94 protein-coding genes, 2 tRNA genes and 1 pseudogene (1 of these 97 running past the window's edge) are annotated in these 115,343 nt (G+C 35.5%); 53 read left to right on the forward strand and 44 right to left on the reverse strand.

The window, feature by feature from the left end:
* The first annotated feature begins 131 nt into the window (after nt 1–131).
* The gene (locus ABEG11_RS09060; RefSeq protein ID WP_348823851.1) at nt 132–989 is read left to right on the forward strand and encodes an FRG domain-containing protein; all 858 of its coding nucleotides are present in this window, start codon (nt 132–134) and stop codon (nt 987–989) included.
* Nucleotides 990–1,157: 168 nt separating this feature from the next.
* A complete protein-coding gene (locus ABEG11_RS09065; RefSeq protein WP_348823852.1) occupies nt 1,158–2,000 on the forward strand; it encodes a hypothetical protein in 843 nt (280 codons plus the stop codon).
* A 214-nt stretch (nt 2,001–2,214) separates the two neighbouring features.
* Here the strand turns inward: ABEG11_RS09065 and ABEG11_RS09070 are convergent, their stop codons facing one another.
* Nucleotides 2,215–4,875: an MGH1-like glycoside hydrolase domain-containing protein gene (locus ABEG11_RS09070; RefSeq protein ID WP_348823853.1), complete on the reverse strand. Its 2,661-nt coding sequence runs from the start codon at nt 4,873–4,875 to the stop codon at nt 2,215–2,217.
* Between the two features lie 370 nt (nt 4,876–5,245).
* On the opposite strand from ABEG11_RS09070, the gene ABEG11_RS09075 reads away from it, so the two are divergent.
* Nucleotides 5,246–5,737 carry a hypothetical protein gene (locus tag ABEG11_RS09075; RefSeq protein ID WP_348823854.1) on the forward strand — a complete coding sequence of 164 codons (492 nt, stop codon included), beginning with the start codon at nt 5,246–5,248 and terminating at the stop codon, nt 5,735–5,737.
* 207 nt (nt 5,738–5,944) lie between these two features.
* Here the strand turns inward: ABEG11_RS09075 and ABEG11_RS09080 are convergent, their stop codons facing one another.
* On the reverse strand, nt 5,945–6,901 hold the full coding sequence (locus tag ABEG11_RS09080; protein WP_348823855.1) for an L-threonine 3-dehydrogenase: 957 nt from the start codon (nt 6,899–6,901) through the stop codon (nt 5,945–5,947).
* A gap of 288 nt (nt 6,902–7,189) precedes the next feature.
* On the opposite strand from ABEG11_RS09080, the gene ABEG11_RS09085 reads away from it, so the two are divergent.
* The 8 genes and pseudogenes from ABEG11_RS09085 (at nt 7,190) to ABEG11_RS09120 (ending at nt 16,286) form a co-directional block, all read left to right on the forward strand.
* The gene (locus tag ABEG11_RS09085; RefSeq protein ID WP_348823856.1) at nt 7,190–7,876 is read left to right on the forward strand and encodes a hypothetical protein; all 687 of its coding nucleotides are present in this window, start codon (nt 7,190–7,192) and stop codon (nt 7,874–7,876) included.
* Nucleotides 7,877–7,965: 89 nt separating this feature from the next.
* Nucleotides 7,966–11,244 (forward strand): transcription-repair coupling factor, encoded by a 3,279-nt coding sequence (gene mfd, locus ABEG11_RS09090; RefSeq protein WP_435302838.1) that lies wholly within the window; start codon nt 7,966–7,968, stop codon nt 11,242–11,244.
* A gap of 131 nt (nt 11,245–11,375) precedes the next feature.
* Nucleotides 11,376–12,251 (forward strand): sce7726 family protein, encoded by an 876-nt coding sequence (locus ABEG11_RS09095; protein WP_348823858.1) that lies wholly within the window; start codon nt 11,376–11,378, stop codon nt 12,249–12,251.
* 3 nt (nt 12,252–12,254) lie between these two features.
* Complete coding sequence (locus ABEG11_RS09100; protein ID WP_348823859.1) at nt 12,255–13,205, forward strand: sce7725 family protein; 951 nt, start codon at nt 12,255–12,257, stop codon at nt 13,203–13,205.
* 5 nt (nt 13,206–13,210) lie between these two features.
* On the forward strand, nt 13,211–14,221 hold the full coding sequence (locus ABEG11_RS09105) for an RES family NAD+ phosphorylase (protein ID WP_348823860.1): 1,011 nt from the start codon (nt 13,211–13,213) through the stop codon (nt 14,219–14,221).
* A 13-nt stretch (nt 14,222–14,234) separates the two neighbouring features.
* Complete coding sequence (locus ABEG11_RS09110; RefSeq protein ID WP_348823861.1) at nt 14,235–14,411, forward strand: hypothetical protein; 177 nt, start codon at nt 14,235–14,237, stop codon at nt 14,409–14,411.
* A gap of 88 nt (nt 14,412–14,499) precedes the next feature.
* The gene (locus ABEG11_RS09115; RefSeq protein WP_348823862.1) at nt 14,500–15,432 is read left to right on the forward strand and encodes a helix-turn-helix domain-containing protein; all 933 of its coding nucleotides are present in this window, start codon (nt 14,500–14,502) and stop codon (nt 15,430–15,432) included.
* 103 nt (nt 15,433–15,535) lie between these two features.
* Nucleotides 15,536–16,286 (forward strand): annotated as a pseudogene (locus tag ABEG11_RS09120) (SDR family NAD(P)-dependent oxidoreductase).
* A 164-nt stretch (nt 16,287–16,450) separates the two neighbouring features.
* On the opposite strand, the gene ABEG11_RS09125 reads toward ABEG11_RS09120, so the two are convergent.
* The 12 genes from ABEG11_RS09125 to ABEG11_RS09180 form a co-directional block, all read right to left on the reverse strand.
* Nucleotides 16,451–18,610, reverse strand: a complete 2,160-nt coding sequence (locus ABEG11_RS09125) for a glycoside hydrolase family 97 protein (protein WP_348823863.1) — start codon at nt 18,608–18,610, stop codon at nt 16,451–16,453.
* A 256-nt stretch (nt 18,611–18,866) separates the two neighbouring features.
* A complete protein-coding gene (locus ABEG11_RS09130) occupies nt 18,867–20,228 on the reverse strand; it encodes an alpha-amylase family glycosyl hydrolase (protein ID WP_348823864.1) in 1,362 nt (453 codons plus the stop codon).
* A 132-nt stretch (nt 20,229–20,360) separates the two neighbouring features.
* Nucleotides 20,361–21,437, reverse strand: coding sequence for a SusE domain-containing protein (locus ABEG11_RS09135; RefSeq protein WP_348823865.1), 1,077 nt, complete (start codon nt 21,435–21,437; stop codon nt 20,361–20,363).
* A gap of 12 nt (nt 21,438–21,449) precedes the next feature.
* Nucleotides 21,450–22,946 (reverse strand): RagB/SusD family nutrient uptake outer membrane protein, encoded by a 1,497-nt coding sequence (locus ABEG11_RS09140; protein ID WP_348823866.1) that lies wholly within the window; start codon nt 22,944–22,946, stop codon nt 21,450–21,452.
* Nucleotides 22,947–22,955: 9 nt separating this feature from the next.
* Nucleotides 22,956–26,234, reverse strand: coding sequence for a SusC/RagA family TonB-linked outer membrane protein (locus ABEG11_RS09145; RefSeq protein WP_348823867.1), 3,279 nt, complete (start codon nt 26,232–26,234; stop codon nt 22,956–22,958).
* Between the two features lie 130 nt (nt 26,235–26,364).
* Entirely contained in the window at nt 26,365–27,531 is a 1,167-nt protein-coding gene (locus ABEG11_RS09150; RefSeq protein WP_348823868.1) for a FecR family protein, read from the reverse strand.
* 201 nt (nt 27,532–27,732) lie between these two features.
* Entirely contained in the window at nt 27,733–28,296 is a 564-nt protein-coding gene (locus ABEG11_RS09155) for an RNA polymerase sigma factor (RefSeq protein WP_348823869.1), read from the reverse strand.
* Nucleotides 28,297–28,581: 285 nt separating this feature from the next.
* Nucleotides 28,582–29,298: a heterodisulfide reductase-related iron-sulfur binding cluster gene (locus ABEG11_RS09160; protein ID WP_348823870.1), complete on the reverse strand. Its 717-nt coding sequence runs from the start codon at nt 29,296–29,298 to the stop codon at nt 28,582–28,584.
* A 1-nt stretch (nt 29,299) separates the two neighbouring features.
* Complete coding sequence (locus ABEG11_RS09165) at nt 29,300–31,411, reverse strand: FAD-binding and (Fe-S)-binding domain-containing protein (protein ID WP_348823871.1); 2,112 nt, start codon at nt 31,409–31,411, stop codon at nt 29,300–29,302.
* A 99-nt stretch (nt 31,412–31,510) separates the two neighbouring features.
* Nucleotides 31,511–32,167, reverse strand: a complete 657-nt coding sequence (locus tag ABEG11_RS09170) for an aspartate kinase (protein WP_348823872.1) — start codon at nt 32,165–32,167, stop codon at nt 31,511–31,513.
* 119 nt (nt 32,168–32,286) lie between these two features.
* Nucleotides 32,287–32,646 carry a YraN family protein gene (locus ABEG11_RS09175; protein ID WP_348823873.1) on the reverse strand — a complete coding sequence of 120 codons (360 nt, stop codon included), beginning with the start codon at nt 32,644–32,646 and terminating at the stop codon, nt 32,287–32,289.
* A 122-nt stretch (nt 32,647–32,768) separates the two neighbouring features.
* Nucleotides 32,769–33,665 (reverse strand): S66 peptidase family protein, encoded by an 897-nt coding sequence (locus tag ABEG11_RS09180; protein WP_348824073.1) that lies wholly within the window; start codon nt 33,663–33,665, stop codon nt 32,769–32,771.
* Between the two features lie 335 nt (nt 33,666–34,000).
* Here ABEG11_RS09180 and ABEG11_RS09185 point away from each other — a divergent pair, with 335 nt between their 5' ends.
* Nucleotides 34,001–35,110 (forward strand): endonuclease/exonuclease/phosphatase family protein, encoded by a 1,110-nt coding sequence (locus tag ABEG11_RS09185; protein ID WP_348824074.1) that lies wholly within the window; start codon nt 34,001–34,003, stop codon nt 35,108–35,110.
* Nucleotides 35,111–35,176: 66 nt separating this feature from the next.
* Here ABEG11_RS09185 and ABEG11_RS09190 read toward each other — a convergent pair whose 3' ends face one another.
* Complete coding sequence (locus tag ABEG11_RS09190) at nt 35,177–36,127, reverse strand: MBL fold metallo-hydrolase (protein WP_348823874.1); 951 nt, start codon at nt 36,125–36,127, stop codon at nt 35,177–35,179.
* A gap of 308 nt (nt 36,128–36,435) precedes the next feature.
* Between ABEG11_RS09190 and amaB the strand changes: the two genes are divergently transcribed.
* Nucleotides 36,436–37,989: an L-piperidine-6-carboxylate dehydrogenase gene (gene amaB, locus ABEG11_RS09195; RefSeq protein WP_348823875.1), complete on the forward strand. Its 1,554-nt coding sequence runs from the start codon at nt 36,436–36,438 to the stop codon at nt 37,987–37,989.
* Between the two features lie 62 nt (nt 37,990–38,051).
* On the opposite strand, the gene ABEG11_RS09200 is transcribed toward amaB, so the two are convergent.
* The 3 genes from ABEG11_RS09200 to ABEG11_RS09210 form a co-directional block, all read right to left on the reverse strand.
* Nucleotides 38,052–38,576 (reverse strand): DUF6646 family protein, encoded by a 525-nt coding sequence (locus tag ABEG11_RS09200; RefSeq protein ID WP_348823876.1) that lies wholly within the window; start codon nt 38,574–38,576, stop codon nt 38,052–38,054.
* A gap of 44 nt (nt 38,577–38,620) precedes the next feature.
* Nucleotides 38,621–39,352, reverse strand: coding sequence for a metallophosphoesterase family protein (locus tag ABEG11_RS09205; protein ID WP_348823877.1), 732 nt, complete (start codon nt 39,350–39,352; stop codon nt 38,621–38,623).
* Nucleotides 39,353–39,825: 473 nt separating this feature from the next.
* Nucleotides 39,826–40,965 (reverse strand): ATP-binding protein, encoded by a 1,140-nt coding sequence (locus ABEG11_RS09210; RefSeq protein ID WP_348823878.1) that lies wholly within the window; start codon nt 40,963–40,965, stop codon nt 39,826–39,828.
* Nucleotides 40,966–41,061: 96 nt separating this feature from the next.
* Here ABEG11_RS09210 and ABEG11_RS09215 point away from each other — a divergent pair, with 96 nt between their 5' ends.
* Complete coding sequence (locus ABEG11_RS09215; RefSeq protein WP_348823879.1) at nt 41,062–41,901, forward strand: DUF4382 domain-containing protein; 840 nt, start codon at nt 41,062–41,064, stop codon at nt 41,899–41,901.
* Between the two features lie 53 nt (nt 41,902–41,954).
* Here the strand turns inward: ABEG11_RS09215 and ABEG11_RS09220 are convergent, their stop codons facing one another.
* A complete protein-coding gene (locus tag ABEG11_RS09220) occupies nt 41,955–42,827 on the reverse strand; it encodes an aldo/keto reductase (protein WP_348823880.1) in 873 nt (290 codons plus the stop codon).
* 224 nt (nt 42,828–43,051) lie between these two features.
* Between ABEG11_RS09220 and ABEG11_RS09225 the strand changes: the two genes are divergently transcribed.
* The 9 genes from ABEG11_RS09225 (at nt 43,052) to ABEG11_RS09265 (ending at nt 52,828) form a co-directional block, all read left to right on the forward strand.
* A complete protein-coding gene (locus ABEG11_RS09225) occupies nt 43,052–44,056 on the forward strand; it encodes an AAA family ATPase (protein ID WP_348823881.1) in 1,005 nt (334 codons plus the stop codon).
* A 77-nt stretch (nt 44,057–44,133) separates the two neighbouring features.
* A complete protein-coding gene (locus ABEG11_RS09230; protein WP_348823882.1) occupies nt 44,134–44,997 on the forward strand; it encodes a DUF58 domain-containing protein in 864 nt (287 codons plus the stop codon).
* A gap of 106 nt (nt 44,998–45,103) precedes the next feature.
* Nucleotides 45,104–45,409 carry a four helix bundle protein gene (locus ABEG11_RS09235; protein ID WP_348823883.1) on the forward strand — a complete coding sequence of 102 codons (306 nt, stop codon included), beginning with the start codon at nt 45,104–45,106 and terminating at the stop codon, nt 45,407–45,409.
* A 148-nt stretch (nt 45,410–45,557) separates the two neighbouring features.
* Nucleotides 45,558–47,186, forward strand: a complete 1,629-nt coding sequence (locus ABEG11_RS09240) for a hypothetical protein (RefSeq protein ID WP_348823884.1) — start codon at nt 45,558–45,560, stop codon at nt 47,184–47,186.
* On the forward strand, nt 47,186–48,187 hold the full coding sequence (locus tag ABEG11_RS09245; RefSeq protein WP_348823885.1) for a vWA domain-containing protein: 1,002 nt from the start codon (nt 47,186–47,188) through the stop codon (nt 48,185–48,187). Before ABEG11_RS09240 ends, ABEG11_RS09245 begins: the two co-directional genes overlap by 1 nt.
* 91 nt (nt 48,188–48,278) lie before the next feature.
* Complete coding sequence (locus tag ABEG11_RS09250) at nt 48,279–49,313, forward strand: VWA domain-containing protein (RefSeq protein WP_348823886.1); 1,035 nt, start codon at nt 48,279–48,281, stop codon at nt 49,311–49,313.
* A 63-nt stretch (nt 49,314–49,376) separates the two neighbouring features.
* The gene (locus ABEG11_RS09255; RefSeq protein ID WP_348823887.1) at nt 49,377–50,135 is read left to right on the forward strand and encodes a tetratricopeptide repeat protein; all 759 of its coding nucleotides are present in this window, start codon (nt 49,377–49,379) and stop codon (nt 50,133–50,135) included.
* Between the two features lie 121 nt (nt 50,136–50,256).
* The gene (locus tag ABEG11_RS09260) at nt 50,257–52,005 is read left to right on the forward strand and encodes a BatD family protein (RefSeq protein WP_348823888.1); all 1,749 of its coding nucleotides are present in this window, start codon (nt 50,257–50,259) and stop codon (nt 52,003–52,005) included.
* Nucleotides 52,006–52,081: 76 nt separating this feature from the next.
* Nucleotides 52,082–52,828, forward strand: coding sequence for a tetratricopeptide repeat protein (locus ABEG11_RS09265; RefSeq protein ID WP_348823889.1), 747 nt, complete (start codon nt 52,082–52,084; stop codon nt 52,826–52,828).
* Nucleotides 52,829–52,909: 81 nt separating this feature from the next.
* On the opposite strand, the gene ABEG11_RS09270 is transcribed toward ABEG11_RS09265, so the two are convergent.
* Nucleotides 52,910–53,410, reverse strand: coding sequence for a CvpA family protein (locus ABEG11_RS09270; RefSeq protein WP_348823890.1), 501 nt, complete (start codon nt 53,408–53,410; stop codon nt 52,910–52,912).
* Nucleotides 53,411–53,571: 161 nt separating this feature from the next.
* Here ABEG11_RS09270 and ABEG11_RS09275 point away from each other — a divergent pair, with 161 nt between their 5' ends.
* The 3 genes from ABEG11_RS09275 to ABEG11_RS09285 all read left to right on the forward strand — a co-directional run bounded on the left by ABEG11_RS09275 (nt 53,572) and on the right by ABEG11_RS09285 (nt 55,720).
* Entirely contained in the window at nt 53,572–53,928 is a 357-nt protein-coding gene (locus tag ABEG11_RS09275; RefSeq protein ID WP_348823891.1) for a hypothetical protein, read from the forward strand.
* A 99-nt stretch (nt 53,929–54,027) separates the two neighbouring features.
* A complete protein-coding gene (pheS, locus tag ABEG11_RS09280) occupies nt 54,028–55,047 on the forward strand; it encodes a phenylalanine--tRNA ligase subunit alpha (protein WP_348823892.1) in 1,020 nt (339 codons plus the stop codon).
* Between the two features lie 265 nt (nt 55,048–55,312).
* Nucleotides 55,313–55,720, forward strand: a complete 408-nt coding sequence (locus ABEG11_RS09285) for a hypothetical protein (protein WP_348823893.1) — start codon at nt 55,313–55,315, stop codon at nt 55,718–55,720.
* 140 nt (nt 55,721–55,860) lie between these two features.
* Here ABEG11_RS09285 and ABEG11_RS09290 read toward each other — a convergent pair whose 3' ends face one another.
* The 3 genes from ABEG11_RS09290 to ABEG11_RS09300 all read right to left on the reverse strand — a co-directional run bounded on the left by ABEG11_RS09290 (nt 55,861) and on the right by ABEG11_RS09300 (nt 59,191).
* Nucleotides 55,861–56,856 (reverse strand): NAD(P)H-dependent glycerol-3-phosphate dehydrogenase, encoded by a 996-nt coding sequence (locus tag ABEG11_RS09290; RefSeq protein WP_348823894.1) that lies wholly within the window; start codon nt 56,854–56,856, stop codon nt 55,861–55,863.
* Between the two features lie 300 nt (nt 56,857–57,156).
* Nucleotides 57,157–58,314, reverse strand: coding sequence for an iron-containing alcohol dehydrogenase (locus ABEG11_RS09295; protein ID WP_348823895.1), 1,158 nt, complete (start codon nt 58,312–58,314; stop codon nt 57,157–57,159).
* 106 nt (nt 58,315–58,420) lie between these two features.
* Entirely contained in the window at nt 58,421–59,191 is a 771-nt protein-coding gene (locus ABEG11_RS09300; RefSeq protein ID WP_348823896.1) for a type 1 glutamine amidotransferase domain-containing protein, read from the reverse strand.
* 99 nt (nt 59,192–59,290) lie between these two features.
* Between ABEG11_RS09300 and ABEG11_RS09305 the strand changes: the two genes are divergently transcribed.
* Entirely contained in the window at nt 59,291–60,187 is an 897-nt protein-coding gene (locus tag ABEG11_RS09305) for a LysR family transcriptional regulator (RefSeq protein WP_348823897.1), read from the forward strand.
* Here the strand turns inward: ABEG11_RS09305 and nadD are convergent, their stop codons facing one another.
* The 4 genes from nadD to ABEG11_RS09325 all read right to left on the reverse strand — a co-directional run bounded on the left by nadD (nt 60,188) and on the right by ABEG11_RS09325 (nt 63,186).
* A complete protein-coding gene (nadD, locus tag ABEG11_RS09310) occupies nt 60,188–60,769 on the reverse strand; it encodes a nicotinate (nicotinamide) nucleotide adenylyltransferase (protein ID WP_348823898.1) in 582 nt (193 codons plus the stop codon). It lies immediately after the preceding gene.
* Between the two features lie 81 nt (nt 60,770–60,850).
* Nucleotides 60,851–61,420, reverse strand: a complete 570-nt coding sequence (gene gmk, locus ABEG11_RS09315) for a guanylate kinase (protein ID WP_348823899.1) — start codon at nt 61,418–61,420, stop codon at nt 60,851–60,853.
* Between the two features lie 81 nt (nt 61,421–61,501).
* On the reverse strand, nt 61,502–62,362 hold the full coding sequence (locus ABEG11_RS09320; protein WP_348823900.1) for a YicC/YloC family endoribonuclease: 861 nt from the start codon (nt 62,360–62,362) through the stop codon (nt 61,502–61,504).
* Nucleotides 62,363–62,835: 473 nt separating this feature from the next.
* Nucleotides 62,836–63,186 (reverse strand): arsenate reductase family protein, encoded by a 351-nt coding sequence (locus ABEG11_RS09325; protein WP_348823901.1) that lies wholly within the window; start codon nt 63,184–63,186, stop codon nt 62,836–62,838.
* Between the two features lie 76 nt (nt 63,187–63,262).
* On the opposite strand from ABEG11_RS09325, the gene ABEG11_RS09330 reads away from it, so the two are divergent.
* Both ABEG11_RS09330 and ABEG11_RS09335 read left to right on the forward strand, forming a co-directional pair.
* On the forward strand, nt 63,263–63,718 hold the full coding sequence (locus ABEG11_RS09330) for a DinB family protein (protein WP_348823902.1): 456 nt from the start codon (nt 63,263–63,265) through the stop codon (nt 63,716–63,718).
* Nucleotides 63,719–63,863: 145 nt separating this feature from the next.
* Nucleotides 63,864–65,009 (forward strand): cystathionine gamma-synthase, encoded by a 1,146-nt coding sequence (locus tag ABEG11_RS09335; protein ID WP_348823903.1) that lies wholly within the window; start codon nt 63,864–63,866, stop codon nt 65,007–65,009.
* 65 nt (nt 65,010–65,074) lie between these two features.
* Here the strand turns inward: ABEG11_RS09335 and ABEG11_RS09340 are convergent, their stop codons facing one another.
* The gene (locus ABEG11_RS09340; protein ID WP_348823904.1) at nt 65,075–65,860 is read right to left on the reverse strand and encodes a THC0290_0291 family protein; all 786 of its coding nucleotides are present in this window, start codon (nt 65,858–65,860) and stop codon (nt 65,075–65,077) included.
* Nucleotides 65,861–66,160: 300 nt separating this feature from the next.
* Between ABEG11_RS09340 and gdhA the strand changes: the two genes are divergently transcribed.
* The 6 genes from gdhA to ABEG11_RS09370 all read left to right on the forward strand — a co-directional run bounded on the left by gdhA (nt 66,161) and on the right by ABEG11_RS09370 (nt 75,357).
* Nucleotides 66,161–67,504 carry an NADP-specific glutamate dehydrogenase gene (gene gdhA / locus ABEG11_RS09345; RefSeq protein ID WP_348823905.1) on the forward strand — a complete coding sequence of 448 codons (1,344 nt, stop codon included), beginning with the start codon at nt 66,161–66,163 and terminating at the stop codon, nt 67,502–67,504.
* Nucleotides 67,505–67,694: 190 nt separating this feature from the next.
* Nucleotides 67,695–69,989, forward strand: coding sequence for a type IX secretion system anionic LPS delivery protein PorZ (porZ, locus tag ABEG11_RS09350; protein ID WP_348823906.1), 2,295 nt, complete (start codon nt 67,695–67,697; stop codon nt 69,987–69,989).
* A gap of 42 nt (nt 69,990–70,031) precedes the next feature.
* The gene (gene recO / locus ABEG11_RS09355; RefSeq protein WP_348823907.1) at nt 70,032–70,745 is read left to right on the forward strand and encodes a DNA repair protein RecO; all 714 of its coding nucleotides are present in this window, start codon (nt 70,032–70,034) and stop codon (nt 70,743–70,745) included.
* 132 nt (nt 70,746–70,877) lie between these two features.
* Nucleotides 70,878–74,282, forward strand: a complete 3,405-nt coding sequence (ileS, locus tag ABEG11_RS09360) for an isoleucine--tRNA ligase (RefSeq protein ID WP_348823908.1) — start codon at nt 70,878–70,880, stop codon at nt 74,280–74,282.
* A gap of 4 nt (nt 74,283–74,286) precedes the next feature.
* A complete protein-coding gene (locus tag ABEG11_RS09365; RefSeq protein ID WP_100432822.1) occupies nt 74,287–74,667 on the forward strand; it encodes a TraR/DksA family transcriptional regulator in 381 nt (126 codons plus the stop codon).
* A gap of 87 nt (nt 74,668–74,754) precedes the next feature.
* Entirely contained in the window at nt 74,755–75,357 is a 603-nt protein-coding gene (locus ABEG11_RS09370; RefSeq protein ID WP_348823909.1) for a lipoprotein signal peptidase, read from the forward strand.
* Nucleotides 75,358–75,421: 64 nt separating this feature from the next.
* Here the strand turns inward: ABEG11_RS09370 and ABEG11_RS09375 are convergent, their stop codons facing one another.
* The 5 genes from ABEG11_RS09375 to ABEG11_RS09395 all read right to left on the reverse strand — a co-directional run bounded on the left by ABEG11_RS09375 (nt 75,422) and on the right by ABEG11_RS09395 (nt 79,132).
* Complete coding sequence (locus tag ABEG11_RS09375) at nt 75,422–75,616, reverse strand: hypothetical protein (protein ID WP_348823910.1); 195 nt, start codon at nt 75,614–75,616, stop codon at nt 75,422–75,424.
* A 59-nt stretch (nt 75,617–75,675) separates the two neighbouring features.
* On the reverse strand, nt 75,676–76,239 hold the full coding sequence (locus ABEG11_RS09380) for a 5-formyltetrahydrofolate cyclo-ligase (protein WP_348823911.1): 564 nt from the start codon (nt 76,237–76,239) through the stop codon (nt 75,676–75,678).
* The gene (locus ABEG11_RS09385) at nt 76,208–77,470 is read right to left on the reverse strand and encodes a pyridoxal-dependent decarboxylase (RefSeq protein ID WP_348823912.1); all 1,263 of its coding nucleotides are present in this window, start codon (nt 77,468–77,470) and stop codon (nt 76,208–76,210) included. Before ABEG11_RS09385 ends, ABEG11_RS09380 begins: the two co-directional genes overlap by 32 nt.
* Nucleotides 77,471–77,535: 65 nt before the next feature.
* The gene (locus ABEG11_RS09390) at nt 77,536–78,525 is read right to left on the reverse strand and encodes a succinylglutamate desuccinylase/aspartoacylase family protein (RefSeq protein WP_348823913.1); all 990 of its coding nucleotides are present in this window, start codon (nt 78,523–78,525) and stop codon (nt 77,536–77,538) included.
* A gap of 130 nt (nt 78,526–78,655) precedes the next feature.
* Entirely contained in the window at nt 78,656–79,132 is a 477-nt protein-coding gene (locus tag ABEG11_RS09395; protein WP_348823914.1) for a hypothetical protein, read from the reverse strand.
* A 347-nt stretch (nt 79,133–79,479) separates the two neighbouring features.
* Here ABEG11_RS09395 and uvrC point away from each other — a divergent pair, with 347 nt between their 5' ends.
* From uvrC to ABEG11_RS09450, 11 genes are all read left to right on the forward strand, one after another.
* Nucleotides 79,480–81,276, forward strand: a complete 1,797-nt coding sequence (uvrC, locus tag ABEG11_RS09400) for an excinuclease ABC subunit UvrC (protein WP_348823915.1) — start codon at nt 79,480–79,482, stop codon at nt 81,274–81,276.
* A gap of 1 nt (nt 81,277) precedes the next feature.
* On the forward strand, nt 81,278–83,569 hold the full coding sequence (locus tag ABEG11_RS09405; protein ID WP_348823916.1) for a patatin-like phospholipase family protein: 2,292 nt from the start codon (nt 81,278–81,280) through the stop codon (nt 83,567–83,569).
* Nucleotides 83,570–83,841: 272 nt separating this feature from the next.
* Nucleotides 83,842–84,999: a homogentisate 1,2-dioxygenase gene (locus ABEG11_RS09410; RefSeq protein WP_348823917.1), complete on the forward strand. Its 1,158-nt coding sequence runs from the start codon at nt 83,842–83,844 to the stop codon at nt 84,997–84,999.
* A gap of 245 nt (nt 85,000–85,244) precedes the next feature.
* Nucleotides 85,245–86,405 carry a 4-hydroxyphenylpyruvate dioxygenase gene (gene hppD, locus ABEG11_RS09415; RefSeq protein ID WP_348823918.1) on the forward strand — a complete coding sequence of 387 codons (1,161 nt, stop codon included), beginning with the start codon at nt 85,245–85,247 and terminating at the stop codon, nt 86,403–86,405.
* A 277-nt stretch (nt 86,406–86,682) separates the two neighbouring features.
* Entirely contained in the window at nt 86,683–87,456 is a 774-nt protein-coding gene (locus ABEG11_RS09420; protein ID WP_348823919.1) for a DUF3108 domain-containing protein, read from the forward strand.
* Nucleotides 87,453–88,385, forward strand: coding sequence for a tryptophan 2,3-dioxygenase family protein (locus tag ABEG11_RS09425; protein ID WP_348823920.1), 933 nt, complete (start codon nt 87,453–87,455; stop codon nt 88,383–88,385). The genes ABEG11_RS09420 and ABEG11_RS09425 overlap by 4 nt, the downstream gene beginning before the upstream one ends.
* A gap of 20 nt (nt 88,386–88,405) precedes the next feature.
* Nucleotides 88,406–89,623 carry a M23 family metallopeptidase gene (locus ABEG11_RS09430; protein ID WP_348823921.1) on the forward strand — a complete coding sequence of 406 codons (1,218 nt, stop codon included), beginning with the start codon at nt 88,406–88,408 and terminating at the stop codon, nt 89,621–89,623.
* Between the two features lie 136 nt (nt 89,624–89,759).
* On the forward strand, nt 89,760–91,403 hold the full coding sequence (pgi, locus tag ABEG11_RS09435) for a glucose-6-phosphate isomerase (RefSeq protein ID WP_348823922.1): 1,644 nt from the start codon (nt 89,760–89,762) through the stop codon (nt 91,401–91,403).
* A gap of 303 nt (nt 91,404–91,706) precedes the next feature.
* The gene (locus ABEG11_RS09440) at nt 91,707–94,466 is read left to right on the forward strand and encodes a TonB-dependent receptor (RefSeq protein ID WP_348823923.1); all 2,760 of its coding nucleotides are present in this window, start codon (nt 91,707–91,709) and stop codon (nt 94,464–94,466) included.
* 103 nt (nt 94,467–94,569) lie between these two features.
* The gene (locus ABEG11_RS09445; RefSeq protein WP_348823924.1) at nt 94,570–94,992 is read left to right on the forward strand and encodes a hypothetical protein; all 423 of its coding nucleotides are present in this window, start codon (nt 94,570–94,572) and stop codon (nt 94,990–94,992) included.
* A gap of 79 nt (nt 94,993–95,071) precedes the next feature.
* Complete coding sequence (locus tag ABEG11_RS09450; RefSeq protein ID WP_348823925.1) at nt 95,072–95,566, forward strand: septal ring lytic transglycosylase RlpA family protein; 495 nt, start codon at nt 95,072–95,074, stop codon at nt 95,564–95,566.
* A gap of 1 nt (nt 95,567) precedes the next feature.
* On the opposite strand, the gene ABEG11_RS09455 is transcribed toward ABEG11_RS09450, so the two are convergent.
* Complete coding sequence (locus tag ABEG11_RS09455) at nt 95,568–96,035, reverse strand: CYTH domain-containing protein (RefSeq protein WP_348823926.1); 468 nt, start codon at nt 96,033–96,035, stop codon at nt 95,568–95,570.
* Nucleotides 96,036–96,141: 106 nt separating this feature from the next.
* On the opposite strand from ABEG11_RS09455, the gene dinB reads away from it, so the two are divergent.
* The gene (dinB, locus tag ABEG11_RS09460; protein ID WP_348823927.1) at nt 96,142–97,224 is read left to right on the forward strand and encodes a DNA polymerase IV; all 1,083 of its coding nucleotides are present in this window, start codon (nt 96,142–96,144) and stop codon (nt 97,222–97,224) included.
* Nucleotides 97,225–97,233: 9 nt separating this feature from the next.
* Here dinB and ABEG11_RS09465 read toward each other — a convergent pair whose 3' ends face one another.
* Together ABEG11_RS09465 and ABEG11_RS09470 are read right to left on the reverse strand one after the other, a co-directional pair.
* The gene (locus tag ABEG11_RS09465) at nt 97,234–97,410 is read right to left on the reverse strand and encodes a hypothetical protein (RefSeq protein ID WP_348823928.1); all 177 of its coding nucleotides are present in this window, start codon (nt 97,408–97,410) and stop codon (nt 97,234–97,236) included.
* 56 nt (nt 97,411–97,466) lie between these two features.
* A complete protein-coding gene (locus tag ABEG11_RS09470) occupies nt 97,467–97,697 on the reverse strand; it encodes a hypothetical protein (protein ID WP_348823929.1) in 231 nt (76 codons plus the stop codon).
* Nucleotides 97,698–98,111: 414 nt separating this feature from the next.
* On the opposite strand from ABEG11_RS09470, the gene ABEG11_RS09475 reads away from it, so the two are divergent.
* Nucleotides 98,112–98,522, forward strand: a complete 411-nt coding sequence (locus ABEG11_RS09475; RefSeq protein ID WP_348823930.1) for a very short patch repair endonuclease — start codon at nt 98,112–98,114, stop codon at nt 98,520–98,522.
* 89 nt (nt 98,523–98,611) lie between these two features.
* Here the strand turns inward: ABEG11_RS09475 and ABEG11_RS09480 are convergent.
* The 3 genes from ABEG11_RS09480 to rseP all read right to left on the reverse strand — a co-directional run bounded on the left by ABEG11_RS09480 (nt 98,612) and on the right by rseP (nt 100,223).
* Nucleotides 98,612–98,685: transfer RNA gene (locus tag ABEG11_RS09480), tRNA-Asn, on the reverse strand.
* A gap of 38 nt (nt 98,686–98,723) precedes the next feature.
* Nucleotides 98,724–98,797: transfer RNA gene (locus tag ABEG11_RS09485), tRNA-Asn, on the reverse strand.
* 82 nt (nt 98,798–98,879) lie between these two features.
* Nucleotides 98,880–100,223: an RIP metalloprotease RseP gene (rseP, locus tag ABEG11_RS09490; protein ID WP_348823931.1), complete on the reverse strand. Its 1,344-nt coding sequence runs from the start codon at nt 100,221–100,223 to the stop codon at nt 98,880–98,882.
* A gap of 352 nt (nt 100,224–100,575) precedes the next feature.
* Here rseP and ABEG11_RS09495 point away from each other — a divergent pair, with 352 nt between their 5' ends.
* From ABEG11_RS09495 to ABEG11_RS09515, 5 genes are all read left to right on the forward strand, one after another.
* Nucleotides 100,576–101,643, forward strand: a complete 1,068-nt coding sequence (locus ABEG11_RS09495) for an NADH:flavin oxidoreductase/NADH oxidase (RefSeq protein ID WP_348823932.1) — start codon at nt 100,576–100,578, stop codon at nt 101,641–101,643.
* Between the two features lie 101 nt (nt 101,644–101,744).
* Nucleotides 101,745–102,785 carry a Gfo/Idh/MocA family oxidoreductase gene (locus tag ABEG11_RS09500; RefSeq protein WP_348823933.1) on the forward strand — a complete coding sequence of 347 codons (1,041 nt, stop codon included), beginning with the start codon at nt 101,745–101,747 and terminating at the stop codon, nt 102,783–102,785.
* Nucleotides 102,786–102,864: 79 nt separating this feature from the next.
* Nucleotides 102,865–104,079: an MFS transporter gene (locus ABEG11_RS09505; protein ID WP_348823934.1), complete on the forward strand. Its 1,215-nt coding sequence runs from the start codon at nt 102,865–102,867 to the stop codon at nt 104,077–104,079.
* Nucleotides 104,080–104,286: 207 nt separating this feature from the next.
* Nucleotides 104,287–107,124, forward strand: coding sequence for a carboxypeptidase-like regulatory domain-containing protein (locus ABEG11_RS09510; RefSeq protein WP_348823935.1), 2,838 nt, complete (start codon nt 104,287–104,289; stop codon nt 107,122–107,124).
* A 17-nt stretch (nt 107,125–107,141) separates the two neighbouring features.
* Nucleotides 107,142–108,491 (forward strand): DUF5689 domain-containing protein, encoded by a 1,350-nt coding sequence (locus ABEG11_RS09515; protein WP_348823936.1) that lies wholly within the window; start codon nt 107,142–107,144, stop codon nt 108,489–108,491.
* 83 nt (nt 108,492–108,574) lie between these two features.
* Here ABEG11_RS09515 and ABEG11_RS09520 read toward each other — a convergent pair whose 3' ends face one another.
* The 5 genes from ABEG11_RS09520 to rnc all read right to left on the reverse strand — a co-directional run.
* Nucleotides 108,575–110,692, reverse strand: coding sequence for a glycoside hydrolase family 97 protein (locus ABEG11_RS09520; RefSeq protein WP_348823937.1), 2,118 nt, complete (start codon nt 110,690–110,692; stop codon nt 108,575–108,577).
* 322 nt (nt 110,693–111,014) lie between these two features.
* Entirely contained in the window at nt 111,015–112,661 is a 1,647-nt protein-coding gene (gene susR, locus ABEG11_RS09525) for a SusR family glycan utilization regulator (protein WP_348823938.1), read from the reverse strand.
* 105 nt (nt 112,662–112,766) lie between these two features.
* Nucleotides 112,767–114,197, reverse strand: coding sequence for a pyruvate kinase (gene pyk, locus ABEG11_RS09530; protein ID WP_348823939.1), 1,431 nt, complete (start codon nt 114,195–114,197; stop codon nt 112,767–112,769).
* Nucleotides 114,198–114,202: 5 nt separating this feature from the next.
* Nucleotides 114,203–114,691 (reverse strand): IPExxxVDY family protein, encoded by a 489-nt coding sequence (locus tag ABEG11_RS09535; RefSeq protein WP_348823940.1) that lies wholly within the window; start codon nt 114,689–114,691, stop codon nt 114,203–114,205.
* A gap of 115 nt (nt 114,692–114,806) precedes the next feature.
* On the reverse strand, nt 114,807–115,343 hold the 3' portion of the coding sequence (gene rnc, locus ABEG11_RS09540) for a ribonuclease III (protein ID WP_348823941.1). The gene runs 204 nt beyond the window's last position; the window shows 537 of its 741 coding nt (coding positions 205–741); its start codon lies beyond the right edge, outside the window — the gene reads right to left on this strand; the stop codon is at nt 114,807–114,809.

A 115,343-nucleotide genomic window follows, 5' to 3' on the forward strand; every position in this document is an offset into this window, starting at 1 on the left:
AATTCCTGTTTTAACAACAGTATTTTACTATATTTGTTTGCAATTAAAACGGAGGTTTTTTCACAGACTGACGTTAGCAGTAAGCAATCAGAAAAATTCCGTTAAAAAGGAAATCTAACCAAGAAAGAAAAATGGCAATAAAAAATATAGCATCATTTATCACAGAATTACAAAAAATATCAAGAAGAGGTGATTTTGAACTTTTTTTTAGAGGTCATAATGATATAGATTATCTTTTAAAACCAAGTATTTACAGAACAGAGAATTTAATTAAAAATGAAAATATAATATTTAAAGAGTTTATTTTAAGAACTCCAAGTGATTTTTTAAATGAAAAAAGTGCATTAGAAAAACTAGTAAAAATGCAACATTATGGTTTACCTACAAGATTGTTAGACATAACTACAAATCCTTTAGTTTCGTTATATTTTGCTTGCCTAAATAAAAGAAAAGATGGAAATAATGGCAACGTTATAGTTTTTAAAATTCCAAATTCAGATATTAAATACTACGATAGTGATACGGTTAGTATTTTGTCTAATATTTCAAAAAGAGCATTTGAATTCAATATTGGAGATTTAAATAGAAAAGAAAGCTATACATACAATGACGTAAAATTATTTAACGAACAAGGCGATATTCCTTATCTGCTTCACGAAATAAAAGAAGAAAAATCATATTTTCAATCCATAATTTGTCCAACTGATTTAGAAAGAGTTGTTGCCGTTAAAGTTAAACAAAGTAATAGCCGAATAATAAAACAAAGCGGTGCGTTTTTATTGTTTGGTATAAATAATTCAAAAACAAATCCTGCAAATATTCCAAATGAATGGATTGTAAATCTTGATTCAAAGAAAGTAGATTTTGAAATAGACAATGATAGTAAAAATAACATTTTGAAAGAATTAAATATTTTAGGAATTAGTGAAGCAACTTTATTTCCTGAATTAGAAAATCAAGCACAACATTTGAAAAGAATTTACAGCTAATTTGCCTACTGCTAACCGCTAGTAAGCGATAGTCGGGAATTAGGCTTAATTTAAAAATAGTTTTGTACTTGTAAAAATTATGACTATCCGAAGTATTACGCTTACTTAGCCCCGACCATCGCCTACTAGCCAAACGTTATGCGATATTTTACCTCAAAAACAAAATAAATGAAAGAAATAATTAACTCCATTTTGGATTCAACTAAAGAAAGACTTAAAAATCCATTGCTTGGCTCTTTTATTTTTTCGTGGTTCATTTTTAATTGGAAGCCTATTTTTCATATTATATTCTCAAATAATTCAATTGAAAATAAAATTGATTTCGTTTCTGATTGCTATTCATCTATAAATAACAATTTTTGGTTTCCCCTTTTATTTTCAATCTTCTATATTGTTATTTTTCCTTATGTTTTATGGGGTTTTGACAAATTATCATCAAAAGCAATAATTGGTAGAAAAGAAAATGTTTTAAATTTAACTATTTCAGATATTAGAAATAAACAAAAAATTGCTGTTGAAGAAAGCGATTTAGAAAACATTAAAGCTTCATATAGAGATAAAGCGGATTTAAACAAAAAAATTGAAATTCTAACTAATCAACTCAATGAAAAGAATGAAATAATTCAAATGCAAAATGTTGAATATAATCAAATTAAAAAAGAGGAAAATGAACTTAAAGAACTTATTAAAAATAATTCTGATTCAACATTATATAAAAATGATATTACCGATTTAAATAAACAATATAATGACTTCAAACAATCTGATATGTTTGATTTTTTTGAAGAAATAGGTCCTGAAATTAGTAGACGAAATTCATTACCAAACAAAACTAATGATTTAGTCATCGAAAAATTTAAACATTCAGGGATTATCAAAGAAGAAAGAGATGCCGAAAATCAAAGAAATCTTTATAAATTCACCACAAAAGGAGAATATTTTTGGAAACAATATGTTACGAATTTGAGAATACGTAAAATACCTAAAGAAGAAGATGATTTACCCTTTTAAAAAAAACATCGCATAACCGCTACTACAACGGATTTGGGCAATTGGCTTAATAGAAAAACGGTTTTGTATTTGGGATGATTTGGCAAATCCGAAAATGATCTTGTATAGGATGATGCAATAAAAATGTTTTAAACCATATACATTTATAAGCAAAAACCACCACACAAGACACTTACGGCTTATGAGGCGGTTTTTTTATAAAGTATTTTAAAAGCTATTTTTCTTCCTCATGCAGATGCCGGATAATTTCGGCAATAAGTCCAGTCCATCCCGTCTGGTGATTGGCTCCTAAACCTTTGCCGGTGTCTCCGTCAAAGTATTCAAAAAACAAATGATTTTTATTGAAGAGCGGATCTTCCTGAAATTTTTTGTATTCGCCGTACATTGGAATTTTTGTATTGGTATTGGGAACAAACAGTTTTAATAAACGCTCGGCTAAACCTTCGGCAGCTTCCTGTAAATTTACTAATTCACCAGATCCGGCAGGAAATTCTACTTTGAAATCTTTTCCATAATAGCTGTGAAATTTCTCCAGCGAATCCAAAATCAAGTAATTCATAGGAAACCATATTGGCCCCCTCCAATTGGAATTGCCGCCAAACATATCTCCAGTGGCTTCGGCTGGTGTATAATCTACCTGAATTGTTCCTCCGTCATGCTTAAATTTATAAGGATGCTCCTTATGATACTTAGACAAAGAACGCACTCCAAAATCGGACAGAAATTCCTTTTCGTCGAACATTCGTTTCAGGATCATTTTCATACGATGTCCTCTAAGGGTAGAGAGCAGGCGGGTTTCTCCTTTGCCAGGATTGTACCAGCTGGAAACCAGGCTGGCTAAGTCAGGACGGTTTTTGAGTACCCATTCGACACGGCGTTTAAAGATAGGCAGTTTTTCCAGCAGATCTGGTGTTAATACTTCGACAGCAAATAAAGGGATAAGCCCCACCATCGAACGAATTTTCAGCAATTGGGCATCGCCATTGGCTTTATGTAGCATATCGTAATAAAACTGATCTTCTTCGTCCCAAAGGCTTACTTTGTTTTCTCCCAAAGCTTGCATTGCCCCCGAAATGTGAAGAAAATGCTCAAAGAATTTCGAAGCCATATCTTGATAGACAGGGTTTTTTAGTGATATTTCGCAGGCAATGCGCAACATGTTCAAGCAGTACATTGCCATCCATCCCGTACCATCGGCTTGTTCCAGATGACCGCCTGTTGGCAGAGCGGCAGAACGGTCAAATACTCCGATATTATCCATGCCGAGGAAACCGCCTCCAAAGATGTTATTGCCGTTTTCGTCCTTTAGATTTACCCACCATGTAAAGTTGAGCAGCAGTTTATGAAAAATGCGTTCCAGGAAAACAGTATCACCAGTACCATTATTAGTTTCTTTGTCAATTTCATAGACTTTCCATGTAGCCCAGGCATGTACTGGCGGATTAACATCCGAGAATGACCACTCATAAGCAGGAATCTGACCGTTGGGATGCATGTAATATTCACGGAGAATCACCAATAATTGCCTTTTGGCAAAATCAGGATCTAATCGTGCCAATGGCAAAGTATGAAAAGCCAGATCCCATGCGGCAAACCAGGGGTATTCCCACTTGTCTGGCATTGAGAGAATGTTGGAAGTGTACATGTGTTTCCAAGAGCTGTTGCGTCCTTCTTTCCGGTTGGCATCAGGCCTTGGTGTCGACGGGTCGCCTTTCAGCCATTCAAAAACATTATAATAATACCATTGTTTGGTCCATAACATACCAGCATATGCTTGACGCTGAATGGATTTTAGTTTTTCGTCCGTTACCCCTTTTTGAATGTTCTCATAAAATTCATCGGCTTCATCTATTCTTTTTTTGAAAACAGTATCAAAATCTTCAAAGGCATCTTTAGGCGTACTGTTGGTAAATCGTAAACGGTATATTTTTTTTCCATAGGCAGGAATAACATCATCATAATGAACCGCAGCTTTTGTGCCTATAGCCTCTGGATTTATGCTGTTCTTTTTATTATTGATAATGTAATCGTTTATTCCGTCCTTGGCATAAGCAGATTGTGGTGCCGATTTATAAAGCTTTTCAAAATTGGTTTTATTGTCGCAGAACAGCAGTTCTTTGGCATCTTCTGCATACAAATTGAAAGAACCTACTAATCGGTGGCTGACTTCGATATGCGATTTTCCTGCTCCAGCTAAGGTGGGCTTGTGTTTGTAATTTTCATACCCCCAGCTCCACGTATTTCTAAACCAGATGGTCGGCAGTACCGAAATAGGAGCTGCTGTTTTGGAACGGTTTTCTACTGTAACCTTAATCAAGATATCCTGTTCATCGGCTTTGGCATGTTCGATGGTGATGTCAAAGTACTCATCATTGTCAAAAACCCCTGTGTCGAGCAGTTCATATTCGGGCTCTTGACGGGTTCTTTTTTTGCTTTCTTCTATTAGTTTTTCATACGGAAATGCTGCATGTGGATATTTGTACAGCATTTTTTGATAAGAGTGGGTTGGGGTTGCGTCTTGGTAATAATAAATTTCTTTTACATCTTCACCATGATTGGATTCGGAAGGTGTTAACCCAAATAAACGTTCTTTTAAAATACGGTCTTTGTGATTCCAGAAAGCAAAAGCCAAGCAGATGTGCTGTTTATTATCTGAAATCCCTCCGATGCCTTCTTCGCCCCAGCGGTAGGCTTTGGAACGTGCCATGTCGTGAGTGGTGCTTCCCCAGGCATAGCCACTTTGGGAATAGTCTTCCCTAACGGTTCCCCATTGTCTTTCGCTTAGGTAAGGCCCCCATTTTTTCCAGCCTTTATTATCGGTTCTTAATCCTAACCGAGCTTTTTCAGCGCCTTTTTCTGCATCGCTTTCTGACATACTGTAACGGATTTGTTTCTTAATTTGCAATTTAAAAAAATCACGTGTAAAACTACCTAAAGAATTAACAAAAATCAACGCAGTAAATTATTCAAACGATTTTTGTGAATAGTTTTATTTAATGAATTACTATAAAATCAGAATTTGCTTAAGTTTTGTTTTATAAGGAAAGATTGTAATTGTAATTTTATTATGCTGTTTTAATTTAGATAAGAAATCTTTATCTGGAAATCTTTAAAAGTCTGGCATAACTTTTGTTAAATATTTTAAAAAATTTTCACACTGATATGTTAAAACTTGTTATGAACAAATAAGTGTGAATTGGTATTGGCACAAAAAAGTTCAGTTAATTTAAAACAGTTTTAAGAGTATGAAAATAATTAGATTTTTAGCAATTATTCTTGCAGGTATCTTGATGAATAGTTGTATGGTTCTTAAAGAGCCTACAATTGTAAAGGATGACAAAATTGATCAGTATAAATATGTATTTGTATCTCAAACCAACAATTTGACTTCAGGTATAGGAAGTCTATATGGAGGAAATGGCGGTAAATATGGATCTGCTATAAATAACAGTGTCAATCCAAGTGATGTTGTTAAAGGAATACTAATCAAAGAAGGATTTATAAGTCTGCCTGAATTAAAACCAGAACTAGCCACAGAAACTTTAATAGTAAATTATGGAGAAAGTGGTAAAAGATATGAAGGATTCGAATATGCAATAGAAGTAACAATACAATTCATTTCGGCAAAAACAAATACCCTGGTTTGTTCTTGTACAGCAGAAGGACAAGGAGAAACGGAAGCAGATAATGTTAGACAAGCAATAACACGTTGTTTGACAGCTTTGACAGCTAAATAAAAATTGATTTTTTGTATTTTGAAATAGTATGTATCGAAATAGTACTGCAGTATCATCTTTAAAAACCTTAAAGCCGCGTGAGGGATAGGAATAAGCTGCCGAAGCAGCATGGATAGCCCGACAGCATAAAGGAAAGGAGCCGACTAACCGTTATGATGAGCTGGCTCCTTTTCTTTATGGTGGCACGTCCAAATGTTTTTACTTTTTTCAACCCTCTTGATATTCTTGGCGCAAGTTTTTCAGCATTTCGGAAGTCATGGTTTCGAGATCAAATTTGTGATTCCAGCCCCAGTCTTCTCTGGCACGGCTGTCATCTATACTGGCAGGCCAGGTGTCGGCAATTTTTTGACGGAAGTCGGGATTGTAAGTTACCTCAAGTTCCGGGATGTGTTTTTGGATCTCGGCGGCGATTTCGGCTGGGGTAAAACTGATGGCAGCGAGATTGTAAGAAGAGCGGATTTTGATTTGCTCAGCCGGTGCTTTCATGATGTTGATGGTGGCGGCAATCGCATCGTCCATATACATCATTGGCATTTTGGTTTCAGAATTCAGAAAGCATTCGTATTTTTTGTCGGAAAGAGCTTTGTGGTAAATATCCACGGCATAATCGGTAGTTCCTCCGCCAGGCAGCGTAGTCCAGCTGATTAAACCTGGATAGCGTATGCTTCGTACATCGACACCAAAAAGATTATGATAATATTCGCACCATCTTTCGCCAGACTGCTTGCTGATGCCATATACAGTAGAAGGCTCCATAATGGTGTATTGCGGTGTGTTTTCTTTGGGAGTTGTCGGTCCAAAAACAGCGATGCTCGAAGGCCAGAATATCTTTTGTATTTTTTTGGCTTTCGCCAGATTCAAGACATGAAACAGCGAATTCATGTTCAGATCCCAGGCAAAAGCAGGGTTTTTTTCGGCAGTTGCTGATAGTAAGGCTGCCATCAGATACACATCGGTAATCTGGTGGATTTCGACTAAATGTTCAATCTGGTTAAAATCCAAAGCATTAATTACTTCAAAAGGACCGGAATTGACCACGTCGTTATTCAGTTTTCGAATATCGGAAGCAATCACATTATCGGTTCCGTAAATTGCGCGGAGCTGATGCGTTAATTCGGTGCCAATCTGTCCGCAGGCGCCTATAATTAATATTTTTGGATTCATATCGGAAAAGATTTGTTCTGCAAATATAACGATTTCGTAAAACGAAGTATAAAAATACTTTATTTTTTGTGAATTTTATAAAAAAATAATGTAAAATTTTTTTATATCGTAATTGCTGTCCTATTAAGAGACGGGCTGTTTCCTGCATATTTGAATGTATATTTAATTATTTCCTTTGATTTTTGGAATTGGTTTTTATTATTGAAATTGTTATTGATTTTTGTCATTGATATTACTATTGTCATTGCCATTGATATTTGTAACTTTGTAATTCAAATAATTTGAAAAATGAACAATAAATTTGGGCTGTTTTTTTTGGTGATTTTAATGCAGTTTTCGTGTAATAATAACGACAAGCGGCTTGCTGACCAGTTAAAGGATGCCAAAAAAAGAGAATTGATTTTTACTGAAATAAAAAAAGGCTGGAACTTTTTTGATACTCCAATCAATGAGACTTCTGAAGCAACTATAAAAACCTGGCCACAATGGCGTGACTTTATGGACGAACTGGCTAAAAAGCCGAAGAAAACAATTACCGATTTTCAAAAAAAATCCAAAACGCTTTCGGCTAAAGTAATGGCCTTGAATACCAATATTCCTGCTCAATTTGATACACCACAGATAAGAAGCAGAATTGCTACCTTGATTACGCAAGTAAGAATGCTGGATCTGTATATTAATCTAAGTGATATTTCGGAAAAAAAAGTGGTAAAACTTGTTGCCGAAATTAATATTGAACTGGTTTCCCTGCAAAGACAGATGGATAAGATTGTAGAGAAAAGCAAAATTCCTATGGAAGCTGGAGAATCCGAATTGTTGCAGATGATTATGGATTCAACTAGAGCAATTCAGTCAGGAAATCCGATGATGCCTGGAAATCCGGGAAATAACGGAGCACCTGAAAAATATCATACAATGCCTGGTAATCCAGGAGGAACAGCCAGTCCAAAAAATCCAAATCCAGCACAGCCTTGAGTAAAGCCACTTCTATATATTCGGTTTATGATTCTTCTCCCAAAACGGCTCAGATTGCAGCCAGTCTGCAGGGAAATAATCAGGTAAAAATGCAATTGGACGGTCTGCTGGGATCGGCAGTTTCCTTTGTGATTCATTCGGTTTTTAAGAAATCGGAACTTCCTTTTCTGGTAGTTTTGAATAACAAAGAAGAAGCTGCATATTATCTGAACGATCTGGAACAAATGATCGGCGAACAGGATGTGCTGTTTTATCCAGGTTCTTTCCGACGCCCGTATCAAATTGAAGAAACAGATAATGCTAATGTGCTGCTTCGATCCGAAGTACTCAACAGAATCAATTCCCGTAAAAAACCCGCAGTCATTGTAACGTATCCGGAAGCGCTTTTTGAAAAAGTGGTGACCCGTCAGAATCTGGATAAAAACACTTTGAAAGTTACTGTCGGCGATAAAATTTCGATTGATTTCCTAAACGAGGTTTTGTTCGAATACGAATTCAAAAGAGTAGATTTTATTACAGAACCAGGCGAATTCTCCGTTCGCGGTGGAATTGTCGATGTGTTTTCGTTTTCGAATGACAATCCGTATCGAATAGAGTTTTTTGGCAACGAAGTCGAAAGCATACGGACTTTTGATGTTGCGACCCAATTGTCATTGGAACAAAAGAAAAAAATCACCATTATCCCGAATGTAGAGAATAAAGTTTTTCAGGAGAATAGAGAGAGTTTTCTGGATTATATAGCCGAAAGAACAGTTTTGTTTTTTCAAAACACAGAGAATCTTTTATATGAATTAGATAAACAATTTGCGAAAGCCGAAGAAGCTTTTGAGAAATTGTCCAAAGACATTAAACACGCCACACCGGACCAATTGTTTTTGAACCAAAAGGCATTTGTTAAGAGAGCGTTGGATTTTTCGGTAGTAGAATTTAGTTCCAAAGCTACTTTTAAAACAACCAAAAAGTTCGAATTTCACATTCAGCCACAGCCTTCGTTCAACAAGCAGTTTGATTTACTGCTGAATAATTTGAGCGACAACCATTTTAACGGTTATCAAAATTATTTGTTTTGTTCGAATGAAGCGCAGACGAAACGTTTTCACGACATTTTCGAAAGTTTGGACGAAGCCAATTCCGAGAACATTCGCAAGCAGTACAAGACGATTGTTTTGCCGTTGTACCAAGGTTTCATCGATCAGGAAAACCAAATTTGCTGTTATACCGACCATCAGATTTTTGAGCGTTACCATAAATTCAGTATTAAAAATGGTTATTCGAAGAAGCAGAATTTAACTTTAAAAGAACTTACAACTTTGTCTGTAGGCGATTATGTAACACACATTGATCACGGAATTGGGAAGTTTGGCGGACTGCAAAAAATACAGGTCGAAGGAAAAACGCAGGAAGCGATTAAACTCGTTTATGCAGATAATGACATCGTGTATGTGAGCATTCACTCGCTGCACAAGATATCTAAATACAACGGAAAAGACGGAACGCCTCCCAAAATTTACAAATTAGGATCAAGTGCGTGGAAGACTTTAAAACAAAAAACCAAAGCGAGAGTCAAACATATAGCGTTCAATTTGATTCAATTGTATGCGAAGCGAAGACTCGAAAAAGGATTTCAGTTTGCTCCCGACAGTTATCTGCAAAATGAGTTGGAGAGTTCGTTTATCTACGAAGATACTCCAGACCAAATCAAATCAACACAGGAAGTCAAAGCCGACATGGAGAGCGAGCGCCCGATGGACCGCTTGGTTTGTGGTGACGTGGGATTTGGTAAAACCGAAGTGGCTATTCGAGCGGCTTTCAAGGCTGTCGATAACAGCAAACAAGTAGCAGTTTTGGTACCAACGACCATTTTGGCGTACCAGCATTATAGAACCTTTAGCGAAAGGCTGAAAGATATGCCGGTTTCTATTGGTTATCTGAACCGTTTTAGAACTGCTAAACAAAAAGCGCAAACCTTAAAAGATTTAGCCGAAGGAAAACTTGATATTGTCATTGGGACACATCAACTGGTTAACAAGAATGTGGTTTTCAAAGACCTTGGTTTATTGATTGTCGATGAGGAACAGAAGTTTGGCGTTAACGTAAAAGATAAACTCAAAACGATTGCTGCCAATGTCGATACCTTGACTTTGACAGCAACCCCAATCCCGAGAACGCTACAGTTTTCGCTGATGGCTGCACGAGATTTATCAGTAATCACAACGCCTCCGCCAAATCGTTATCCTATAGAAACGAATGTGGTTGGCTTTAACGAAGAGTTGATCCGCGATGCAATTTCGTATGAAATTCAGCGCAACGGACAGGTTTTCTTCATTAATAATAGAATCGAAAATATCAAAGAAATTGCTGGAATGATTCAGCGTTTGGTGCCTAATGCGAGAGTTGGAATTGGCCACGGACAAATGGATGGAGCCAAACTCGAAGAATTAATGCTGGCTTTCATGAACGGAGAATTCGATGTTCTGGTTGCCACGACCATTATCGAAAGCGGATTGGACGTTCCGAATGCCAACACTATTTTCATCAACAATGCTAATAATTTTGGTCTGTCCGATCTGCATCAAATGAGAGGGCGTGTGGGGCGAAGCAACAAGAAAGCGTTTTGTTATTTCATCTGCCCGCCTTATTCGCACATGACCGAAGATGCCAGAAAACGAATTCAGGCTTTGGAACAATTCAGCGAATTGGGAAGCGGTTTGAACATTGCAATGAAAGACCTTGAAATCCGTGGTGCAGGTGATTTATTGGGAGGAGAACAAAGCGGATTTATCAACGATATTGGTTTTGATACGTACCAAAAAATCATGAACGAGGCTATCGAAGAATTGAAAGAAAACGAATTCAAGGATTTGTACCCTGAAGAAAACAATATCGAGACCAAAGAATACGTCAAAGACCTTCAGATCGATACCGATTTTGAGCTGTTGTTTTCGGACGAATATATTAATAATGTTACCGAGCGTCTGAGTTTATACAACGAACTGGCTGAGGTGAAAAACGAAGATGAACTGGTTGTTTTCCAAAATAAATTAATTGACCGTTTTGGTCCAATGCCTCCGAGAGCTAACGCTTTAATGAACAGCATCCGCATCAAATGGATTGCAACGCGTGTGGGAATCGAAAAATTAGTGATGAAAAAAGGAAAAATGATTGGTTATTTTGTCTCCGATCAGCAATCCGATTATTATACTTCCAACCGCTTTCATAAAGTGATTCAGTTTGTACAGAAAAACAGCAGTATTTGTGTGATGAAAGAAAAGCAGACGCCTAATGGCTTGCGATTGCTGTTGACTTTTGACAATGCAAAAACTACTAGAAGATGTCTGGAGTTGATGCAGATGTTGGGTGGGGAGTAATAACTAATTTTCTTAACATTAATTTTCATATAAAATATTTTGTAAATATTATTTTATAAATTAGCAATATCAATAAGTGTTTTAATAAGTGTAGTGATTGAAAAAAAACAATTTATCTTTGTAAAAAAAGAATGATGTCCAATAAAAACACATATAATCAAAGCCAATTAAGGGATTATTCTTCTTTGTTTTCAAGGAGTGTAGCTGAACTTTGGATGAAATCTAATTTTGATTCAATTGATTATAAAATTGAAAGGTATGATATAAAATGGCAAAATTCAGAAAAAGCTACATATTTAGATTATCTTAAATACGTTTATCAAATCCTTGAAAAAAATTACCAAAACGAATATATTTTTAAAAATTCATTTTTGAATGATTGGTTGATTACAGAAATTGGAAATAATAATACTAAAGTCTTTAATGAATTTAGAGTTGGTAATGCTGTGGCTGATTTAGTTATGTTTAATGGTAAATCTAAAGTATTTGAAATTAAAACAGAATTCGATTCTTCTAAACGTTTAAACTTACAAATTGAAAACTATAGTAAAGCATTTAATCAAATTTTCTTAATTGTTCCTGAAAGTAAATTGACAATTTATTCAAAATTTGATGAAAGCATTGGATTAATATCTTTCAATAATAACGAAAGTTCTGAAAGATTTACTCTTCAAAGAGATGCTGTCACGAATGCTGAAGTTGATTTTGAAACAATAATGAAAGTTCTTCATACAAGTGAATATAAATCGATTGTAAAATCTCTTTATGGTGAATTGCCTGTTATGACTAGTTTTAATCAATATAATATTTGTAAAGAACTTATAAGTAAAATTCCAAATGGTGAATTAAATAAAAGATTCATTGAAAAAATGAAAAGCAGATATTTGGAAAATGTTCTGTCCAATCGTTATTATAAAGAATTTAATCAAATAAGTCTAGCGCTTAAATTAAATAAGAAAGACAGGGAAATTATGATAAAGAATCTAAAATCACCAATAAAATCTTAAACTATGTATTATCCATTTTTAAGAGCAAGGCAGTTTGAGCTAATCGGTTTACGTGAATTAGCAATCGAAGGTGCCATCCAAGGATTTGTTATCCCTATTCTTGAACCTGTAAAATCGATATTTAATAATTTAAATCTTGCATATAGGGTTTTTGAAGAAAAAAATCAGAAAATTTATTTTGTAGTAAATCCATCTGTTGGTGAATTAAAAGGAGATAACAATCATTATTTGGAATACTTAAATGGACTAAATAATCAAATCGTTTTACCTGCATTTCATTATAGAAATAATAGTGAATATAATAATAGTGAGTATATCACTCAAAGCATAAATACTTATGGGCTGAATCAATGTATGTTGATTTGTAAAAATGATATTCGTGAAAATGATGAAGATTTTAAAGTTTTAGCACGATTACAACAGGTAACTGTGATAAATATTGAAGATCCATCTAGAAATAGAGCTTTACATAGATTCGCACAAAGTCTTGGAAAAACTTATGTGAGATTAGATGATTTATTCGAAAAGCAGGCTCGAAATAGTGACTTTTTAAGTATTGAAGAACATAGATTTTCAGAAGAACATATTTATTATACCGAAGACCATTACAATGGTTTTTCCGATTTCACTGTATTACCAAGTGAATTCATTGATGGAGGTAGTACTCCACGTGCTGTAGTGATTCATCTGACCTATTTAAATGCTCAGAATCAGATAATGATTAGGCATTTTACTTCTGAAACCAATGATTCCATTGCAAATATTCAGGGAAAATTTGCAGAAGCTGCTGAAAAAGCTGTGAATTATTGTAGATTAAATCATCTTACAAACTCCGCAATAGAAGAATTAGAAAATTATTTTATTGAACAACACTATCCTGGATTAGGAACTGTAAAAAAAATATCAATAAAAAACCATTTATTGATAGTGTCCAATTATTTAAGAAACAGGTAGCGAATATGGAAGTTTGCCCAAATTGTTTTGCTGATAAAGAACTCAAAGCTTATATTTCTTCATCTACAAATTTAGGATTATGTAAAGTCTGTGATTCTTCAGATGTTCCATTATTAGCAATTGAAGAGCTACTTGAATTTTTTCAAGAACTGATGGATAATTTTCAAGTTTCTTCTGATGGAGAGCCTTTGAAGTCAAAAATCCAAAGCAATTGGAGTTTTTTTTCAAGTCATAGTATTGCATCTACAATTCTTAATGAAGTCATACCGAGAATTACAACTAGTATTCAAAATTCCGAGGGGTTAGTAAATTATACAGAAGATATAATTGAAAATTTTTCTTATTGGGAAAAATTGAAAGAACAATTAAAATGGTCAAATAGATTTATTTCAGATATTGATTATTTAAAAGAATTAGGTTGGGATGGTTTTTTTAATACACAATATGAACTTAAACATTCGGATGAATTATTTAGAGCAAGAGTACATCATAAAAGCAATATGCCAGCTTATGATTCCAAAAATATGATGTGTCCTCCATTAGATTTGGTTGGAGGAGGAAGGGCTAATCCACTTGGAATTCCTTATTTATATTTAAGTAATAATCCTGAAACAGTATTGTATGAAGTTAGAGCATCTTATTTGGATGAATTAAGTATTGGTATATTTCAATTAAAAGAAGAGTTTAAATCTGTAAAAATTGTTGACTTTACAGAAGACACACCATTATTTCAAGATGAGGTGAGGCAAATTATAAAAGCAAAACTTTTAAGAGATAAGATCAGTAGAGATTTATCAAAACCGATGAGAAGGTACGATAGTGAAATTGAGTATATTCCAACTCAATTCATCTGTGAATTTATAAGAATTTTTACTGGGGCTAGTGGGATTCGTTTTGCTAGTTCTTTACACCCATCAGGAAAAAATATTGTTATGTTTAATCAAGATTTGATGGAGTGCAAGCAAGTTTTTTTGAAAAAAATCAATAGTATGAATTTAAGAGCAATTGAACTTTAATAAAAGCAATTTTATGGATAAAGTTTTATTAGAAAATACCGAAAACATTGTTGAAAAAAGCAAAAAGGATTGGTGTAAAGATTTAAGTTCAGAAAAGAAACATGAAATTGAAATCGGTTTATCGGAAGCGGATAATGACCAGTTAATACGTCATAAAGAAACAATGAGTCAGTTTCACAAATGGCATTAAAGTTACTTGGATTTTACACTTCCATATTACTCTTAGTTTTTCATTTGCAAATAATCCCTATATTTGATTTTTACAAATCCACTTCCCAATGAAATCAAGATCAATAGAAAACTTTTACGAGGACATTTCGTCAGAATGTTTTATAGAAAAGAACGCATTACTGCTGCCTAATGGTATTCAAAAAGAAGTTGGGCATTTCAATGTTTTTAATATCAAAGAACTTTATGAGCGGCTGAATGGGAAATCCTGCATGCCTTATGACAAGAGAGCTTATTATAAAATAAGTCTGATCCGCGGGAAGAACAGAGTGGAGTATGCTGACAAGGTAATCGAGGTTGACCAATATGCTCTTTTATTTGCAACACCCAAAATTCCGTATAATTATCTTCCATTGGATATGCAGCAGTCCGGGCATTTTTGTGTTTTTACAAATGAGTTTCTGACAAAGGATAAAACGGGAATGGATTTGGATAAACTGCCTATTTTTCAAACAGACGGTTATCCGGTTTTTCAGTTATCGGAAGAAGAAGTTGTTGAAATTGATTTGATTTTCAAAAAGATACATCAGGAAATCAATTCGGATTATGTTTATAAATACGATTTAATTCGGAATTATGTGGCAGAGCTGATTCACTTCGGGCAAAAACTGCAGCCTGTAACCGCCTTGTATTCTAAACACAATTCGGCAGCCAGAGTTTCGTCTTTATTTGTCGAATTACTCGAAAGACAATTTCCTATTGAATCCTCGCGCCAGCGTCTGGAATTGAAATCTGCCAAGGATTTTGCCGGCCGTTTGTCGGTTCATGTCAATCATCTTAATAAAGTTTTAAAGGAAAACACAGGAAAAACCACTACTGAATTAATCAGTGAACGGCTGATTCAGGAAGCCAAAACATTGTTGAGAGAAACCGATTGGAACGTTTCGGAAATTGCTTATTCACTCGGTTTTGAAGAACTGGCGCATTTCTCTAATTTTTTCAAAAAACAGACTGCGCTGTCACCTTTGTCTTTTCGGGTTTAAATAGTTTGATTTGGATTTTGCAAATTATGGATTGATATTTACAATTATGGATTTTTGTATCTAGACTAATTTTGTCTTAATTAATTTTAAAACAAAATGTAAGATGGGAAATAAAATAGCTCTGGTTACTGGCGGAAGCCGTGGATTAGGAAAAGATATGGCTTTGAGTCTTGCCAAGAAAGGACTGGACGTTGTGTTAACATATCACAGCAAAAAAGCGGAAGCTGAAGAAGTTGTAAATGAAATCGAAAAATTAGGTCAAAAAGCAGTTGCGCTGCAATTGAACGTTGCTGATATAACTAGTTTTGATTCCTTTTTTCAAAATGCATCACTGGCTTTAAAAAACACTTTTGGTACCGATAAAATCGATTATTTAGTCAATAATGCTGGTGTTGGTGCTTATGCAAGTTTTGCCGAAACCACGGAAGCCCAATTTGATGATATGGTTAATATTCATTTCAAAGGAGCTTTTTTTCTGACTCAAAAAGCCTTGAATATAATGAATGACGGCGGTGGAATTGTAAATATTTCGTCTGGACTGGCACGTTTTTCATTTCCTGGATATGCCGCTTATGCGAGCATGAAAGGGGCGATTGAAACATTGACAAGTTATCAGGCGCAGGAATTGGGAGCTAGAAAAATCAGAGTCAATATTGTTGCTCCTGGAGCGATTGAAACCGATTTTGGGGGTGGTGCAGTCCGTGACAACAAAGAGATTAATCAAATGATTGCTTCTCAAACAGCATTGGGAAGAGTGGGGCTATATTGGAAGTGTGGTTGCTTTTTTATGTACAGATGATTCAAAATGGGTAAACGGACAGCGTATTGAGGTTTCCGGGGGAATCCATTTGTAAAATTTATTATTGAATAAACAAAAAAAAGAAGCCTTTCAAAGCTTCTTTTTTTATTCCCAATAAACAACCCTAACCGAATCCCCAAATCTTGCAGCACTTGGGGGAATGCGGCAAGGATTTATTCATCGGAATTTGTCATTACTATTTACACGGGACAAATGTTTTTATAATTTCTTCAATCCTTTCATATCGGCATCAGCTGCTTCCTTGATGCTGATGGCAACTCCTCCGCCTGGAGCCAAATATTGTTTTAATACTGTTTTAGAAGTTACAATTGCTTTGGTCACCGTATATTTTTGAGGATTTTCATTCCAGTTTGCTTCTTTAGCATCGGCATAGATGGTGGCAATGAATTTTTTGCCAGCAGGCAGATAGTCGAAAGTAATGTTGGAAGTTCTTGCATTTTCATCGGTAATGCCGCCAATGAACCATTCGTTTTTACCTTTGGCCTTACGGGCAATGGTGATATAATCACCAGGTTCGGCTTCCAGTATATAGCTGTTGTCCCAGTCTACAGCAACGTCTTTGATGAATTGAAAAGCATCTGGAAAACGTTCATAATTTCCTGGTATATCGGCAGCCATCTGTAACGGACTGTACATAGTCACATAATAAGCCAATTGTTTTACTAGAGTTGTATTGGCACGCTGTCTGCTTCCTGTTCCATAATAGGAAAGATCAGTCTGGAAAATTCCAGGTGTGAAATCCATTGGGCCTCCCATTAAACGGGTAAAAGGCAAAATAGTGGTGTGATCAGGATTTAATCCTCCCATAGATTCGAATTCCGTTCCGCGGGCTGATTCCTGTGCAATCCAGTTTGGAAATGTTCGGTGCAGGCCAGTTGGACGAACGGCTTCGTGGCTGTCAATCATGATTTTATAATCGGCAGCACGTTTGGCTACATTGATATAATGATTGACCATCCATTGCCCGTCATGATGCTCGCCACGCGGAATAATTTTGCCCACATAACCTGTTTTTACAGCATCATAACCATTATCGTTCATGAATTGGAAAGCACGATCCAATCGGCGTTCATAGTTTGTTGCAGATCCTGAAGTTTCGTGGTGCATGATAATCTTTACTCCTTTTGCAGCAGCATAAGCATGAACTGCTTTGACATCAAAATCTGGATAAGGCGTTACATAATCAAAAACTTCTTCTTTCCAGTTGCCAATCCAGTCTTCCCAGCCAATGTTCCAGCCTTCGATAAGGATAGCGTCAAAACCATTTTTGGCCGCAAAATCAATATATTCTTTGGCTCTTTCGGTTGTTGCGCCGTGTTTTCCGTTTGGTGTTAATTTCGAAAAATTATCGGTCAGTTTTACATTATTTTCTTTCCCAAAAGCCCAAGTGCTTTTTCCAGCTACAAAATATTCCCACCAGATTCCGATGTATTTTACCGGTTTTATCCATGATACATCTTTATAGCTCGTTGGTTCGTTGAGGTTCAATATTAATTTTGATGCTAAAATATCAGTGGCTTTATCACTCACAACAATTGTTCTCCATGGTGATTGTGCGTCTGTCTGCATATAGCCTTTATTACCAACAGCATCTGGAGCTAAGTGACTGTGCATTTTATAAGTGGAAGCATCAAGTTCCAGATACATTGCAGGATAATTGATTAAACCAGCTTCGTGAATGTTGATGTATAAACCATCATTGGATTTCATCATCGCTGGCGTTTGAACTGATAATTCTTTTATGGGCCATTGGGCATTGATTTCGATTGTTGCTTTTTTCATCAAAGAAGGGACGTCAGAAATTTTTGAAGTCGTATAGGCATATTCATTGGTATCATAATCGCCTGGAATCCAGAAAATTTTGTGATTGCCGGCTAATTGAAATTCTGTGTGTTCTTCTTTTATCACAAAATAATTCAAGGCATTCTGTTTTGGAAATTCATATCGGAATCCTAACCCGTCATTAAATAACCTGAAACGAATGCGGATGTATCTGTTGTTATTTTTCGCTTGTGCTAAAGTGACAACCAGTTCATTGTAATTATTACGAATGGTTTTTTCTTCGCCCATAACAGGATTCCAGGATTCATCAACTGTTTTTTGCTCCGTATTGGTAATCGAAAAACCATCCATGAACGAAGGCGCATCTTTGATTTCTAATCCTAACGCGCTGGGCTTGATTACTGGTTTTCCTTTGTAGGACAGCTGATAGGAGGGAATTCCATTTTCTTTTAATTCAAATTTTAAGGCAAGGTTTTTATTAGGTGAATTTATCTCTTGTGCTCCTGTTAAAAATGGAGCAAGACAAATCAATAAAAAGAATGCATGCAGCTGTATTTTTTTTAGGGTATAAATCATTTTTTATTTTTTTGGAGTAAAAAGAGTAATGCAAAGGCACACAAAGACATATAGTTTCGAAGTATTAAAAATTTAAACAAATCATACAATTAATTTAAACAAAAAGTTATATGAATTAAATTTTAGCAGTCTTTGTGGCTTTGCAATATTATGATGTGTGTTACAAATAGTTCTTAGTAACGATTTATCATTTTCCGTTACAAATATAAGCAAGAAGATTAGATAGAACCATTTGTAAACCTACCAGTTTATTGTGTTAATTTTTCAACACAATATATTGAAATGGCTGTAAAGTGATTTCCGATGAAATATTTACTGGAGCTCCAAGGGCATTTTTCCAAGCTGTTTTAGAAAGTGAAACGGGTACAATATATTTTGAAGCAGTATTTGTCAAATTAGAAAGCACCAGTACTTTTTCAGTATCCGTTTCCATAGTAAAGGCACTTATAGCTTCGTTGCTGTATCCTTTGTAAGTTCCTCTTTTTATGGCATTGCTTGAATTTCTAAAAGCAATTATCTTTTTGTACTCGGCTAGCATGCTGGCATCGGCAGTACTCCAATCGATTGGGACATTATGAAAATAATCGATTCTTTTGGCATAACCAATTTCCTGTGCGTTATAAATCATTGGTACCGATTTCATATAAGCAGCAACAACAAAAGCAGCAACAGAGCCTTGTTTGCCACCAAATAATTCCAAAGGTGTGCCATCAGTCCAGTTCACGTCGTGGTTTGTAGTGTATCTTACAATACGCTGTGAGTTGTCATAATTAGAGGTATACTCGGCAGCATTTGCATCTTGAATTGTAGTTGCTGATTTTCCTTCTTTGAACACTTTTTTCAAAGCATCAAAATAGCCAAATCCAAAAGTAAAGTCAAAGCCGGCAACAAAATGACTCGCTTTGGAACCTTCTGCAAGCATCAATATATTTTGATTTTTAATTTTTCGCAAGGCAGTGATAGCTTGTGTCCAGAAATTCTGAGGAACAAAATCTGCATAATCACAACGGAAACCATCAATGTTTGCACTATAAACCCAATAGGACATAGCATCAATCATTGCAGTGCGCATTTCCTGATTGTTAAAATCTAATTGTGCTACATCATTATATCCTGGAGGTGAAACAATTTTACCTTTATCATCTTTTTGATACCAATCTGGATGAGCAGATATCCAGGCATTATCCCAGGCAGTATGGTTTGCAACCCAGTCAAGGATTACCGCCATGTTTTTTTTATGGGCTTCATCTACCAGAGTACGCAAGTCTTCTAGTGATCCAAATGCTGTATTTACTGCTTTGTAGTCCTTAACGGCATAGGGTGATCCAATACCTTTTTCGACACCAATAGGGTAAATTGGCATTAAATAAATAACATTGGCACCTAACTCTTGGATATGAGCCAGTTTTTCCTGAACTCCTTTCAGGGTTCCTGCCTGACTGAAGGCACGGATATTAACTTGATAGATTATGGCATCTTCTTTTTTTGGCATTTTTTCAAATGCTGTTCCATATTGTGGATATGCGGGTGCAGGAGATGACTCATCATCTGAGGAATTGCAGGATGCGAATACCGAAGAAAAGATAAGGGCAAAAACTATGTTGATATATACTTTCATTTTTTTAATTTTTTAATAATAATCCCTATTTGTTTGTAATGGCTGCATCCCTCCATACTTTTATTAAGAAAGAAGGATGCATTTTTAACTAACCAAAACCATTACACTGAATATTGAATATTTACTTTTTTGTTATAATTTTTTTATGGTATATGCAGCAGTTGCAGGATAACCATTAACAGCCGGGTTAATGTCGTTTATGGTAAATGTAATTTCATAATTACCTGCTTCTGCTACATAATGAGCACCTTGATTATCCAGATACATTATGCCTTCATCATTATTTTTGGCACCATAGTTTATGGTCCAGGAGTCATTAAGCCTGAATTTTACATTGCCGGGAACTAAACTGGCAGTAACTTTCCATTTTTTATTTACATGGTCATAAGTCATGGGTGTACTCGTATTCCAGCTTCCGGCAGTTGCGTCACCAACAATTCCCCATGCATAAGCAATAGAATTCCATTTTAGCGTTTTCAGGTTTACTGTTATTTGATACGAACCAGCTCCAGGCATTTGAAAATCAGTATCGCTCATGTTTTTCAAATCATTATTGCTAGCCCCTGCACCATAAAACTGCGCCCAGTTTCTTTCCTTATTTAATTTGAAACCTAATGCATCAGCAGGTATGGATACATATCCTTGGTACACATCGGTACTTATTGCAAGTAAAGATGCTGCTGTATCAACATTCCAGCCCTGATAACTTCCTGGCATTATTATTTCGCCTGAAACAACTGGTTTTTCAAATGGAGTAACAGTTAAAACAATTGGATCTGAATAAATCGTATGATCCATGTATGATTCTACACGTACAACAATTTCATTTGCCTTATCTATTGGCAGTCCCAGCTGGAGAACTATTTTATTAAGTTCTGCTCCCAATAAAGATTTGCTCAGTACATCTTCACCAACTACAAGACGGGTAGCTGTACTCCAGGCTTTTTCCCCAATAATGTTATCTGGCAGGTCAAATTGCAAGGCATAGGTCACAGGAGCTTTAATAGGATAAACTACAGAAGGCCAAGAAAGTACTACAGCTGGATCAGTTTCATTATCAGCTGATAGAACGATAGTGTTTGCTGAAGTTTCTATATTTGACGGGAAGCTGACCTTTTGCAAAGTGGTCAGTTCGGCGGTGTCTTCACAGGATACGCCAAGCAGCGCTACTGCCGCAAGTACGAGTAACTTATATATATATGTTTTCATGTAAGTTCTTTTTTAGTTGTAACCAGGATTTTGTTTTAAACTTGGATTTGCATCAAGTGCTGCGGTTGGAATTGGAAACAATTTTCTAAACGGCTGTGAAGCGGCTTTGAATTCATTTGGCAATAAAAAGGTGTCAAAACGAATCATATCTTGTCTTCTGTGTCCTTCCCAGTTGAGCTCAAACCCTCTTTCATTGTAAATATCAGTAAGAGTCGGGTTTGCAGCCAGAGGATCAAGGCCGGCACGTTGTCTTACAGCGTCAATGAATGGTTTAGCTGCTCCTGGATTTCCAAGGCGTACATTGCACTCAGCAGTCATCAGCAGGACATCGGCATATCTATAAATTGGAAAATCATTAGAAGCTCCACCTCCATTATTTACACCTGCTGGATAAAACTTAGTATTGCGGACTCCTGCTTGAGGTGCAGCTCCAGGATTGTCTAACGAACCTATTTCCAAAGTGTAATTAACTCCTCCAGGCTGTTCTCCAATTAAAAACTGTTTTTTTCGGATATCTTTATCTTCATATTTTAAGTAGTAATCTTTTGGTATAACAGTTCCATTCCATCCGTTGTAGCCAAATAATTTAGATGCATTTGCCCCAGCCAGGCTGCGTACTGTAAAAATATTACGGGAAACCACATCGACAGAAGAGTAGATTGCTAATATTGTTTCGTCTTCTGGAAGTGTATCTCCAAACAGTTCAAAATATTTATATCCTAATGGGCTTGCCGCATTAGCAGCTCCCGGGTGTAATGAGAATCCTGCTTCATTTAATTTATTGCAAATAGCGAGACATTCTGCCCACTTTGGGCTCCCTGTGTAAACGCCAGCATTAAGATACACTTTGGACAATAACATATAGCCTGCCCATTTGTTGAAACGTCCATAGTATTCTCCGCCTTTAGTAGCCGACAATAATTCTACATTTTCGGTTAATTCCTTCACAACAAAAGCATAAATATCTTTACGATCTGCTTGTGGAATTTTATCGACAGTTATATCATTGGAAGTATAAAAAGGAACATTGCCATAATCATCCATCAACAGATAATAAAAAAAGGCTCTTAATACTTTTGCTTCGGCAATTTTTGAAGGGTCAGCTTTTGATTTTTCTAATTGTTCAATAGCTAAATTGGCACTAAATACTGATTTGTAAAGCCATTTCCAAGTGTTGCCAACGATAAAGCTTGATGGAAGCCAATCATGCTTGAATAATTTTGCAAAGTCCAATTGCCAGTCTCCTGTATTTCTATGCGGGATTACCTGCTCGTCACTCGACATGGCATTTAGGTCATACCAGCCATTGTCGGCACCAGCATATCCAACTCCGTCCCAATTCCCGCCAATTTGTGCATAAACTCCAGCTAACGCAATATTTGCACCTTGGGGAGCATCATAAAAAGGATCTGTTTCGTATTTATCAAAGACATTTTCATCTAAGTTAGTGCAGCTTGCAAATGATAAGAGAGTTAAACTGCTTATCAATACTATATTTTTGATTTTCATTTTCTTTTATTATTTGAATTTAACACTTAGACCCAGACCAACTGTTCTGGTACGAGGGTATATCCCCATGTCACTGCCAAAATTAGCACCACCGCCGGATAAATTGATTTCTGGATCCATACCAGTATAATCAGTAAATAACAATAAGTTGTTGCCAGTAAGTGTAAGACGAAGAGATTCAACGTATTTAACTTCCTTGAAAGTAAAATTATAACCAACAGCCACATTTTCTAATCGGATGAAATCACCATCTTCCAGCCACAAATCAGAGGCGTATTGGCTGGTGTACATTCCTAGTGCAAGCGAGCTTTTCAAAACGTTAGACTTTCCAATACTTTCCTGATAGCTTAAACTTTTGTTCAAGGTGTTATAAATTTTGTTTCCTCCAGACCCTCTCCAAAGCATTGAAACATCCAGGTTTTTATATCTAAATGTAGGATTGAATGAAAAAGTATAAGTTGGCATTGCTGAACCACTGTATGCTCTGTCCAGACTTCTTGATCCTTGATCGATAGAGCCATTTCCATCGCGATCCAATACAGTTTCGGCGTCAGCATTGTCTTTTCCTGTGCTGTGCAAAGTGTAAAATGAACCTACAGGCTTGCCCTTTACCAGGTAAGAATTTGGAGCGCCCCAATCAACAAAGTCAGTATTCAATGGCACACCATTAATGCTTCCGCTTAAATTTAAAACTTCATTTCGCATGAAGGATGCATTACCTGCAAGGGTAAGGGTTGTGTTGTCATTGCTTATTAAATCATAGCTCAATGCTACTTCAATACCTTCGTTCAAAAGACTTCCCACGTTAGCAAATACTTTGTCGAATGGATAAGGAGGCTGTGGCACGGTGTAATTAAACAGAAGATTGTCTGTCGTAGCCGTGTAAGTATCAATAGAACCTCTTAGCCTGCTGTCCAGTAATGAAAAGTCAAGACCAATATTGGTTTGCTTTTTGGTTTCCCATTTCAAATCTGGATTCGCATTTTGAATTTGGCCGTAATTGTTTACTACCGCACCCCCAAAATAAGTAAGGCTTGGATTGCCTTGTCCTACCAATGAAAGCGATTGCTGAGGTGATAATCCCTGCTGATTACCCGTTTCTCCATATCCGCCACGCAGTTTTAATTGAGTAAAAAGGGTCTGATTTGCCATGAAAGGCTCTTTGTCTATAGCCCATCCTAAAGATACTGATGGAAAATTACCCCATTTATTATTATCTCCAAATACAGAAGAACCATCTTTTCTAATACTTCCAGTGATTAAGTAACGTTCTAAATACGCATAATTAAAACGAGTTAAAAACGATATAAGGGTTCTGTCATTTTTATAAGATGAAATATCACCTGGTTTTGCATTCGAAAAATCACCCAATTGCAAAGCATTGTATGTAGCAATGTCGTTTATAAAACCACGAGCCTGTGCAAAATTCCCTTGATAGGTTTGATTTTGCCACTCATAAAGAGCCAAAACATCCAGATTATGATTGCCCAATTTTTTCTTATAATTAAGGCTCATGTTGGTGAGTTTCTCGTTTGTTTTGTTGTTACTTACATTAGCAATACCTTTTTGGTCAATGGCATCTGCATCTGTAGATTCTGATGGCAGATAGTAGCCGTGAGTGCTATTGGTATTTCTCCAGCTGCCAAACCATGCAGCAGTTACACCATCCATGATTTCTAATTCTGCTTTTAAGCTGCCAAATAAATTATCATTTTCATTATGATTGGAAACCGTTTCGGCCGCAGCATAAGGGTTCAGATAATGAAATACGTTAGCATCAGTAAAATAAGTACCATCTACATTATAAACAGGATTGGTAGGACTTATAAAATAAGAGTTTGTAATCAGGTTGGATCTAAAAGATGCTCTCCCTATATTACCTATGCTATAATCAGTATCAATTATACCGCTGTTCAGATTAAAAGTCAATTTTAATTTGTCATCAAATGCCAATTGAGTGGCTTGAATGCGTCCAATGTATTTATTGCTTTTTGAATTTATAACCACTCCTTCCTGCAGGATAGCTGAAATAGAAGCTCTATAATTGAATTTTTCTGCTCCGCCGCCAAAAGCCAAAGCATGTGTTTGAGTAAAACCATTTTGTGTCAAAATATTAAACCAGTCGGTACTTGCACCATGATTGGATAATGCAGGAACACCAACTTTCTGTGCTTGCTGCCACCATTCATCAGCATTAAGGACTTCCAATGGATTTGGAATTTCGTCTACAGACATTGTTCCTGAGTACTCTACGGATGTTTTTCCTGCCTTGCTTTTTTTAGTTGTAACTAGGACAACTCCAGCAGCTCCTCTAGCCCCATATACAGCTGCAGCCGATGCATCTTTTAAAATATCCATAGAAGCGATTTCACTTGGAGGAATTTGATTTAACAAATTCAAATCACCCTGCACGCCGTCAATGACTATTAATGGATCATTTCCTCCCACTAAAGAGGTTAAGCCTCGTATTCTAATATTGGGAGCAGCTCCTGGCTCACTTCCAGTCTGAGTAATGTTTACCCCAGCCATTTTTCCCGAAATCAGCTGTAAAGGGTTTATAATAGAGCCTTGATTCATATCTTTTTGACTGATTGAGGATACGGCACCTGTTACATTTTTTTTGGAAATAGAGCTATATCCTATCAATACAACCTCTTTTAATGATGTTGTTTCTGGCTGTAATTGTATGGTGGGATTTATCTGATCCGCCAAAAATATTTTTTTCACATAGCCTACATAAGTAACAACCAGCATGGCAGTATTACTTTGTACTGTTATTTGAAAACCGCCATCAAAGTCTGTCAGCACGCTGTTTTTCGTACCCTGTTCGGTAACGGTTGCACCAGGCAAAGGCATTCGGTTTTCGTCAATGATTTTTCCTTTTATATTTTGTGGAAGAAAAGGCAGGCTTTCAGATTTAATAATTATTGCGGGTTTTTTGAGCATAATCTGCGTATCCCTGATTATAAAATCTGTCGAAGTTCCTTTAAAAATTTTATCTAAAACCGTGTTTATATTCTGATTTTTTACATGAATAGAAATTATACGGTCTAAATCGATGTCGTTTAATTTATAAATAAATTTAAAGTCAGTTTTTTGCTCAATCGTTTCAATAACTTTTTCCACAGTAGTATTGTTCAATTCTAAGCTTACTTTTGTTTTTTGGGCATAAGTATCGGCTCTTGAATTAAAAATGGCAACTAAAAGTAATAGTGTGGTTAGTTTCAATTTCAGGTCAATTTTGAACAACGAAAATTGCATTCCGTCATTCTTTGATTTTTTTTTCATAATTTTGTTAATTGATTGTATTTAATCTGTTAGGTTCAATCACTTATTCAATCGGAAATTGTTCGCAGCTCTTTCCGATTTTTTTATTCTGTTAAGTTCAATTCATAGTTTTCTGTTTGGTTTTTAAGGGTTAGTTAATGGTTATTGTATTGTTTTTTCTATTATAATTAAAGCCATAAGCATCGTCAAAATAACTTAATACTTCTTCTATAGATTTGTCTGCAAAACGGGCATTGAATTTTTCGTTTGCTAATTTTTGGTTTTTAACTACAATGTTAACATCATATCGCCGTTCTAATTTTTTACAGATATTGATAAAGCTTATGTTTCTAAAGGCCAGTCCGCCGTTAATCCAGCAAGTATACATGTCTGTGTTGACTTCTTTGGCAGCGATTTGGCTGCTGTTTTTGTTAAAGCTTCCTTTATAGCCAGGTTTCAGGATTGTATTTTTAGCAGCATTAAAGTTTTCATTTGCTGTATACATGCCCACAGAGCCTTCTACCAGGACAACATCTGTCATGTCATCTTCGGGATAGCTGGAAACATTAAAATGGGTTCCCAAAACCCGAACATTCAATTTGTCGGCATTTACTATAAAAGGATGTTTTTTATCTTTTGCAACATCAAAAAAAGCTTCACCATCCAGATAAACCTGCCTGTTTTCGCCAGCGATGAATTTTACAGGATATTTTAAAGTAGTACCCGAATTCAAATGCACTACAGTACCATCTGACAATTCCAGTTCAAATCGCTTTCCATTTGGAATTTTCAAAGTATTGTATACCAGTTTTTCAATAGAAGTTTTGGTGTCATATGCAATTTTGTTTCCGTTTTGATTCCCTACAATATGACCCTCGGCATCGGCAACCTGGCTTTTTTTGCCTTCGGAGATAACTTGAATTTCGCCATTTTCCAGCTGTAATGTGATATCGCTGCTGTTAATGATGGGACTGCTTTTGGAAATTGCAGTATTGTTATTTTTATAAGTGATACCAATTGACAGCAGTACGATAATTGACGCTGCAATAGCCAGATATTTTTTGAAGGGGAATTTTCTTTGTTCTGTTTCCTCTATCTCTTGTGCCTGAATTAAAATTTTAGAAAATATCTGATCAGAAGTAGTAGCATCCATTTTTGGAGTTTTTTCCAATATAGATTTTACTTCTTCAACGGTTGGGAAATCAGTAGTGAGATTGTTTTTTCTGCAATAGTCAATCACTTTGTCAGTTTCGTCAGCCGAGCATTGGTTCAAAATGAACTTATGAAGTAATTTTTGTATTTCTGAATTTTCATTCATTTCGAATATATTTATTGTTGCTTTTATATAATACAGCTGAAGTGCAGTTGAGTACTACTCAATCGTTGTAATTTTTTTAATTTTAACACAATTTAAAATTCAATTAACTGATTTTTAAATGTTTATAAATTAATTTTTTTTCAAAAAAAATAAAAAAAATCACTCGATTAGGAGTGATTGCAAAAAAAAATGTTTTTGTATTTAAGTAAAACCATCATGAGCCTGAAAAAATACCCGAATGGATTCGAGGGCCTTGCTCATCTGATTTTTGACTGTATTGACAGAAATTCCTAATTCCTGACTTATTTCTTCATATGTTTTTCCCTGTTTTCTAGACATTTTAAAAATGCGTTTGCGTTTGGGAGGAAGCTGTTTTATAGCCTGTTTTTTAAGTTTTTTACAGTCGTCTTCGCGAATGGTGTAATCTCCTTCAGCATGTGATTTCTGACTGCTGTAAAAAACTTCTTCTTTCAAAAGCACATCATTTGCCGCTTTATTTAAAAGATTAAAAGCTTGGTTTCGGGCAATTGTAAATAGAAAAGATTTGAATGATTGCTCCAGGTTTATATTCTCTCTATGAAGCCAGATTTTTAAAAAAACATCTTGCACATTTTCTTCTGCAAGCTCTTTCGATTTTAAAAGACTTATGCTGTAACCATAGATATCTTGATAATAGAAATCATATAGTCTGCGAAATGCTTTTTCGCTGCCATTTTTGAGTTCACTTACCAGCAATTGTTCGCTAAAATCTTTTGTCGTTGACATGGATTATTGACCCCTTAATTTTTTAAGATTATAATAAGGATATTCTTAATTTAAGCGTAGCATTGGCTTAAATAGTCGACAAATATATAAAAATATTATTCGTATTGACATTTTAAAAAAAAGTTGCATCGTAAAATTTTATTGATTTTTTGAAACTTTTCATTATATAAACATTAATTGAGTTTATAAGTATAATTCACTTATAATCAATTATTTGTTAATAGGTTTAATTGTGTTAATGCAAAAAATATTTATTCTTTTTTTTCTCAACGAAAATATTTTTTTTTAACGTGTAACCTCTTCGATTAAATAAAAAATAGATTTGAAATCAATACCGCTCATTTTTTCCAAACCAATTTCACAAGTTCTGCTGGTTGAAAAACCTTCTTTGCAAGCAGCAGGAATCTGGGCTTTTAAATCGCGTAATCCGTGCTCGTTTAATTCTGGAATCAGGAAGCCTCTGTCACCTGCAAAACCACAGCAATTGCTGTCAATAACAGTAACATTATTGGCGCATAACTGTGATAAAGCAGCAAGCTGATTCATTTTTCCAATTTTTTTGACAGAACAAACCGGGAAAACCGTTACAGTATCTTTTTTGTTTTTCACCATCAGATTTGGCATCACATAATCGAGCATAAATTCAATAGGATCCACAATTTTTAAAACATTCGAGAATTCTTCTTTCGAATGATAAAAACACGGGCTCATATCGTAAAGTACAGGATATTTACCATTTTCAGAAGCTTTTAAAAGTGTAGTTTCCAATGCTTCAGATTTTGCATGATTAGCTTCTGTAAAACCTTTGCTGGAAAAAGGCATACCACAGCATTGATCATCTATTGATTCGGGATAAATTATTGTGAATCCGGCACGGACCAATAAGCGGTGCGTGAGTTCGGTCAATTGCAAATCATCTGAGTTCTGAAAACGGTTTTTTCCCATGCTTCTGTTAATGCATGAAGGAAAGTAAACGACTTTTAAATCGGCTGCTGTATTCATTTTAGTGCTTTTGATTCATGTTAATTTTATTCGCTCCTTTTGGCATTTCCGGTATCCATTTTGGCACTTTTCCAAAGGTGACAAAATGCGACAGATTGGATAATGCTGTCATAATATTGGTTCCAAAAATGGAGTGAAAAAAAGAAACTATTTTTAGTCCTGATCTCATGACCGATGTAGTTACTGCCATGTGTGAACCAATGTAAGACGCAGTTTTTTTAGCACTGGTATTTAATTCATTGGCCCGCCATGTTTTTACAAATTTTCCAGTATCAATATAAACTGGGCAGGCAAGAGCACAAAGTCCATCTGTGGCACAGGTTTCATCCAGCTGATAGGCTACATCTTTTCTAATTGCTGCTAATCGTTCCGGATTATCATTCGATTCTTCCAATCGGCTGATTTCTCGGGCAATTACAATGCGCTGCCTTGGGGATAAAGTCAATCCTTCGGAAACGCAGTGTGGTTCGCAAAAGCCGCATTCCATGCATTTATCAACAATGGCGTGCGATTCTGGCATTGGCTTTAAATTCTTGAGATGTGCTTTGGGATCAGGATTGATTAATACATCAGGGTTGATTTTGTTATTAGGATCAAAAATATTTTTGATGCGTTTCATGATTTCGTAAGCTTTGGTTCCCCATTCTTTTTCCACAAACGGAGCCATGTTACGGCCTGTGCCGTGTTCGGCTTTCAAGGAGCCATTAAAACGGTCAACTACTAAAATAGCCAGTTCCGACATTAGTTTTTCGTAACGGTCCACTTCGGTCTGGTTTGAAAAGTCCTGAGAAAAAACCAGATGCAGATTCCCTTCTAAGGCATGGCCAAACAAAACGGCATCATGGTATTCGTGTTTTTGGAACAGTTCTTTCATGGCCAGACAAGCATCGGCTAGCTGGGGTAATGGGAAAGCAACATCTTCAATAATAACTGATGTTCCGTTTTTTCGCAGTCCTCCAACAGTTGGAAGCAATCCTTTCCGTGCTTTCCAGTTGAAATAATACTGCTGGGGATCGGAAGTGAATTCATATTCTGCATAGGTTGGAATAGATTGGATTTTTAGCCTGATCTGTTCTTGTTTATGGTGCAGAATAACCAAATCATTGTCACGGCATTCTACCAATAAAGCACAAGCAGATTCCGGTAATGTTTTGAAATAAGCTGGGGCATCTGGATCGTTTTCTACGGAACGGATGGATTCTCTATCCAGTAATTCGACTGCGGCAACAGGTGCCGATTTCAATAAAATAGTGGCATTGCACGCATCCTGAATCGTTTTAAAAATTAATAAAGAGCAGGATTTGTGTTTCTCGTCTATTACCGTTTTGAAAGTTACATTCGAAATAAAGGCCAAAGTCCCTTCAGAGCCGACCATCAGGTGTTTGATGATTTCAATCGGGTCTTCATAATCAACAAAAGCATTGATGCTGTAACCCGTAGTATTTTTTATTTTGAACTTATTTTTGATAAGGTGATACAGAATTTCATCATCTTTAATAGTATCTCTTAGATTTTCTATTTCTTGGATTAAAACTGTTTGATTCTTCTTGAAAGCTGTAACATTGTTTATATCAGCGGTGTCCAGAATAGTTCCGTCATGGAGTATTATTCGAACATTGGCTATGGTTTGATAAGAGTTTTGAGCTGTACCGCAACACATACCGCTGGCGTTATTAGCTACAATTCCACCAATCATAGCGGCACCGATTGATGCTGGATCTGGACCAATTTTCAAACCATGTGGTGCTAAAAAAATATTCGCACGAGCACCCACAATTCCTGGTTCCAGCTTTATTTTCTGATTATTATCTAAAAGTTCAAAATTTTTCCAGCCATGAGTGGCTACTACTAAAACCGAATCAGTAATGGCCTGACCCGACAAACTTGTTCCAGCGGCTCTAAAAGTCAATGCAATACCAAGTTTTGTGGCTTGCCTTATAATTTCGACAACTTCGGCCTCATTATGAGCGAGAATTACGATTTGTGGAATAAGCCTATAAAAACTGGCATCAGTTCCATAAGCAAGAGTTTGCAGTGGATTTGTTAAAATTCGCTTTGGATCAATAGATTTTGATAAAATGTCTTTTAACTTCTGATAGGATGGAGCCAGCATAAGGTTAAGTTGTTTAATCGTATAACAAAGTGTAAATTTAGTTATAAATAAAAAACGAAGCACTAGGCTTCGTTTTCAAATTTTATAAAAAAACAGATTTTAGTTTTTCAAATCCTTAATTACTCTGAAAGCAACATCTACTTCATTTTCGCTTACCATAATCGTAAACTCATTTGAAGTTGAAATTACTTCATTGATAATGATTCCTTCCCAGGCCAAACGCTGGAAAATAAAATAATAAATTCCAGGAACTACAATATTTTCTTTAGGTAATTTAACGGTAATGGAAGCTAGATTTTCTAGTTTCTGAATCAATTTTTCATTTACAAAGTGTTTTTCGACCAAATGATTTACACTATTGCTAACCACAATATTAGTTTCATTAACGCCTTTGGACGAAGTATAGAAAATATCTGGAAGCGAATTGATATCTGTGATCAAATCGGCTTGTTTATTCAAAACAGTATCCGAAACAACATAGGTATAATCGGTCAAAGCTGAACGTACTGTAATTTCGCCAATATTCTTTATTACTTTATTGATTTTGTGATTCAGTCGGAAATCCAGTTCTTCTGTCAAACGTTTTAGAGCCATTACTACGGCACCTTGCTTTACTTCTTTTCCAAATTCACTTTCTAATTCGGTCATAATATTTCTTGACAAAGAAGTCAAGTTAATGATGCCCAATGATAAAGCATTTAATAAAAATGGTTTTGTTTTAATGTAATTTTCTACAATAGACGATACAGTTTTCATAATTTCAAGTTGGTTATTTTTTTGTAGTTATGCTGATATTGAAATGGTTTAGTTTCTAATACCGGAGCAAATATAAACAAAAAAACAATTTGTTACAAATATAACATTGTTAAATTTCTTTAAAAATAGAAAAAAGCATCTGTAAGGTGTTCAATTGCAAAGGATTTCTCATTTTTATTAATGGCAATGATATCAAAACGGATATCCAGATCCAAATCTCTTTCGATTACATAAGCATCTACAGCTTTTATTAATAGCTGGATTTTTTTGGGTTTTACAAAATCCTGAGGCAAACCAAATTCTAGGGACGATCGGGTTTTTACTTCTACAATGGCCAGTGTGTTTTCTATTTGAGCAATAATATCAATTTCGGCTTTTTGAAACGTCCAGTTTGTATCGAGAATAGTATAGCCGTTTTTTTTAAGATAATCCACAGCCAGATCCTCTCCCAGTTTTCCAAGTTCGTTGTGTTCAGCCATTGAGATTTTAGATTTTAGAATGCAGCTTTCTGATTTGAGAGAATAGAAATAGAACATAGAAAATAGATTTAAAGAGAAGTCTAAAAACATCTTTTATCTCTTCTCTATATTCTATCTTCTTTCTACTCAAAAACCACCGTATTGCAGTTTTCGTTCACATCCATGGTAATGATATTTCCCATAATCAGGGCTCTGTTGTCATGAACATGCCCCGCTGGAAAATTATAGAGTATCGGAATATTGTATTTTTGTGTCACGTCCTGAACAATTTCGTTGGCATTTTTCCCCCACGGTATATCGTTGTCTTTCATTTTGGTCATGCCGCCTACGATAATTCCTTTGATGCTTTCCAGACAGCCGTTGCGTTTCAGGTTCATCATCATTCGGTCAATATGGTAAAGGTATTCGTCAAGATCTTCGATAAATAAAATTTTATCGGTACAATCGATAGCCGATTTTGATCCAAATAAACTATACAAAATAGATAAGTTCCCGCCTACTAATTCTCCAGTGGCTTTCCCAAAACGGTTCATAGGGAACGGATCGATCTGATACGATAATTTTTCGCCAAACAGAGCCGTCTTCAAAGTTGCAATCGATTCAGGTGCTGTTCTTTCTACACTCACCGGCATGGTTCCGTGAATGGATTTGTATCCCATAGTATTGAGATGATTGTGCAAAACCGTCACATCACTAAAACCAACAATCCATTTTGGATGCTGTTTAAATTGGGTAAAATCCAATAAATCAATCATACGTACTGTTCCGTAACCGCCACGAGCACACCAGATTGCCTTGATTTTCGGGTTATCCAGCTGCTGCTGAAAATCGGCCGCACGCTGTTCATCAGTTCCTGCCAGTTGGTTTAAATCTAATCCGATGGTGCTTCCAATAACGACTTCCAAACCCCAGGCATGCAGTAAATCTATTGTAGGTTTCAAGTTATCGTCTACATTTTTTCTAGCAGTCGCCACAATGGCAACGGTATCTCCTTTTTGTAAATACGGCGGTGTAATCATAGTAGTTTGAGCTTGGCTGTTCATAGATTGTAAAGTAAAAATAAGCAATAGTATAGGATACAAAACACCATGTTTTTTATTAAAAGAAAATGGACTGGTATTCATGTAGTGCTTTTTGAAAAGTGATTATTACAAGGATAAAAGCAAAGATATACATTTAAGAATAACAGGTAAAAGACTTTCTGGTTTAATAATGACCACAGATTAAAAATGATTTTCACAGATTATTAATCTTTTTTTAATCTGTGGCAAAAAAACAGAGGTTTTAACAGAAAGCAATAATTGTAATCAAATTACTATATTTACAAAAACTGAACCATTTGAAAAAAGTAATAATGAACCGAAAGATTTATTTTTATCTAATTCTTTTATTAATTATCAAAGGAAATGCGCAGACTAAATCTTTTGTGATACATACAGTCGCATTCTACAATTTTGAAAATTTTTATGATACCATTAATGACCCTTCAATTAATGATGAAGATTGGACTCCAAAAGGGAATCAGCATTGGAATACCAAAAAATACCGTCAGAAACTCGAAAACTTAGCCCGTGTTCTCTCCGAAATCGGCACTTCCGAAAACCCAAATTCTCCCACATTTATTGGCGGAGCCGAAATTGAAAATCAAGGGGTGCTGGAAGATTTAATCAAACAGCCCACATTGATTGATAAAGACTACGGAATCGTACATTTTGATTCTCCGGATAAAAGAGGAATTGACGTTGCTTTGTTGTATCAAAAAAAGCAGTTTCAGCCCACAAGTTTCAGCAATATTCCGCTGTATGTTTATCGAGAAGCACAACCTCTCAAAGAAGAAGCAAAAACCGAAGCATCCGAAAATATAGAAACCGAAGACATTATTCAAATCAATACTAATAATCATCGGGTTTATACCAGAGATCAATTATTAGTCACTGGCTTTTTGAACGGAGAAGAAATTCATATAATAGTCAATCATTGGCCTTCGCGTGCGGGAGGCGAAAAGAAATCCAGTCCATATCGGGAAATGGCAGGTGCTTTGAACAGGAAAATAATTGATTCCCTGCAGCACATCAATCCCAATGCAAAAATCATCACGATGGGCGATTTGAACGACAGCCCTTTTAATAAAAGTGTCAAAAAAGCGCTCGGAGCCAAAGGTAAAATTCAGGATGTTGATGGTTTTGGGATTTACAATCCATTCGAAGAAATGGCGAATAAGGGACTGGGTACAATTGCTTTTCGTGACGCTTGGGATATTTTTGACCAGGTTATGGTTTCGGGTTCGCTGCTGCAAAAGGATTACAACACCTATCAATATTGGAAAGCTGGCATTTACAACAAACCCTTTTTAATCCAGAAAAGCGGTAAATACAAAGGATATCCATTACGGCATTCCTTAACTGAAATTGGTTTCAGTGACCATTTTCCAGTATATGTTTATTTGATTAGGGAGAAAAAATGAATTTTTCACCGCAAAGAGACCTAACAGGTTTTTTGAAACCTGTTAGGTCTAATGCATTAGTTAAAACTACAATTCAAATTTTCTTCCCTGTTCAGGAAAAACCAAATCAACTCCTAGTACGTTTTCTTTTTTTAATTGCTCCTTAATCTTCTGAATATTTTTTGTTGGCGGTTTTCTATGCGTGATAATGATTTTTAAATCCTGCAGGCTTCCTTTGCCAGCAAGTTCTTCCAATTTGCTGAGTTCTTTCATTAAATGACCAGGCGTCAAGTGTCCATATAAAGCATTGTCAGGCTGTTCATTTGGAAATGAAACTTCAATAAAAATCCCTCTCAGTTTTTTTTCTTTAATTAAAGGTGCAACAGCCTGCCACAGTATTTTCAAATCGTTGCTTTTTTCAATTTCATCAGGACCGGTATCACCCATATACAAAACATAATTTTCTTCGTTTCTAATTAAAAAAGCACTGCTCTCATAAGGATTTACATGACTTAGAGGAAACGTTTTTACCGTCATTGCCGTATTGCTCAATTCTATTTCTTCGCCATAAGGGAGCGTTTCAAAATGATATTTTTTTATCTGATAACCAACACCCTCATCACCAAAATTAGCCCAGGTTTCTCCATTAAAATAATGTTCCTTCATCATCTCCATACATTTTTTGGTGGCATAAACAGTTTTGGAAGAATCGGCAGGAGAATTAATAATCAAGCCCGAAACGTGATCAAGATGAGCATGCGAAATAAGATAACCTTTAATGTATTTTCGCAAAACTTCATCGCCCGAAACCGTAAATTCATTATTAGCAATAGCCTTCTCAATACCGGCATTTATGGTTCCAGCATCAAGACAGATAAATGCATTCGTGTTTTTGAGAGCCACCAGATAAGCCGAAAGATTCGCCTCGTCTACACCTCCTTTAACTCCCAAGGGAACCACATCAAAAACTTTTTTCTGCGCCAGCAAAGGTGAAAAAATTAAAAAAATGATAATAAAATACAGTGAGATGGATTTCATGTTAAAAGTAATTATGAATTTATTTTAGGTATAAAAATACTGCCTTCTTTTTTTAATGGCTGTGTTTTTTTATAAAAATTGACTTAGAAGATATAAAAAATGGCATAATTTTGTTTTTTTTATAAAGACAGAACAGTTTTTTCTATAAATCAAAAATCGCCCTGTTTGTTAATTCCGCAGGAGTCACACCTGACGAAAGATCCTATAGAATAACAATATTGGTCAAAGAAAATTTCAGATCTATTAAAATTCAACTTGAAATTATATCTTTACACAAAAATATAACAATTTTAACCAATAAAGTTACAATGACAACAATAGCAAATCAATTTGGAATGAAAGAGGCATTAGCGCAATTGGGAGTTAAAACCATAAACGAAGGGACTTCGACAGGAATTAACCATTTTTCAGGCGGAGAAATCCTGGAGAGCTTTTCGCCAGTTGACGGTAAATTAATTGCTTCTGTAAAAATGAGCACACCCGCCGATTACGAAAAAGTAATGCAGACTGCCACCGAAGCTTTCAAAACCTTCCGATTAATGCCGGCACCACAGCGTGGCGAAATTGTACGTCAGTTTGGAGAAAAATTGAGAAAAAATAAAGAAGCCTTAGGAAAACTGGTCTCTTACGAAATGGGTAAATCATTGCAGGAAGGATATGGCGAAGTTCAGGAAATGATTGACATTTGTGATTTTGCCGTTGGACTTTCCCGTCAACTGCACGGTTTAACCATGCATTCGGAACGTCCTGGACATAGAATGTATGAGCAATATCATCCGCTGGGAGTTGTCGGAATCATTTCGGCTTTTAATTTTCCTGTGGCCGTTTGGTCTTGGAATACTGCTTTGGCATGGATCTGCGGAGATGTCTGCGTTTGGAAACCATCGGAGAAAACACCACTTTGCGGAATCGCCTGCCAGAATATTATTGCCGAAGTTATCAGAGAAAATAATCTTCCGGAAGGGATTTCATGTTTGATAAATGGCGATTACACTATTGGAGAATTAATGACTGCCGATAAACGTGTGCCTTTAGTTTCGGCAACAGGTTCTACCCGAATGGGGAAAATAGTAGCTCAGGCTGTAGCTGGCCGTTTAGGGAAATCATTATTAGAATTGGGCGGAAACAACGCCATTATTGTAACTCCAGATGCAGATATCAAAATGACCGTTATCGGAGCTGTTTTTGGAGCAGTGGGAACTGCAGGGCAACGCTGCACTTCAACTCGCCGCTTGATTATTCACGAAAGTATTTATGATAAAGTAAAAGATGCCGTTGTTTCGGCTTACGGTCAATTGCGAATAGGAAATCCATTAGATGAAAAAAATCACGTGGGCCCGTTAATAGATACACATGCTGTCGAATTGTATAATAATGCATTGAACAAAGTAGTTGCCGAGGGCGGAAAAATCCTTGTTGAAGGCGGAGTACTTTCTGGCGAAGGTTACGAAAGCGGCTGTTATGTAAAACCTGCCATTGCCGAAGCGCAGAACTCTTTCGAAATTGTACAGCACGAAACTTTTGCACCAGTTTTATATTTGATTAAATATTCAGGAACGGTAGAAAATGCTATTGATCTTCAAAATGGAGTAGCTCAGGGTCTGTCTTCGGCCATAATGACTAATAATCTGCGTGAAGCAGAACAATTTTTGTCGGCTGTTGGCTCAGACTGTGGAATTGCCAATGTCAATATCGGAACTTCGGGAGCGGAGATTGGTGGTGCTTTTGGCGGGGAAAAAGAAACTGGAGGAGGAAGAGAATCTGGTTCGGATGCTTGGAAAGTATATATGCGCCGTCAGACTAACACGATCAATTATACAACAAGCCTGCCATTGGCACAAGGAATCAAATTTGATTTGTAGGTAACTATAATTCATAAAAAAGGGCTTGTTTTTTATTAACAAGCCCTTTTTATTTTTAGTTTTTAATCTAAATTAAATGAAGCGCCTATACTAAAGGTAACCTGATTGTTTAAATGATCAAATACTTCTTTATCGTCACTGTATTTTGCAATTGGAAATCCTAGTTCAGTAAAAACACCAAAACCATCAGTAAAAAAGTAACGGCCTCCAATGTGACCACCAAAATTGTGCAATCCTAAGCTCAAACCTGGATAAATATCCAATTGGTCTACACCAATTACACTGCTTAAATTGGCATTAATTCTAAATTTTGCATCAAAACGATCTTGAAATTCTGGTTTTAAGCTAACATAACTGCTTTCGCCGTATGTCCCCGAAAACTCATCTACACCTAATAAATAAGTCGTTACAAAACCATAAGAGAAATTTTCACCAAGTCCGAAATCAGCAGATGCTTGAATTCCTGAACCACCGTCTTGCAGATTGGCACCAATATTAATTTTCGAGTCACCTTTTCCTTTAAAAGCTTGCTGGGCATTTGTTAGCCCAAAAGAAACTAAAAATAAAACTGTAATAATTTTTTTCATTTGCCGAAAATATAAGATAATTAATTTTTCGGCAAATATAAGATTTAGATTCTATTCCGTCCTTTTTCGGTTGGATATAAACTAGGGAGCGGTTCACTTTGCCAAAACTGCTTGGTGTCTACATCAAATATAGTTAGCGATCCTTTGAATGCAGCACTGGTATCAATATTCCACACATTCGCTTTTTGCATTGGAATGGTTTCCCCAATGCGGGAAACAGGAGTATGACCTATATAAATTTCATTATACAAAGTAAAACGTTTGGGATAATAAGGATGATCTGGATTCATTTTTGGATCTAATGCCAAAGCGGTTTCCCAAAGGGTTCTGTCCCAATAGAACAGTTTTGGGAAGTATTCATAAATCACGCCATTAACGTTAGTAAAACCTGCGTGAATAAACATCCTGTTTTGTTCATCAAGGTAGTAGTCCTTGAGTGACTTCAGGAATTCTATATGCTTTTTTTTGGTGTCATAATCGACTTTTTCATAGGCTAAAACAGTTGCTTCGCCTCCGTGCTGGTACCATTGTTCGTTGTCTTTATTGTCATCGAGCCATTCTCTTAATAATTCATCATGGTTGCCACGAATACAAATTACATCATGAGTTTTTTGCAATCCTATCAAAAAATCTATTACTTGTGGGGATTGGCTCCAGCCATCTACATAATCACCCAAAAAAATAAGCTTATCTTTTGTAGTTACGTTTGCTCTTTCCAGAACTTGATGCAGGGCTCTTAATCCACCATGTATATCTCCTATTACTAATGTTCTCATATTCTCAATTTGTTCTTTTACAAAAATAGTTAAAAGTGATGCAGATTGTGTTTTTTTAAGCCGATAGCAGCTGTAATTATTTAGAGAAAAATAAAAGATACAGGAATTGAATTTTAAGGAGAAAAAGTTTAGAAAAATTCAGCAGAATCTGGCTAAGAATAAATTTTTAAGTTTTTATTAAGAATAAATCGGTCAAACGGGTATTTATACCTGTTGAAATTCAATCAATTAATAAACGCCGCAAGATAATTTTTAAGTACATTTGGGATTCAAAAAACAGTACTTCTTTTTAAAAGCAATTGTTTTTTAAAGAAATCAGTATAAATTAATTGAAATTTTAAAATGAATGCACTTCTTACATTATTGATTTTATTGACCAATACTATTTGTCAGGTAATAATTGATGTGGTTAATTGGGTAGCGGGATTGTTCAGTTAACCGAAAGCAATCCTGATAAATAATACGGTACAATTTTATTGAACGTCATATTTCATTTTTCTCAAAATCCGTAACGCTTCTTTGAAAGAAAGATATACTTGCGTAAACGGTTTTAATAATTCTTTAGCATCGATCAGCTTTTGTTTAGCTTCTTCAAAACCATTGAGATAGCAGATCATAAATGTCGATGGCAGATGATCTAAATCTTTCCTTTCACGATCTGATAGTCTGATATTTTTTTCAATTTTGTTGAGCAATGCCATATTTGAATTATAAATATGGTAAAGCATTTTCTTGTTGTATTTGGGAGGTTCAAAAAGTATTTTTCTGTCAATTTTATAATATCCATTATCATGAAAATGGATGGTTTGCTGTTCCAGCGGATAATAACTGGTTTTGTCATTCAATCCCAATGGGACATATTCAATAATTGTAAAACTGTCTTCATCATAGCTTATTTCAACAACATCCTGGGCTGAATAGAATAATTTGATCTGCTCGTTAATCAGTTCGATATCAACGCGTGACAAATAGGTTTTGTTTCGGGATTTTTTTGCAATTCCTGCCCAGCAGATGACGAATAATTCGTTGAAAACCTTATATTTTGGTGCCATGTCTTTATGGCGGTAATTCATGAAATCAATCACGCCATCAAGGGTATATTTGATGCTGTTTCTCGAATTATTTTCAATGCCAATTACGGTTTCAGTATTTTGAAAATTCTTTTCCACTTCGCCTTCAACAGGCGTTGTATTGCTTCCTCTCCTGATAAAAACAGTATTCGCAGCAATAGTATGTATCCCTTTTTTAAAATAAGAAGTTCTGCTGTTTGGTTTTATAGTAACTAACCCAACTACTTTGTCTTTTGGCAAATTAGGAAAAGGAACATTTTCGTATTGGATTCTGGGGGGATTTTCAAGAAAAGCATTCACTAAATTCTGAATGCGGCTATCGTCAAAAAAATCATCTCCAACAATTTCATTGTTTTCATCTTCGACACCAACTACTATATAAGAGTTGTTAGTGGGATTAGAATTGGATAAGGCACAAATGTGTTTTAAAAATTTTGCCTTGCCCTCCCGGGTGTGTAAATTCAGCTGTCTTTTTTTATCATAAAAACTGCTCTCGTCATTGTGAGCAAGGAGATTTTTGATAAGAATCCGTTTATTAATCATTGTTAATATTGTGTCTTTAGAGTAAAAACAACACTAAACCGAAATTTTGTACGTTCTAAATTTACTGATTTTATACGAACTAAATTTATTAAAATTATGAAAACAATTAAAGCAAGCAGATTAGTTTTTTTTGCAATTACAATGCTGAGTCTGGTTTTTATCAGATGTAATGAAAATGATGATTCTTCAAGTGCCGATGGAACATCAAAAGTCATGGTAAGATTGTCTGATGCTCCTGGGGATTATAAAGAAGTAAATGTTGAGGTTAAAGATGTCTTGATAAAAAGCAGCTCAGATAGTGATGATCAGGGCTGGGTGAGTATTGGGAAAAATCCAGGTGTTTATAATTTACTGGATTTAACAGGAGGAGTTACAGCTTTAATCGCCGATGGTACAATTACTTCGGGGCATTTGGGACAAATTCGATTATTGCTTGGTGACAATAATACAGTGGTGCTTAAGGATGGTACTACACATGCTTTGAAAACACCCAGCGCACAACAATCGGGATTAAAATTGCAAGTCAATTATACTTTAATGGCAGACAGAACATACGAATTCTTATTGGATTTTGATGTAGCGCATTCAATTGTTGTTCAAGCTGGTGCTTCTGATATCTATAATCTGCATCCAGTAGTCCGAGTTTCAACAAACGAAACTTCAGGAAGCATTAAAGGGACTATCAGTCCGGCATTGGCCGGTTATCAGGTTCAAGCATCTGTTCAAGTTGGAACGGCAACGCTAACGGCCTACGCAAATGAGGCAGGGGTATTTCAATTGGATGGACTTCCAGTTGGGACTTATGAAGTTACGCTGACTCCCGAACCCGCTTCGGGTAAAGCAGTAATGAAGGTTCCAGGTGTAGTTGTTGCTAACGCAGCTGTAACCGACATAGGGAATATTACATTGATTGATATTGTTACAGCCAGATTATAATTCTGCATTTATTTTAACAGAAAACAGCTGAAATCCAGCTGTTTTCTGTTTTATTAAGGTACCTCGTTTCCTGTGCTTGCTGCCCAAAGAGAAAACCAGTCTTGCAATTCCATTTCAACAGCAGTGGCCTGCATTAATTGTGAAACCCTTTTTTCGTCCGAAGTGCCGCATACTGGCAAAATTCCGGCAGGATGTTTCAATATCCAGGCCAGTAAAATAATATCATTAGCGACTTCATATCTGGACGCTAATTCATTTGTAATTTTTTTTATGCGTTGTGATTGTTCATCATCATTTCTAAAAACTGTTCCCAAAGGCGACCAGCACATTGGAGTTATCCTGTTAATCTGCATGTGATCCAGGCTTCCGTCCAGCATAGGTTCGAGATGGGTGACGGAAAATTCGATCTGATTATAATTTATTTTGGTTTTTGTTTCGATTAAATTGCATTGGCTTGGAGAAAAATTAGATACACCAAAATCCAATATCTTTCCTGCTGTTTTCAGTTTTTCAACAGCTTCGGCAATTTCATCGGCTTGCATTAACGGACTTGGACGATGCAATAGCAGAAGGTCTAAATAATCGGTTTGCAGATTTTTAAGAGACTGCTCTGCCGAGGCGATGATATAGTTTCTGGAATATTCATAATGCTTAATAGTGTTACTCCTGTTTTCAGAAAGCATTTGAATACCGCATTTGGAAATAAGCTGAATGGTATTTCGTTCTATTCTGCTTGCAGCCAATGCTTTTCCAAACTCTTGTTCGGTTGTATAACCTCCATAAATATCGGCATGATCGAAGGACGAAATGCCGTTTTCGAGGCACGTATTCATGAGCGCTGTCATTTGGTGTGCAGTGAAGTTTCTGCCCCAGGCTCCCCAAGTCATAGTGCCAGCAATAATTTTTGAAAATGGAATTTTACTCATAGCTTGATTTTTAATGCATTCCTTTTAATTACAGGTTATTTTTGCGAATTTGATGTTTATTTTTTTTTGTTCTTAAAAATAGGTAAATGCAATCATAATTCGTCCTTAAAATTAGCCGTTTCATGGAAGTTTTAACCATTTTTTAACATCTTACTTCTAAAAAAAAATTCAATTTGCACCATCAAATAAAAGACACCAAAAACAAGAGGTTTAAATATAATAATATGGAACAAAATTCAGCGACTTTAGACATTAGAGCAATCAATGAAAAAATCGAAAGAGAAAGTGCTTTTATAGACCTTCTCACAATGGAAATGAACAAAGTTATTGTGGGCCAGAAACACATGGTCGAAAGATTGCTGATTGGGCTTTTAGGTCAAGGACATATTTTATTGGAAGGAGTTCCTGGATTGGCAAAAACTTTAGCCATTAATACACTTTCCCAGGCTATTCAAGGTTCTTTTAGCAGAATCCAGTTTACGCCAGATTTATTGCCAGCCGATGTTATCGGAACTATGATTTATAATATAAAAGCCAATGAGTTTTCTATAAAAAAAGGCCCCATTTTTGCTAATTTCGTCCTTGCCGATGAGATAAACCGTGCTCCTGCCAAAGTACAGTCTGCTTTGCTCGAAGCGATGCAGGAAAAGCAGGTTACTATTGGCGATTCTACCTTTAAATTAGACAAACCATTTTTAGTTCTGGCAACACAAAACCCTGTTGAACAGGAAGGAACTTATCAATTGCCGGAAGCTCAGGTAGACCGTTTTATGCTGAAAACAGTTATCGATTATCCTAAAATGGAAGACGAGCGCCTGGTAATACGCCAGAATCTTAAAGGAAGTTACGAAAAAGTAAACCCTGTAGTTTCTGTAGATCAGATTTTAAGAGCGCAGGAAGCTGTCCGTGAAGTTTACATGGACGAAAAAATAGAGAAATATATTCTGGATATTATTTTTGCAACTCGTTATCCGGAGAAATACAAATTGGCTGATTTAAAACCTTTAATCAGTTTTGGGGCTTCACCACGTGGAAGCATTAATCTTGCTACGGCTGCCAAATGTTATGCATTCATCAAACGTCGCGGGTATGTAATTCCCGAAGATGTCCGTGCTGTAGTACATGATATTCTGCGTCATAGAATTGGAATTACTTATGAAGCCGAAGCCGAAAATGTTACATCGGTTGACATTATCAATAAAATCATTAACGAGATTGAAGTACCTTAAAAAGTGATAAGGCAAAAGCCAAAAGCCATTAGTAAAACTCTAATGCCTAGTGCCTAATGCCTAATGCCTTAAAAAAAATGGATACAAAAGAGCTTTTAAAAAAAGTCCGTAAAATAGAAATCAAAACCCGAAGATTGAGCGATCATATTTTTTCGGGCGAGTACCATACATCGTTCAAGGGGCGCGGGATGACTTTCAGCGAAGTGCGTCAATATCAATTTGGCGACGACATTCGTGCTATCGATTGGAATGTAACTGCCCGATACAATGAAGCTCACGTAAAAGTCTTTGAAGAAGAACGTGAATTGACCATGATGCTAATGGTTGATATTTCGGGTTCTGAAAGTTTTGGCTCTAAAAATCAGTTCAAGAAGGAAATAGTAACCGAAATCGCCGCAACAATGGCTTTTTCGGCAACTCAAAATAATGATAAAATTGGATTGATTTTATTCTCAGACCAAATCGAATTGTATATTCCTCCAAAAAAAGGGAGATCACACGTACTTCGAATCATTCGTGAGCTTATTGAATTTGAACCTAAAAGTTATAAAACCGACATTGGTCAAGCTTTGAAATTTTTATCAGGTACCCAGAAAAAGAAAGCCATTGTCTTTGTTATATCCGATTTTATGTCAGGAGAATATGAGCACACTTTGAAAATTGCTTCCAAAAAACATGATATTACAGGTATTCGCGTATATGACATCCGCGAGGAAAAAATGCCCAATTTAGGAATGGTTTCTATGCTTGATGCCGAAACAGGCGAAACGAGACTGATTAATACAGGATCCAAATCGGTGCGGATGAATTACGAAAAGCACTATCATGAAAACGTGAATTATTTTAAGGAAACTTTCAGTAAATCAGGTTCAGGTGTTGTAAATACCCGAGTAGACGAAAGTTATGTTACCAAATTATTAGGCTATTTTAAATCGAGGTAGGGATTTCAGATTGAAGATTAACGATTTTTGATTGCTGATTTTCTGAAATGAGATAAAGATTTTTGGATCATGAAAAATGATATATTAGGTAAACTAAATATATGTAATGAATAAACAAGAACTTGAAAACAGATTAATAGATTTTGCGGCGGCTATAATAATTTCGGCAAGTACTTTTAAAGCAAATTACGCAGGAAATCATTTAGGGGGACAAATAATTAGATCTGGGATCTCACCGGCATTAAATTATGGTGAAGCCCAAAGTGCAGAAAGTACTAAGGATTTTATTCATAAAATGGGTATTTGTTTAAAAGAATTAAGAGAAACTTTTGTGTGTTTAAAAATAGTTGAAAAAGCAAAGTTAAGTTCAGATTTAAATAATTTAAATGATGGCAAAGACAGAAGTAAATGAATTGATTTCTATTTTCGTTTCAAGTATAAAAACTGCAAAAACAAATTTGAAATAAATATTTTCTGGATTGAAAACAATTTTTGTTCGGTGGAAAATCTGAAATCAAAAATCGTTAATCTTCAATCTTCAATCAAATTTTCTAAAATAAATGTTTAAAAAACTATTAATATTCCTGCTGTTTTCAACTTCACTTTTTGCCCAACAAAAAAAAGTAGAAACAAGTATTGATACCACAAAAAATAAAATTGGAGCTGAGTTTAAATTGACTTTAAAAACGTCGGTAGATACGCTGTCTAAAGTGGTTTTTCCAAAACTAAAAAATATTGGAGCGCTGGAAGTAATCCAGTCCTATCCAATTGATACTATCAAAAAAGACGACCGTTACGAATTAATCAAAAAGTATGGTTTAACTCAATTTGATTCTGGCAGATACACCATTCCCAGCATAAAAATCCTGATAAATAATAAAGAGTTTTTGAGTGATTCCATAAAAGTGGAAGTTGCCAATGTGCAGGTCGATACGTTACGACAAAAAATGTATGACATTAAAGAGATTGTAAAAGCCGAAGATTCAATAGGAGACTGGTGGAAATATCTTTTAGCAATTGTATTGATTTTAGGAATTGGTGCTTTTGTGTATTGGTACACTAAAATCCGCCAGAAGAAAAAAATTGAAGAAGAAGTTTATAAAACTCCAATTGAAAAAGCGACAATTTTACTGAATATATTGGAAAAGAAAGAACTTTGGCAGCATGGAGAAGTCAAGGAATATTATAGTGAATTGACAGATATTGCCCGAAATTATATCGAAGAAGCGATTGAAATTCCCGCAATGGAAAGCACTACTTCTGAGTTGATTGAAGCATTGAAGACAGCTTCTTTAAAAAAGAAAATGAAGCTTTCGCAGGAGACGATAGAAAATTTATCTGCTGTTTTGAAACAGGCCGATTTAGTAAAATTTGCTAAATCCACTCCTTTGGAATTTGAAATTACTGATGATAGAAATAAAATTCAAAAAGCGATTTTGACACTGGATGAAGCTATTCCAGTTGAGGTTCCAATTGAGGAAGATACCATTTTGAATGAAGCTCAAAAGCAGAAACAGATTCAGATATTACTTAGAAAAAAACGAAATCAGCGTATTGCAATTTCGATTGGATCAGTTCTTTTTCTGCTTTTTGCAACAACAGCTTATTTTATAGCAACAAAAGGCTTTGATTATGTAAAAGACAATGTACTTGGACATCCAACTAAAGAATTGTTAGAAGGCGAGTGGATTAAAAGTGAGTATGGAAATCCAGGTGTGATAATTGAAACTCCAAAGGTTCTGAAACGAATGGATTTGACAAAATCGCTGCCAAAAGACGGAATGGCACTCATCAAGGAGATGCAGTCTTTTGGATACGGAAGCTTACTGGACAATTTCTATATTATGGTTTCAACAATAAAATACAAACAAGAAGGAAATCTGGATTTGTCAAAAGCAATTGAAAGCTCTATAAAAGTATTAGAAACTCAAGGAGCTCAAAACATGATTGTCAAAGAAGAAGATTTTGAGACCAATAATGGGATAACAGGGAAAAAAGGATATGGAACGTTTTCTAGAATCGACAGCAATACTCAAACGAGTTCCAAAATATATTATGAAATAGTGCTTTTTGGACAAGAAGGAGGATTACAGCAAATAATGATTCTTCACGAAGAAGGAGATAAATATGCTATAGAATTATCAGCTCGTATTTTGAATTCGGTAGAACTTAAATCAGCAACTAACTAATGGAAAAAATAACCTTTTTAAATCCAGAATTTTTTTGGTTGTTTCTTCTAATGCCAGTTGCAATTGCTTGGCTATTTTGGAAAAGAAACCAACAAACTGCAACCTTGAAAATGAGTTCCCTTCAAGGTTTTAAAGGGTCAGAATCATTATTGACAAAGCTGAAACCAGGATTAGATGTTTTACGCATCTTGGCATTATCGCTATTAATCATTGCATTGGCAAGACCTAGAACGGTAGATATCAGTAATCAGACAAAAACCACAAAAGGAATTGATATAGTGGTGGCTGTCGATGTATCGGGTAGTATGCTTGCCAAGGATTTAAAGCCAAACCGAATGGAGGCTCTAAAAAGAGTAGCTTCGGTTTTTGTTGATGAAAGACCAAATGACAGAATCGGATTAGTAGTTTACGCTTCTGAAGCTTATACAAAATCACCGGTAACAAGTGATAAAGCGGTTATTCAGCAGGCAATTCAAAGCATAAAATACGATAATGTTTTGCAGGACGGAACTGGAATAGGAATGGGATTGGCAACTGCCGTAAACCGTCTTAAAGACAGCAAAGCCAAAAGCAAGGTCGTTATTTTATTGACAGACGGAGTAAATAATGCAGGATTTATAGAACCCGAAACAGCTTCGGATATTGCGCAGCAATATGGTATAAAAGTGTATACTATTGGTATTGGTACTAATGGAATGGCCGAATCCCCTTATGCAATCGGTCCAAATGGACAATTACTTTTTCAGATGATGAAAGTTGAAATTGATGAGCAATTGATGAAGAATATTGCTAAGAAAACAGGAGGAAAATATTTTAGGGCGACCAGCAACGATAAATTAGCAGCAATCTATAACGAAATCAATAAGCTTGAAACCACCGAAATAGAAGAATTAAAGTTCTATGATTATGATGAAAAATTCAGGGGTTTTGCTTTAGTAGCAGGACTTTTATTATTGATAGAAATTGGTTTACGAAATACAGTTTATAGGAGTTTTATATAAAAAAGATTGATGAGTGAAGATTAACAATTTGTGATTTCTGATTTATTGTTATCTGCAATCAAAAATCGTTAATCCAAAATCAAAAATTATTATGGAATTAGACGAACGCAATTATTTATACTTACTTTTTATACTGCCTGTAGTAGCGGTGATTTTTCTAATTAATTTATATTGGAAAAGAAAAAAACAACGTGAGTTTGGTGACTTGGAAGTTATCAATAGGCTAAGTCCAGAGCGTTCTGTTTTCAAGCCTTTTTTGAAATTGGGAGTAATGCTTTTGGGATTGGCGTCATTGATCATTGGCTTAGTCAATCCAAAAATTGGAACAAAAGTAGAAACTGTAAAAAGAGAAGGAATAGACATTGTATTTGCAATGGACGTATCCAAAAGCATGCTTGCCGAAGATGTTGCACCAAGCCGTCTGGAAAAAAGCAAACAGATTGTGTCACAGATTATCAATCAATTAGGAAGTGACAGAATCGGGATTGTTGCTTACGCAGGAAGCGCCTTTCCAGTACTGCCAATAACCACCGATTACAGTGTTGCCAAAATGTTCTTGCAGAGTATGGGACCAGGAATGGTTTCTTCTCAGGGAACATCACTAGATGAGGCTATAAAATTATCAGGGACTTATTTTGATGACAAAAGCAAAACCAGCAAATTATTGATAATGATTTCCGATGGAGAGGATCATTCTGAAGGAGCCGAAGCTGCAGCAGAAGAAGCCAAAAAATTAGGAATGAAAATCGTAACTATTGGTCTTGGTACCGAAAAAGGAGGGACTATTCCGCTGAAAAAAAACGGAAGAGTTGAAAGCTACCAGAGAGATAATAATGGGGAAGTTGTGATTACCAAATTAAACCCAAACAGTTTGGCTACAATTGCCAAAATTACCAGCGGGGGTTATGTAAACGGAAACAATACTCATGAAGTACTGGATTATATAAAAACAACTTTGGATAAAATCCAGAAAACCGAATTTGAAGCAACGCAAATGGCAGATTTCCAGTCGCAGTTTCAATGGTTTCTGGGAATCGGTTTTGTGCTGTTATTTATGGATGTTTTCTTTTTGGAGAGAAAAACCAGCTGGGTAAACAGATTGAATTTATTTAACGAGAATAAATAAGATAGTAAAGTGAATTTGCAATTTGATTGTTGTCAATACTTTGAAAGGAATATTTAAATGAAAATGAAAAATAAAATTATATACATACTGCTTATGCTTTTGACTTTTGTGGCCAATGCTCAAGAGAAAGATAAAGTTTTGCCTGAAGCAAATAAGGAGTATGCAGCCAAAAATTTTGTTGATGCTGAGGCTAATTACAGAATTTCGCATTCCAGATTTCCTAACAGGACTGTAGCTTCTTATAATTTAGGGAATTCTATTTATAGGCAAAACCAGTTTTCTGAATCCAAATTTGCCTATGCCAATGCGCTGAAAAATTTAAAAACCAGATCTCAAAAACATAAAGCTTTCCATAATTTAGGAAATGTTTTTATGAAAGAAAAAAATTATACTCAGGCCGTAGAAGCTTATAAAAATGCTTTGAGAAACAATCCGGAAGATGAAGAAACCCGTTATAATTATGCATTGGCCAAAAAAATGCTAAAAGACAATCCGCCTCCAAAAGACGATAAAAAGAAAGACAAGGATAAAAATAAGGATAAAAATAAGGATAAGGACAAGGACAAAAAAGACGACAAAAAAGATCAAGACAAAAAAGATCAGGATAAGGATAAAAAGGACGATAAAAAAGACGGAGATAAAAATAAAAAAGACGAAAAACCCAAAGATGATGGACAGCCAAAACCAAAACCAGGAGGAATTCCTAAGCAGCGGATGGAAAATCTTTTGGATGCCGTAAATAATGAAGAAAAGAAAATCCAGGATAAGGTAAATGCCAATAAGGTTAAAGGCGCTCCTGTAAAAACTGAAAAAGACTGGTAAATTGGTTTATTCGTTTAATCGTTTATTTGTTAATGAAAACAGTTCAACGGATTAAGCGAATAAACGGTTACTCAAATAAACAGTTCAACGATTAAACATTTTTAAACGATTAAACAATTTAATGAAAAGGTATTTAATTTTATTTCTATTATGTTTTCAAGGACTTTTGGCTCAGGTTCAATTTGAGGCAAGAGTAAGCAAGACGACGCTTGGCCTCAACGAAAGGCTGCGTATCGATTTTGTAATGAATATTGATGGCGATAATTTTGTGCAGCCTTCTTTTGAAGGTTTTAGGATTATTGCGGGACCAAGCCAGCAGGTAAGCCAATCCTGGATCAATGGAAAAACATCTTTCGAGAAAAGTTATTCTTATTTTTTATTGCCTACTCAAAAAGGAACTTTAACTATCAGACAGGCGGTCATCGAATTTAATGGCCAGATTTATAAAACGCAGCCTATAAAAATAAATGTAACTGCTGCGACAGAACAGCCGAGAGATCCATATGATTCCCAAATTTCGGCGGATGATAATCTTTATCTGGTGGCCGACATTACAAATACTAATCCTTACGTAAATCAGCCTATTACGGTGGTTTATAAATTATATTTCAGTTATAATATTGGAATTAACAATCTCAGTGAACAAAGCAAGCCTAAATACAATAATTTTTGGAGTCAGAACATTGAAATCAAAAATTTAGTTCCAGAGGAAGGAATGTTTAAAGGCGAAAGGTATCGGTATGCCGTATTAAAGAAGGTAATTCTATATCCGCAAAAATCAGGCAAGCTGGTGATTGAACCTTTAGCAATGAATATTGAGGTTAAATTGCCTCCTACTCGAAGAGATTTTTATGGACGTATAATTGATAACATTGTCAATAAACGAGTGTCGGCTGGTGCTAAAACCATCAATGTAAAACCATTGCCAGAAGCAGGAAAGCCAGCAGATTTTACTGGTGCTGTTGGTAAATTTGATTTCAAAGCAGTTCCATCCAAAACAACTTTGAAAAACGGAGAAAGCCTGGATCTTGTTTTGAGCGTTACGGGAACAGGAAACCTGAAGTTATTTACATTACCAAAACCAGAAGTGCCAAATGCGTTAGAAATGTATGATGCTGTTCATGATGAAAAAGTGAACACACCATTATCTGGAATGAATGGAAAAATATCCGATTCGTATACCATAGTACCTCAATATAAAGGGGATTATGTTATTAAACCAATGCATTTTTCGTATTTTGATTTAGGTTCAGGAACGTATAAAACGATAAGCTCTTCCGAAATAAAAATTAATGTTTTAGACGGGCCTACACAGTCTGCAGAAGCGCAAGCCTCTGCCAGTACAGGCAAAAATAAAATTGAACCTGCTGAACAGTTTAGATATATTGATTTAAGAACCGAACTTGTCTCAAGTAATGAACCAGCTTTTTTTGGATCTGATAAATTCTATGGGTTATTGTTATTGCCATTTTTAATGCTGCCGATAATTGTATTATTCAGAAAGAAAAAAGAAGCTATCGACAGTGATGTTTTTGGTAACCGAATCAAGATGAATAACAAATTGGCTAAGAAATATTTATCTGAAGCCAAAAAACAGATTAATAATAAAGAGCCATTCTATGTAGCACTGGAAAAAGCAATGCATAATTTCCTGAAAGCTAAACTGCATATCGAAACCTCTGAGATGAGCAAAGATAATATTCGGGAACTATTGTTGTCCAGAAAAGCAAATCCTCAAGCCGTCAATGATTTTATTGCACTGACAGAGAATTGCGAGATTGCGAGATATGCTCCATCGTCCAGCGCCATAATACAGCACGATTTTGATAAGGCTGTAGCCATCATTTCTGAATTAGAAAAACAAATATAAGTTACCAAGTCCCTAAGTTACTGAGAGGCTAAGAAACTTAGCTTCTTAAATTCTTAGAAACTAAAAATAAAATATAATGAAAAATATTTTTTACTTATTATTACTCATAACACAAGTTTTCTTTGCCCAAAATGGCTTTGAAAAAGGGAATAATTTTTATAAAAATGGAAAGTACGAACTTGCTGTAAAAGCGTATGAATCTGTTTTGGCAGCAAATCAGGAATCTGCTCAATTGTATTTTAATTTAGGAAATTGTTACTATAAATTACAGCAAACGGCTCCTTCCATTTATTACTATGAAAAAGCTCTGGTTTTGGATCCAGGTAATAAGGAGGCGTTAAACAATATAAAATTTGCTCAAAAAAGAACTATTGATGAGATCAAGGTGATTCCTAAAGTAGGTTTTGCAAAACTTCTTCGCGATTTTACTGGAATTTATCCATTCGATACGTGGGCCTATATCGCTATTGGGTTTGCATTTTTGTTTTTATTGTTTTTTGTAGGTTATTATTTTTCGCAAACTGGAGTTACTAAAAGGCTTTTCTTTGTGGCAATGTTTATTGTGCTGCTTTTTGTACTAATGAGTGTTGCGGCAGCTTTTTTCGAAAAAAGCCATTATGATAATGAGAAACCAGCTATAGTTTTTGCTGAGTCGGCTGATGTCAGGAGCGAACCTCAAAACGCAAGCAGTTCCATTTTTATCTTGCATGAAGGAACAAAAGTGTATGTTGAGGAAACCCTTGATAACTGGAAAAAAATTCAATTGACCGACGGAACCGAAGGCTGGATTGACAGCAAAGCAATAAAAGAAGTGAAAGACTAGTTTTTCAGGTTCCAGACGGCAGATTTCAATTGGCAGATTCTGCTGTTTTCTGAAGTTCGAATCTGCGGTCTTAAAAAACTGTTACTTCTTTGTGTTATCATACCACTTCTCAATAGAAGGAAATATAAATCCCGCTGTTTTTTGAATCGGGTTAAAGAAAATCGATTTGTCCAGCGTTTCTTTTTTGGCTAGATAATTGTGATAATTTATTTTTTCGAAGACAGTTAAAAAGATACTGATAATTAAAACAGTTTTCAGCACTCTGAAAAAACCGCCGCCAACGCTGTTAATCCAGCCCAAGTAGGCAAAATCAGCAATATTAGTCAGGAATTTGCCCATCAGATAAATACCGACAACCACAATAATAAAAGTCAGAATAAAAGCAAAAATTTGAATAGTGTAAGGATTCCAATGCAGCCAGCCTGATAAAATATTCCTCAATATATCTGAAAATTTGATGGCAATGTAAATACCAAGAATTAGCGAAAAGAACGAAGCCATTTCCACAAAAAGACCGTTTCGGATTCCTTTATACAACGAATAGCACAAAAGTCCGCCTACAATAATATCAAAAAAACTCATTTTTATATTTTAAAAATTAAAGCCGTAAAGATAAAAGAATTCACTGGTAACCATTGTCAATTTTCAAGTTCTTATCTTTGCTGAAATAATTCGATTTGATTTTTTGAAAATATGTCGAATAAATCTGCAGTCAAAATCATCAATCGATAATCTGAAATAAAATGTCAAGAGACACACAACTGAAAGAACGCTGGGAAAGGCTTGTTGATATACTTTCCAACCAATTTTCGCAGGGCGAAGATCTGGATCTGGATGCTATTATTTATTTAATCGGTGTTCAGGAACTCGGGCAGGTTCATCGTGAATTCAAAAAAGACGAGAAAGTCAATTTGATGCACATCGCCATCTGCCGGTTATTAGAACCTTATGGATTTTATGAATTCGAATTTTTTGATGAGGAAGGCTGGCCACATTACAAAGTAAAAGAGCAGCTGCCTCCTTTAAAAGCGGGGGAACAATCTGTTTTGATGAAAGAAGCCATAGTTAATTATTTTCTGGAAAAGGAACTCATTGATTGATGATTGAAGATTTTGAGCGGATGTTTAGAAAAACTTCTAATTTCTAACTTTTAACTTCTAACTTTTCCTTAAATTCGCACTCTCAATTACGGAATGAAAATGATAGACAAGATAAAAGAATATATTGGTGAAGCTCAAGCTTTCTCAACACAAAATCCAGCAGAATTAGAAGCATTTAGAATAAAATTCTTAGGAAGCAAAGGTTTGCTAAAAGACTTATTTGCCGAATTCAAGAATGTGCCAAACGACCAAAAAAAAGAATTCGGACAGGTAATAAATCTGCTTAAAACTTCTGCCGAAGACAAAGTGAAATCCATCCAGGAAGCTTTGGCCGACAAAGAAGAAGCTAAAGGCATCTACGGTGATTTGACCCGTACGGCCGAACCGTCAATTATTGGTTCCCGTCACCCTATTTCATTGGTAAAAAACCAGATTATCGATGTTTTTTCGAATATTGGTTTCAACGTTTCCGAAGGACCGGAAATTGAAGACGATTGGCATAATTTCACCGCATTGAACCTTCCCGAATACCATCCGGCGCGTGATATGCAGGATACTTTTTTTATCCAGACCAATCCAGATATTTTATTGCGTACGCACACTTCATCCGTGCAGGTGCGTTACATGGAAAACAATAAACCGCCAATTAGAACTATCTCTCCAGGCAGAGTTTTTCGTAATGAGGCAGTTTCGTCACGTTCGCACTGTATTTTCCATCAAGTGGAAGGTTTATATATTGACAAAGACGTTTCTTTTGCCGACTTGAAACAGACGCTTTTGTATTTCACCAAAGAAATGTTTGGTAAATCAAAAATCCGTTTGCGTCCTTCTTATTTTCCATTTACAGAACCAAGTGCCGAGGTAGATATTTATTGGGGTTTAAAAACCGAAACCGATTATCGTATCACCAAAGGAACAGGCTGGCTGGAAATTATGGGCTGTGGCATGGTAGATCCTAACGTCCTTACCAATTGCGGTATCAATCCTGCGGAATACAACGGATTTGCTTTCGGAATGGGAATTGAGCGTATCGCGATGCTGTTGTATCAAATTGGCGATATCCGAATGTTTTATGAAAACGACGTACGTTTCTTAGAGCAATTCAAAGCAAGTATATAAAGATTTAAGATTTTTGATCAGCGATTTTTGATTTCAGAAGGATTTAAAAACGTTAATCATAATCAATATAAGGAGCTGTTTCCAGCTGTCCACTATATCTTTTATGCCGAACCCCGGCATAAAAGGATGTCGCTTCCATCTGGGCTAGGGCATTCCAGATTTAAGGAGTTTAGCACCACAATAAATAAAAATTTATGATTTTGATTAACGATTTTAAACTTCTAAATCATCAATCAGAAATCGTTAATCATTACTCAAAAATCAAATGAAAGCAGATATTACCATCCCCGAAGTAGAAAACGTATTCCTTGCCGCCGTTCAGGAATGGAGTGACGATTTTATGGAAAAAGTATGGTACGCTTACTTGATAAATGACAGCGATTTTCAATTGGATAGCGTTATGGTTGTTTCCAAGGCTTTTGGAACTATCGATGGCGAAATGAAGAAAACATCACTGCTGCGCCATGCTTTTATGGAAGTTCCCGCAGTTTCGGTGGTGAAAATAGAAATGATTGAAAAAAGCGTTTTGGCACTTAACAATGAATTTATGGTAACCTATTTTATTGGAAATACTTTATACGAAAAAAAATTTATTTTTAAAGCCAACAGCATCAATGAAACCAATGTGGAAGAAGTACCGCTACTGTTTGTTGACGGAGTGATGGTGAAGTAGAGCATAGAATAAAGACACTAGAAAATAGACTTACTAACGAAAAAAAAAGAGTCAAGACGTTGAATTTGTCTTGACTCTTTCTGTTTATAAGTAAAACAAAGTCTATTTTCTAACTTCTATATTCTTTCTTTTAAAAAAAATTAATCCAGTTCCTCGGTCAATTTTTTAAACACGGTTTTGGCATCTTTTCCTTCGTACAAAATGGCATAAACAGCATCAATAATTGGTGTACTGGCACCATAACCCTGATTGAGTTTGTAAGCGCTTTTTACAGCATAATATCCTTCGGCAACCATACTCATCTCCATTTGAGCCGACTTTACGGTATATCCTTTGCCAATCATATTTCCGAACATTCTGTTTCTTGAAAAAATAGAATACCCCGTTACTAATAAATCCCCCAAATAAGCCGAATCATTAATGTTTCGCTTCATTTTATGAACTTTTTTGATGAATTTTTTCATCTCCCGAATAGCATTGCTCATAATTACGGACTGGAAATTATCGCCATAGCCCAGTCCGTGTGCAATTCCTGCTGCGATGGAATAAATGTTTTTCAGCATGGCAGCATATTCAGTTCCAATGATATCATCTGAAATTTTTGCTTTAATATAATTGCCGGACAAATTTTTGGCAACAATACCAGCTTTGACTGGATCGCCACAGGCTATGGTTAAGTACGAAAGCCTTTCTAATGCTACTTCCTCTGCGTGGCAAGGTCCGGTAATAACTCCAATATTGTAATAAGGGATGTCATATTTATAATGAAAATGCTCACCAACAATTAAACTGGTTTCGGGAACGATTCCTTTAATAGCCGAAAAAATGATTTTATCTTTTAGAGAAACTGTCAGTTTTTCCAGTTCGCCATTCAAAAATGCGGATGGGATCGCAAATATGATATAATCGGCATAAGCAACAGCTTCGTCGATGTCGCTGGTAAGTTTCAGCTTTTGGTTGTCAAACTCTACTGAGCTTAAATAATTGGGATTGTGTTTGTAGGCTTTAATATGTTCAATGGCTGCTTCATTTCGCATATACCATGAAATCTCGGGAAGATTAACGCACAACATTTTAGCTATAGCAGTTGCCCAGCTTCCGCCACCTATCACTGCAAATTTTAAATTATCGGCCATTTTTTTATAAAATTTCACCAAAAGTACTTAAAAATATACCAATTACACAAATTAATTTTTTTGTCAGGTATCGATTTTGCAGGGGTTTATATGGTCTTTTATCAAAAAAAATAAATTATTTATATTTTTTTTTGATCTTATACAATATTTATAGAGTGTTTACGTTGTAAGTCATTATAAATAAATTGTTTAAGCAAGATATATGAATTTTGAGTTAGTTAGTTTTGTTTTAGTATTTTAAAAGGCGTTCTAATTGGTTAATAGAGCGCCTTTTTTTTATAAAATTACTTATAGATCAAATTAATAACTCATCAATACAATCTCTTTTACTTTTTCTAAAGTGATATTTTGTTTTTCTCCCAAGGCTTTCCAGCCTCTTTTTTCGAAGCGGTCGACTATGAAATCGGCAGTTTTTTCAAAATTTTCAGCGTTTTCTGACAGTAAAGTTTTCATACCCATTGCGTGAAAGAAAGCGATTGTTTTTTCGATGGCTTCTGTTGCAATTTCGTCCTCAGTTCCTGATAAATTAAAGACACGTTTGCCATATTGTGCTAATTTTTCCTTTTTTGTTTCGTACATTACTTTGTATAGACTCGGGCCAATAATGGCTAGGGTTCTGGCGTGATCGATTCCATAAAGGGCGGTCAATTCGTGCCCAATCATATGAGTTGCCCAATCGCTTGGGACTCCTTTTTGAATCAGTCCGTTTAAAGCCATTGTACAGCTCCACATAAAATTAGAAGCTAATGCATAGTCTTCAGGATTTTCGACAACTTTTGGACCTACTTCAATTAGAGTTTGAAGAATTCCTTCAGCAATTCGGTCTTGTAAATACCCTTCGTGAGGATAGGTTAAATATTGTTCCATCACGTGCGTATATGCATCGACAACACCATTTTGCAATTGTCTTTTGGGTAAAGATTGTATAACTGTTGGGTCGCATATTGAAAATTGTGGAAATAATGCTGATCCTCCAAAAGCCAGCTTCTCTTGAGTTGCAGCAATAGTTACAACTGAGCCAGAGTTCATTTCACTTCCGGTAGCAGGCAAAGTTAAAATTGTACCAAAAGGAATTACATTTTCTTTAATCAAAATGTGTTTTTGAAGAATATCAATCGGATCACCATCAAATCGGACTGCTGCCGAAATAAATTTTACTCCGTCAATAACGCTTCCGCCTCCTACAGCCAGAATAAAGTCAATGTTCTGCTCTTTTATGATTTCGACAGCCTTCATTAAGGTTTCAAAATGGGGATTAGCTTCGATTCCCCCAAACTCAACAATTTCAAACCCTTTAAGATTATCAATTGCTTGCTGGTGGATTCCATTTTTAAAAATGCTTCCACCGCCGTAAGCCAGTAATATTTTGGCACCTGCAGGAATTAATGTTCCCAGTTTTTCTATTTGTCCTTTTCCAAAAACCAATTTGGTTGGATTGTATAATTCAAAATTCAGCATGATAAATTTTTTTAGAGGCACTAAGTTACGAAGAAGCTAAGAATCTAAGTTTTTTAATTCACTTAAATCTTAGAAACTTAGCATCTCAGAGTCTTAGAGACTTTAATTATTTTTTAGAATTCAATTGTGCCAATAGTTTCTCAGCTACCAATTTGGATGAAGCTGGATTCTGGCCAGTAATCAGTAAACCATCTTCTACTGCATAAGCTCCCCAATCAGCACCTTTAGAATAAGCAGCTCCGTTTTTTTGCAATTCATCTTCCAGCAGGAGAGGAACAATTTTAGTTAATCCAACAGCTTCTTCTTCTGTATTGGCAAATCCGGTTACTTTTTTTCCTTTCACCAAAAATTCTCCATTTACTTTTACATTTTTTAAAACGGCAGGAGCATGACATACAAATGCTATTGGTTTTTTATGTGTATAAAAAGATTCAATTAAAGCGATAGATTTTTTGTCTTCTACCAAATCCCAAAGCGGGCCATGACCTCCAGGATAAAACACAGCATCGTAATCAGCCTGATTTACATCTGCTAATTTTTTGGTGTTTTTTAGTTTTTCTAATAAAATCTTATCGGCGTCAAATCGTTTCGTGTCTTCTGTTGCCGATGATGGATCGGCGCTTTTTGGGTCAATCGGCGGCTGTCCTCCCTTTGGAGTGGCGATGTCGATAATCACGCCTTTGTCCAATAATGCGTAATAAGGTGCAGCTAATTCTTCTGTCCAAAATCCTGTTTTTTCTCCAGTGTTACCCAATTGATCGTGACTGGTAACTACGAATAATACTTTTTTCATCTTTTTGTTATTTTGTTTTTGCGCAGTTGCCATAAAGGAACCTGCAATTAATAATACGATTGTTAATAGACTTATTTTTTTCATAATTTTATTTGTTTGATAATTATCGATGAGCAAATTTATGGCGAATATGATATCAGTAAAAATAATTTAAATTATGTTTGTGATAAATTTATTTATATCATGGTCAATCTAGAGTGGTACCGAACGTTTAAATCAGTTTATAAAAACGGAAATTTTTCTTTGGCTGCCAAAGAATTATTTATCAGCCAGCCTGCTGTAAGCCAGCAGATAGTAATGCTCGAGGCACATGTCGGCTACAAGCTTTTTAACCGAAAGTCCAAAGGGGTAGAACCAACAGAATATGCTAAGTTACTCAATAATTTAATCATTGATGCTTTGGATCGATTGGAAAATGTAGAAAATGGATTCAGGGCTAAAGCTTTTAACGCCAACAGATTAATTTCCATAGGAATCTCAAAACATCTAATGAGCAGTATTGGAAGTTCAATGGTTTCAAAATTCGATTTTATCGATTTTACATTTCATAATAATGATGCCTTATTTGATTTGGTTAATACAAAAAAATTGGACTTTGCTATAGTGACTAAGAAGTTTGACACTTTTGATACGATTCAGAAAAAAGCTGGAGAGATCAAGCAAGTTATAGTTGGTTCTTCCAATATTGATTTGTCAGATTTTGAATCAAAAATAAAAAGCCACGATTATGCTGCGATAGAAAACTGGCTGAATGACCAGAAGTGGTACAGCCATGATGCGGGAATACCCCATGTTAAATTATTCTGGCTCTATGTTTTTGCTAAAAAAAGACCGTCAATGGTAGCCAACTATATTATTCCATCAGAATATGAAATGCTGGAAATCCTTTCTAAAAACACTGGAGTTGCTGTGACTTGGAATATTAATGCTAAAAATCTGATTCAGGAAAAAAAACTGCAGTTAATATGGAACAGCAATGAAATGCCAAGTACTGATGTGTTCTTGCTTTCCAGTAAAAATAGTAATTTGAACTCTGTTTTTGAAGATATAGAAACGGAATTGAATTCGGTTTTGAGTTAATTATTTCTTGTAAAAATTATTATGATCGATATATTCCCAAACTTTATGAGGTAATAAAGGCTGGACATTTTTTCCCAGTTTGATGTTCTGCCGAATATCTGTCGATGATATTTCTACAATTGGAGCATCAATAATATGGACTTTTGGATGTGATTTCAGTTCCAGGTTTTCCTCTTCAGAAGATATTCGCGGATAAACATAAATATCATGATTATCTAAGATTACTTCATAGTTTTTCCATTTGTGAAGTGTTTTCAGATTGTCTTCGCCCATGATTAACGAAAACTCATAATCTGGATACTTTTCATGCAGATGAATCAAAGTGTTCACCGTAAAATTGGGTTGGGTTAGTTTAAATTCTATGTCAGACGGTTTTATTTTTGGAAAATTTTCGGTTGCCAGATAAACCATCTGCAAACGCTGATGATTGTCAAGCAGCGTTGCTTTCTTTTTTAATGGATTGTGTGGCGTAACAACCATCCAGACCTGATCTAAACCAGCATGCTCTGCCATGTGATTGGCAATAATCAAATGTCCCACATGAATGGGGTTGTACGTTCCAAAATAGAGTCCGATTTTCATTTTTTTAAGGCAATAGGCAATAGGCAATAGGCAAAAGAAATGAGCGTAATACTAATAACTTTTGCTTTATGGCTAATGACCTTATTTAATAAAGTTTTTCACCAATTGATGAGCCTCTTCGAGTGCTGCTGGTAAATCATAATTTTTGATAACCACATCAAATTGTGGTGCGGTGGCCAGTTCTACGTGGGCTTTTGCAATACGCATATTGATTTTGTCTTCGCTTTCGGTGGAGCGTTCTTTGAGTCTTCGTTTAAGTTCATCGACACTTGGTGGTTTTACAAATACCGCCAAGGTTTCTTCGGGAAATTTGTGTTTGATGCGAAGGCCTCCGGCAACATCAATATCAAAAATCACGTTTTTGCCTAAAGCCCAAATGCGTTCAACTTCGCTTTTCAGCGTACCGTAGAAATTATCACGATAAACTTCTTCCCATTCAACGAAATCTTCTGCTCGGATATGGTTTTTAAATTGTTCCAAGGACATAAAATAATAATCCTTTCCGCTTACTTCTTCACCTCGCGCTTCACGCGTCGCTGCTGAAATAGAAAACTCTAAATTTAAATCTTCCTGCTTTAATAAATGCCTGACAATAGTTGTTTTCCCAGATCCCGATGGTGCCGAGAATACGATTAATTTTCCTTTTTTCATTTTTTTTAAAGATTAGTCCTCAGTCCCTAGTACATAGTCCTTGATTTCTAAGGACTATGTACTAGGGACTAATTACTTTTTTTACAAAACATTCAAAACCTGCTCTTTAATTTTCTCAAGTTCATCTTTCATCTGAACGACCAATTTCTGCATCTGTGCATGGTTTGATTTGGAACCCATAGTGTTGATTTCACGACCCATTTCCTGCGTAATGAATCCAAGTTTTCTACCGTTGGCTTCCGTTCCGTTAATGGTTTCCAGAAAATAATCCAAGTGGTTGGTCAAGCGGACTTTCTCTTCGGTAATATCCAGTTTTTCTAAGTAATAAATCAATTCCTGCTCAAAACGGTTTTCATCTACATTCACTTGCAATTCGGCAATGGCAGCCTGTAAACGGTCTTTTATAGCCTGAACACGTTCAGGATCCAGTACCAAAGCCTCATTCATAAACTGACGGATATTTGCAATTCTCAACTGAAATTCATTTTCAAGAGATTGCCCTTCGTCTTTGCGGAAATTCAGGATATTCTGCAGTGCTTCTTCAATAGCTGTCTGGATTTGAGCCCAGTCATTTTCGTCGATTTCTTCGCGCTCAATTTTCATCGTGTCGGGCATGCGCACGGCCATTTTCATTAGCTCGGTTTCATCGGCTTGAGCATAAACCTCTCTTAATTGACTGATGTAGGCTTTTACGATAGGCACATTGACTTTGGTAGATGTCTGTTCGGCGGTGCTTTCGATAAAAATCGAAAAATCTATTTTGCCTCTTTCAAGTTTCAAAGCGATCTGGTTACGCAAACCCAGTTCCATTTCGCGATACAGTGAAGGCATTCGAACATTTAAGTCTAAACCTTTACTGTTTAGTGATTTTACTTCTACCGTAATTTTTTTGGTTGGTAACTGCAGAGTGGCTTTACCAAAACCAGTCATGGATTGTATCATATATTTTTCTAAAAGTGTTCAAAGATAAGAAAAAAGTGTTCAGTGGTCAGTTTTTAGTATTCTCTCTGTCAAATACAGATTTGTTTTACCGCAAATTCGCCAATTTTTCAAATAACCTGAATTCGATTCTTTTATAGGAGCAGAAAGATTAGGCATTTTCAGGAAGCATTGGTCCCGCTTTCCGTTACAATCTTGAGGGCTGAACCCCAGCCCACAAGGATTTCCACTATAATCGGGGCTAAAGAGAAATATTTGCTTCGCCTGTTCGCTATTGCTCGAGTGTGATTTTTTGCAGATATCTCAGACCTAACAGGTTTCAGAAACACAAATATTCAGAAGAGCTGAATTGCTTGAATCCGATTCGTTTTGCGCACTGTTTGTCATTCCATAGGAATCTCACACAACAAGAGTAACCAACGTGGGATTCCTACGGAATGACATACTTTGCGGATAATTTGTGGTAAAAAATCACATTACCCCAATACTTTCATCACCTGATGAATATTCTGCTGAGAATTTCCAATATAAATTTTGCCGTCAATGATAAAAACAGGACGGCTTATAAATGTATAATGTTCTAAAATATATCTTTTATAATCATCTTCAGTCAGGGATTTGTTTTTTAAATCCAATGATTTATACAATTGCGCTTTTTTACTGAATAAAGCTTCATAACTTCCTGCAAGGCTATGCATTTCATCTAATTCCTCAATAGTAATTGGATTTTGTTTGATGTCATGAAACGCTAAGTTATGATTTTGCGGTAGCGCTTTTATTATTTTTCGACAGGTATCGCAGGATGCGAGATAGTATATTTTATTCATTTTTGCAGTATTTTCTAATTGCAAAGGAAAACATTTGATGTTTAAAATGTTTAATTTTATGCAAAAATATAAAACAATGAAAGATACATTCGAAGTTAATCTTACCAGCAGAAAAATGCTGAACGCTTATTTTGAAAATTATACGCTAGAACAATTGAATAAGATTCCAGAGGGATTTACTAATAATTTAATTTGGAACATTGCCCATATTGTAGTCACGCAGCAGATACTGGTTTATAAATTATCGGGATTGCCAATGATGGTTTCGGATGCAATGGTCGAAAAATACCGAAAAGGTACCAAGCCAGAAGGAGATGTGACCCAAGCAGAAGCAGATGAAATAAAAGAATTGCTGTTTGATACGTTACATAAATTGGAAGCAGATTATAACAATGGTATTTTTGTAAATTATCAGGAATACCCAACATCTACAGGGTATATTTTGAAAAGCGCAGCAGGGGCAATTGAATTCAATAATTTCCACGAAGGACTGCATGTCGGGATTATGATGAGCATTAGAAAGTTTATTTAGGTTTTTAGCCGAATAATATAAGTGCATTAATTTTTTGCCACCGATTACACGGATTCACACAGATTTTTATAGAAGTAATCTGTGTGAATCTTTTGGCAAATTTTCTTCAAGGTATTCATAAAATAATTATTAAAAAGATAAAACAATGAAATTTAATACCAAAGTCATTCACGGAGGACAGCACCATGATCCAAGCACAGGAGCAGTAATGCCGCCAGTTTATCAAACTTCTACATTTGTACAGACAAGCCCAGGTAAGCCATTAAATCCAGATTATGAATACAGCAGAGCTGCAAATCCTACGCGAACGGCTTTAGAAGACGCATTGGCGAGTATCGAAAACGGAACACGCGGATTGGCTTTTTCATCAGGACTCGCAGCGACCGATTGTATTTTGCGATCTTTTAAAGCGGGGGACGAAATCATTGCTATGGATGATTTATATGGTGGTACTTATCGCATGTTTACCCGCATCTATAAGGATTCGGGAATTAAATTTCATTTCGTAGATATGAATGATCTGGATAATTTTAGATCATTCATTAATGAAAATACCAAAATGGTCTGGGTGGAAACGCCAACAAACCCTTTAATGAAACTAGCCGATATTGAAGAAATAGCCAAAATAACCAAAGCCAATAATATCCTTTTTGCTGTCGATAATACTTTTGCGACACCTTATTTGCAAAAACCATTGGATTTGGGAGCAGATATTGTAATGCACTCGGCGACTAAATATTTGGGCGGACATTCAGATGTGATTGCTGGAGCCTTGATTGTAAAAGATGAAACGTTAGGAAACCAATTGCATTTTCAGCAATTTGCTACAGGAGCCACTCTTGGACCGATGGATAGTTTTTTAGTGTTAAGAGGAATTAAAACTTTGCATCTAAGAGTGCAGAGACATTGCGAAAATGGTGGTAAAGTAGTTGAATTTTTGAGTAATCATCCAAAAATAAAGACCGTTTATTATCCAGGACTTCCGACGCATCCGTTTAATGAAATTGCCAAAAAACAAATGAGCGGATTCGGGGGAATGGTTTCTTTCACTTTTGTGTCTGGCCAAAAAGAGGAGGCTGTACAATTTTTAGAAAAACTAAAAGTATTTACACTGGCAGAATCATTAGGTGGCGTAGAATCATTAGCCAATCATCCAGCATTGATGACACACGCATCAATTCCTGAAGATAAAAGAAAAGAAATTGGTATTACAGATGACTTAGTTCGTTTGAGTGTGGGTATCGAAGATGCCGAAGATTTAATTGCCGATTTATCACAGGCATTAGAATAATATAAAACTAAAAAACCAGCTTTGATTGTAAAAGCTGGTTTTTTAGTTTTTGATAAACATTTTTCTTAATGGTCAAAATAGAAAATATATCCAACACCTATAGAAGTTAACCAATCATTGTTTTTGTTTTCTGTATACAAATCTTTATTAGGATTGAGTCCGTCAACCCAATCAGAGCTGAAATATTGCGCTCTCACATCAAATATTAGATCCGACATAGAACTCAGCTTATATCGAGTCCCAAAATTTAGAGCCACAGAAAAAACCGTTTTGCTTTCATTAGCATATCCATGTGGGTGCCCGTCTGATGGGACTAAATATTTTGGATGAGTAGTGGTTGTATTTCCAAGATCTCCTAACTCAGAAGATGCAGCAGCTGTATAATAACTAACCTGTGGGCCGATGCTTACATAAGGATTAAAACTCCCAATTGTTTTCTCGAAATCATGAATATGCAGAAAACTATATTCAAGCTGTATTCCCAAATTAATCAATTGGGTTGTACCTCTCATAGCTTGCAGCTGTTTTGATCCTACACTGTTTTTTTCAACCCATTCACCATAATGCTGTAAATCGGTCTTGCTATATGAGAATTCATTTCTTACTTTGAAATGCTCGGCAAAATAATCATTTACATAGTCTGTATAGGAGAAATTCAAAAAATCAACAAACGCGATTCCAAACCCCATATTCTTTATATTGGTTTGAGTATCGTTACGCTGTCCATAATCAGATCGAAATTGTATTGGTCCAGCAATAACACCAATTTCATGCGTAATTCCACCTTGGGAAAAAGCGAGTAAGGGTAAACCAATCAATAGCAGTGATGCAATTGTTTTTAATTTAAGCATAAGTAGACATTATTTTGGTGGCTGGACAAAGATATAAAAAGTGACAAGATAGATTTGATTAATAAAAAATAAATACTAAAAAAAATAAAAAATTAAATATTAGGCTTTTATTTAATAATTCTTATCAAAACTATATCGATTTCGTAAAAACTATATCTCATGTATTGAATTTTTTATAAATGATTAATAAAAAGATAATTTTGCGTCAATATGGCTTTAAAAAAGTTAAAATATTTCAATAAGATGTATATTTGCAAAACTAACTGAAGCGTTTCTTTAACGTTTATAATTTTAATATCCATGTCACAAAGCATTACAGATTTTATAGAATTAGTTGCCAGAAAAAATCCGAACGAGCCGGAATTTATGCAAGCTGTTACCGAAGTTGCCGAAACAGTAATTCCTTTTATTGAACAAAACGAAAAATATCAAAACAAAATGCTCCTGGAAAGAATGGTCGAGTCAGATCGTATCATCATGTTCCGGGTAGTTTGGACAGACGACAAAGGGAACACTCAGGTAAATAGAGGATACCGTATCCAGATGAATTCGGCTATTGGGCCATATAAAGGCGGAATCCGTTTTCATCCTTCTGTAAATTTAAGTATTTTGAAGTTTTTGGCTTTTGAGCAGACTTTCAAAAACAGCTTGACTACATTGCCAATGGGTGGCGGAAAAGGAGGAGCCGATTTTGACCCTAAAGGAAAATCAGATAATGAAGTAATGCGTTTCTGTCAGGCTTTCATGACCGAATTATCAAAGCATATTGGTGCTGATACCGATGTACCAGCTGGTGATATTGGTGTAGGAGGAAGAGAAGTAGGATATATGTTTGGACAATTCAAGAGATTAAGAAACGAATTTACAGGAGTTTTAACCGGTAAAGGAATTTCTTTTGGAGGGTCATTAATCCGTCCAGAAGCTACAGGATATGGCGATGTGTATTTTGCGCAAAGCATGTTAGCAACTAAAGGTGAGAGTTTCGAGGGTAAAACCGTTGTAATTTCGGGATCTGGAAACGTAGCACAATATGCTGCTCAAAAGGCAGTTCAATTAGGAGGTAAAGTAGTGACGCTATCAGACTCTGCGGGATATATTTATGATGCCGATGGTATTGATGCTGAAAAATTATCTCATGTTATGTATATTAAAAATGAGTTAAGAGGAAGAATCAGCGATTACACAGCAAAATATCCAAATGCGAAATATGTGGCTGGCAAACGCCCTTGGGAAGTAAAATGTGATGTTGCCCTGCCTTGTGCAACTCAAAATGAGCTGAACGAAGACGAAGCAAAAACTCTTGTAGCAAACGGATGTATCTGTGTTGCCGAAGGAGCAAATATGCCTTCTACGCCTGAGGCTGTTCATGTTTTCCAAAAAGCTAAAATTTTATTCGCTCCAGGAAAAGCTTCCAATGCGGGCGGAGTAGCAACTTCAGGTCTTGAAATGTCTCAAAATTCATTGCGTTTAAGCTGGACTTCGGAAGAAGTAGACGAAAAACTAAAAAATATCATGAAAGACATACATGCTTCATGTGTAAAATATGGTACAGACGCTGCAGGTTTTACTGACTATGTCAAAGGAGCAAACATTGCTGGCTTTGTAAAAGTAGCCGATGCGATGCTTGCACAAGGAATAGTATAAGAAATTTAGATTTTAGACTGCATAATTCAGATTGCAGAATATAAATAAACTGAAAAGGCCTTTTTTCTGTAAAGATGAAAGGCTCTTTTTTTTGATAGTAATAAACTGAATTCAAGAATTGTCAATCTGCGGCCTAAAATCTAAAATCTCACTTACATTGTATTATATTTGTGAACCAATTTGTTGTTCAATGCAAAAAAGACTTTTATATCTGTTTTTTTTATTCGTGGTTACAAACATTTTTGCCCAAAGTAATTTGTCATGGCAAGGCTATTTTTCCTATACTCAGATCAAAGCGGTTTCCGAATCGCCGAACGCCATTTACGCAGCTTCCGAAAATGCCTTGTTTTCCAAAGACAATAACACCAATATTATCAAAACAACGACCACTGTTGATGGCCTTTCGGGCGAAACCATTACTGCCCTTTATTATAGCCCTGCATTTAAAAAAACCATTATCGGGTATCAAAACGGATTATTGATGGTAATCAACGAAGCCGATGGTTCGATGCTCAAAGTAGTCGATATTATCAATAAAAGTTTACCCGCAAATATAAAACGTATCAACAATTTTATTGAATATAACGGAATCGTATATGTTTCCACCGATTTTGGAATTGTGCAGTACAATTTAAATACTTCCAAGTTTGGAGATACTTATTTTATAGGCGATAATGGAGCCGAAATTAAAGTTTTTCAAACTGCTATTTACAATGGATCTATTTATGCAGCCACACCCAGCGGTATCCGCAAAGGAGATATAGCCAATCCTAATTTAATAGATTACAGTCAATGGCAGATCACTGCCACAGGCAATTGGTTTGGAGTTGCCTCGCTTGGAACAGTTTTATATGCTATAAACACAACGGGCTACATTCATAAATACGATTCAGGAACCAATATTTTTAATGGTTTTCTGCAGCTGCCAGAGGGCTGTACCAGTTTTCGGTCCACACCCGATTATTTGATTGCAGCAATTGCCAGCAGCGTTTTTATTTATAATAATCAAATGGTTTTGGAGCGTCAGATAAACAAAGATCAGATTCCCGATATGCATTCCTCTTTTAGCTGTGCTGCAATAATAGGCAATACAGTTTTTATGGGCACCACCGAAGATGGATTGATTACCGCTCCACTTTCGGGCGGTTCAATATTTGAAAACATAACTCCAATTGGTCCTTCCCGGAATAATATTTTCGCTCTGCAGGCATCACAGAATCAGCTTTGGACAGTATATGGTGATTATGATATTGATTATAATCCCTATGGACTGGATGACTATGGAATTAGCAAATATTCAACAGCTGGATGGCTGAATATTCCTTTTGAGGAGGTGCTTGGTGCCAAATCTATGACGCGCATTGCAATAAATCCAGTGAATGAGAGAGAAGTGTACGCGAGCTCTTATTTTTCAGGATTATTGAAAATTAAAGACGATGTTCCCGCAATTCTTTACAATCAAACCAACAGCAGTTTAGAATCTTTAACAATTAGTCCTCCAGATCCTAATTACATTGATATTAGAATTGGCGGAACAGCATTTGATAAATCGGGAAATTTATGGATTAATAATTCAAGAGTTTCGAATGGTTTAAAAATGCTGAGTTCCAGCGGGCAATGGACGAGTTATACAATGGACAAAATTATAACAAAACCGGGCAGTAATGATTTTAACAAACTGGATATTGATAAATATGGGACAAAATGGATGTCAACCAACATAAACGGAGTGATAGGATTTAATGAAAGCAGTAATACGTTTAAGAAAATTACTTTTGGTACAGACCTTGGCAATTTGCCCGTGCAAGATGTTCGGACTCTTGCCGTAGATACTAAAAATCAGCTTTGGATTGGTACCACAAAAGGATTGAGAGTTTTGTATAATGTAAATGATTTTCAAACCGAAAGCCAGCTTACAACCGAAAGCATTATTATCATGGAAGATAATCTGGCTCAGGAATTGCTTTATGAGCAATTTATAACCGATATTGAGGTAAATGGTGCAAATGAGAAATGGATTGGAACTGCAGATGCTGGTGTATTCCTGGTTTCTCCAAACGGCCAGCAGACCAAGTACCATTTTACGGCAGATAACTCTCCTTTGCCCAGCAATGTTATAAATGATATTAGCATCAACAGCGGTACTGGCGAAGTTTTTATAGCGACATCCAAAGGGTTGATTTCTTTTAAAGGAATTGCCACATCGGCTAGTGATAATTTAAATAATGTGTATGTATATCCTAATCCTGTTCGTCCAGAATATCAAGGAACAGTAAAAATAAATGGCCTGCTCAATAAAGCCAATGTAAAAATTACTGATGTTGCCGGTAATCTGGTCTTCGAAGCCACTACCGAGGGAGGAACTTTAGAGTGGGATACGACTGCTTTTGGCAAATACAAAGTGGCATCTGGCGTGTATATGATTTTTGTATCTGCTCAAGATGGCAGTGAAACGAAAGTTAAAAAAGTGATGATTATAAGGTAAAAAAAATCAAATCTTAAAATCCAACAATCTAATAATCTAATTTTGCTTGTCAAAACAAAAGCCATAGTAATTTCGTCCTTAAAATTTCAGGAAAAAAGCTTGATTGTAAAATGTTTTACACTTTCAAATGGCTTGAAATCTTATATGGTACGTGATGCTTTTTCATCCAGGAAAGGAAGTTCGAAAGTGGCTTATTTTCAGCCTTTGAGTCTTATTGAAATCGAAGCTGTACATAAAAATAAAGGGACACTGGAAAATTTTAAAGAAGTAAAAATCTCGTACCCTTTTCATTCGATACATTCGGATATTTTTAAGAGCACTATGGTTTTGTTTCTTTCCGAAATTCTGCATCATTCAATTCATGAAGAAGAAAAAAACGAATCTTTATTTACTTTCCTCGAAACCGCTTTGCATTGGCTGGACGAACACAGCGAAATTTCCAATTTTCATTTGATTCTGATGTTGGAAACCACAAAATATCTTGGGTTTTATCCAGACACTTCCGATATAGATATGCCTTTTTTTGAAATGATTGAAGGTGTTTTCACTCCTTTTCATGCCGTTAGTTCTCTTACTGAACACGAAACCCAGCTTTTCAAAAAACTGATTCAGTTGAAATTTGACAATAATCAAAAAGTTTTTCATGTCATCGAAAGACAAATTCTGCTTAAAATTCTAATCGATTATTACAGTTTTCATCTTGATGGATTCAAAAGACCAAAATCTTTGGATGTTCTGAAAGAAGTTTTTTCCTGATTTTTCGCTGTTTTTTAGTCCCAAATTAAATACTGCAGCAATAAAAAGGGGTAAAGTGTAACTTTTGACTTCTGACTTTCGACTTTCGACTTAATTTTATTACTTTCGCACCACGATTAAGAAAAGGATAAAATGAGTACAAAATTTACTGAATACAAAGGACTTGACCTGCCAACTGTAGCGTCTGAAGTTCTTGATTTTTGGAAGAAAGAAAACATATTTGAAAAGAGTGTAACCACTCGCGAAGGTGCTGAGCCTTTCGTATTTTTTGAAGGACCGCCTTCAGCAAATGGATTACCTGGAATTCACCACGTGATGGCGCGTGCGATTAAAGATATTTTTTGCAGATATAAAACCCAAAAAGGTTTTCAAGTAAAGCGTAAAGCGGGTTGGGATACACACGGATTACCTGTGGAATTAGGTACCGAAAAAGAACTTGGAATTACCAAGGAAGATATTGGAAAAACCATTTCTATCGAAGAATATAACGAAGCGTGCAAAAAAACCGTAATGCGTTATACTGACGTATGGAACGATTTGACCGAAAAAATGGGCTATTGGGTAGATATGGAAGATCCATATGTGACTTATAAACCAAAATATATGGAGTCTGTTTGGTGGCTTTTGAAACAAATCTACGATAAAGGTTTGTTGTACAAAGGATACACAATTCAGCCTTACTCTCCAAAAGCAGGAACCGGATTATCTTCTCACGAAGTAAATCAACCCGGAGCTTATCGCGATGTTACCGATACTACGATTGTAGCGCAGTTTAAAACATTGCCGGAAACACTACCTTCCTTCTTGCAGGGTTTTGGAGATATTCACATTTTGGCCTGGACGACAACTCCTTGGACACTTCCGTCAAATACTGCCTTGACTGTTGGGCCAAAAATTGATTATGTTTTAGTTAAAACTTTCAATCAATATACTTTTGAGCCAATCAATGTTATTTTGGCTAAAAACTTAGTTGGAAAACAATTCGGAAAAGGATTTTTCTTAAGTGAAGACGACGCTGATTTTGACAATGTGAAAAACGGTGACAAAAAACTTCCATACAAAATCTTAACCGAAGCAAAAGGAGCAGATTTAGTTGAAATTCGTTATGAGCAATTATTGCCTTACGTATTGCCATACCAAAATCCAGAAAATGCATTTAGGGTGATTTCAGGTGATTTCGTAACCACGGAAGATGGAACAGGAGTAGTACATACAGCGCCGACTTTTGGTGCAGATGATGCAAAAGTTGCAAAAGAAGCAAAACCGGAAGTACCGCCAATGTTGGTTTTGGATCAAGATGGAAATGCAGTTCCATTAGTAGATTTACAAGGAAAATTCACCTCTCATTTAGGTGACTTGGCTGGTAAATATGTTAAAAACGAATATTACGATGCAGGACAGGCTCCGGAGAAATCTGTAGATGTTGAAATTGCGATTCGTTTAAAAGAAGAAAACAAAGCATTTAAAGTTGAAAAATACGTGCATAGTTATCCGCACAGCTGGAGAACAGATGAACCACTTTTATATTATCCTCTGGATTCTTGGTTTATTAAGGTTACCGACATAAAGGACAGAATGTTCGACCTGAACGAAACCATCAACTGGAAACCTAAATCTACGGGTGAAGGACGTTTTGGAAATTGGTTAAAAAATGCCAATGACTGGAACTTGTCCCGTTCTCGTTATTGGGGAATTCCGTTGCCAATCTGGAGAACCGAAGACAAAAAAGAAGAAGTTCTGATTGGTTCTGTTGAAGAATTATACAATGCAATCGAAAAATCGATCGAAGCTGGTTTTCAAAAAGAAAATCCGTTTAAAGGTTTTGAAATCGGAAACATGTCTGAATCAAATTATGACTTAATTGATTTGCACAAAAATGTTGTGGATGAAATTACTTTGGTCTCCGCTTCTGGGAAACCGATGAAGCGCGAAAGTGATCTGATCGACGTTTGGTTTGATTCTGGAGCAATGCCTTACGCACAATGGCATTATCCTTTTGAAAATAAAGACAAAATCGATGACAACAAGGATTTTCCAGCGAATTTCATTGCTGAAGGAGTAGATCAGACTCGCGGATGGTTTTATACGTTACACGCTATTGGAACCTTGGTTTTCGATAAAATAGCTTACAAGAATGTAGTTTCAAATGGTTTGGTTTTGGATAAAAACGGGCAAAAAATGTCCAAACGTCTAGGAAATGCCACAGATCCTTTTGAAACGATTGCTGAATATGGTCCAGATGCAACCCGTTGGTACATGATTTCGAATGCCAATCCTTGGGATAACCTGAAATTTGATATCGAAGGAATTGCCGAAGTGAGACGTAAGTTCTTTGGAACACTTTACAATACGTATTCATTCTTCTCGTTATATGCTAACATCGATGGATTTAAATATACCGAAGCTGAAATTCCAGTAAACGAAAGACCTGAAATTGACCAATGGATCATTTCGGAATTAAACACATTAATCGCCGAAGTTGATGGTTTTTATGCTGATTATGAGCCAACAAAAGCCGCTCGAGCAATATCTGAATTTGTACAGGAGAATTTAAGTAACTGGTACGTTCGTTTGTGCCGTCGCCGTTTTTGGAAAGGAGAATACGCACAAGATAAAATCGCTGCTTATCAAACATTATATACCTGTTTGGTAAGTATTAGTAAACTAAGTGCACCAATTGCTCCGTTCTTTATGGACTCCCTTTATAGAGACCTGACAAAAGCGACAGAAACAGAAAAATATGAGTCGGTACATTTGGCTAAATTCCCTGTTTCAGTTGAAAAGTATGTTAATAAAATGTTAGAGAGCAAAATGCAGAAAGCGCAGACTATCTCTTCTCTTGTTTTATCACTGCGTAAAAAGGAAATGATCAAGGTACGTCAGCCATTGCAAAAGGTAATGATACCAGTGCTTGACGAGAATCAGAGACTTGAAATTGAAGCAGTTTCTGACTTAATCAAAGCCGAAGTAAATGTAAAAGAAATCGTACTCCTTGATGATGCTTCTGGTGTTTTAATCAAGCAGATCAAGCCGAATTTCAAAGCTTTGGGACCTCGATTCGGAAAAGACATGGGTCTGATTTCCAAAGAGATACAGAATTTAACTAGTGAACAAATCTCACAATTTGATAAAGAAGGCACCTTAACCATTGTAATTGCGGGAAATAGTGTAATTTTATCACTAGAAGATGTAGAAATATCGTCACAAGATATTGAAGGATGGCTGGTTGCCAATTCAAATGGAATCACGGTGGCACTGGATATTACAATTTCAGCTGAGCTAAAACAAGAAGGTATAGCAAGGGAATTAGTAAACAGGATTCAAAACATCCGTAAGGAAGCCGGATTTGAAGTGACTGATAAAATTAAAGTTCATTTGCAGAAAAATGATACTTTGGAAACAGCAGTAAACGCCAATGAAGACTACATTAAATCAGAAACACTGACAGAAGTTCTTGTTTTTGAAGATGTTATGGCAAATGGCACGGAAATTGACTTTGATGGAATAACAACAAGTATAATAATTACAAAAAATTAGTATTATGGTAGATGAAGTAGCAAGATACTCTGACGCTGATTTAGCAGAGTTTAAGGAAATCATTCAGAATAAAATCGTAAAGGCACAGGCTGATTTGGATTTGATTAAAAGCGCCTACATGAATGACCTTAACAACGGTACGGATGATACATCTCCAACGTTTAAAGCATTCGAAGAGGGGAGCGAAATAATGTCTAAAGAAGCTAACTCGCAGCTAGCCATTCGTCAGGAAAAGTTTATACGGGATTTGAAGAGTGCCTTATTTAGAGTAGAAAACAAAACGTACGGTGTATGCAGAATCACTGGAAAATTAATTGGAAAAGAAAGACTAAAAATTGTTCCTCACGCTACAATGAGCATCGAGGCAAAAAATCTTCAGAGATAAAAGTCTTTATACCGCAATAATTAACGCTCCTTTAGGAGCGTTTTTTTTTCTTAATTTACTACTTTTACGCCGTTAAAAATTTTATAGATGTCATTAGTCAAAGCATATTTTCTTATTATTCTTATATTGTTAGTAGATCAGGTGTCTAAAATATATGTAAAAACAAATTTCATATTAGGAGAAGAGGTCCATGTGTTCAACTGGTTTCAGATTCATTTTATCGAAAATGAAGGAATGGCTTGGGGAACCAAAATTCCCGGAGAGTATGGTAAATTAATCCTGACTGTTTTTAGGCTTTTTGCTGTAACAGGAATCGGTTATTGGCTTTGGGATGCTGTCGAAAGAAAAAGAAGTTCCAATTATCTTATTGTTGCTATAGCTTTGATATTTGCTGGAGCATTAGGAAACATTATTGACTCTGTGTTTTATGGAGTTATATTTGATAACAGTCATCAGCAGCTGGCAACTATATTTTCAGATACTCCTTATGGTACCTGGTTAAATGGTCAGGTAGTGGATATGTTTTACTTTCCTTTCGTAAAGGACTATCCAATGCCGGAATGGGTTCCTTATTTTGGCGGACGTAATTTTACTTTCTTCAATGCCATCTTCAACGTTGCCGATATGGCTATATCTACTGGAGTTGGAATTTTAATTGTATTCAACAAAAAAGCATTTCATAAGCACTAGGAATTTGCTTGTATTGTATATAGTGAAAGAGGCTGAATGGTAAATTCAGCCTCTTTTCGTTTGTTTATTTATTGTGGCCAGGGGCATAATTTTTGGCACTTTTTGCTCCAGTCATTTTTTTGGCTTGCCCAGGAGGGACTTTTTTAGTTTTAGCTGTGCCATTATTATGCGCAACATGAACGCTGCAGCCTGCAATTGTCAGAGCAAATAACATTATGATAATTTGCAATGTAAAACTTGGGGTTTTAAATATTTTCATAGCTTATAATAGGTTAAGCGACAAAAATACTAAATCTAAATGGTAAGTAAAGCAGAAATTTAAAACGTGTAAATTCCTTGTTGCGAAACACAATAATCCAGCAGTACATCACTCTCATAAACATCCGAAATAAATTCCTCGGGTTCAAAGAAAGAAAGGCCGACTTTAATGGTTTCGGGTTTACATCTGGTTAGGAATTTATCATAAAAACCTTTGCCATAGCCCACGCGGTTTCCTTTTTTGTCAAAAGCTAAAAGAGGGACAAATACAACTTCAATTTTTGCAGCAGGAACTTCAATGCCATCAATAGGTTCGGGAATATTGTACTCGTTTTTTTGTATCCGGGTGTTATCTGTCAAAAGAAAATGAGTCATTTCTCTAGTTTCAAAATCACTTTTTGAAACTACAATTTCTTTATCTTTTCCAGATAATAAGTGTAATATAAATTCGGTATCAACTTCTTTTTGCTCAGTTATTGGCAGATAAATGTGAAAATAGGTTTTGTCCCAAATAGGGAGTTTAAGTATTTCATTGGCAATAACCAGGCTTTTTTCTTCTATGTCAGTTTGGGTGAGTTCTTTTCGTAATGTTTTATACTTTGTCCGTAATGTTTTTTTTAACATAAAGCGTTTTTTTTAGATCGTCTATAAAAGTACTTAAATGATCTACTTCTACATGATCCATAATCACAATTTTATACCATGAATTTTCACCGTTGTGTTTTTGAGGAACCAAATCAAATTTTTTGACCAGGGATTCTTTGATAAATTGCGCTTGAATAGTAACGATATTCATAAAAGGCTCTCTAAAATAGGCTACGCCTAATTCGTCCAATTGATCACAAAGCCACTGCGTTCTCATTTGCAGAACCCGTATTTTTTCGCACCATCCAAAAGGCCCATAAGTGAATAAGATCATCCATACAGCAACGGCATTGGATCCAGACCGGCTGCCGCAAACAGTTAAATCCATTCCCTCTATATACTCGGCTTCTTTGGTCAGAACGTTTTCGATCAGTCCTTTACGGCAAAGAAAAACTCCGGTTCCATAAGGCGACTGCAGCATTTTGTGGGCATCAATAGTTATGGAGCTGATTTTTGGATTTTCGAAATTCAGCTCTGAATCCCGATTACTGAAAGGATATATAAAGCCGCCATAAGCAGCATCAAGATGTATTTTATAAATGAGGTGGTGTTTTTCAAGAACCTGGACATAATCATTTGGGTTGTCAACTGCCCCAAACATAGTTGTTCCCATATTTGATATGATGATGAAATATTTTTTTCCTTGTTTTTTGGCTTTTATGATAATGTTTTCTAATCGAAAAGTATCAATTTCTCTAGTTTCAAAATCTACAGGTACTTTCAGCCAGTCCAGCATTAACATGTTTGCTGCTTTTGGAATAGAGTAATGCGTGTCCTCTGATGCTAAAATTGCAATTTCGTAAGGGTTGGCACCAAGTTTATCAATAAAATAATTGCGGTACATCCAAATGGCCTGAATATTAGCTTCTGTCCCTCCTGGCGAAATATAGCCGTCGTAGGATTTTGGCTGAGCCTTAAAAATATCGACAGCAAGTACATCCAGCACTTCGCGTTCCATTTCCTGAGTGCCTTTAAAGGCTTTTTCAGAAGCACCTAGGGTATGGCATCCTATGTGGTTAGGATTGGCAACATAGGTTTTTAGTGTTGGCGCATCTGCCAAGAAAGAGGCTTCTTCATAATATACCTTACTATCTAATTTTGAAGCTGGATATCCTAAAGAAGTATCCAAAGTAAAGTTTACGTTTTCTTCCAGGGCTTTTTCGATTCGAGCTTGTCTCTCTTTTTGCGATAACTTTTTCCAGTACAGCATATTCTCTAATTTTTAATTCAAAATTAGGAGTAGTCAATGAAAATAAATATGATAATTGTTAGATTTTATTCTTCTTCATCTTCCTGTTCCTCTTCTCCAGTATTCGAAAGATGATAAATGGCATCGCCCTGATAGACAACAGGTGAGTGATTGGCATTAAGAACATATCCATCATTTGGAGCTTTTATCTTTCGTTCGAACTTCCCAAAAGGATCAGTTATCATGCCAAGTACAGTGCCTTTTTTAACAAATTGCCCTACCAGATTATTATCAATGAGCAGTCCTGAGCATTTGGCTCTCAGCCAGCCGGATTTTTCGATATATATGGTCTGTTTTTTTTGTACAGGAGCATAATGTTTAGGATCGAGCATGTCCAGGTGTTTTAAAAAACGTTTCACTCCGTTAATGCCTTCTTCGGCTACATTATGATTAATGTCTAATGATTTGCCGCCTTCAAACAATAGCATTTTTACGTTTATTTTTTCACTTGCATTTCTAAAAGAGCCAGCAATGTTTTTTGAAAACAGGGTGAAAGGCGCATTAAATGCATCGGCCAATATCTTGACAGCGGGATTATTTGGCGTAAGCCTGATCTGCGGTGCATTAAAGCGTCCGGCGCCCCCGGCATGAAAATCAACGGCATAATCTACAAGAGGCATAATATCGGTAATGATATGATAGGCAAAACGGCTGGCTAATGACCCTTTCCTGCTCCCGGGAAATACACGATTCAAATCTCGTCCGTCAGGAAAATCCCTTGATTTATTGATAAAACCATAAATGTTTATAATGGGTATGCAAATGATGGTTCCTTTTTTGGGCTTATTTATTTTTTTGGTAATGAGCTGTCTCACGATTTCGATCCCATTAAACTCATCGCCATGAATCCCTGCCGAAAAAAGTACTACAGGACCAGCTATTTTGGAGCGTTTTACAATTATCGGGATTGTAAGCTTAGTGGTGGTATGCAGTCGGGCTATTTCCAGCTGAATGGTTTTGCTTTCGCCCGGCAAAACAATTTCGCCAAAAATTATTAAGGGTTTTGTGTCTTTCATCCTGTAAAATAAAAGCCTAAATATAGAAATTATTTTTAGGCCAAATTACGAGATTTCAGATAGAAACATAAATATTTAAAAAAGTTAAAAAACATGTACTCCGGCAAAGAATTGATTGTCATAGGAGCTTTTAGATCTTCTTTTTGGTTATTCCTGTCCGGGGAAAAAAAACTATCATATCTTCAATTTTTCTTTCATAGCCATATTCAGAAGCAAACCTGTTTTTGTATTTGGCATATTGATAATCTCTCAGGGCATCACTATAATTGTCGTAATCGCCAAGTATTTTAATATTTATGAGCTGGTTTTCGATAGATTTAATTTTGGATAGCATCTGCGAAACCTGTAAACGATTGTTATAATCACGATTAAACTCATCCCAGTCCACCTCGGGAGAGCTCAATTGGGGTTCATTGTCATGGTAGTTTTTTACCTTGTCAATAAGTAATTTGTTTTTCTCTTTTACGCGTCCATATTTTTGATGCTCTGATGGGCTCAGATTTACAGACATATTCTCTAGAGCAGCCGTTAAGACTGCCAAGGCTTCATTTATATCCTCAATCTGTGTATTCGAAAAATGAACTTTACCTAAATTATCTATTGGCATACTGTATTGAATTTAAATATTTTATCTAAAATTATAAAAATTATTTAAAATTTTAATTATTCATATTAAAATTTTGATATTACATTTTAATATTTATTATTTATAATTAAAAATTTTATATAAATTAGTTAAATTTTTAATTTAAGGAATTGAAAAATTGAATATGATTATAAAATTTTTAATGAAGATTAATAATATTTTAATATTGGAAGTTAAAAAATGGCGTTATTTATTGATATATCTTTCTAAAATATATTATGAATGTTTTGGCAAAGACAGTGTTCGAACCAAAAAAGATTAATGATTATATTTGTATACTGAAAGTTAATCTGCATTCATAAAATCCAATGACCAACCCTAATGTAGCCCTGCAAATACAAACCCTGCCCGATGGTCCCGGTGTATATCAATATTATGACAAGGAAGGAAAGATTTTATATGTGGGCAAAGCCAAAAATCTAAAAAAAAGAGTCTCTTCCTATTTTAATAAAATTCATGATGCAGCCAAGACAAATGTGCTGGTCAAGAAAATTGTAACCATTAAGCACATAGTTGTTCCTACTGAAACGGATGCGCTTTTATTAGAAAACAATCTGATTAAAACGCTTCAGCCCAGATACAATGTACTGTTGCGCGATGACAAAAGCTATCCTTGGATATGTATTAAGAAAGAACCTTTTTCCAGAATTTTTGCTACCCGCAGAATGGTCAAGGACGGATCAGAATATTTTGGGCCCTATACCAATTTTAAGACCGTTCATACTATTCTGGATTTAATAAAAGAACTGTACCCATTGCGCACCTGCAATTATGATTTGAGCAGAAGCAATATAGACAGCGGCAAATTCAAGGTGTGTCTGGAGTTTCATATTGGTAATTGCAAGGGGCCATGCGAAGGGTTTGAATCACTTGAGGATTATCAAAAACAGGTGCATGCCATCCGCGAAATTCTGAAAGGAAATTTTAAAGAGAGCATGAAAGATTTTAAGCGCCTGATGATTAATTATGCCGAGGAAATGAAGTATGAAGAGGCGCAGAAAGTAAAAGAAAAGATTGAAATTCTCGAAAATTATCAATCACGATCTACAATAATAAATCCTAAGATTACCAATATTGATGTATTCTCTATAGTTTCGGACGAGAGTGCGGCTTTTATCAATTTTCTGCAAATATCGCATGGATCTATTATCCGTTCTCATACAATGGAAATTAAGAAGAAACTAGAAGAAACAGACGAAGAGCTGCTGGAATTGGCTATAGTTGAAATGAGAGAACGTTTTCAATTGCTGTCTAAAGAAGTCATTGTTCCTTTTGATCTGGATCTGGGGCCAGCCATAAAAATTACAGTACCCCAGTTGGGAGATAAAAAACAGATACTGGATTTATCCATTAGAAATGCCAAATTTTACAGAATTGAACAACTGAAACAATTACAGATTGTAGATCCAGACCGCCACACCAATAGGATAATGGCACAGATGAAAAGCGATTTGCGATTGCCAGCTGAGCCAAGGCATATAGAATGTTTTGATAACTCCAACATTCAGGGAACGAATCCTGTAGCGGCCTGCGTGGTGTTTAAAGATGGAAAACCCAGCAAAAAAGATTACAGGCATTTTAATGTAAAAACAGTAGTGGGTCCTGACGATTTTGCCTCGATGGAAGAAATAGTCTATCGCCGCTATAAAAGGCTTTTGGACGAAAATGAACCATTGCCTAATTTGATTATTATAGATGGAGGAAAAGGACAGCTGTCATCGGCATTAAAAAGCATAGATGCTTTGGGATTGCGAGGTAAAATAGCTATTATCGGAATTGCAAAAAGACTGGAAGAGCTGTTTTATCCCGGAGATTCAATACCATTGTATTTAGATAAAAAATCGGAAACCTTAAAAGTCATTCAGCAATTACGGAATGAGGCGCACCGTTTTGGAATTACTTTTCACCGAGACAAGAGAAGCAAGGCAGCCTTGAATTCTTCTATTGAAAGCATACCCGGAATTGGCGAAAAGACAATGTTAATCTTAATAAAACATTTTAAAAGTGTTAAAAGACTAAAATTGGCCACCGAAAAAGAAATTTCTGACGTAGTTGGAGTGTCAAAAGCCAAAAAAATTACCGACTTTTACAATAAAAATATTTAATATGATAATTGAGGCAACAGCCATAAGCCATAAGCAAAAAGTTAAAACTGATTTTGTTTGCACTAAATGGGCAAAGGTTGATGGTACTCTGTTTTTTATATTAAAAATCTTTCTTCTTTTTGCCTATTGTCTATTGCCTATTGCCTCAAGTGCTCAAGATGTACCCAAAAAACCAAAAATAGGCCTGGTGTTGAGCGGAGGAGGAGCCAAAGGGTTTGCTCATATAGGTGTTTTAAATGTATTGGAAGATGCCGGGATAAAAATAGACTACATTGGCGGAACCAGTATGGGAGCAGTTATTGGCGGGCTTTATGCTATGGGATATAATGCCAAGCAAATTGACTCCATTATTGATACTACCAATTTCAGCAATGTTATTAATGATTTTATACCCCGATCTTCTAAAAATTTTTATGAAAAACGAAATGATGAGCTTTATGCTTTGATTCTCCCTTTTAATAAATTCAGCATTGGTACGCCCGAGGCATTGTCTAAAGGGATGTATAATTTTAATTTATTAAGCCGTTTAACATTTCCAGTCAGGCATATTCGTGATTTTAATGAGCTGCCTATTCCTTTTGTATGTGTTGGAACTAATATCGCTCTAGGAGAGCAGGTGGTTTTTAACAAAGGGATTTTGGCTCAGGCTATAACTGGGAGTTCCTCTTTGCCTTCCATATTTGCACCTATTGTCATTGATAACAATTTAATTATTGATGGCGGGGTGATTAATAATTATCCAATTGACGAAGTTCGAAACATGGGTGCCGATATTATAATAGGAGTAGATGTTCAATCGGGATTACTGAGTAAAGACGAACTTAGGAGCGCATCCAAAGTTTTCTTTCAGATTACCAATCTGCAGATGATTGAAAGAATGAAAAAAAATGCAAATCTTACAGAAATTTACATAAAGCCTGATGTTAAAAATTATGGAGTAGTATCTTTTGAAAAAGCAGCCGAGATTATTAAAAAAGGTGAAGATGCAGCTTTTTCTATATACGAAAAAATAGATCTTCTGGTTGATAAGGCTAATCCTTATCACAAACCCAAATTAAAAGCTCAAAGCGATAGTCTGAACATTGTTGACATAAAAATAAATGACCTCAAGAATTATTCAAGAGATTATATTATTGGGAAATTAAATTTTAAGCCAAAGTCCAAAATTAGTTTCAAGGATTTAGAAAAAGGAATAAATAACCTGAATGCAACACAGAATTTCAGTAATGTAAGTTATTATTTTGATAAGGATGGCGAATATGATGATCTAGTACTCAACTTGACAGAAAGCCCTATAAAAACAAATTTAAAATTTGCTTTGCATTATGATGGGCTATATAAAAGTGCCGTTTTGGCAAACATTACCAACAAAAAAACGTTTTTCAAAAATGATTTTTTATCTGCCGATCTGGTTTTAGGAGACAATCTTAGGTATTATTTTGATTATTATATTGACAATGGATTCCAATTGAGTTATGGATTCAAGTCGCAATTGAACCAGTTTAATAAAAATGTTCCTGTCAGCGTAATAACATACAATATTAGCGGTATAAATTCAATAAATATTGATTATTTAAATTTGTCAAATCAAATTTACGTTCAATCTGTATTTGCACAAAAATTCCTCATTGGAGTTGGGGTCGAGCTTGAATATCTCGATATTTCATCTCCAACACTTGAAGTAAGCCCAAATATTACAAAAAGTACTTACGAAAGTGTTTTTGGTTATATCAAATATGATTCCTATGATAATAAATACTATCCTAAAAAAGGATGGTATTTTTCTTCAAGACCTCAATTTTATATGTTTTCTTCAGAAAAGGATGAAATTTTTACACCTTCTTTTATTATAAACAGTGAAGCTGGTATTGCTAAGACAGTTTTTAAAAATACAACTATAAAATTCCAAGCTGAATCAGGAATATCCATTGGAGATAAAAGCATTCCTTATTTTGATTTTATTTTAGGAGGATATGGATATAATAAGACTAACAATTTCAAGTATTTTTATGGATATGATTTTTTAAGTATCTCGGGCAATAGCTATCTGGAGTCTACTATCACATTGGATTATGAGATTTTTAAAAAAAATCATATTAATCTTTCGGCTAATTATGCCAATCTTGGCGATGATCTCTACAATTCGCTAGACTGGATTTCACTCCCCAAATATTCTGGATACGCATTTGGTTATGGATTGGAAACCGTTATTGGACCAATAGAAATTAAATATTCATGGTCACCAGAAATATCCAAATCATATCTTTGGTTTTCTGTTGGATTTATTTTTTAATTTATATTTTTTATCAAATAAAATTACGATATTTGTAATTATGAAAACAAATTGGACAGGTTTATTAGAGTATCTTCAATTCTTGATTAAGAGAAATCCAGAGTGATTTTTAATTAGATAATAAATCTATTAAATAATTAGAAAATGCTGTGTGGCTTTTAATGTTTTCAATCTTCTATATGCGTTTTCATTAACTAAATGCACTCCAATTAATTGCCAAATTATCTAATTATCTGATTTTACATTTGTTTAATTTTCTAATTTGAAAAATCATGCCAATATATCATAAACTAGGAAATATTCCTCCAAAAAGGCACACCCAGTTTGAAAAACCAAATGGCGGACTATATTATGAGCAGCTATTTGGAACAGAGGGTTTTCATGGAAATTCATCACTTTCGTATCATATACACAGGCCTACTCAGGTCAAAGAAATACTAAAATCGTATTCGGTTGAACCTAAAATTGCGATTGAAAAAAACATCAGATCATTACTGCTGAAAGGCTTCGAGTTAAAAGCCGAAGACGATTTCCTGCAAAGCCGTAAACCTATGCTGGTCAATAGAGACTGCATTATTGGATTAGCTGCTCCCAGAAAATCATTAACGGGTTATTTCTATAAAAATGCCGATGCCGACGAAATGATTTTTATTCATAAAGGCAAGGGTAAACTCAGAACGATGTTAGGCAACATCTCTTTCCAGTATGGTGATTATCTGATTATTCCCCGAGGGATTATTTACCAGATAGAATTTGATTCAGAAGAGAACCGTCTGTTTTATGTAGAATCATTTGCTCCTTTTTATACTCCAAAAAGATATAAAAATGCGTCTGGACAGCATTTGGAGCATTCCCCATTCTGCGAGCGGGACTTTATTTTGCCATCCGGATTAGAATCTCACGATGAAAAAGGAGATTTTATTATCAAAATAAAAAAAGAGGGAATGATTCATGAAGTGGTTTACGCCACGCATCCCTTTGATGTGGTGGGCTGGGACGGCTACAATTTCCCTTATGGATTCAGTATCCATAATTTTGAACCTATAACAGGCCGCGTGCATCAGCCGCCTCCAGTGCATCAAACTTTCGAAACCGCAGCTTTTGTTGTTTGTTCATTCTGTCCTCGGCTTTATGATTATCACCCCAAAGCCATTCCGGCACCATACAATCACAGCAATATCGATAGTGATGAGGTTTTGTATTATGTAGATGGCGATTTCATGAGCCGCAACAATATTGAGCAAGGACACATTACATTGCATCCAAAAGGAATCCCTCACGGTCCTGCACCAGGAGCTATGGAGCGAAGCATAGGACAAACCATAACTCAGGAATTAGCGGTAATGGTCGACACTTTTCATCCGCTTATGGTAACCGAGGAAGCTATGGGATTAGACGATGGGCAGTACTATAAATCATGGATCGATTAATCATTGCCAGGAACGAAGCACCCGAACAAAGTGAACGGAGCGTTAGCTAATCTATTTAGTATATCAATATAAAAACGCATCAAATTTAATCAATAATTAGGAGCTGTTTCCTGCTGTCCGCTATATCTGTAATCCCGAACCCCGGGATCACAGGATGCCGCTTCCATCAGGGCTAGGCTTTAGTTAAATCAACAAAAATTTCGGTTAAACACAGAAACAATTAACCGGTTAAACAAACAAAGATCATGTCAAAAGAAATAAAATCAGTAGAATACGGATTAGAGAAAATATTCGAAGGAGCACAGGATTTCCTTCCGCTTCTGGGAACCGACTATGTAGAGTTTTACGTAGGCAACGCTAAACAATCGGCACATTATTATAAAACTGCTTTTGGTTACCAGTCATTGGCATATGCAGGATTAGAAACTGGAGTAAAAGACAGAGCTTCGTATGTGCTTAAGCAAGACAAAATCCGAATTGTTTTGACAACTCCATTAACGCAGGATTCTCCTATTCATGATCATCTGAAAAAACATGGTGACGGAGTAAAAGTTGCCGCACTATGGGTCGAAGATGCCCGAAGTGCATACGAAGAAACTATGAAACGTGGTGCGCGTTCTTTTATGGAACCAACAGTGGAGCAGGATGAGTTTGGGGAAGTAGTGCGTTCAGGAATTTATACTTATGGAGAAACAGTTCACATTTTTGTTGAAAGAAAAAATTACAACGGGGTTTTCCTGCCAGGTTATAAAGATTGGAAATCAGACTATAATCCAGAACCAGCAGGTTTAAAATATATTGACCACATGGTGGGCAATGTTGGGTGGAACGAAATGAATATCTGGGTAAAATTCTACGAAGAGGTAATGGGATTTGTAAATTTCTTATCATTTGATGACAAACAGATCAATACCGAATATTCGGCTTTGATGAGCAAAGTGATGTCCAATGGAAATGGAAGAATCAAATTCCCTATTAACGAGCCAGCCGAAGGAAAGAAAAAATCACAAATAGAGGAGTACTTGGATTTTTATGGAGGTCCAGGTATTCAGCACATCGCCATTGCTACAGACGATATTATAAAAACAGTTTCGGAGCTGAAAGCGCGAGGAGTAGAGTTTTTATCATCTCCTCCTCACGCTTACTATGAAGCCGTACCGCAAAGGCTTGGAGTGCACATGGATATGATGAAGGAAGATTTAAATGAAATTGAAAAATTAGCAATTATGGTAGATGCCGACGAAGATGGTTATTTATTGCAGATTTTCACTAAACCAGTCCAGGATCGCCCAACCTTATTTTTTGAAATAATCCAAAGAATGGGAGCCAAGGGATTTGGAGCAGGGAATTTTAAGGCTCTTTTTGAGTCGATAGAGCGTGAACAGGAATTGCGAGGAACTTTGTAAAATTTAATTTTTTTTACATTATCAAAAAAAATAATAGTTAAACAACTCTTAAAGATGCAAATATTGTGTTAAACTCGATTTTTTGTTAAAAATAATTCGATTTATGCAATAACTTTGTACTCGCAAATCAAGGAGGGGTGGTTTCCTTCTTAGTTTCATATAAATTTTCATAATTTATAGTTTTTTGGTTAGTTAATAGCATAAAAACTCAGTCATTAATTTGACTGAGTTTTTTTGTTTTAATACATTTGGTACTATTTTTGCAACAATCGATCCCATGAAAAAAATTATAATTTTCCTGCTAGTGATTAGCACTTTAGGTTTCGATACTCAAAAAGAAGAAGCTTTTGCCGGGGGTGAATTCCTAAAGTTCAGAGTGCATTATGGTCTTATAAATGCAGGATATGCAACTATCGAAGTAAAAGATGAAACACTAAACAATGAACCGGTTTATCATGTTGTAGGCAAAGGATATTCTACAGGCATGACCAAATTCTTTTTTAATGTCCAGGATGTATACGAAAGCTACATTGATAAAGATACAAGAAACCCCTATCGTTTTATTCGAAAAATCAACGAAGGCGGTTATATCAAAAATCAGGAAGGCTTTTTTAATCAGAAAACCAACAGAGTGTTAGTAAAAGATTATAAGCACAAAACCGAAAAGGCCTTTGATTTTCCAAAAAATGCTCAAGATATCCTCTCTTCATTTTATTATCTGAGAAATTATCCTAACATCAATAAAATCAAAGCAGGCGAATCGGTTATTATCGATATGTTTTTTGATAATGAGATTACAAAATTTAAGTTAAAATTCATAGGCAGAGAGGATATTAAAACTAAATTTGGAGTGGTTTCTACCATGATTTTTAGACCTTTGGTACAGTCTGGACGTATATTCAAAGAGGAGGAGAGTTTAACCTTATGGATTTCAGATGACTACAATAAAATACCAATCAGGATAAAAGCAACACTTTTGGTGGGTTCTCTTAAAGCGGATTTGGATGAGTACAAAGGATTGAATAATCCGTTTAAATTAAAAGCAAAATGACAATAAATGATACCACAGCATCAATTTTGGAGCAAATTGACGAAAAATTCCAGCAGATAAATCAAAAAACAGAGACGCATCTTGAAGGATTGCTTTGGTCAAAGCCCATAACTTATTGGGATTATATTCAAACCGATGCCTTATTAAATCTGCAGATTCAAAGAACCACACTTCCTGATGAAATGGTTTTTATTATGTATCATCAGGTTAATGAATTGCTTTTTAAAATGATACTTTGGGAAATGCATCAGATTTCCTATGCTGAAAAATTAACAACCGTTTTTTTTACCGAAAGGTTAATGAGAATCAGCCGTTATTTCGATATGCTTACCACCTCTTTTGATATTATGGGCGATGGTATGGAAGTTGAACAATACATGAAGTTTAGAAATACACTGACACCCGCAAGCGGTTTTCAAAGCGCGCAGTACCGAATGATAGAGATTGCGTCGACTGATTTGATCAATCTGATCGATTACCGTTTTCGTGCCACCATTGACAGGAACACACCCTATGAGCATGCTTTAGATCATATGTATTGGCAAGCGGCTGGAAAGGATCATCAGACTGGTGAGAAATCATATCTGCTGTTAGAGTTTGAGCGCAAATACAAAGCTGCGTTTATAGCTCAGATGAAAGAGTACAACACGATAAATCTGTGGCAGAAATTTAAGCAGCTGCCAGATTCTGATCGCGAAAACCCCGAGTTGATAAAGGCAATGCGCCATTATGACCATACAGTAAATGTAACATGGGTAATGGGGCATTTAAATGCAGCAAGAAAATATATTGACAATGGCAAAGGAGATGGAGAAGCGACTGGCGGAAGCGACTGGAAAAAATATATGCATCCACGATATCAAAGAAGGATTTTCTTCCCAGAATTATGGAGTGAGGAGGAATTGGCTAATTGGGGAACTGAAAATTAAAGATAAAAAAAAGACATAATTTGAAGAAGATAATTGTAATTGTGGCAGTGCTTTTTTCCTTAATTTCTTGTAATAAGGATAAGGAATTTGTGGAAAATCAAGTAATTCCTAAATCTAAAAAAAGTGACTTTGGATTTAAATTTTCAGATTTTAATGTAGTTCAGGACTCTATAAAATCTGGAGACACATTCGGAAGCATTTTGCAAAATCAAAATATTGGGAATAAGCGGGTTTATGATATTGTAACTCAAGTGAAGGATACTTTTGATGTTCGAACCATTAGAATAAACAAAAAATACACGCTGCTGCGTTCCAAGAATAAGACCAATAGCTTGAATATTTTTATTTATCAGCCTGATGCATTACATTATTATATTATTGACTTGAGGGATTCCATTGCAAAAGCTTCCAAAAAAACAAAGCCGTTAACCTTAAAACGCAGGACTATTGGAGGTGTTCTGAAAGGATCATTGTCTGAAACACTGGAAAGCGCTCAAGTCGAAGGAGCATTGGCAAGTAAAATTTCCAAGATTTTTGCATGGTCTATAGATTTCTTCAAAGTAAAAAAAGGAGACCGCTTTGGATTGACATTTACAGAAAGATATATAAACGATTCTATTTATGACGGAGTAGATAGTTTGCAGGCAGCATTTTTTGAATATAAAGGCAAAATTATTTATGCTTTCCCTTTTGAGCAGAATCAAGGTTCTGGAAATGTTGATTATTATGACGAAGATGGAAAAACGCTGAAAAACTTCTTTTTAAAATCTCCTATAAAGTTTAGCCGTATTACCTCTCGTTTTACTTCCAATCGTTTTCATCCGGTACAGCAAATCTGGAAAGCACACAAAGGAACCGATTATGCTGCTCCCTATGGAACCCCTATTTCGTCGACAGCAGCGGGTACGGTAGAGCAGACTGGATATACAGCCGGGAATGGAAACTTTGTTAAAGTAAAGCATAATAAGGTTTATTCTACTCAATATTTGCACATGTCAAGAATATTGGTAAGACGCGGACAGCATGTTACTCAAGGCCAGACCATCGGATTGGTTGGAAGTACCGGACTGGCAACAGGGCCACATGTATGTTATCGGTTCTGGAAAAATGGAGTTCAAGTCGATGCTTTGCGTCTCAAATTGCCCAATGGCGAGCCTATGAACCCAAAAAACAAGGAGCGTTTTTTGAAGAAAATAGAACCTCTGAAATTCGAATTGGATAGTGTTTCCAATTTATAACAGAAATTTTTTATTATTTAGCCAATAGAATCTATTTCTATATTTTTTTTGATATTATATTGTTATATAATCGCCTGATTTTAGTCCATTCAAACTTTATTCAGTAAATTTGCACAACATAAAAAACAAGAATAAAATGGCTTTAAATACAATAAACCCAACCGAAACTTCTGCCTGGAAAAAACTGCAGGCACACTATACTGAAATTCAAAATGCTTCAATGGCAGCAATGTTTCAAGCTGATCCATCAAGAACAGAAAAGTTTCATTTAAAATGGAACGATTTTTTAGTTGATTACTCTAAAAACAGGATTAATCAGGAAACTATTAACCTGCTGCTTGAATTAGCGGACGAAACGGGTCTGAAAAACGCTATTGCAGATTATTTTGGCGGAGCAATTATTAATCAGACCGAAGGCAGAGCTGTTTTGCATACTGCTTTGCGTGCCAAAGAATCGGCAGAAATCAATGTAGATGGTGTAAATGTAATGCCAGAAGTATATGAAGTAAAGAATAAAGTAAAAGCATTTACAAACGAAATTACTTCGGGACAGAGAACAGGTTATACAGGAAAACCATTTACAGATGTTGTTAATATAGGTATTGGCGGATCGGATTTAGGACCAGTTATGGCTGTCGAAGCTTTGCAATACTATAAAAATCATTTAAACGTACATTTTGCTTCCAATGTTGATGGCGATCACGTGAATGAAATCATCAAAAAATTAAATCCTGAAACTACTTTATTTGTAATTGTTTCTAAAACATTTACTACTCAGGAAACTTTAACTAACTCAGAAACTATCAAAGCCTGGTTTTTAAAATCAGCTACTCAGGAAGATGTGGCTAAACATTTTGTTGCTGTTTCTACTAATATTCAAAAAGTAACTGAGTTTGGAATCAATCCTGAAAACGTATTTCCTATGTGGGACTGGGTTGGAGGCCGTTTTTCATTATGGAGTGCTGTAGGTCTTTCTATTAGCTTGGCAGTTGGATTCGATAACTTCAATGATTTGTTAACTGGTGCTAATGAAATGGACGAACATTTTAAGACAGCCGATTTTGACAAAAATATACCAGTGGCGTTAGCTTTGTTGAGCGTTTGGTATAATAATTTCTTTGGTGCTGAAAGCGAAGCTTTAATACCGTATACCCAATATCTGCAAAAATTAGCACCTTACTTACAGCAGGGAACAATGGAAAGTAATGGTAAAAGTGTAGGGCGTGACGGTAAACCGGTAAATTATGAAACAGGAACTATCATTTGGGGCGAACCAGGTACAAATGCACAGCATGCTTTCTTTCAGTTGATTCATCAGGGGACAAAATTGATTCCTACAGATTTTATCGGATTTGTAAAACCTTTATATGGAGATGATAATCATCATGACAAATTAATGTCGAACTTTTTTGCCCAGACTGAAGCTTTAATGAATGGTAAATCGGCAGAGCAGGTGCAGGCAGAATTTGATAAGCAAGGCCTAAGTGCTGAAAAAGCAAGCGTACTTTTGCCTTTTAAAGTGTTTTCTGGAAATAAGCCAACCAATACTATTTTGATTCAAAAATTGACGCCAAAATCATTAGGGTCTTTGATTGCCATGTACGAACATAAAATTTTTGTGCAAGGTTTTATCTGGAATATCTTTAGTTTTGACCAGTGGGGAGTTGAACTTGGAAAACAGCTGGCTAATTCGATATTAGATGAAATTAATGCTAAAAAAGTTCAAAATCACGACAGTTCTACTCAATTTTTATTGAATCATTTTTTAGAAAACAAGTAGGTCGAAAAGTGTAACACTAATGATAAAAAAGCCCTGATTTTTGAAAATCAGGGCTTTTTTTATAGATTTAAAAAGAGTTTTTTTTTAAATTATTCAAATCAAAATGATTTCTAATGAATTTTAAGCTGCCATATTCTTATTATTTTCGCTTAAATAATAATAAAAAATAAAAATATTAATTAATAAATATATATATGCTTATTTACTATGCACGTATAGTAAAAGATGCATTTTCTTAAAGCATTGTTAACATTTATTCGTTTAATTGTTATAATTTTGCCAAAAATATTTAAACTAACAAGAATGAAAACAATGAAAAATTGGTTACTCTCTGGATTACTGTTTTTAATGGTTTCTACAGTATTTTCACAAGGAAAAATTACAGGAACTATTACAGATGGACAAAGTACATTACCTGGAGCAAACATTGCTATTAAAGGTACATCAGCTAGTGTTTCAACTGGTTTTGATGGTAAATTCACCATTGAATCGAACACGGACTCTGGGCAATTAATTATATCTTACATTGGTTATGCCAGCCAGACTATTGATTTTACGATTTCTAATGGAACTGCAAATTTAGGCAGAATTGTTTTAATTGCAAATTCTAATGAATTAAGTGAGATAGTTGTAAAATCATCTGTTGTAGACGTTGCAAAAGACAGAAAAACACCTGTTGCTGTTTCAACAATCAAATCAGCTGAAATTCAGGAAAAATTAGGAACTCAGGAATTTCCAGAAATCTTAAAAAACACACCTTCTGTATATGCTACAAAAGCAGGTGGAGGTTTTGGAGATTCAAGAGTGAACATCCGTGGTTTTGATCAAAAGAATATTGCTGTTATGATTAACGGTATGCCGGTAAATGATATGGAAACGAGTGCTGTATATTGGAGTAACTGGGCTGGATTGTCTGACGTAACTTCTGCAATGCAGGTACAAAGAGGTTTAGGATCTTCAAAATTAGCAATTGCTTCTGTTGGAGGAACAATTAATGTTATTACTAAAACTTCAGATCGTAAAGAAGGAGGATCAGTTAGTTCTTCTTTCGGTAATGCTAATTACTTGAAAACTCAAGCTTCATATTCTACAGGAAAATTAGAAAATGGTCTTTCTGCATCTGTTTTATACAGCCACACTATGGGTGATGGTTATGTAGATGGAACTGAGTTTGTTGGAGATAATTATTTTATCGCTTTAGGATATTCTACCAAAAATAACAAACACGATATTCAATTTACTTTTACAGGTGCGCCACAATGGCACGACCAAAGAAGTTCAAATATTACAATTGCTCAATATCAACAGTATGGTGTTGATGGTGAGCCAAACATAAAATACAACTCTGATTGGGGTTATTTGAATGGTGAAAAATTCAACATGGTTAGAAACTACTACCACAAACCAGTTGGATCTATTAACTGGGATTATAAAATTAACGAAACTACAAGTTTATCTACAGTAATTTACGGTTCTTGGGGTCGTGGAGGAGGATCAAGAGGAGCAGGAGGTGTTAGAGGGCAAACTTATACAGCTAGTGCATTTAGAACTGTTGATGGTTTGGTTGATTATGATAAGATTTACGCCTATAACTCTGGACAAACATCTGTTTTTGTTGATGGAGAGAATAGAACAAGAACCGAAATTAATGGTAATTATCAAAACAGCTCAAGTACAGGTAGAACTGGTAGTGCACCTAATTATGTTTACAATACTACTTCAGGTATTTCACAAATTTCATCAATCAATTCTCATGACTGGTATGGTGGTGTAATTAATTTCAACAAAAAATTCACAGAAAACCTTACTTGGGATTTAGGTCTTGATGCAAGAACATATACAGGAATTCACTATCAAAATTTAAATAATTTATTGGGTGCAGATGTATATTTTGATAATTTTGACGTGAATAACCCAAATCGAGTTTTAACGAATACTTATACAACTAAGCCATCTGGAAATCCATTTGCTAATGCTAAAGATGGAGATAAAATCAATTTTAATAATGATGGAAAAGTAAATTGGTATGGAGTATTTACTCAGTTGGAATATTCAAAAGATAACTTGACAGCATTTATTCAAGGAGCTGTTTCTCAACAAGGTTTCAAAAGGGTTGATTATTTTAAATACAAAACGACAGACCCGCTTTCTTCTACAGATTATGAAAATATTCTTGGAGGTAATGTAAAAGGGGGAGTAAACTATAACATTAATGAGCATCATAATGTTTTTGTTAATGGAGGATTTTATTCAAAGCAGCCATTCTTTAATGCAGTGTATCCAGGAAATGCTTCCTTAGTTAATCCGTATTTAGTGAATGAAAAAATTACAGCTGCTGAAGCAGGATATGGTTTCCGTTCTGGAATTTTTACTGCCAATGTGAATTTATATTACACTACTTGGAAAGATAGAAATTTAAGAACAAATGATCCTAATACAACTGGCAATCCTGGAGGTTATTATGATTATACAGGACTTAACGAAACTCACATGGGTGCTGAATTTGAGGGAACTGCCAGAGTTACTGACAGATTTAGAGTAAACGGAATGTTCTCTTTTGGAAACTGGGAATACAGTGGAAATGCTAATGCAACGTTATACAATAACAGCAATGTTGAATTGAGTAATGGTCTTCTGTACTTAGATAAGGTTAAAGTGGGTGATGCTGCTCAAATGACAGCTTCTATCGGTGCGTCTTATGAAGTATTGACTAGAGTTACTTTGGATGCTAACTATAATTACAATGATAATTTATATGCAGCAATTTCTCCTAATAATTTTACAGCAGCTAATAACAGAGGGTCTTTAGAATTACCTTCTTATGGATTGGTTGACGCTGGATTCTCATACAAAATGTTAGTAGGTGCTAAAAAAAATAAATCAGTAAATTTCAGATTGAACGTGAATAATGTTTTTGATGAAATATATATCGCTGAAGCAAAAACAAACTTTTTTGCTGAAGATTTCCCTGCCCAAAAAACCTATAAAGGCATAGCAGTTAATAACCAGGTTTTCTTCGGATTTGGAAGAACTTATAACTTCACTTTGCGTTACGATTTCTAATATTTTAGAATCTATATAAATTAAAAAACGGCATTGACTTTTAGTTATATGCCGTTTTTTTATGCTCTTTTTTGTTATATTTGTTTAAATTAAAAAACTTTTTATGTATACTATTTTACAAAAAATTCATTGTGTTTGGGCCTATGTTGCACTGTTAGTTTTAGTTATAGCAGTTTTAAATGCAATTATAGGAATGTCTTCCAAAAAAGAATTTACTTCAAAAGACAAAAAAATTGCTTTATTTGGATTAATTGGAGTGCATGTTCAATTACTAATTGGTTTGATTTTGTATTTTGTATCTCCTTTAGGATTAAGCTCTTTAGGGCAAATGTCAGATAAAGCATTGCGTTTAACTTCATTAGAGCATCCATTAATTAATCTGATCGCTATTGCTTTGATTACTATTGGCTGGTCAAAACACAAAAAAGCATTAACCAGTGAATCAAAATTTAAAGGTTTTGCAATATTTTACGGTTTAGGTCTTGTGCTTATATTAAGCCGGATTCCTTGGGCCTTGTGGTTCTAACCTATTTTAAAAGTCCTGAAAAGGACTTTTTTTTACTATATTTTTTGCAGTTCAAAAAGTTTCACCTAATAAACTATAAATGAAAAAAATAATCACACTTTTATTTTTACTAGCCACCGTTGGCATAGTAAGCGGTCAAAGTACAATTATTAACAGCAAAAAATTTTCCATTAATAAAGACACTGTAAAAAAAACTGCAAAAGTTGCAGAAAAAGTTATAGAACCAGCTGCTATCGCCCCAGATACTGTAATTGTTGAAACTGGAAAATTTGTATTATTTAAAAAGAACGCTCACGCCTCTTATTACCATGATAAATTTAATGGAAAAAAGACGGCCAGCGGCAAGAGGTTCGACAATACTAAATTAACGGCTGCTCATAGAAAGCTTCCTTTTGGCACCAAACTCAGAATTACAAATGAGGCTAATGGAGCATCCGTAATCGTTGAAGTTATCGACCGTGGTCCTTTTGCCAGAGGAAGAGAAATCGATTTGAGTAAAAAAGCTTTTATGGAAATTACTTCCAACAAAAGAAGTGGCGCCGTAATTGTTAAAATCGAAGAATTACGAAAGTAAATTACCAGTTTTTAAACGGATTACTGCTTAGATAAGCATTATAAAATCTTTTATCGTTGGTTACTTCTTCGCCAAGCCAAATAGGTTTTTCAAAAGTTTCGGTTTCGGATTGCAGTTCAACTTCGGCCATGATCAGCCCCTCGTTTTCGCCATAAAATTCATCGATTTCGATAATGTGCCCGCCAGATCTGACTTCGAATCTTGTTTTGTCAATTACCCCAGTTTCGCATAAAAGCAGTAAGTTTTCAGCTTCATCTGCAGGAATTTCTTTTTCCCACTCAAAACGGGACAGACCCGATTCGCTTGAAATTCCTTTTATGGTCAAAAAGCCTTTGTTGCCTTTTATCCGAACCCTTACGGTTCTTTCGGGTACTGAACTTAAATAGCCTTGTTTTATTCGGTTCTGAGTAAAAGCTTCGGCTTTGAATCTATTCGAGACAACTAGAAATTTTCTTTCTATTTCTATCATTTTTAATAAATTTCAGAAGTTTTTGTTTGATAAGTATCAAAGATATTCATTTATTTTTTAACAGTTAATCATTCCATTTGAGTTAAAACGTTTCTAAATTTGTGATATGCCCGATTCAATTCCATATAGAAAAATTATACACATCGACATGGATGCGTTTTATGCTTCGGTGGAGCAAATGGATAATCCCGAATTGCGGGGAAAACCAATAGCAGTAGGTGGTGCAGAGAATAGAGGAGTGGTTTCGGCAGCAAGTTATGAAGCAAGAAAATTTGGTGTCCGCAGTGCGATCAGCGGTGTTTTGGCAAAAAAAAATTGCCCTGAACTGATTTTTGTAAAACCGCGTTTTGACCGTTATAAAGAAATTTCCAAAAAAATACATAAGATTTTCCGAGATTACACCGATTTAGTAGAGCCACTATCGCTTGACGAAGCTTATTTGGATGTCACCAAAAATAAAAAAGGAAACCCAAGCGCTACGTTATTGGCGCAGGAAATTAGATTGCGGATTTTTAATGAAGTGGGATTAACCGCTTCAGCAGGAATATCTGTCAACAAATTTGTTGCAAAAATTGCCAGTGATTATAATAAGCCTAATGGACAGAAAACGGTCAATCCAGATGAAGTGATTGCTTTCCTGGAGCAATTGCCTATTCAGAAATTCTATGGAGTAGGGAAAGTTACGGCCGAAAAAATGTTCCAGCTTGGAATTTTTACTGGTCTGGATCTTAAAAACAGACCTTTAGATTTTCTCGAAAAGCATTTTGGCAAATCGGGTGGTTTCTATTATAATGTGGTGCGAGGCATTCACAATAGTGAAGTGAAATCCAATCGGATAGCTAAATCGGTAGCTGCTGAATATACTTTTGACAGCAATCTTTCTTCCGAAATATTCATGCTGGAAAAACTCGAAAAAATAGCAATAGAATTGGAGCGCCGTTTAAAAAAGCATCAAGTTTCAGGAAAAACAATTACTCTTAAAATCAAATACAGTGATTTTACCCAGCAAACCAGAAGCAAGACAATGCCTTATTTCATTGCTGAGAAATCTTTGATTTTAGAAACCGTAAAAGAGCTGCTGTACCAAGACCGAATGAAAGATTCGGTGCGCCTTCTGGGAATTTCATTAAGCAATTTGAATACCGAAATCAAGAAAACTATCGTGGTTCAGCTTAAATTTGATTTTTAAAAGACATTATTAGCATTTATAAATAATTGGCTCGACTATGGTTTCGATTATAGATTCTATAATCGGAGTATGAAATGCAGCTTGAATTGTCCTTTTGTTTAAATGGTTTGTAGTCGTAGTGATTATTCTATGTGATTCAATACCAGGCATTTTGCCGTTGACTTCGTTTTTTATAATTGTTTTCATAATACAGAAGTTATTGTGTCAAAATTAGAATTGCATGTTTTGTTGTTGACGAAGTTTTATTTCGCTTTTTTAAGACTTTGTTTTATTTCTATAATTGAACCATCAAAGGGATCTGCCATTGGGTCAAAAATAATGGTCTTAGGCTCACTAGTACTAATAATTTCTTCTTTTACTGTAGTTTTATCTGCCTCAATAATTTTTACATTATTTAAATGTTCTAACACATTCTCGGGTAAGAAGGCAAATTTTGAGCTATTATATTCTTTACTTGATTTACGCTTTTTCATTTTCTGATTTATTTTAAAAGAGAATTGAATTCTCAGCATTTAATTTTTTCGATATCTTATTGTTTTGTTTTTATTATGCTTAAATGTTTTTAAAGCTTTGATAATGGCTAAATTATTAAATTATTATCACTGAAATCAACTTAATTGTGATAATTTTTTAATTTATGTGAAATTGTTTTTTGGGCTGTCTTTTTTTTATTGATACCATTTTTATTGGTGTAATTTTTTTTAAACTTTGTATTAATAGCTGATTTCGATAATAATTCAGAAATAAAAATTGTTATGCTACAAAGAAAAATCAGTGTTGAAAATTTTGTTTACAGCGATATGTTAATGTTGAAATGTTACATCAATATCTTGAAATTTATTTTATAGATGTTATCGTAATTTTAATGAACAATAAAACTTTTCAAAATGGATTGCATGACTCCAGAGCAGCGTTCCAAAAACATGAGCGCTATAAAAGGAACAGGTACAAAACCTGAAATAAGGATTCAGAAAGCGCTCTGGCATTTGGGGTACCGCTATCGCAAAAATAACAGAACCGTTTTTGGCAAACCAGACATTACGTTCAAAAAACAAAAGCTGGCAATTTTTGTAGACAGTGAGTTTTTTCATGGCAAAGATTGGGAAACAAAGAAAAAACCGCAAACAAATGCTGAATACTGGCATAAAAAAATCATCCGGAATATGGAAAGGGATATAGAAGTAAATAAATTCCTTACGGAGCATGGATGGACAGTCCTTCGTTTTTGGACTAATGAAATAAATAATGATCTGAATGCATGCTTATCGGTAATAAGAGCCCTGCTTGACAGCAAATAGTTTATCACAGCTTTCCGGAATCAATCAAATCCATGAAGAAGTAACTGGTTAGAAACAAAAAATCCTAATCATTGCTGATTAGGATTTTGCTCCCCCTCTTGGGCTCGAACCAAGGACCCTCTGATTAACAGTCAGATGCTCTAACCAGCTGAGCTAAGGAGGAATCACCTTAAAGGTATGTATGTTTGCTAAAAAAAGTTGCTCCCCCTCTTGGGCTCGAACCAAGGACCCTCTGATTAACAGTCAGATGCTCTAACCAACTGAGCTAAGGAGGAAGTTGTTGCTCTTTTTAGCGAGTGCAAATATAGTCGAATTTTTAATTCTCCAAAAATATTTTCACTCTTTTTTTAAATATTTTTATTTGCCTGTAATTGCTTTGTAAATGTCATTCCCATTAGCAAACAAAAGCAATGAGATAAGGAGTACAAAACCAACCATTTGGGCATTTTCAAGGAATTTGTCACTTGGTTTTTTACCGCTCACCATTTCAAATAATAAAAACATTACGTGACCACCGTCAAGTGCCGGAATAGGCAATAAGTTCATCACACCAAGCATAATTGATAAAATTGCTGTAATACTCCAGAAAACTTCCCAGCTCCAGGAACTTGGAAAAATGTTGTAAATCGCGTGAAATCCACCCACTTGTTTGTAGGCTTTGGTTTCAGGATTGAAAATCATTTTTAATTGTTTTCCGTAACCCACTAATTGATCTTTACCTTTTTCGATTCCAAAAGGGATAGATTCAAAGAAACTGTAGTTTTGGTGCGTAATTTTATAATAGCCTAATTTCTCTAAAGATTCAAGATCTAATCCGCCAAGGTTAACGCCTAATTTACCATCATTATTTACTTTAACATTTACAGTAACCTGTTTTTGATCTCTCAAAACTACTGCTGGAATCGTTTTGTTTTTGTTCTCCTGCAAAATTACTTTGGCCTGATCCAAGTATTTTGTTGGCTGTCCATTCAATGAAACCAGAATGTCTTTTACTTTTAAATCCTTATTAGTAGATTCATCAGCAATTTTTCCAATAACAAACGGAATTCGGATAGTAGCCAATGGCTCTTTTTCCACTTTAGACAATTGATCAACAAAATCGTGAGGCATTTTTATAGTTTGCTCAACACCATTTCTTTCAATGGTAACTTCTTTGGCTACGATAACTTTACCATTAATCTCTTTGTCAAAACGGATAACTTTTTCTCCGTCAACAGCTATTATTTTGTCTCCAGATTTGAATCCGGCATCAATCATTGCTTTATTCTCGATCAAAAGACCGTCTTTCATGTCAGCATTTGCAATATAAGAATCCCCATAAACAAAGGCCATTCCAATATATATAATGAAAGCCAAAATAAAGTTTACAGTAACACCACCCAACATAATAATCAAACGTTGCCAAGCCGGTTTCGAACGAAATTCCCAAGGTTGCGACGGTAAAGCCATTTGCTCCTTGTCCATACTTTCGTCAATCATTCCTGATATTTTTACATAACCACCAAGTGGCAACCAGCCAATACCATATTCAGTCTCCCCAATTTTCTTTTTTAGAAGTGAATATTTAACATCAAAAAACAAATAAAATTTCTCGACTCTGGTTTTGAATAATTTTGCAGGGATAAAATGCCCTAATTCGTGAAGTATAATAAGTAATGATAAGCTCAATAAAAATTGAGAAAGCTTGATAATTATTTCCATTTTGTATTTTTCGGTTCTTTAATGACGGACAAAAGTACTGTTTTCTATTTTATTAATTACGCAATATTTCTTGGTATCGCTTTAAAACTTTGTTAATTAATGTGTTTTTCATTTTTAATTTGGCGTTAGTGGGATAACTTTGTTACAGCTGGGCTTCTATATTTTTTAGGAGCATAAAGATTTGGCATTTTAGGAATAATGGCTCCCGCTCTTCGTTGCAATCTTTTTATTTTTAAAGAAAAAATAAAAAGGATTTCCACTTCGATCGGGGCTAAAGACAAACATAGTGCCTTTTTGCCAGCATATACAATTACAATCAATCAGGTTTAAAGTACTAACTATCATTTCATTTATGACATCACAATTATTTTCTCCACTACAGATAAAAAGCATCACGCTCAAAAATCGAATCGCAATATCCCCAATGTGCCAATATTCCGCCGAAGAGGGTTTTGCCAACAATTGGCACTTAGTGCATCTTGGAAGCCGTGCCACAGGCGGATCGGGCTTAATCATTCAGGAAGCCACAGCCGTTTCCCCAGAAGCCAGAATTTCTCCCTCCGATCTAGGTTTGTGGAGTGATGATCACATCAAAAAACTGAAAAAAATCACCAAATTTATTATCGGTCAGGGTTCCGTTCCGGGAATTCAATTAGCTCACGCCGGAAGAAAAGCCAGCGTTTCATCACCTTGGTACGGCAACAAAAAATTAGCACAAAACCAAGGCGGGTGGGAAACTTTTGCGCCAAGCGCTATCAGCTATCACGACAATGAACAAGTGCCAACAGCCTTAGACACGGCAGGAATTCAAAAAGTGATCAACGATTTCAAACTGGCAGCCCGAAGAGCTGTCGTTGCAGGTTATCAGGTATTGGAAATTCACGGAGCACACGGTTACTTACTGCACCAGTTTTTATCACCTTTAACAAATTTAAGAACTGATGAATACGGAGGCAGTTTTGAAAACCGAATCCGATTTACACTCGAAATTCTACAGGCAGTACAATCCGAATGGCCAAAAGAATTTCCGCTACTAGTGAGAATTTCCGCCACCGACTGGGCAGAAGGAGGATGGAATGTTGAAGAATCAGTTGAATTGTCCAAAATCTTAAAAGAAAAAGGAGTCGATTTAATAGATGTATCTTCAGGCGGATTGGTGTCTCACCAGAAAATTCCGTTGAGGTCAGGATACCAAGTTCCTTTTGCAGAGCAAATAAAAAAAGAAACAGGAATTTTGACAGGAGCCGTTGGTTTGATTACCACTTCGCAACATGCTGAAGATATTGTGGTAAGTAGTAAGGCAGATATTGTTTTATTTGCAAGAGAATCGCTTAGAAATCCAAATTTAGGATTAACTTTTGCACACGAATTAGGAGTCGATGTCCAATGGCCGAAACAATACGAACGGGCAAAATTATAAACACTAATTACACTAATTTTCACGAATTATTTGAAAGCTTAAATTAGTACCAAAGTTCGTGCTAATTCGTGCAATTCGTGTTAGTCTTTAAAACAAACAATATGCAAAAAATAAAAACAACACTATTATCATACGGGATGTCTGGAAAAGTTTTCCATGCACCATTTTTAGAATTACATGAAGGATTTGAATTGGTTGGATCTTGGGAAAGAAGCAAACAATTAATCCAATTGGATTATCCCAATGTAAAAAGTTTTGCCACGCTTGAAGAAGTGCTTCAAAGCGATGTGGATTTAATTATTGTAAATACACCCGTAGGAACTCATTTTGAATATGCAAAACAAGTCTTACTTGCCGGTAAGCACGCATTAGTCGAAAAAGCATTTACCACCACTGTTGCCGAAGCTCAGGAATTGGCAGATTTGGCCAAAGAAAAAGGTTTAAAACTTTCGGTATTTCAAAACCGAAGATGGGACAGTGATTTAAAAACTGTAAAGCAGATTGTTTCGAGTAAAGTACTTGGAGAATTAGTAGAAGCAGAGTTTCATTTTGACCGTTACAATCCAGTTTTGAGTCCGAAAGCGCATAAAGAAACTGCCAATGCAGGAGCTGGAATTTTAAAGGACTTAGGACCGCATATCATTGATCAGGCACTGTATTTATTTGGGTTTCCTCAAAGTGTTTTTGCTGATATCAGAATAACCAGAGAAAATTCTCTGGTAGATGATTGGATTGATATTCTGCTGTTTTATCCAGATTTCAGGGTGCGTTTAAAAGCTGGTTTTTTTGTAAGAGAAGCTAATCCTGCTTATGTTATTCATGGCAAAAAAGGTTCTTTCCTGAAACATCGTGGTGATGTGCAGGAAGACGAATTAAAGTTGGGCAAAAAGCCAAACCTTGATTCCTGGGGTACTGAACTAAAAGAATTGGAAGGCTTTTTGCACACCGAAATTGATGGCGAAATCATCAAGAAAAAAGTGCCGACACTTCAAGGGAATTATTATGATTATTTTGATGGTGTTTATCAGTCTATTGTTAATGACTCGCCAGAGCCTGTATCAGCGCAGGATGGAACTCGTGTAATGCAGATTATTGAAGCTTCGATTCAAAGTTGTGAACAGAAAAAAGTAATAGACTTATAATTTTGGTCACAAATAGTAGAAATGACTTTAAACAAATTCATTTAGTATCTTTGCATTACATTTTTAAAGAGCGACAAACTTGCAATATTTTAATTTTATAGGCTGGTATAAAGCCAAAGGGAAATACAAGAAAAACTATCGTGATGCTAAAGCGTCCTATCTGCTTAGGATTCGCTTGGCAGTTGCGATGTTTTATTTTGCAATGGGATTGTGTTTTGCTACCTGGGCAAGCCGAATACCAACTATAAAAGCTGCTTTGCATCTCACAGATGGGCAGTTGGGAAGCATTCTTTTTGCCTTGCCAGTTGGGCAATTAACAATGATGTATTTTTCGGGTAAGTTAGTAACTCGTTTTGGGAGCCATCGTGTTTTGCCTTTGGCAATCTCTATGTATGCTATTAGTTTAACCAATTTAGGTTTGGCCCAGAATGCTTGGCAATTAGCACTCGGATTATACGTTTTTGGGCTTTCGGGCAACTTGACAAACATTTCGGTAAATACTCAGGGTATTTATACCGAGGGTCTTTTTAGGAGAACCATTATGTCGTCATTTCACGGAATGTGGAGTTTGGCGGGATTTACTGGAGCGTTGGCAGGTTTAGGAATGTTAGCGTTAGAATTAACTACTTATACTCATTTTTTAATTGTTGCGGGAGTTGCATTTTTGCTGATTATTCTGAACTACAAATTATTAATTAAAGCCAAAGAAACCGTAAAACCCGAAAAGAAAAAAGGATTCCGAAAACCAGATCAAGCTCTAGTTTCGCTTGGCGTTATTGGTTTTTGCAGTATGGCCAGCGAAGGAATTATGTTTGATTGGAGCGGTGTTTTCTTTAAAGACATTGTCAAAGCGCCTGGTGCACTGATCATTCTTGGCTACACTTCGTTTATGATTATGATGGCCAGCGGCCGTTTTTTTGGTGACAAATTAATAAATAAATATGGGCGAAAAAAAGTAATGCAGATCAGTGGAATTATGATTTCATCAGGTTTCTTTACGGCGGTTGCTTTTCCGTATATAATCCCTTCGATGCTTGCTTTTATGGTTATCGGATTAGGAGTTTCAACCGTAGTTCCTACTTTATATAGTATAGCAGGCAAACATCCAACAATTCCAACTGGCGAAGCTTTGACAACTGTTTCGAGCGTGAGTTTTCTTGGATTTTTGATGGGGCCTCCAGTTATTGGCCATATCGCCGAACTTTCAAGTTTGCGCTTTTCTTTTGCGTTTATTGGAATTTTTGGTATCCTTATCGCTTTTATGGTGGAGCGTATTAAGGTGATAAACGAATAATCACAAAATATAAGTTTTTGCCTCTTTTTTTAAATAGTTTTTTTCCTATGTTTGTTTTGGGTTTTAATCAAACTTTTTCTATTTGATTGATATTCAAAATGCCACTTTATTTTCCAAAACACTTTTTATCCTTTTAAAACGAATTTAATCTTTGGATTTTTCTGTGCTCTGTCATGGCTAATTCCATTTTGTTTGTAAAAAATAGGTATGCGGAAATTTTTGTTAGGAATGCTTTTTTTATGGAAAGTAACTTTTGCTTTTGCCCAAAAACCAACGGGCGTCAAAGGAAAAATCATTGACACCAAAACTCAAAAGCCACTAGAGAATGCAGTTGTTTCGATTGAAAACACTCAGCTGATGCAGCTCACTTCGAGCGATGGTATTTTTAGTTTTTATGCTGTTGCAGAGGGAAATCAATTATTGCTTTTACACAGCCAGGGCTTTAAAGATATTATACTTTCAATTGTAATTACTAAAGGTCAAATGCTTGATTTGGGAGTTATTCCGATGGATGACAATCAATTGGCAGAACAGCAGACAGGCTTGATTACACTTCTTGAAAGCGATTTAAGCGATGATAATAGCGGTTCCGAAAGCACTTCGGGACTTTTGCAGTCTTCCAGGGATGCTTTTCAGCAGGCAGCCGCATTCAATTGGGGACAAGCCCGTTTTAGAATACGTGGATTAGACAGTCAATATGCCACGACAACCATTAATGGCGTGACGATGAATAAACTCTTTGACGGCCGTCCGCAGTGGGGCGATTGGAGTGGACTCAATAATGCCGTTCGGAATCAGGAATTCACAATTGGCTCTTTCCCATCGGATTATGCTTTTGGCGGTATTTTGGGAACTCAGCAGATCAATACCCGGGCATCTATCTACAGGCCAGGCACTGTACTTTCCTTTTCTGGAACAAATACCAATTATTCTTGGCGAATGACGGGAACGTATGCGTCAGGAATGAATGCCAAAGGCTGGGCATTTGTAGTTTCGGCTGGTACGCGCTGGGCTGAAGAAGCGTATTTTGATGGGACAAATTATAATGCAATAGCTGGTTTTATTAGTGTCGAAAAGAAAATAAACGATCAGCATTCCTTGAATTTCTCTGGATTCTACACACCCAATTCCAGAGCCAAGAATTCTCCCAATACCGCCGAAGTTACCGAATTAACGAGCGAAAAATATAATTCCTACTGGGGCTTTCAGGATGGCAAAAAAAGAAATGCCAGAATAAAAACCATCGAAGAACCTGTCTTGATGCTGAATCATTTTTTTAATATAAATGAGTCGTCGAGCCTGAATTCCAGCGTAACATATCAATTTGGTAAAATCACAAACAGCAATATTGATTACCAAAATGCGAATAGCCCAGATCCAACTTATTATAGAAAGATGCCAAGCTATTACTCTTCAATGTATGCTCCTGATAATGGGGAATTTTCGGGAGCATTCACTCCTGATTATGAAGAAGCAGACAAAAGCAAAGAACAGTTTTTAGCCAATAATCAAATCGATTGGGATGCTTTGTATTATGCCAATCAGTCGCCGGTTTTAGATGGAAATGGCAATGTGATTGGATATACTCCAAGTAAAAGCCATTATGTTTTGTATGAAGATCATACTGATGATCAGATGATTTCAGCCAATTCAATCTTCAATAATCAGATAAGCGATAACCTTTTCTTGACAGCTGGCGGTTATTTCAGTAATTTGAAATCACATAACTACCAGCAATTGACCGATTTATTGGGAGGTTTGTATTTTGATGATATTGATGTGTTTTACAATGGAGATCAAGCACAGTCCGATTTGAATCATCCTAATAGGCAAGTTGCTGAAGGTGATATTTACGGTTACAACTTCAATTATCTGGCAAATACTTTAAACCTTTTTACCAACTTTAAATTCACTTACGACAAAGTTGATTTTTACCTGGCACAAAACTTTATAAGCTCTAATTATCAAAGAGAGGGTTTGTATCAAAACGGAATTTATCCAGCCAATTCTTTTGGCAAAAGCAGGAAAGTTCATTTTGATAATTTTGGTTTCAAAGGTGGTGTTTTATTTAAAATTTCGGGAAGACAGCAATTGAATTGTAACGGAGCGTATCTTTCGAATCCGCCGACAATCAGAAATACATTTCCGAATTCGAGATTGAATAATTCGGTTGTTGATGATTTACAAAGTGAGACCATTAACAGTCTGGATATAAGTTACTTTTATCGTACTCCAAAGTGGCAGACTCGTCTGAGCCTTTTTTACGCCAGTATTAAAAATTGCACACAAACGTCTTTCTTTTATGCCGAAGGAATTTTTGATGATGGAGCTGGTTATGCCAATACCGATGCTTTTGTAAGCCAGACTTTAACACATTTGGACAAAAGAAATCTTGGTGCCGAGATTAGTTTTCAATACCAATTAAGTCCAACATTGATGACTAATTTTTCGCTAGCCTACGGTCAATATACTTATGCCAGCGATCCAAATGTTACTATAACCAATGACGCCCAAGCCACTGAAGAAAATCCGAATCCAGTATTTGATTTTGGAACTTCGACCTTGAAAAATTATCATCAGGCGGGAATGCCACAGCAGGCAGTTTCATTAGGAATTGAATATCGAGATCCAAAATATTGGTGGATTGGTGCCAATATCAATTATCTGGCTGAAAGTTTTATAGATATTTCGCCTATTTCAAGAACCGATACATTTTATAAAAATCCAGCAAGCGGTTTCAATTTTCCCGAGGCTTCAGAGGAAAGAGCGCGCGAATTATTGACGCAGGAAAAATTTGAACCTATAACTCTATTAAATATTTCGGGAGGAAAATCTTGGAAAATAAAGGGCAGGAATGTCGGGCTTTTTGCAACTTTAAATAATGTTCTGGATTTGAAATATAAAACAGGAGGATACGAACAAGCGAGGAATGCTAATTTCAGGCAGCTCAATCAGGATGTTTCCAGCGGGACACCCAATTTTGGCAACAGATATTTTTACGGTTATGGGAGAACCTATTTCGTAAACCTGTACATCAATTTATAAATTTTAAGCAAATAATTATGAAGTTAAAAATTACTATTGTTTTATTAGGGTTTTTAATAGTTGTAAGCAGCTGTGCTGAGGAATTTAGTGTTCCAGAATTAACGTGTAATCAGCCTGAACTAAAAGTAAACCGCACGGCTGAAGAAGTACGTGCTGTAACAAGTTCTATAGTGACACAATATAAATACGATGATATTATCGAAGCCTATGTGGTTTCCAGTGATGAAGGCGGGAATTTTTTTAAGACCATTTCGTTCCAGACATTGGCGACAGCAACAGCTCCGGCGACGGGTTTTAGTGTACCCGTAGATGCTTCAAATACTTACATCGATTTTAGATTGGGCAATAAAGTCTATATAAAAATGAAAAACCAATATACTGATATTTATTATGGAGGTCTGCGCATTGGTGATATTTTTGTCAATAGTTATAATGAAGGCGGTGTAGGCCGGATTTCTCAAAACGATTATAAAAAAGTACTGAATGCTTCCTGCACAGTAATTGAGGAGAGCCAATTGGTAAAGCAGCTTACTATCGAAGAAGCTTTGAACGATGCTAAAATTAATACATTAATCGAATTGAAAGAGGTATCATTTACAGAATCGGCACTAGGACGCCATTATTATGAAGAAACCAATGATGTTGGCGGAGCGACAAACTGGAATCTGCGGGATAAAACTGGCAATCAGATTATTTTCAGGACGAGCGGTTATGCAGATTTTGCAGATCATTTGGTGCCCGAAGGAAGTGGTACAATCCGTGGAGTCCTGACAAAATTTGGTACTGATTATCAATTAATGGCAAGAACAGAAAAAGATGTTGCAATGAATGGAAACAGAAGTATTCCTTTTTTTGCCGAGGACTTTCAGTCTGTAAAGAACAATGTGAATTTTGCGTTGCCAGGGTGGAGCAATGTTGTCGAAAAAGCCTCCAAATTATGGAAAAGCATGGTTTATAACGGGAATGGCTACGCCGAATTTAACACTACAAGTACCACTGCTGCCGAGAATATTGCCTGGCTGATTTCTCCAAAAATTAATCTGAAAGATTATAAAAATGCTGTACTGTCTTTTCGAAGCGCACAGCATGATTTAAAACTCGATTCTCCTCTCAATACGCTGGAAATATATATCTCGGACAATTTTGACGGAGCGAGTATTTCTAAGGCTAAATGGACAAAGCTAACGGCAAAAGTAGCTTCATTGTCATCGCCTTCCCGCACATTCATCAGTTCTGGCGGAATAGATTTATCTCCTTACACAGAAAATATTCACATCGCATTTAAATACATTGGTTCTGGTAAAAACAAGACCTTAAATGGCGCTTTTATGGTCGATGACATTAAGATTTTTGGAGAAAAACAATAAGATTTTAACCGATAAAAAATTAAGCCCCATTAAGAATTGTTACTTAATGGGTCTTAATTTTTTATTGGTTTTTAGATTAAATATTACTTCTTGTTTTCGATAATGCTTATCGCATAACCGCCTCCAGCTGTGCTCAGTTGTGAGAGTTTGGATTTATTGGTTACTTCTATTTTTCGAACAGTGTATGCCTGGGGATTTGTTTTGTAATCTGCATCCTTCCCATCAGCATAAATTGTTGCTATATATTTTTTTCCTTTTTCCAAGAAAGAAAAATTAATGTTTGATGTGCGTGGTTCATAACCGTTAACGTTTCCAATAAACCAGTTATTTGTCCCCTTAGCTTTTCGGGCAACAGTTATGTATTGGCCAGGTTCTGCTTCCAGATAATTGCTTTCGCTCCAGTCTATTGCGACATCTTTGATAAACTGAAAAGCGTCCGAAAATTTATTATAGTTTTCTGGAAGATCGGCAGCCATTTGCAAAGGGCTGTAAAGCGTAACATATAATGCTAATTGATTGGCAATTGTGCTATTTACATGCGATTTATTATTTGGATTTATTTTACTGATATCCATTTCGAAAATCCCTGGCGTATAATCCATTGGGCCTCCAATCAATCGGGTAAAAGGCAGAAGCGTTACATGGTTTGGTTTTGAGCCTCCAAAAGCCTGGTATTCTGTTCCTCTTGCTGCTTCATTGCCAATTAAATTTGGATATGTCCTGCAAATTCCTGTTGGACGGACTGCTTCGTGAGCATTCAGCATAATTTTATAATCGGCTGCTTTTTCTATAGCATATTGATAATGATTAATCATAAATTGGTTGTAATGGTTGTTACCATTAGAAATTATATCGCCCACGTAGCCGCTTTTTACAGCATCATATCCATTGTCTTTCATGAATTGGTATGCTTTGTCCATATGGCGCTCATAATTGCGAACAGACCCAGAGGTTTCATGGTGCATAATTATTTTTACGCCTTTGGATTTTGCATATTCATGCAATTCTTTTACATCAAAATCAGGGTAAGGGGTCACAAAATCAAAAACGTAGTCTTTGTAATGGCCAAACCAGTCTTCCCAGCCTTGGTTCCAGCCTTCAACTAACACTGCGTCAAAACCATTTGTGGCTGCAAAATCAATATATTTTTTTACGTTGGCATTGTTAGCGCCATGCGTAGCATTTGGCTTTGATTTAGAAAAATCGGTAACACCTAACTGCACAGCAGGAAATTCATCAGTATATGACCATGAGCTTTTTCCAGTGATCATTTCCCACCAGACACCAACATACTTAACAGGCTTGATCCATGAAGTGTCTTCAATTTTGGAAGGATCATTCAAGTTCAGAGTCATTTTTGAAGATAAAATGTCTCTTGCATCATCGCTGGCAATAATGGTTCGCCAAGGCGAGTGCGATGGAGCTTGAATATAACCTTTGACTCCTTTTTCGTCTGGCGTGAGCCAAGATTCGAATATCATGTTTTTATCGTCCAGATTAAGATGCATGCAGGAATAATTGATCAGTGCAGCTTCATGCAGATTTATGTACAAGCCATCATTTGACTTCAGCATAAGCGAGGTCTGTACTCCAGTTGGTGAAAAAGAAGTTTGAGATAAGTTTGCAGTTTTTGCCTTTTCGGTCAAACCTCTTATTTCAGATAACTTCGATGTAGTATAATCATATTCCTGTGTATCATAATCGCCTGGTATCCAAAAAGCGGTGTGGTCTCCAGTCATTGCAAATTGTGTCCGTTCTTCTTTTATCACAAAATAAACCAGATTTTTTTGTGTTGGAAATTCATAGCGGAAGCCTAAACCATCATTAAATAATCGAAAGCGGATAATAATCTGCCTATCAGTTTCTTTTTGATTAAGTGTTACCGCAAGTTCGTTGTATTGATTTCGAATTGTTGCCACTTCTCCCCAAACGGGTTTCCAGGTTTCGTCAAACGAAGTGGTTTTACTGTCGATTAAAGTAAAGTCATTCAGCAGTGACTTTTTATCATTTTTAAGCTCAAGTCCTAATTTGCTTGGCTTTATTACTGTTTTGCTTTTGTATGTTAAACTATAGCTTGGCGTTCCGTCATTTTGTAACGAAAATTCCATACTGAAATTGCCATTGGGAGATTTCAGCTGCTGTGAATGGCTGGATTGCAATGCCACCAGATAAATTAAAGCTGCATAAAGTAACTGTTTCATATAAATAAAATTTGTTGTTGTTTAAGATCGTTTTACGAAATCGATTTATTTTAAAAACATTGATTGCTTTTAAATGTAACGATGACTATGTCATAACAATGTTTGAAATTTATTGTTTCCGAAAAAGTAAAAGTATATGCTTTGCAGCTGGTAAAATTTATGTCTTTAAAAAAAGTAGATTGTTTTTTTAAAATTACTAAATAAATAACTAAAAATCAATTGATTGCTGTTTTTTGTTTTTTTAAAAAAGTGGTGTAATGGGAAATTAAAATTTGAAAAATCATGAAAATTTAATTTACGAAGACTCTGGGGGAGGCTTTTTTTATTTTTTGTTTGCACCAATCTGCATAACTCTTTCTTCAAATTCATCTCTAGGTCCAACTGATTTGTTTTTCAGCTGGGAACGATAATTGTAAATTGTCGAAATCGAGTACCGAAGAAATACAGCAATTTTGGCACTGTCTTTTATTCCTAAACGGATGAGCGCAAAAATCCGTAATTCTGTATTTAGCTGTTCGCCTTCCTTTAGATGTATAGCTTCATCAGGATGCAGCAGCATATTAAAATCATGAATAAAATTTGGAAATAACTGCAAAAAGGTTTTGTCGAAATTAGTATAAAATTCTTTTAATTCATTTTCGATATAATCTTTGGATTTTACAGCGCTCACGAGGTCTTTTATTTTTCCTGTGGTTGCCAGTACATTCAGTTTTCGCTGATATTCATCGAGTTTTCCTAAATAATCGGAACTTTGATCCATGTAACGGCCCAGATAGATTTCTTTTAATAAATTGGCTTCTGTTAAAGTGCTGTTAGACTGATTTAATTTTTCATTAAAAGTATTTAACTCAGCGTTCATTTCTGAAAGTTTATCGTTAGCCGAGCTCAGCTCTTTTTTTGCTATTGATAATTTTTTCATCTGCTTAAAAAGTAAAAATAAAAGCGTTAACAAAACCAATACCAGGAAACCTGCACTGATTAAAAAAACGATTAGTTGAAACTTATTGGTTTCATTCTGCTGCTGATAAGACTCACTTATAATGGGAAGCATTTTCGATATTTCATAAGTCCTTAGGCGTGCGTTACACGCAACAGCATCATCAAGAGAACGCTTGATATATGTGTAAGCTCGGTCAATGTCGCCATCTTCAAACAATAAAAAAGCTAATGAGCGAAGAGAAATATACTCTTTTTTGGACAACTGCAAGTCTGATAAAGCAGAAATGCTTAGCCATTTTTTTTCCTGCACCCTATCGTTTTTTTGTTTGTAAGCTTGCGAAATGATATAGGAAATAATTGCTCGGTTAGGATCAGTATGATTAATTTTTGGAAAATAAGGAATCAATAAACGTAAAGTTTCATCAGGTTTTTTGCGGTCTATGTCCCAATCTGCTTTAGCAATGATATATGAAACGGAATTTACTGGAAAGTATGTGATACAAGAGTCTCTGTGTTTTTTTGAAATAGAAAGATATTTTTCTTTTTCTTCCGGCGACGAAGCGTTATCGGACATTTGTCCATATATTATTCTGCTAACGCCATGATAGAACCCTTCTAGGGAATATGTATTTTTAACTTTAATAGTATTTAGGATATCGACACCTTCCTTGTACATGCCTAGTGTTCCCATTATGGAAACGAGGTTAATTTTGGCCTGAATTATTTTTTTCGGGTTTTTAAGGCTTTCTGCAAATTTTAGATTTTTTCGTGCATAAACCAAAGCAGAATCCGATTGGTAGGAATTGTAATTATTATATAATCGTTGAGAAATCTCGTATTTGTATATCGTATCGCCTGCAGTTTTTAAAAGTGATTTGAGCTGGGCGATTTCGCGTTCTTTTTTTTGGGTGTAATATGTATTGTTTTCAATAGTTTTGTCAATTTCAGATAATAATGCACCGGAATTTGTTTGGGCTTTTAAAAAAAAAGGCGCAATCAGAACAGTGGCAAATAACAAAAATCGATTCATTGACAAGGATTTATTTATTTCTGTAAAATAGTAAACTTTAAAAGATAAAACCGTCTTAAATCTTTAAAGACTCAAGACGGTTTCATATATGTGGAGTACTGAAAATTATTCTATTTCAGAAACTCTTAAGGTATTTACCATCCCTTTTTCAGCAATAGGCATAGCAGCAAGATTGATTAAGAAATCACCTTTCTTTACAAAACCTTTTTCTTTTACAATATTGTTTACATCTACAACTGTATCGTCTGTACTAACTGATTTTTCATAATAAAATGATTTTACGCCCCATAATAAATTAAGCTGCGTTAAAATTCTTTTATTAGAAGTAAATACAAGAATATGGGCAGATGGTCTCCATGCCGAAATCTGGAAAGCAGTATAACCGCTATTTGTTAAAGTACAAATGGCTTTTGCTTTGATTGCATTGGCCATAATTGCCGCATGCTGACAGACTGTTTTAGTGATAAAACGATTTGTTCTTACCTGAGGAGAGTTTTGAGGAACTTGAATAAGCGGAGAATCTTCAACTGCTTCAAGAATTTGTGTCATTTTTTGAATTACTTGAACTGGATAGTTACCAGCTGCAGTTTCTCCAGAAAGCATTACCGCATCAGCACCATCCATAACCGAGTTCGCCACGTCATTTACTTCAGCACGGGTTGGAGTCAAGCTGTTAATCATTGTCTCCATCATTTGTGTTGCTACAATTACCGGGATTCTGGCAGTTTTGGCTCTTAAGATTAATTCTTTTTGAACTAATGGTACTTCATGAGCTGGAAGTTCAACTCCTAAATCACCTCTTGCAACCATCAGGGCATCACAGTATGCAACAATTCTGTCCATATTTTCTAATGCTTCTGGCATTTCGATTTTGGCAATAATTGGAATTTTGAATTCAGAATGTTTTGCAATTAATTCTTGTAAATCTTGTAAATCTCGTGGTGTTTTGACAAATGAAAGAGCGATCCAGTCTAACTTCATTTCTATTGCAAAAATGGCATCAGCAATGTCTTTTTCAGTTAATGCAGGTAATGAAATTTTTGTGTTTGGCAAATTCACCCCTTTTTTGGATTTCAATTCACCTCCTTGTACAACACGTGCAACTACTTCTGATTTTTTATCTGTTTCAACAATTTCAAAAATTAATTTTCCATCGTCAAGTAGTATTCTTTCTCCAGGATTAACATCATTTGGGAAATTCTTGTATTTCATGAATACTTTTTTTGAAGTCCCTATAATGTCTTCAGCTGTAGTAAAAGTGATTAAATCACCATCATTAACCACAACTCCATCTTCCATAACCCCAACTCTAAGCTTAGGGCCTTGTAAATCTCCAAGAATTCCAGTAGTGTATCCAAATTCTTCGTTTATACTGCGTATAATGTTGATTTTATTTTTAACATCTTCGTAGTCAGCATGAGAAAAATTTACTCTAAATACATTTACACCTGCCTCAATCATGTCCTTAATGACTTCTCGTGTACTGCATGCAGGCCCAAGTGTGGCTACAATTTTGGTTTTTTTGTTCGTAAGCATTTTTTTTAAAAAATTAAATTGTTTTTAGATTTTATCTTATTTATGTCGACAATATAGTTAGCAGCTATTTGTTCTATTGAATTCAGCTCACTTTGAATTTCATAAAGATTGGTGTCTACTTCACTGTTTTCTATCTTCAAAAAGTAATTTACTTTTTTAAATTCAGGGAGCATGTACACTTTTTTTGCTACTTCTATGTCAAAATTTGTAAACAAACCTTGATTGTCTTCTTTGTTTTTTTGAATGACTTCGTTTATATTCTGTATCAAATCCCAAGAAATATCTTTTTTCTTTTCATAATAATGAAATCTAGAAAAATGGACTTCCCCTTCCTTATCAGTAATTTGAATTTCTTTGATAGATTTATTCAGGTTTACATGAAGTTTTTGATTGATAAAATAAGCCAATCGGTAATCTTCTAATGTGGTGTGAATAGCGATAAGACTGTAATCTATTTCGTCAAATTCACCAAAATTCAATTTATGAATTGCCATGGTCATTAAAAAATAAGCTGTAAATATAATATTTCTAAATCAGTAAAAGCTTGGTTGCGTACTATGATTATGATATTTTATTAACGAAAACGATGTAGTTTTGATAATCATTTAGCTATTTTCTTTCAATTTTTTCTTGAAAAGCAAAGTAAGCACGTTGCGAAGCTTTTTCTTCTGCCTTCTTTTTTGAAGTAGCTCTAGCCTTTGCGATAACCTTGTCATCAATACTTAGTTTTACACCAAATAGTCTTTGTCCATCAATTGCGTTATCCTCAAAAATGTCATAATGAAATTGTTTTTTCTCTTTTTGGCACCATTCAATTACAAGGCTTTTGTAGCTAATGACTTTGCCTTCTAATCGGGCAATATTTACATAGGGTATTATGACTCTTTTCTGAATGAATTTTTCACAATATTCATATCCTTTATCCAGATAAATTGCTCCAATCAAGGATTCGAATATATTGCCATGTATGTTTTCGCCAAAATGATGTACTGGAACTTTGCTTTCTACAAATTCAATTAAGTTTAAGTCTTTGCCTAGTTCATTCAAATGTTCACGGCTTACTATTTTTGAGCGCATCTTTGTTAAATAGCCTTCGTCTCCCAATGGAGCTTCATTAAATAAATAGGCGGCAATAACTGAACTTAG

It is taken from the genome of Flavobacterium aestuarii (assembly GCF_040049115.1).
GTDB lineage: Bacteria > Bacteroidota > Bacteroidia > Flavobacteriales > Flavobacteriaceae > Flavobacterium > Flavobacterium aestuarii.

Excerpts from the sequence above, each read along its gene's own strand:
- pheS (WP_348823892.1), top strand. The coding sequence starts at position 54,028 with ATGATAGACAAGATAAAAGAATATATTGGTGAAGCTCAAGCTTTCTCA.
- ABEG11_RS09300 (WP_348823896.1), bottom strand. The coding sequence starts at position 59,191 with ATGAAAAAAATAAGTCTATTAACAATCGTATTATTAATTGCAGGTTCC.
- ABEG11_RS09065 (WP_348823852.1), top strand. The coding sequence starts at position 1,158 with ATGAAAGAAATAATTAACTCCATTTTGGATTCAACTAAAGAAAGACTT.
- ABEG11_RS09245 (WP_348823885.1), top strand. The coding sequence starts at position 47,186 with ATGGAAAAAATAACCTTTTTAAATCCAGAATTTTTTTGGTTGTTTCTT.
- ABEG11_RS09205 (WP_348823877.1), bottom strand. The coding sequence starts at position 39,352 with ATGAGAACATTAGTAATAGGAGATATACATGGTGGATTAAGAGCCCTG.
- ABEG11_RS09240 (WP_348823884.1), top strand. The coding sequence starts at position 45,558 with ATGTTTAAAAAACTATTAATATTCCTGCTGTTTTCAACTTCACTTTTT.
- ABEG11_RS09100 (WP_348823859.1), top strand. The coding sequence starts at position 12,255 with ATGTATTATCCATTTTTAAGAGCAAGGCAGTTTGAGCTAATCGGTTTA.
- ABEG11_RS09285 (WP_348823893.1), top strand. The coding sequence starts at position 55,313 with ATGAAAGCAGATATTACCATCCCCGAAGTAGAAAACGTATTCCTTGCC.
- ABEG11_RS09210 (WP_348823878.1), bottom strand. The coding sequence starts at position 40,965 with ATGATTAATAAACGGATTCTTATCAAAAATCTCCTTGCTCACAATGAC.
- ABEG11_RS09470 (WP_348823929.1), bottom strand. The coding sequence starts at position 97,697 with ATGAAAAAGCGTAAATCAAGTAAAGAATATAATAGCTCAAAATTTGCC.
- ABEG11_RS09330 (WP_348823902.1), top strand. The coding sequence starts at position 63,263 with ATGAAAGATACATTCGAAGTTAATCTTACCAGCAGAAAAATGCTGAAC.
- ABEG11_RS09390 (WP_348823913.1), bottom strand. The coding sequence starts at position 78,525 with ATGAAAGACACAAAACCCTTAATAATTTTTGGCGAAATTGTTTTGCCG.
- ABEG11_RS09320 (WP_348823900.1), bottom strand. The coding sequence starts at position 62,362 with ATGATACAATCCATGACTGGTTTTGGTAAAGCCACTCTGCAGTTACCA.
- ABEG11_RS09510 (WP_348823935.1), top strand. The coding sequence starts at position 104,287 with ATGCGGAAATTTTTGTTAGGAATGCTTTTTTTATGGAAAGTAACTTTT.
- ABEG11_RS09515 (WP_348823936.1), top strand. The coding sequence starts at position 107,142 with ATGAAGTTAAAAATTACTATTGTTTTATTAGGGTTTTTAATAGTTGTA.
- ABEG11_RS09410 (WP_348823917.1), top strand. The coding sequence starts at position 83,842 with ATGCCAATATATCATAAACTAGGAAATATTCCTCCAAAAAGGCACACC.
- ABEG11_RS09260 (WP_348823888.1), top strand. The coding sequence starts at position 50,257 with ATGAAAAGGTATTTAATTTTATTTCTATTATGTTTTCAAGGACTTTTG.
- ABEG11_RS09220 (WP_348823880.1), bottom strand. The coding sequence starts at position 42,827 with ATGAGTAAAATTCCATTTTCAAAAATTATTGCTGGCACTATGACTTGG.
- ABEG11_RS09075 (WP_348823854.1), top strand. The coding sequence starts at position 5,246 with ATGAAAATAATTAGATTTTTAGCAATTATTCTTGCAGGTATCTTGATG.
- ABEG11_RS09265 (WP_348823889.1), top strand. The coding sequence starts at position 52,082 with ATGAAAAATATTTTTTACTTATTATTACTCATAACACAAGTTTTCTTT.
- ABEG11_RS09405 (WP_348823916.1), top strand. The coding sequence starts at position 81,278 with ATGATAATTGAGGCAACAGCCATAAGCCATAAGCAAAAAGTTAAAACT.
- ABEG11_RS09500 (WP_348823933.1), top strand. The coding sequence starts at position 101,745 with ATGCAAAAAATAAAAACAACACTATTATCATACGGGATGTCTGGAAAA.
- ABEG11_RS09445 (WP_348823924.1), top strand. The coding sequence starts at position 94,570 with ATGTATACTATTTTACAAAAAATTCATTGTGTTTGGGCCTATGTTGCA.
- ABEG11_RS09420 (WP_348823919.1), top strand. The coding sequence starts at position 86,683 with ATGAAAAAAATTATAATTTTCCTGCTAGTGATTAGCACTTTAGGTTTC.
- ABEG11_RS09325 (WP_348823901.1), bottom strand. The coding sequence starts at position 63,186 with ATGAATAAAATATACTATCTCGCATCCTGCGATACCTGTCGAAAAATA.
- ABEG11_RS09465 (WP_348823928.1), bottom strand. The coding sequence starts at position 97,410 with ATGAAAACAATTATAAAAAACGAAGTCAACGGCAAAATGCCTGGTATT.
- ABEG11_RS09180 (WP_348824073.1), bottom strand. The coding sequence starts at position 33,665 with ATGATTACACCGCCGTATTTACAAAAAGGAGATACCGTTGCCATTGTG.
- ABEG11_RS09375 (WP_348823910.1), bottom strand. The coding sequence starts at position 75,616 with ATGAAAATATTTAAAACCCCAAGTTTTACATTGCAAATTATCATAATG.
- ABEG11_RS09085 (WP_348823856.1), top strand. The coding sequence starts at position 7,190 with ATGAACAATAAATTTGGGCTGTTTTTTTTGGTGATTTTAATGCAGTTT.
- pyk (WP_348823939.1), bottom strand. The coding sequence starts at position 114,197 with ATGCTTACGAACAAAAAAACCAAAATTGTAGCCACACTTGGGCCTGCA.
- ABEG11_RS09080 (WP_348823855.1), bottom strand. The coding sequence starts at position 6,901 with ATGAATCCAAAAATATTAATTATAGGCGCCTGCGGACAGATTGGCACC.
- ABEG11_RS09060 (WP_348823851.1), top strand. The coding sequence starts at position 132 with ATGGCAATAAAAAATATAGCATCATTTATCACAGAATTACAAAAAATA.
- ABEG11_RS09175 (WP_348823873.1), bottom strand. The coding sequence starts at position 32,646 with ATGGCTGAACACAACGAACTTGGAAAACTGGGAGAGGATCTGGCTGTG.
- uvrC (WP_348823915.1), top strand. The coding sequence starts at position 79,480 with ATGACCAACCCTAATGTAGCCCTGCAAATACAAACCCTGCCCGATGGT.
- ABEG11_RS09450 (WP_348823925.1), top strand. The coding sequence starts at position 95,072 with ATGAAAAAAATAATCACACTTTTATTTTTACTAGCCACCGTTGGCATA.
- ABEG11_RS09455 (WP_348823926.1), bottom strand. The coding sequence starts at position 96,035 with ATGATAGAAATAGAAAGAAAATTTCTAGTTGTCTCGAATAGATTCAAA.
- dinB (WP_348823927.1), top strand. The coding sequence starts at position 96,142 with ATGCCCGATTCAATTCCATATAGAAAAATTATACACATCGACATGGAT.
- ABEG11_RS09190 (WP_348823874.1), bottom strand. The coding sequence starts at position 36,127 with ATGAAATCCATCTCACTGTATTTTATTATCATTTTTTTAATTTTTTCA.
- ABEG11_RS09235 (WP_348823883.1), top strand. The coding sequence starts at position 45,104 with ATGAATAAACAAGAACTTGAAAACAGATTAATAGATTTTGCGGCGGCT.
- gmk (WP_348823899.1), bottom strand. The coding sequence starts at position 61,420 with ATGAAAAAAGGAAAATTAATCGTATTCTCGGCACCATCGGGATCTGGG.
- porZ (WP_348823906.1), top strand. The coding sequence starts at position 67,695 with ATGCAAAAAAGACTTTTATATCTGTTTTTTTTATTCGTGGTTACAAAC.
- susR (WP_348823938.1), bottom strand. The coding sequence starts at position 112,661 with ATGAATCGATTTTTGTTATTTGCCACTGTTCTGATTGCGCCTTTTTTT.
- ABEG11_RS09395 (WP_348823914.1), bottom strand. The coding sequence starts at position 79,132 with ATGCCAATAGATAATTTAGGTAAAGTTCATTTTTCGAATACACAGATT.
- ABEG11_RS09135 (WP_348823865.1), bottom strand. The coding sequence starts at position 21,437 with ATGAAAACATATATATATAAGTTACTCGTACTTGCGGCAGTAGCGCTG.
- ABEG11_RS09520 (WP_348823937.1), bottom strand. The coding sequence starts at position 110,692 with ATGAAACAGTTACTTTATGCAGCTTTAATTTATCTGGTGGCATTGCAA.
- ABEG11_RS09170 (WP_348823872.1), bottom strand. The coding sequence starts at position 32,167 with ATGAAAACTGTATCGTCTATTGTAGAAAATTACATTAAAACAAAACCA.
- ABEG11_RS09250 (WP_348823886.1), top strand. The coding sequence starts at position 48,279 with ATGGAATTAGACGAACGCAATTATTTATACTTACTTTTTATACTGCCT.
- ABEG11_RS09365 (WP_100432822.1), top strand. The coding sequence starts at position 74,287 with ATGGTAGATGAAGTAGCAAGATACTCTGACGCTGATTTAGCAGAGTTT.
- ileS (WP_348823908.1), top strand. The coding sequence starts at position 70,878 with ATGAGTACAAAATTTACTGAATACAAAGGACTTGACCTGCCAACTGTA.
- ABEG11_RS09270 (WP_348823890.1), bottom strand. The coding sequence starts at position 53,410 with ATGAGTTTTTTTGATATTATTGTAGGCGGACTTTTGTGCTATTCGTTG.
- ABEG11_RS09385 (WP_348823912.1), bottom strand. The coding sequence starts at position 77,470 with ATGCTGTACTGGAAAAAGTTATCGCAAAAAGAGAGACAAGCTCGAATC.
- ABEG11_RS09440 (WP_348823923.1), top strand. The coding sequence starts at position 91,707 with ATGAAAACAATGAAAAATTGGTTACTCTCTGGATTACTGTTTTTAATG.
- ABEG11_RS09295 (WP_348823895.1), bottom strand. The coding sequence starts at position 58,314 with ATGCTGAATTTTGAATTATACAATCCAACCAAATTGGTTTTTGGAAAA.
- hppD (WP_348823918.1), top strand. The coding sequence starts at position 85,245 with ATGTCAAAAGAAATAAAATCAGTAGAATACGGATTAGAGAAAATATTC.
- ABEG11_RS09200 (WP_348823876.1), bottom strand. The coding sequence starts at position 38,576 with ATGAAAAAAATTATTACAGTTTTATTTTTAGTTTCTTTTGGGCTAACA.
- nadD (WP_348823898.1), bottom strand. The coding sequence starts at position 60,769 with ATGAAAATCGGACTCTATTTTGGAACGTACAACCCCATTCATGTGGGA.
- mfd (WP_435302838.1), top strand. The coding sequence starts at position 7,966 with ATGCAATTGGACGGTCTGCTGGGATCGGCAGTTTCCTTTGTGATTCAT.
- ABEG11_RS09255 (WP_348823887.1), top strand. The coding sequence starts at position 49,377 with ATGAAAAATAAAATTATATACATACTGCTTATGCTTTTGACTTTTGTG.
- ABEG11_RS09140 (WP_348823866.1), bottom strand. The coding sequence starts at position 22,946 with ATGAAAATCAAAAATATAGTATTGATAAGCAGTTTAACTCTCTTATCA.
- ABEG11_RS09185 (WP_348824074.1), top strand. The coding sequence starts at position 34,001 with ATGAACCGAAAGATTTATTTTTATCTAATTCTTTTATTAATTATCAAA.
- ABEG11_RS09215 (WP_348823879.1), top strand. The coding sequence starts at position 41,062 with ATGAAAACAATTAAAGCAAGCAGATTAGTTTTTTTTGCAATTACAATG.
- ABEG11_RS09115 (WP_348823862.1), top strand. The coding sequence starts at position 14,500 with ATGAAATCAAGATCAATAGAAAACTTTTACGAGGACATTTCGTCAGAA.
- ABEG11_RS09130 (WP_348823864.1), bottom strand. The coding sequence starts at position 20,228 with ATGAAAGTATATATCAACATAGTTTTTGCCCTTATCTTTTCTTCGGTA.
- ABEG11_RS09070 (WP_348823853.1), bottom strand. The coding sequence starts at position 4,875 with ATGTCAGAAAGCGATGCAGAAAAAGGCGCTGAAAAAGCTCGGTTAGGA.
- ABEG11_RS09380 (WP_348823911.1), bottom strand. The coding sequence starts at position 76,239 with ATGTTAAAAAAAACATTACGGACAAAGTATAAAACATTACGAAAAGAA.
- ABEG11_RS09125 (WP_348823863.1), bottom strand. The coding sequence starts at position 18,610 with ATGATTTATACCCTAAAAAAAATACAGCTGCATGCATTCTTTTTATTG.
- ABEG11_RS09535 (WP_348823940.1), bottom strand. The coding sequence starts at position 114,691 with ATGGCAATTCATAAATTGAATTTTGGTGAATTTGACGAAATAGATTAC.
- ABEG11_RS09340 (WP_348823904.1), bottom strand. The coding sequence starts at position 65,860 with ATGCTTAAATTAAAAACAATTGCATCACTGCTATTGATTGGTTTACCC.
- ABEG11_RS09275 (WP_348823891.1), top strand. The coding sequence starts at position 53,572 with ATGTCAAGAGACACACAACTGAAAGAACGCTGGGAAAGGCTTGTTGAT.
- ABEG11_RS09160 (WP_348823870.1), bottom strand. The coding sequence starts at position 29,298 with ATGAATACAGCAGCCGATTTAAAAGTCGTTTACTTTCCTTCATGCATT.
- ABEG11_RS09230 (WP_348823882.1), top strand. The coding sequence starts at position 44,134 with ATGGATACAAAAGAGCTTTTAAAAAAAGTCCGTAAAATAGAAATCAAA.
- ABEG11_RS09475 (WP_348823930.1), top strand. The coding sequence starts at position 98,112 with ATGGATTGCATGACTCCAGAGCAGCGTTCCAAAAACATGAGCGCTATA.
- pgi (WP_348823922.1), top strand. The coding sequence starts at position 89,760 with ATGGCTTTAAATACAATAAACCCAACCGAAACTTCTGCCTGGAAAAAA.
- ABEG11_RS09495 (WP_348823932.1), top strand. The coding sequence starts at position 100,576 with ATGACATCACAATTATTTTCTCCACTACAGATAAAAAGCATCACGCTC.
- rseP (WP_348823931.1), bottom strand. The coding sequence starts at position 100,223 with ATGGAAATAATTATCAAGCTTTCTCAATTTTTATTGAGCTTATCATTA.
- ABEG11_RS09425 (WP_348823920.1), top strand. The coding sequence starts at position 87,453 with ATGACAATAAATGATACCACAGCATCAATTTTGGAGCAAATTGACGAA.
- ABEG11_RS09305 (WP_348823897.1), top strand. The coding sequence starts at position 59,291 with ATGGTCAATCTAGAGTGGTACCGAACGTTTAAATCAGTTTATAAAAAC.
- ABEG11_RS09145 (WP_348823867.1), bottom strand. The coding sequence starts at position 26,234 with ATGAAAAAAAAATCAAAGAATGACGGAATGCAATTTTCGTTGTTCAAA.
- gdhA (WP_348823905.1), top strand. The coding sequence starts at position 66,161 with ATGTCACAAAGCATTACAGATTTTATAGAATTAGTTGCCAGAAAAAAT.
- amaB (WP_348823875.1), top strand. The coding sequence starts at position 36,436 with ATGACAACAATAGCAAATCAATTTGGAATGAAAGAGGCATTAGCGCAA.
- ABEG11_RS09155 (WP_348823869.1), bottom strand. The coding sequence starts at position 28,296 with ATGTCAACGACAAAAGATTTTAGCGAACAATTGCTGGTAAGTGAACTC.
- ABEG11_RS09225 (WP_348823881.1), top strand. The coding sequence starts at position 43,052 with ATGGAACAAAATTCAGCGACTTTAGACATTAGAGCAATCAATGAAAAA.
- ABEG11_RS09335 (WP_348823903.1), top strand. The coding sequence starts at position 63,864 with ATGAAATTTAATACCAAAGTCATTCACGGAGGACAGCACCATGATCCA.
- ABEG11_RS09290 (WP_348823894.1), bottom strand. The coding sequence starts at position 56,856 with ATGGCCGATAATTTAAAATTTGCAGTGATAGGTGGCGGAAGCTGGGCA.
- ABEG11_RS09095 (WP_348823858.1), top strand. The coding sequence starts at position 11,376 with ATGATGTCCAATAAAAACACATATAATCAAAGCCAATTAAGGGATTAT.
- ABEG11_RS09165 (WP_348823871.1), bottom strand. The coding sequence starts at position 31,411 with ATGCTGGCTCCATCCTATCAGAAGTTAAAAGACATTTTATCAAAATCT.
- ABEG11_RS09110 (WP_348823861.1), top strand. The coding sequence starts at position 14,235 with ATGGATAAAGTTTTATTAGAAAATACCGAAAACATTGTTGAAAAAAGC.
- ABEG11_RS09370 (WP_348823909.1), top strand. The coding sequence starts at position 74,755 with ATGTCATTAGTCAAAGCATATTTTCTTATTATTCTTATATTGTTAGTA.
- ABEG11_RS09105 (WP_348823860.1), top strand. The coding sequence starts at position 13,211 with ATGGAAGTTTGCCCAAATTGTTTTGCTGATAAAGAACTCAAAGCTTAT.
- ABEG11_RS09150 (WP_348823868.1), bottom strand. The coding sequence starts at position 27,531 with ATGAATGAAAATTCAGAAATACAAAAATTACTTCATAAGTTCATTTTG.